The 115,343-nt window shown below is 65.2% G+C and carries 95 protein-coding genes, 8 tRNA genes and 2 pseudogenes (2 of these 105 running past the window's edge); 73 read left to right on the top strand and 32 right to left on the bottom strand.

All coding sequences use genetic code 11. The features are described from left to right. The 3 genes in view from JANGC3_RS0111270 to JANGC3_RS0111260 are tightly spaced (at most 48 nt apart) and all read left to right on the top strand, a layout consistent with a single transcriptional unit that may run on beyond the window. Positions 1-2,034, top strand: the 3' portion of a protein-coding gene (locus tag JANGC3_RS0111270) for a DNA translocase FtsK (RefSeq protein WP_017876592.1). It extends 318 nt beyond the left edge of the window; 2,034 of the gene's 2,352 nt are visible here — the last part of the coding sequence; its start codon lies off the left edge, out of view; its stop codon occupies positions 2,032-2,034. Between the two features lie 4 nt (positions 2,035-2,038). After that, positions 2,039-2,716, top strand: coding sequence for an outer membrane lipoprotein chaperone LolA (gene lolA, locus JANGC3_RS0111265; RefSeq protein ID WP_035787630.1), 678 nt, complete (start codon positions 2,039-2,041; stop codon positions 2,714-2,716). 48 nt (positions 2,717-2,764) lie between these two features. Beyond that, a complete protein-coding gene (locus JANGC3_RS0111260) occupies positions 2,765-4,072 on the top strand; it encodes a replication-associated recombination protein A (RefSeq protein ID WP_017876590.1) in 1,308 nt (435 codons plus the stop codon). Between the two features lie 117 nt (positions 4,073-4,189). On the opposite strand, the gene JANGC3_RS29090 is transcribed toward JANGC3_RS0111260, so the two are convergent. Beyond that, complete coding sequence (locus JANGC3_RS29090) at positions 4,190-4,540, bottom strand: hypothetical protein (RefSeq protein ID WP_017876589.1); 351 nt, start codon at positions 4,538-4,540, stop codon at positions 4,190-4,192. Between the two features lie 184 nt (positions 4,541-4,724). Between JANGC3_RS29090 and JANGC3_RS0111250 the strand changes: the two genes are divergently transcribed. The 10 genes from JANGC3_RS0111250 to JANGC3_RS29080 all read left to right on the top strand — a co-directional run bounded on the left by JANGC3_RS0111250 (position 4,725) and on the right by JANGC3_RS29080 (position 17,890). Next, positions 4,725-6,197: an aminotransferase-like domain-containing protein gene (locus JANGC3_RS0111250; protein WP_232429690.1), complete on the top strand. Its 1,473-nt coding sequence runs from the start codon at positions 4,725-4,727 to the stop codon at positions 6,195-6,197. A 53-nt stretch (positions 6,198-6,250) separates the two neighbouring features. Next, complete coding sequence (serS, locus tag JANGC3_RS0111245) at positions 6,251-7,543, top strand: serine--tRNA ligase (RefSeq protein ID WP_017876587.1); 1,293 nt, start codon at positions 6,251-6,253, stop codon at positions 7,541-7,543. Positions 7,544-7,650: 107 nt separating this feature from the next. Next, a tRNA-Ser gene (locus JANGC3_RS0111240) sits at positions 7,651-7,741 on the top strand. A gap of 179 nt (positions 7,742-7,920) precedes the next feature. After that, positions 7,921-8,011: transfer RNA gene (locus tag JANGC3_RS0111235), tRNA-Ser, on the top strand. A gap of 122 nt (positions 8,012-8,133) precedes the next feature. After that, complete coding sequence (locus JANGC3_RS0111230) at positions 8,134-8,841, top strand: 4'-phosphopantetheinyl transferase family protein (protein ID WP_017876586.1); 708 nt, start codon at positions 8,134-8,136, stop codon at positions 8,839-8,841. A gap of 171 nt (positions 8,842-9,012) precedes the next feature. Then, the gene (locus JANGC3_RS0111225) at positions 9,013-9,399 is read left to right on the top strand and encodes a DUF2946 domain-containing protein (protein WP_017876585.1); all 387 of its coding nucleotides are present in this window, start codon (positions 9,013-9,015) and stop codon (positions 9,397-9,399) included. A gap of 121 nt (positions 9,400-9,520) precedes the next feature. Further along, entirely contained in the window at positions 9,521-11,692 is a 2,172-nt protein-coding gene (locus tag JANGC3_RS0111220) for a TonB-dependent receptor (protein ID WP_017876584.1), read from the top strand. 13 nt (positions 11,693-11,705) lie between these two features. Next, the gene (locus JANGC3_RS0111215) at positions 11,706-13,181 is read left to right on the top strand and encodes a PepSY domain-containing protein (protein ID WP_017876583.1); all 1,476 of its coding nucleotides are present in this window, start codon (positions 11,706-11,708) and stop codon (positions 13,179-13,181) included. A 323-nt stretch (positions 13,182-13,504) separates the two neighbouring features. Further along, positions 13,505-15,157 carry a glycoside hydrolase family 19 protein gene (locus tag JANGC3_RS29085; protein ID WP_085945294.1) on the top strand — a complete coding sequence of 551 codons (1,653 nt, stop codon included), beginning with the start codon at positions 13,505-13,507 and terminating at the stop codon, positions 15,155-15,157. Positions 15,158-15,295: 138 nt separating this feature from the next. Then, entirely contained in the window at positions 15,296-17,890 is a 2,595-nt protein-coding gene (locus JANGC3_RS29080) for a chitinase C-terminal domain-containing protein (RefSeq protein WP_269746238.1), read from the top strand. A 69-nt stretch (positions 17,891-17,959) separates the two neighbouring features. Here JANGC3_RS29080 and JANGC3_RS0111195 read toward each other — a convergent pair whose 3' ends face one another. Together JANGC3_RS0111195 and JANGC3_RS0111190 are read right to left on the bottom strand one after the other, a co-directional pair. Continuing rightward, a complete protein-coding gene (locus JANGC3_RS0111195) occupies positions 17,960-19,222 on the bottom strand; it encodes a maltoporin (RefSeq protein ID WP_026132853.1) in 1,263 nt (420 codons plus the stop codon). 126 nt (positions 19,223-19,348) lie between these two features. Next, the gene (locus tag JANGC3_RS0111190; RefSeq protein ID WP_026132852.1) at positions 19,349-20,131 is read right to left on the bottom strand and encodes an L-iditol 2-dehydrogenase; all 783 of its coding nucleotides are present in this window, start codon (positions 20,129-20,131) and stop codon (positions 19,349-19,351) included. Positions 20,132-20,738: 607 nt separating this feature from the next. Here JANGC3_RS0111190 and JANGC3_RS30795 point away from each other — a divergent pair. Beyond that, positions 20,739-23,369 (top strand): response regulator, encoded by a 2,631-nt coding sequence (locus JANGC3_RS30795; RefSeq protein WP_017876577.1) that lies wholly within the window; start codon positions 20,739-20,741, stop codon positions 23,367-23,369. Positions 23,370-23,379: 10 nt separating this feature from the next. After that, entirely contained in the window at positions 23,380-23,760 is a 381-nt protein-coding gene (locus JANGC3_RS0111175; protein WP_017876576.1) for a response regulator, read from the top strand. Positions 23,761-23,818: 58 nt separating this feature from the next. Here JANGC3_RS0111175 and uraH read toward each other — a convergent pair whose 3' ends face one another. Together uraH and JANGC3_RS0111165 are read right to left on the bottom strand one after the other, a co-directional pair. Then, complete coding sequence (gene uraH / locus JANGC3_RS0111170; protein ID WP_017876575.1) at positions 23,819-24,229, bottom strand: hydroxyisourate hydrolase; 411 nt, start codon at positions 24,227-24,229, stop codon at positions 23,819-23,821. A 29-nt stretch (positions 24,230-24,258) separates the two neighbouring features. Further along, entirely contained in the window at positions 24,259-24,762 is a 504-nt protein-coding gene (locus tag JANGC3_RS0111165) for a GlcG/HbpS family heme-binding protein (RefSeq protein ID WP_017876574.1), read from the bottom strand. Positions 24,763-24,900: 138 nt separating this feature from the next. On the opposite strand from JANGC3_RS0111165, the gene JANGC3_RS0111160 reads away from it, so the two are divergent. Together JANGC3_RS0111160 and JANGC3_RS0111155 are read left to right on the top strand one after the other, a co-directional pair. Then, on the top strand, positions 24,901-25,587 hold the full coding sequence (locus JANGC3_RS0111160) for a heavy metal response regulator transcription factor (RefSeq protein ID WP_017876573.1): 687 nt from the start codon (positions 24,901-24,903) through the stop codon (positions 25,585-25,587). Continuing rightward, positions 25,563-27,005, top strand: coding sequence for a heavy metal sensor histidine kinase (locus tag JANGC3_RS0111155; RefSeq protein ID WP_327075980.1), 1,443 nt, complete (start codon positions 25,563-25,565; stop codon positions 27,003-27,005). Before JANGC3_RS0111160 ends, JANGC3_RS0111155 begins: the two co-directional genes overlap by 25 nt. 196 nt (positions 27,006-27,201) lie before the next feature. Here the strand turns inward: JANGC3_RS0111155 and maiA are convergent, their stop codons facing one another. Then, positions 27,202-27,843: a maleylacetoacetate isomerase gene (gene maiA / locus JANGC3_RS0111150; RefSeq protein WP_017876571.1), complete on the bottom strand. Its 642-nt coding sequence runs from the start codon at positions 27,841-27,843 to the stop codon at positions 27,202-27,204. A gap of 25 nt (positions 27,844-27,868) precedes the next feature. Between maiA and JANGC3_RS32590 the strand changes: the two genes are divergently transcribed. The 16 genes and pseudogenes from JANGC3_RS32590 to JANGC3_RS0111080 all read left to right on the top strand — a co-directional run bounded on the left by JANGC3_RS32590 (position 27,869) and on the right by JANGC3_RS0111080 (position 44,975). After that, entirely contained in the window at positions 27,869-28,102 is a 234-nt protein-coding gene (locus JANGC3_RS32590) for a hypothetical protein (RefSeq protein WP_157406570.1), read from the top strand. A 59-nt stretch (positions 28,103-28,161) separates the two neighbouring features. Beyond that, complete coding sequence (locus JANGC3_RS0111145) at positions 28,162-29,472, top strand: ABC transporter substrate-binding protein (protein ID WP_017876570.1); 1,311 nt, start codon at positions 28,162-28,164, stop codon at positions 29,470-29,472. 205 nt (positions 29,473-29,677) lie between these two features. Continuing rightward, positions 29,678-30,538, top strand: a complete 861-nt coding sequence (locus JANGC3_RS0111140; protein ID WP_026132851.1) for a carbohydrate ABC transporter permease — start codon at positions 29,678-29,680, stop codon at positions 30,536-30,538. Between the two features lie 10 nt (positions 30,539-30,548). Further along, the gene (locus JANGC3_RS0111135) at positions 30,549-31,367 is read left to right on the top strand and encodes a carbohydrate ABC transporter permease (protein ID WP_017876568.1); all 819 of its coding nucleotides are present in this window, start codon (positions 30,549-30,551) and stop codon (positions 31,365-31,367) included. A gap of 31 nt (positions 31,368-31,398) precedes the next feature. Continuing rightward, complete coding sequence (locus JANGC3_RS0111130) at positions 31,399-32,454, top strand: ABC transporter ATP-binding protein (RefSeq protein WP_017876567.1); 1,056 nt, start codon at positions 31,399-31,401, stop codon at positions 32,452-32,454. After that, positions 32,454-33,950: a mannitol dehydrogenase family protein gene (locus tag JANGC3_RS0111125; RefSeq protein WP_017876566.1), complete on the top strand. Its 1,497-nt coding sequence runs from the start codon at positions 32,454-32,456 to the stop codon at positions 33,948-33,950. Before JANGC3_RS0111130 ends, JANGC3_RS0111125 begins: the two co-directional genes overlap by 1 nt. A gap of 13 nt (positions 33,951-33,963) precedes the next feature. Continuing rightward, positions 33,964-35,430, top strand: a complete 1,467-nt coding sequence (xylB, locus tag JANGC3_RS0111120; RefSeq protein ID WP_026132850.1) for a xylulokinase — start codon at positions 33,964-33,966, stop codon at positions 35,428-35,430. A 205-nt stretch (positions 35,431-35,635) separates the two neighbouring features. Next, the gene (locus JANGC3_RS0111115) at positions 35,636-36,553 is read left to right on the top strand and encodes a helix-turn-helix domain-containing protein (protein WP_017876564.1); all 918 of its coding nucleotides are present in this window, start codon (positions 35,636-35,638) and stop codon (positions 36,551-36,553) included. 361 nt (positions 36,554-36,914) lie between these two features. After that, positions 36,915-37,106 carry a hypothetical protein gene (locus JANGC3_RS0111110; RefSeq protein WP_017876563.1) on the top strand — a complete coding sequence of 64 codons (192 nt, stop codon included), beginning with the start codon at positions 36,915-36,917 and terminating at the stop codon, positions 37,104-37,106. A gap of 120 nt (positions 37,107-37,226) precedes the next feature. Then, complete coding sequence (locus JANGC3_RS32585) at positions 37,227-37,742, top strand: hypothetical protein (protein ID WP_017876562.1); 516 nt, start codon at positions 37,227-37,229, stop codon at positions 37,740-37,742. Positions 37,743-37,755: 13 nt separating this feature from the next. Beyond that, positions 37,756-37,896: pseudogene (locus tag JANGC3_RS33690) on the top strand (type VI secretion system tube protein Hcp); the annotation flags it as partial. Between the two features lie 117 nt (positions 37,897-38,013). Continuing rightward, a complete protein-coding gene (locus JANGC3_RS0111100; protein ID WP_017876561.1) occupies positions 38,014-38,385 on the top strand; it encodes a hypothetical protein in 372 nt (123 codons plus the stop codon). Positions 38,386-38,712: 327 nt separating this feature from the next. Beyond that, positions 38,713-40,716 (top strand): transketolase, encoded by a 2,004-nt coding sequence (tkt, locus tag JANGC3_RS0111095; protein WP_017876560.1) that lies wholly within the window; start codon positions 38,713-38,715, stop codon positions 40,714-40,716. Positions 40,717-40,719: 3 nt separating this feature from the next. Continuing rightward, a complete protein-coding gene (gene tal, locus JANGC3_RS0111090) occupies positions 40,720-41,670 on the top strand; it encodes a transaldolase (protein ID WP_017876559.1) in 951 nt (316 codons plus the stop codon). A 264-nt stretch (positions 41,671-41,934) separates the two neighbouring features. Beyond that, entirely contained in the window at positions 41,935-42,846 is a 912-nt protein-coding gene (locus JANGC3_RS0111085; RefSeq protein ID WP_035787624.1) for a helix-turn-helix domain-containing protein, read from the top strand. A gap of 92 nt (positions 42,847-42,938) precedes the next feature. Next, a complete protein-coding gene (locus tag JANGC3_RS0111080; RefSeq protein ID WP_017876557.1) occupies positions 42,939-44,975 on the top strand; it encodes an esterase-like activity of phytase family protein in 2,037 nt (678 codons plus the stop codon). 83 nt (positions 44,976-45,058) lie between these two features. Here JANGC3_RS0111080 and JANGC3_RS0111075 read toward each other — a convergent pair whose 3' ends face one another. The 3 genes from JANGC3_RS0111075 to JANGC3_RS0111065 all read right to left on the bottom strand — a co-directional run bounded on the left by JANGC3_RS0111075 (position 45,059) and on the right by JANGC3_RS0111065 (position 49,224). Continuing rightward, a complete protein-coding gene (locus tag JANGC3_RS0111075; RefSeq protein WP_026132849.1) occupies positions 45,059-47,020 on the bottom strand; it encodes a methyl-accepting chemotaxis protein in 1,962 nt (653 codons plus the stop codon). A gap of 493 nt (positions 47,021-47,513) precedes the next feature. Then, positions 47,514-48,044 (bottom strand): glycine zipper 2TM domain-containing protein, encoded by a 531-nt coding sequence (locus JANGC3_RS0111070; RefSeq protein ID WP_017876554.1) that lies wholly within the window; start codon positions 48,042-48,044, stop codon positions 47,514-47,516. A 118-nt stretch (positions 48,045-48,162) separates the two neighbouring features. Further along, positions 48,163-49,224, bottom strand: coding sequence for an AraC family transcriptional regulator (locus JANGC3_RS0111065; RefSeq protein ID WP_017876553.1), 1,062 nt, complete (start codon positions 49,222-49,224; stop codon positions 48,163-48,165). A 135-nt stretch (positions 49,225-49,359) separates the two neighbouring features. Here JANGC3_RS0111065 and JANGC3_RS0111060 point away from each other — a divergent pair, with 135 nt between their 5' ends. From JANGC3_RS0111060 to JANGC3_RS0111050, 3 genes are read left to right on the top strand one after another with little or no spacing between them, the layout of a single operon-like run. Beyond that, positions 49,360-50,970, top strand: a complete 1,611-nt coding sequence (locus JANGC3_RS0111060) for an FAD-binding oxidoreductase (protein ID WP_026132848.1) — start codon at positions 49,360-49,362, stop codon at positions 50,968-50,970. Continuing rightward, on the top strand, positions 50,967-52,577 hold the full coding sequence (locus tag JANGC3_RS0111055) for a glycerol-3-phosphate dehydrogenase/oxidase (protein WP_051068375.1): 1,611 nt from the start codon (positions 50,967-50,969) through the stop codon (positions 52,575-52,577). Before JANGC3_RS0111060 ends, JANGC3_RS0111055 begins: the two co-directional genes overlap by 4 nt. 4 nt (positions 52,578-52,581) lie before the next feature. Then, positions 52,582-54,138 (top strand): FGGY-family carbohydrate kinase, encoded by a 1,557-nt coding sequence (locus JANGC3_RS0111050; protein WP_017876550.1) that lies wholly within the window; start codon positions 52,582-52,584, stop codon positions 54,136-54,138. Between the two features lie 187 nt (positions 54,139-54,325). On the opposite strand, the gene JANGC3_RS0111045 is transcribed toward JANGC3_RS0111050, so the two are convergent. Both JANGC3_RS0111045 and JANGC3_RS0111040 read right to left on the bottom strand, forming a co-directional pair. Next, complete coding sequence (locus JANGC3_RS0111045; RefSeq protein ID WP_017876549.1) at positions 54,326-54,724, bottom strand: DUF305 domain-containing protein; 399 nt, start codon at positions 54,722-54,724, stop codon at positions 54,326-54,328. Between the two features lie 25 nt (positions 54,725-54,749). Next, positions 54,750-55,112 (bottom strand): four-helix bundle copper-binding protein, encoded by a 363-nt coding sequence (locus tag JANGC3_RS0111040; RefSeq protein WP_051068374.1) that lies wholly within the window; start codon positions 55,110-55,112, stop codon positions 54,750-54,752. A 760-nt stretch (positions 55,113-55,872) separates the two neighbouring features. Between JANGC3_RS0111040 and JANGC3_RS30785 the strand changes: the two genes are divergently transcribed. Continuing rightward, complete coding sequence (locus tag JANGC3_RS30785) at positions 55,873-56,133, top strand: gamma-glutamyl-gamma-aminobutyrate hydrolase family protein (RefSeq protein ID WP_081611823.1); 261 nt, start codon at positions 55,873-55,875, stop codon at positions 56,131-56,133. Beyond that, the gene (locus JANGC3_RS0111025; RefSeq protein ID WP_017876545.1) at positions 56,130-57,371 is read left to right on the top strand and encodes a D-amino acid dehydrogenase; all 1,242 of its coding nucleotides are present in this window, start codon (positions 56,130-56,132) and stop codon (positions 57,369-57,371) included. Before JANGC3_RS30785 ends, JANGC3_RS0111025 begins: the two co-directional genes overlap by 4 nt. Before the next feature lie 72 nt (positions 57,372-57,443). Here the strand turns inward: JANGC3_RS0111025 and JANGC3_RS34080 are convergent, their stop codons facing one another. The 9 genes and pseudogenes from JANGC3_RS34080 to JANGC3_RS0110980 all read right to left on the bottom strand — a co-directional run bounded on the left by JANGC3_RS34080 (position 57,444) and on the right by JANGC3_RS0110980 (position 68,739). Continuing rightward, the gene (locus tag JANGC3_RS34080; protein ID WP_081611822.1) at positions 57,444-59,555 is read right to left on the bottom strand and encodes a TonB-dependent receptor plug domain-containing protein; all 2,112 of its coding nucleotides are present in this window, start codon (positions 59,553-59,555) and stop codon (positions 57,444-57,446) included. A 100-nt stretch (positions 59,556-59,655) separates the two neighbouring features. Continuing rightward, a complete protein-coding gene (locus JANGC3_RS0111015) occupies positions 59,656-60,468 on the bottom strand; it encodes a citrate/2-methylcitrate synthase (protein ID WP_017876543.1) in 813 nt (270 codons plus the stop codon). After that, positions 60,465-61,271 (bottom strand): hypothetical protein, encoded by an 807-nt coding sequence (locus JANGC3_RS0111010; protein ID WP_017876542.1) that lies wholly within the window; start codon positions 61,269-61,271, stop codon positions 60,465-60,467. The genes JANGC3_RS0111015 and JANGC3_RS0111010 overlap by 4 nt, the downstream gene beginning before the upstream one ends. A 33-nt stretch (positions 61,272-61,304) precedes the next feature. After that, positions 61,305-61,406: pseudogene (locus JANGC3_RS0111005) on the bottom strand (short-chain dehydrogenase); the annotation flags it as partial. A gap of 179 nt (positions 61,407-61,585) precedes the next feature. After that, positions 61,586-63,373, bottom strand: a complete 1,788-nt coding sequence (locus tag JANGC3_RS0111000; RefSeq protein ID WP_198292018.1) for a thiamine pyrophosphate-binding protein — start codon at positions 63,371-63,373, stop codon at positions 61,586-61,588. Between the two features lie 478 nt (positions 63,374-63,851). Continuing rightward, positions 63,852-65,213, bottom strand: a complete 1,362-nt coding sequence (locus JANGC3_RS0110995; protein WP_017876539.1) for a diguanylate cyclase — start codon at positions 65,211-65,213, stop codon at positions 63,852-63,854. 415 nt (positions 65,214-65,628) lie between these two features. Further along, on the bottom strand, positions 65,629-66,822 hold the full coding sequence (locus JANGC3_RS0110990) for an aminotransferase-like domain-containing protein (protein ID WP_017876538.1): 1,194 nt from the start codon (positions 66,820-66,822) through the stop codon (positions 65,629-65,631). Positions 66,823-66,945: 123 nt separating this feature from the next. Next, complete coding sequence (locus JANGC3_RS0110985; protein WP_017876537.1) at positions 66,946-67,407, bottom strand: RidA family protein; 462 nt, start codon at positions 67,405-67,407, stop codon at positions 66,946-66,948. Positions 67,408-67,812: 405 nt separating this feature from the next. Beyond that, complete coding sequence (locus tag JANGC3_RS0110980) at positions 67,813-68,739, bottom strand: DMT family transporter (RefSeq protein WP_017876536.1); 927 nt, start codon at positions 68,737-68,739, stop codon at positions 67,813-67,815. A 209-nt stretch (positions 68,740-68,948) separates the two neighbouring features. Between JANGC3_RS0110980 and JANGC3_RS0110975 the strand changes: the two genes are divergently transcribed. From JANGC3_RS0110975 to JANGC3_RS0110875, 19 genes are all read left to right on the top strand, one after another. Then, on the top strand, positions 68,949-70,424 hold the full coding sequence (locus tag JANGC3_RS0110975) for an aminotransferase-like domain-containing protein (protein WP_017876535.1): 1,476 nt from the start codon (positions 68,949-68,951) through the stop codon (positions 70,422-70,424). 313 nt (positions 70,425-70,737) lie between these two features. Beyond that, the gene (locus JANGC3_RS0110970; RefSeq protein WP_035787619.1) at positions 70,738-71,280 is read left to right on the top strand and encodes a PEP-CTERM sorting domain-containing protein; all 543 of its coding nucleotides are present in this window, start codon (positions 70,738-70,740) and stop codon (positions 71,278-71,280) included. Positions 71,281-71,422: 142 nt separating this feature from the next. Continuing rightward, positions 71,423-73,348, top strand: a complete 1,926-nt coding sequence (htpG, locus tag JANGC3_RS0110965) for a molecular chaperone HtpG (protein ID WP_026132843.1) — start codon at positions 71,423-71,425, stop codon at positions 73,346-73,348. A 698-nt stretch (positions 73,349-74,046) separates the two neighbouring features. Continuing rightward, positions 74,047-74,364, top strand: coding sequence for a flagellar transcriptional regulator FlhD (gene flhD / locus JANGC3_RS0110950; RefSeq protein WP_026132842.1), 318 nt, complete (start codon positions 74,047-74,049; stop codon positions 74,362-74,364). 32 nt (positions 74,365-74,396) lie between these two features. Continuing rightward, complete coding sequence (gene flhC, locus JANGC3_RS0110945; protein WP_017876528.1) at positions 74,397-74,954, top strand: flagellar transcriptional regulator FlhC; 558 nt, start codon at positions 74,397-74,399, stop codon at positions 74,952-74,954. A gap of 37 nt (positions 74,955-74,991) precedes the next feature. Further along, entirely contained in the window at positions 74,992-75,759 is a 768-nt protein-coding gene (locus JANGC3_RS0110940) for a class I SAM-dependent methyltransferase (protein ID WP_017876527.1), read from the top strand. A gap of 201 nt (positions 75,760-75,960) precedes the next feature. Beyond that, a complete protein-coding gene (motA, locus tag JANGC3_RS0110935; RefSeq protein WP_026132841.1) occupies positions 75,961-76,821 on the top strand; it encodes a flagellar motor stator protein MotA in 861 nt (286 codons plus the stop codon). 77 nt (positions 76,822-76,898) lie between these two features. Further along, the gene (motB, locus tag JANGC3_RS0110930) at positions 76,899-77,825 is read left to right on the top strand and encodes a flagellar motor protein MotB (RefSeq protein WP_017876525.1); all 927 of its coding nucleotides are present in this window, start codon (positions 76,899-76,901) and stop codon (positions 77,823-77,825) included. 43 nt (positions 77,826-77,868) lie between these two features. After that, complete coding sequence (locus JANGC3_RS0110925; protein ID WP_026132840.1) at positions 77,869-78,417, top strand: hypothetical protein; 549 nt, start codon at positions 77,869-77,871, stop codon at positions 78,415-78,417. Positions 78,418-78,488: 71 nt separating this feature from the next. Next, on the top strand, positions 78,489-78,854 hold the full coding sequence (locus tag JANGC3_RS0110920; protein WP_026132839.1) for a response regulator: 366 nt from the start codon (positions 78,489-78,491) through the stop codon (positions 78,852-78,854). A gap of 50 nt (positions 78,855-78,904) precedes the next feature. Further along, complete coding sequence (gene cheA, locus JANGC3_RS0110915) at positions 78,905-81,118, top strand: chemotaxis protein CheA (RefSeq protein ID WP_017876522.1); 2,214 nt, start codon at positions 78,905-78,907, stop codon at positions 81,116-81,118. A 17-nt stretch (positions 81,119-81,135) separates the two neighbouring features. Beyond that, positions 81,136-81,639: a chemotaxis protein CheW gene (locus tag JANGC3_RS0110910; protein WP_017876521.1), complete on the top strand. Its 504-nt coding sequence runs from the start codon at positions 81,136-81,138 to the stop codon at positions 81,637-81,639. A 181-nt stretch (positions 81,640-81,820) separates the two neighbouring features. Beyond that, positions 81,821-83,566, top strand: a complete 1,746-nt coding sequence (locus JANGC3_RS0110905; RefSeq protein WP_017876520.1) for a methyl-accepting chemotaxis protein — start codon at positions 81,821-81,823, stop codon at positions 83,564-83,566. Positions 83,567-83,677: 111 nt separating this feature from the next. Then, a complete protein-coding gene (locus tag JANGC3_RS0110900; RefSeq protein WP_026132838.1) occupies positions 83,678-84,547 on the top strand; it encodes a CheR family methyltransferase in 870 nt (289 codons plus the stop codon). 9 nt (positions 84,548-84,556) lie between these two features. Beyond that, positions 84,557-85,165, top strand: a complete 609-nt coding sequence (cheD, locus tag JANGC3_RS0110895) for a chemoreceptor glutamine deamidase CheD (protein WP_017876518.1) — start codon at positions 84,557-84,559, stop codon at positions 85,163-85,165. Between the two features lie 45 nt (positions 85,166-85,210). Beyond that, complete coding sequence (locus tag JANGC3_RS0110890) at positions 85,211-86,281, top strand: protein-glutamate methylesterase/protein-glutamine glutaminase (protein ID WP_017876517.1); 1,071 nt, start codon at positions 85,211-85,213, stop codon at positions 86,279-86,281. A gap of 146 nt (positions 86,282-86,427) precedes the next feature. Continuing rightward, positions 86,428-86,826: a chemotaxis response regulator CheY gene (gene cheY / locus JANGC3_RS0110885; RefSeq protein ID WP_026132837.1), complete on the top strand. Its 399-nt coding sequence runs from the start codon at positions 86,428-86,430 to the stop codon at positions 86,824-86,826. A 314-nt stretch (positions 86,827-87,140) separates the two neighbouring features. Continuing rightward, positions 87,141-88,352: an EAL and HDOD domain-containing protein gene (locus tag JANGC3_RS0110880; RefSeq protein WP_017876515.1), complete on the top strand. Its 1,212-nt coding sequence runs from the start codon at positions 87,141-87,143 to the stop codon at positions 88,350-88,352. Positions 88,353-88,592: 240 nt separating this feature from the next. Continuing rightward, complete coding sequence (locus JANGC3_RS0110875; protein WP_026132836.1) at positions 88,593-88,823, top strand: hypothetical protein; 231 nt, start codon at positions 88,593-88,595, stop codon at positions 88,821-88,823. Between the two features lie 116 nt (positions 88,824-88,939). On the opposite strand, the gene JANGC3_RS0110870 is transcribed toward JANGC3_RS0110875, so the two are convergent. The 5 genes from JANGC3_RS0110870 to JANGC3_RS0110850 form a co-directional block, all read right to left on the bottom strand. Beyond that, complete coding sequence (locus tag JANGC3_RS0110870) at positions 88,940-89,125, bottom strand: 4-oxalocrotonate tautomerase (RefSeq protein WP_017876513.1); 186 nt, start codon at positions 89,123-89,125, stop codon at positions 88,940-88,942. Between the two features lie 24 nt (positions 89,126-89,149). After that, on the bottom strand, positions 89,150-89,929 hold the full coding sequence (locus tag JANGC3_RS0110865) for a class II aldolase/adducin family protein (protein WP_026132835.1): 780 nt from the start codon (positions 89,927-89,929) through the stop codon (positions 89,150-89,152). A gap of 643 nt (positions 89,930-90,572) precedes the next feature. Beyond that, positions 90,573-91,412, bottom strand: coding sequence for a pantoate--beta-alanine ligase (gene panC / locus JANGC3_RS0110860; RefSeq protein ID WP_017876511.1), 840 nt, complete (start codon positions 91,410-91,412; stop codon positions 90,573-90,575). 58 nt (positions 91,413-91,470) lie between these two features. Next, the gene (locus tag JANGC3_RS0110855; protein WP_017876510.1) at positions 91,471-92,292 is read right to left on the bottom strand and encodes a segregation and condensation protein A; all 822 of its coding nucleotides are present in this window, start codon (positions 92,290-92,292) and stop codon (positions 91,471-91,473) included. 18 nt (positions 92,293-92,310) lie between these two features. Continuing rightward, positions 92,311-92,520, bottom strand: coding sequence for a DUF3460 family protein (locus tag JANGC3_RS0110850; protein ID WP_017876509.1), 210 nt, complete (start codon positions 92,518-92,520; stop codon positions 92,311-92,313). 223 nt (positions 92,521-92,743) lie between these two features. Between JANGC3_RS0110850 and JANGC3_RS0110845 the strand changes: the two genes are divergently transcribed. Then, positions 92,744-93,646 (top strand): DMT family transporter, encoded by a 903-nt coding sequence (locus tag JANGC3_RS0110845; RefSeq protein ID WP_026132834.1) that lies wholly within the window; start codon positions 92,744-92,746, stop codon positions 93,644-93,646. A gap of 95 nt (positions 93,647-93,741) precedes the next feature. On the opposite strand, the gene JANGC3_RS0110840 is transcribed toward JANGC3_RS0110845, so the two are convergent. Together JANGC3_RS0110840 and metG are read right to left on the bottom strand one after the other, a co-directional pair. Further along, positions 93,742-94,221 (bottom strand): GNAT family N-acetyltransferase, encoded by a 480-nt coding sequence (locus JANGC3_RS0110840; protein ID WP_017876507.1) that lies wholly within the window; start codon positions 94,219-94,221, stop codon positions 93,742-93,744. A gap of 9 nt (positions 94,222-94,230) precedes the next feature. Further along, positions 94,231-96,393 (bottom strand): methionine--tRNA ligase, encoded by a 2,163-nt coding sequence (gene metG / locus JANGC3_RS0110835; RefSeq protein WP_017876506.1) that lies wholly within the window; start codon positions 96,391-96,393, stop codon positions 94,231-94,233. A 135-nt stretch (positions 96,394-96,528) separates the two neighbouring features. Between metG and apbC the strand changes: the two genes are divergently transcribed. Together apbC and JANGC3_RS0110825 are read left to right on the top strand one after the other, a co-directional pair. After that, complete coding sequence (gene apbC / locus JANGC3_RS0110830) at positions 96,529-97,617, top strand: iron-sulfur cluster carrier protein ApbC (protein ID WP_017876505.1); 1,089 nt, start codon at positions 96,529-96,531, stop codon at positions 97,615-97,617. Positions 97,618-97,650: 33 nt separating this feature from the next. Continuing rightward, on the top strand, positions 97,651-98,061 hold the full coding sequence (locus JANGC3_RS0110825; protein ID WP_017876504.1) for a DUF4399 domain-containing protein: 411 nt from the start codon (positions 97,651-97,653) through the stop codon (positions 98,059-98,061). Between the two features lie 114 nt (positions 98,062-98,175). Here JANGC3_RS0110825 and lysA read toward each other — a convergent pair whose 3' ends face one another. Next, positions 98,176-99,423 carry a diaminopimelate decarboxylase gene (lysA, locus tag JANGC3_RS0110820; protein ID WP_017876503.1) on the bottom strand — a complete coding sequence of 416 codons (1,248 nt, stop codon included), beginning with the start codon at positions 99,421-99,423 and terminating at the stop codon, positions 98,176-98,178. Between the two features lie 149 nt (positions 99,424-99,572). Between lysA and JANGC3_RS0110815 the strand changes: the two genes are divergently transcribed. The 12 genes from JANGC3_RS0110815 to JANGC3_RS0110755 all read left to right on the top strand — a co-directional run bounded on the left by JANGC3_RS0110815 (position 99,573) and on the right by JANGC3_RS0110755 (position 107,804). Continuing rightward, complete coding sequence (locus JANGC3_RS0110815) at positions 99,573-100,484, top strand: LysR family transcriptional regulator (protein ID WP_017876502.1); 912 nt, start codon at positions 99,573-99,575, stop codon at positions 100,482-100,484. Between the two features lie 167 nt (positions 100,485-100,651). Then, positions 100,652-102,061, top strand: a complete 1,410-nt coding sequence (gltX, locus tag JANGC3_RS0110810; protein ID WP_026132831.1) for a glutamate--tRNA ligase — start codon at positions 100,652-100,654, stop codon at positions 102,059-102,061. A gap of 62 nt (positions 102,062-102,123) precedes the next feature. Then, positions 102,124-102,199 (top strand) — tRNA-Ala (locus tag JANGC3_RS0110805). A 67-nt stretch (positions 102,200-102,266) separates the two neighbouring features. Then, positions 102,267-102,342, top strand: a tRNA-Glu gene (locus JANGC3_RS0110800). Positions 102,343-102,405: 63 nt separating this feature from the next. Beyond that, positions 102,406-102,481 (top strand) — tRNA-Ala (locus JANGC3_RS0110795). A gap of 26 nt (positions 102,482-102,507) precedes the next feature. After that, positions 102,508-102,583, top strand: a tRNA-Glu gene (locus JANGC3_RS0110790). Positions 102,584-103,029: 446 nt separating this feature from the next. Then, positions 103,030-103,461: a hypothetical protein gene (locus tag JANGC3_RS0110785; protein ID WP_017876500.1), complete on the top strand. Its 432-nt coding sequence runs from the start codon at positions 103,030-103,032 to the stop codon at positions 103,459-103,461. A 238-nt stretch (positions 103,462-103,699) separates the two neighbouring features. Continuing rightward, a tRNA-Glu gene (locus tag JANGC3_RS0110780) sits at positions 103,700-103,775 on the top strand. A 65-nt stretch (positions 103,776-103,840) separates the two neighbouring features. Then, a tRNA-Glu gene (locus JANGC3_RS0110775) sits at positions 103,841-103,916 on the top strand. A gap of 182 nt (positions 103,917-104,098) precedes the next feature. Next, entirely contained in the window at positions 104,099-105,271 is a 1,173-nt protein-coding gene (gene earP / locus JANGC3_RS0110770; RefSeq protein ID WP_017876499.1) for an elongation factor P maturation arginine rhamnosyltransferase EarP, read from the top strand. A gap of 136 nt (positions 105,272-105,407) precedes the next feature. After that, positions 105,408-105,983 (top strand): elongation factor P, encoded by a 576-nt coding sequence (locus JANGC3_RS0110765; protein ID WP_017876498.1) that lies wholly within the window; start codon positions 105,408-105,410, stop codon positions 105,981-105,983. Positions 105,984-106,199: 216 nt separating this feature from the next. Further along, entirely contained in the window at positions 106,200-107,804 is a 1,605-nt protein-coding gene (locus JANGC3_RS0110755) for an amidase (RefSeq protein ID WP_026132830.1), read from the top strand. A 225-nt stretch (positions 107,805-108,029) separates the two neighbouring features. Here JANGC3_RS0110755 and JANGC3_RS30780 read toward each other — a convergent pair whose 3' ends face one another. Continuing rightward, a complete protein-coding gene (locus JANGC3_RS30780) occupies positions 108,030-111,860 on the bottom strand; it encodes an EAL domain-containing protein (protein ID WP_017876495.1) in 3,831 nt (1,276 codons plus the stop codon). A gap of 216 nt (positions 111,861-112,076) precedes the next feature. Here JANGC3_RS30780 and aqpZ point away from each other — a divergent pair, with 216 nt between their 5' ends. Continuing rightward, positions 112,077-112,823: an aquaporin Z gene (aqpZ, locus tag JANGC3_RS0110745; protein ID WP_017876494.1), complete on the top strand. Its 747-nt coding sequence runs from the start codon at positions 112,077-112,079 to the stop codon at positions 112,821-112,823. Positions 112,824-112,946: 123 nt separating this feature from the next. On the opposite strand, the gene dbpA is transcribed toward aqpZ, so the two are convergent. The 3 genes from dbpA to JANGC3_RS0110730 form a co-directional block, all read right to left on the bottom strand. Further along, the gene (gene dbpA, locus JANGC3_RS0110740) at positions 112,947-114,365 is read right to left on the bottom strand and encodes an ATP-dependent RNA helicase DbpA (protein WP_017876493.1); all 1,419 of its coding nucleotides are present in this window, start codon (positions 114,363-114,365) and stop codon (positions 112,947-112,949) included. Between the two features lie 116 nt (positions 114,366-114,481). After that, complete coding sequence (locus tag JANGC3_RS29055; RefSeq protein WP_017876492.1) at positions 114,482-114,715, bottom strand: hypothetical protein; 234 nt, start codon at positions 114,713-114,715, stop codon at positions 114,482-114,484. Between the two features lie 262 nt (positions 114,716-114,977). Beyond that, a protein-coding gene (locus JANGC3_RS0110730; RefSeq protein ID WP_017876491.1) for an acid phosphatase crosses the window boundary here: on the bottom strand, positions 114,978-115,343 show its end. The gene runs 1,296 nt beyond the window's last position; 366 of the gene's 1,662 nt are visible here — the last part of the coding sequence; the start codon falls outside the window, past its right edge; it ends in the stop codon at positions 114,978-114,980.

Raw genomic sequence — 115,343 nt, 5'->3', positions numbered from 1 at the left:
CGCGGCCTGACGCGGAAATTTTTGCTGGAGAAAGAGGCCGACCCCGAGCACCACCAGGAGGGCTTGATCCGCGCCGTCGGCTTTGTGCTGTTGTTCATCGGCAGCATGGGCCTGGAATTCCTGCGCATGTATTCGCTGCACGTGCAACTGCCGCTGGCCCCGGGCGGCGTGCTGGGCCGCCTGGTCGGCCATTCGGCCCATGTCGCCTTCGGCTTCACCGGCGCCACCTTGCTGCTGCTGTTGCTGTTCGGCCTGGGTTTCAGCCTGTTCTTCCATGTTTCCTGGCTGGCGGTGGCCGAGCGCATCGGCGCCGCCATCGAAGTGGCGATCGACTGGTTCGTGCTGCGCTACGAAGACCGCGAAGACCGCCGCCAGGGCGAGGTCGCCGCCGTCAAGCGCGAAGAGGTGGTGGTGATCGAGCGCGCCAAGCATATCGAAAAGCACGTCGCCGCGCCGCCGGTCAAGATCGAGCCGCAGTTCGTCGCCGTCGTCAAATCCGAGCGGGTGGAAAAAGAGCGCCAGGCCGTGCTGTTCCACGACGGCGACAGCCGCCTACCGCCGCTGTCGCTGCTCGACGAGGCGCCGCCGGTGGTCGAGACGGTCTCGGTGGAAACGCTGGAGTTCACCAGCCGCCTGATCGAGAAGAAACTGTCCGACTTCGGCGTCGACGCCAAGGTCGTGGCCGCCTATCCCGGCCCGGTGGTGACGCGTTACGAAATCGAACCGGCCACCGGCGTCAAGGGCAGCCAGATCGTCGGCTTGGCGCGCGACCTGGCCCGTTCGCTGTCGCTGACCTCGATCCGCGTCGTTGAAACCATCCCCGGCAAGAATTACATGGCGCTGGAATTGCCCAACCCGAAACGCCAGATCGTGCGCCTGACCGAAATCCTCGGCTCCAAGGTCTACAACGACGGCGTCTCCAGTCTGACCATCGCGCTGGGCAAGGACATCGCCGGCAAGCCGGTGGTGGCCGACCTGGCCAAGATGCCGCATTTGCTGGTGGCCGGCACCACCGGTTCGGGCAAGTCGGTGGGTATCAACGCCACCATCCTGTCGCTGCTGTACAAGTCCGACCCGCTCGACGTGCGCCTGATCCTGATCGATCCGAAGATGTTGGAGATGTCGGTCTACGAGGGCATTCCGCACCTGTTGGCGCCGGTGGTGACCGACATGCGCCAGGCCGGCCACGCGCTGAACTGGGCCGTCAACGAGATGGAGCGGCGCTACAAGCTGATGAGTAAGTTGGGCGTGCGTAACCTGGCCGGCTACAACGCCAAGATCGCCGAGGCGCAGAAGAAGGAAGAGCACATCCCGAATCCGTTCAGCCTGACGCCGGACTCGCCGGAGCCGCTGGAGAAGCTGCCGACCATCGTCATCATCATCGACGAGTTGGCCGACTTGATGATGGTGGTCGGCAAAAAGGTCGAGGAATTGATCGCCCGTATCGCGCAAAAGGCGCGCGCCGCCGGCTTGCACTTGATTTTGGCGACGCAGCGCCCATCTGTAGACGTGATCACCGGCTTGATCAAGGCCAACATTCCGACCCGGATCGCCTTCCAAGTGTCGTCCAAGATCGACTCGCGCACCATTCTCGACCAGATGGGCGCCGAGGCGCTGCTGGGAATGGGCGACATGCTGTACATGCCGCCGGGAACCGGTTTGCCGGTGCGCGTACACGGCGCCTTTGTTTCCGACGAGGAAGTGCATCGCGTCGTCAGCCACTTGAAGTCGCAGGGCGAACCGAATTACATCGAAGGCATACTTGAAGGCGGCACGCTGGAAGAGGGCGGCGCCGACGGCGCGCCGGCGGGCGAGGGCGGCGGCGAGGCCGACGCCCTGTACGACCAGGCCGTTGGCGTGGTACTGAAAAACCGCAGGGCGTCGATTTCGCTGGTGCAGCGTCACTTGCGCATTGGCTACAACCGCGCGGCCCGCCTGCTTGAACAAATGGAGCAAAGCGGCGTCGTGTCAACCATGCAGTCGAACGGCAACCGGGAAATCCTGGTGCCAGCCACGAGCGCAGAACAAGGATAATCGCATGACTTTATTGAAAAAACGCGGCGCATTGAGCGCTTTGGCCCTGGCTTGCGGCATGTTGTTCGCCGCCGGCGCCTCCGCCAGCGCGCTGGAACAGTTCAAGACTTTTGTCTCCGGCACCAAATCGGCCAAGGGCGACTTCACCCAGCGCCAGGTCAAGAAGGCCGACGGCGCCGCCGCCAAGGCGTCGGCGTCGATGCCGGCCGCCGCCAAGGCGTCGGCGCTGGCCACCGGCACCTTTGAGTTCGCCCGTCCGGGAAAGTTCATCTGGACCTATGTCAAGCCGTACGAACAATTGCTGCAAGCGGACGGCGAGCAGCTGTATATATATGACAAGGACTTGAACCAGGTCACCACCAAGAAGCTGGGCAACGCGCTGGGTTCGTCGCCGGCGGCGATCCTGTTCGGCAGCAACGACCTGGAAAAGAACTTCACCCTGGCCGAAGCCGGCAGCCGCGACGGCCTGGAGTGGTTGAAGGCGACCCCGAAGGCGAAGGACACCACCTTCGACGAAATCAGCATCGGCTTGCGCAACGGCGTGCCGGAGGCAATGGAGTTGCGTGATTCCTTTGGTCAAACGTCGGTGCTGGCGTTCAAGAACTTCCAGAAAAATCCGGCGCAAAATGCCGCACACTTTAAATTTGTCATGCCCAAGGGCGCCGACGTCTTCAATAATTAAGGCTGGGGCGGCGATCGCCGCACCCGTGCCCCGCAATCGGTAAACACCATGGCCGACCTATTTTCAACCGCGCCGCGCCAGCCCCTGGCCGAAGCGTTGCGGCCCAAGAGCCTGCCCGAAGTCATCGGGCAAGGCCACCTGTTGGGCGCGGGAAAGCCCTTGCGCCTGGCGTTCGAGGCCGGCAAGGCCCATTCGATGATACTGTGGGGGCCGCCCGGCGTCGGCAAGACCACGCTGGCGCGCCTGATGGCGAACGCCTTCGACAGCGACTTCATCGCGTTGTCGGCGGTGTTTGCCGGCGTCAAGGACATCCGCGCGGCAATGGAGCAGGCCCAGCACAACCTGGACCAGTCCGGCAAGCACACCTTGCTGTTCGTCGACGAGATCCACCGCTTCAATAAATCGCAGCAGGACGCCTTGCTGCCCTTCGTCGAATCCGGCCTCGTCACCTTCGTTGGCGCGACCACCGAAAACCCCAGTTTCGAGGTGAACTCGGCGCTGCTGTCGCGGGCCCAGGTCTACGTGTTGAAGTCGCTCAACGAAGACGAGATGAAACAGCTCTTCAAGAAGGCGCACGCCAGTTCGCTGCCGCACCTTGAATTCGACGACGTTGCCGTCGACACCATGATCGGTTTCGCCGACGGCGACGCGCGCCGCTTCCTCAACTTGCTGGAGCAGGCCGAGACGGCCGCCGGCTCGTCCGGCGTCACCAAGATCGACGCGGCCTTCGTCGACAACGCGCTGACCTTGAACTCGCGCCGCTTCGACAAGGGCGGCGACAATTTCTACGACCAGATTTCGGCGCTGCACAAATCGGTGCGCGGCTCGAATCCGGACGCCGCGCTGTACTGGTTTTGCCGCATGATCGACGGCGGCGCCGACCCGAAATACCTGTCGCGCCGCATCATCCGCATGGCCTGGGAAGACATCGGCCTGGCCGACCCGCGCGCGCTGACGATCGTCAACGACGCCGCCGAAACCTACGAGCGGCTGGGTTCACCGGAAGGGGAATTGGCGCTGGGCCAGGCGGTGATGTACCTGGCGATCGCCGCCAAGAGCAACGCCGGCTACAACGCTTTCAACACCGCGATGGCTTTCGTCAAGCGCGACAAGTCGAAAGAGGTGCCGGTGCACCTGCGCAACGCGCCGACCAAGCTGATGAAGGAACTCGGCTACGGCCACGCCTACCGCTACGCGCACGACGAGCCGGACGCCTACGCCGCCGGCGAAACCTACTTCCCGGACGGCATGCCGGAGCCGGGCTGGTATCGCCCGGTGCCGCGCGGCCTGGAAAGCAAAATCGCCGACAAGCTGGCCTGGCTCAGGGAGCTCGACCGTAAGGCGGGTAAGACCTGACCCGTCGGGGCGTGTTGTGGGTCGGATTAGCGGTACGCGTAATCCGACAACGTTGGCCAGGCTAACTTGACGGCATTTTCGCCCTTAGTTCGAATAACGTCGCCGGCGCCGTGGCGTTTAATGCAGCGCCTTTTGCTCGCGCTGCACGGCGACCCACAGGCGGCGCAGCAGTTGCGCCACCTTGCGCTGGGTGCGCGCCAGCGACGCCTGCCCCGGCAGCGCCGGCGACTTCACCCGGATGCGGCCGTTGCCGATGGCCTCGATCAAGGTCAGGCCGTTGTTCGGGATGATGAACACATTGCCCTGGCGCAGGGAAAAGTCGGTCGACTCGCCGTACGCGGTGATCAGGGCCAGGCCCGACACGCATTCCACGCGGCGACCCATCGCATTGCTCAGCCGCAGCAGGCGCTGTTCGGTCAATTCATATTCAACGTGGCCTTTGGCCGTCGTTCTCGCTTGGTTTTCCATTTCCGTTCTCCCTTGCTGTGAAATCATGGGTTCAGAATACGGCTTGGCGGCGGACCATAACAGATGCAATAAACCACAATTGTTATCATCACAGTCGCGTTTCAATTAAACTGTTCTGGTCAAAAAAGCAGGCTACTGTACCTGTCGTCGGCCACCCCGTTTGCGTCACAATCATCGGATGTCCATGCAAATCAACCTCTACGAGCAATTGGCCAACGAACTCGGCGCGATGATCGCCAGCCGCGTCTTCGCGCCCGGCGACCGGCTGCCGTCGATCCGCCACCTGGCGCAGCAAAAACGCCTGTCGATCAGCACCGTCATGCAGGCGTTGCGGCTGATGGAAGACCGCGGCCTGGTCGAGGCCAAGCCTCAGGCCGGCTATTACGTGCGCCACCGCGCCAAGATGCTGGCGGCCATGACCGACACCCAGCACTTGAAGGAACCGGCCTTTGTCGGCATCACCAACTTGCTGATGCGGGTGCTGAGCCTGAACGAGGTGCCCAACATCGTCCAGCTCGGTTCGGCGTGGCCGCCGGACGAAATGCTGCCGATCAAGCGCATGCAGCGCACCGTCAGTTCGGTGGCGCGGCGCGACCCGGGCCTGCTGGCCAAGGTCAGCGTGTTCGAGACCAACGAGCCGGGTTTCCTGCGCCAGATCAACCGCCGCGCGCTCAGCTGGGGCGGCCAGGTCGATCCGAGCGAGGTCGTCGTCACCAGTTCCTGCACCGAGGCCATGAGCCTGTGCCTGCGCGCGGTGGCCAAGCCGGGCGACACCATCGCCATCGAGTCGGCCACCTATTTCGTGTTGCTGCAGATGATAGAGAGCCTGGGCATGAAGGCGCTGGAAATTCCGACCCATCCGAAGACCGGGCCGTCGCTGGACGCGCTGGAGCTGGCCATGCGCGCCGGCCTGGTGCAAGCTTGCCTATTCATTCCGAACGCCAACAATCCGCTCGGCTGCGTCATGCCGGAGGAGAACAAGAAACGCCTGGCGGCGCTGCTGTCGCTGTACGGCATTCCGCTGATCGAGGACGACATCTACGGCGACCTGTGCTTCACCCCGGAGCGGCCGTGGCCGGTGAAAGCCTACGATACCAGCGGCCACGTGCTGATGTGCTCGTCGTTCTCGAAGGCGATCACGCCGGCGGCGCGGGTCGGCTACGTCGTCGCCGGGCGCTACGCGCAGCAGGTGGCGCTGCTGAAGACCGTCTCCAGCGGCGCCACCAGCCATTTCTTCCAGGCGGTGCTGGCCGATTTCCTCGACGGCAGCAGCTACGACATCCAGACCCGCAAGATGCGGCGCGTGCTGGCCCAGCGCATCGCCCGCATGTCCGACGCGGTATCGTCCTATTTTCCGGTGGAATGCTCGCTGTCGGAACCGCAGGGCGGTTTCGTGCTGTGGGTGCAAATGCCGGAGCAAATCGACGCGCTGGCGCTGCACCACACCGCCAGCGCCGCGGGCATTTCCATCATGCCCGGGCCGCTGTTTTCGGCCTCGGGCAAGTTCGGCAATTACATCCGCCTCAATTGCGGCAACAGCTGGAGCCCGGAAATCGAGCGCGCCGTCGCCAAGCTCGGCCAGCTGGTGCACCGCGCGGCGGACGCGTCGGCGTGCGCGTCCCCGTCGGAATGCGCCGAATCTGCGCAAAACCCGTAAGGAAGTGGTCGCGGCTTGGTACAATTGTGCTTTCGACATAGCGCCACTACCCCATGATAGACATCCAACTTCTCCGTAAAGACATCGACAAGGTCGCAGCGCGCCTGGCGACGCGCAAGTTCCGGCTCGACGTGGCGGGGTTCAACGCCCTCGAAGCCGAACGCAAGGCAATCCAGACGCGCACCGAAGAACTGCAGGGCAAGCGTAATTCGCTGTCCAAGCAGATCGGCATGTTGAAAGGCAAGGGGGAAGACACCTCGGCCGTGATGGCGGAAGTGGCCGGCCTGGGCGACGCCCTGAAGGCCGATGAAGCCGCGCTGGCGCTGGTGCAGGCCAGGCTGAGCGACTTCATGCAGACGGTGCCGAATCTGCCGCACGAATCGGTGCCCGTCGGCGCCGACGAGAGCGGCAACGTCGAAGTGCGCAAAGTGGGCACGCCGCGCAGCTTCGATTTCGAGGTCAAGGACCACGTCGACGTCGGCGCGCCGCTGGGCATGGACTTCGAAGTCGCCACCAAGCTGACCGGCTCGCGCTTTTCGGTGATGAAGGGCGGCATGGCCCGTCTGCACCGGGCGCTGGCGCAGTTCATGCTGAATACCCATACCGACGAGCACGGCTACACCGAATGCTACACGCCCTATATGGTCAATGCCGACTCGCTGCGCGGCACCGGCCAGTTGCCGAAGTTTGAAGCCGATTTGTTCTCGGTGAAAAAAGGCGGCACGGAAGGCGAGGGCGAAACCTTCTACCTGATCCCGACCTCGGAAGTGTCGCTGACCAACATCGCGCGCGACGAAATTCTGGCGTTGGATGCGCTGCCCTTGAAAATGACGGCGCACACGCCATGCTTCCGTTCGGAAGCGGGCAGCTACGGCCGCGACACCCGCGGCATGATCCGCCAGCACCAGTTCGACAAAGTCGAAATGGTCCAGGTGGTGCACCCGGACACGTCCTACCAAGTGCTGGAAGAAATGGTGGGCCACGCCGAAACCATTTTGCAGCGCCTCGGCCTGCCGTACCGCGTGATGTCGCTGTGCACCGGTGACATCGGTTTCACCGCCGCCAAAACCTACGATTTGGAAGTGTGGCTGCCGGCGCAAAACACCTACCGCGAAATTTCCTCGTTGTCGAACTGCGAAGCCTTCCAGGCCCGCCGCATGCAGGCGCGCTTCCGCAACGCCCAGAACAAACCGGAACTGGTCAACACCCTCAACGGTTCCGGCCTGGCCGTTGGCCGCACCCTGGTGGCGATCCTGGAAAACTACCAGCAAGCCGACGGCAGCGTCGAGATCCCGGCGGTGTTGCAGCCATACATGGGCGGCCTGACCCGCCTGGTTGCAGCCTGAACTTGAACGCGGGGCAGAGGTCAAATATTTCCCCCTTTGCCCCTTCCGTTTTTTTAATACCCTGCTATAATCTTGTTCTCGCAGCAGCAAGCGATCAGAAGTAAGCAGGAAAGGTGGCAGAGTGGTCGAATGCGCTGGACTCGAAATCCAGTGTACATCTTTGGTGTACCGTGAGTTCGAATCTCACCCTTTCCGCCATTATTCAGGTACTTTCGAGTACTCAGCAGTGTAGGAGAACCCCGTTATCGGGGTTTTTTTACGTCCTAATGTTTTATGGGCGGATAGCGCCGAATATCCCCCAAAATAAGCGGCATGCCTTGCGCGAGCTATGCTAAAATTCTGCCTCGCTCATACAGAGCTCGCTTGAAGTTAAGCAAGGAAAGGTGGCAGAGTGGTCGAATGCGCTGGACTCGAAATCCAGTGTACATCTTTGGTGTACCGTGAGTTCGAATCTCACCCTTTCCGCCATAATTCAAACACTTCCGGGTGTTAAGCAGCGTAAAAAAGCCCCGTTCTCGGGGCTTTTTTACGTCGTCATATCATTGTCTACACCCTGATTGGTAAAGAGGATGTCGCGAACGCAATTGCCTATGGCGCGCTTGCCGCTGCCTGACGAGGCGCCTCCCGGCGTCGAAGTCTGGCGCCTGGAGCTGGCGCTGGAAGCGCCGCTGGCGCAGGCCGACTGGGAATTGCTCAGTGAAGGCGAGCGCGCGCGGGCGCTGCGCCTGCACCGGCATGCCGACCGCCTGCGTTCGGTTGCCGGCCGGGCCGGCTTGCGGCGGCTGCTGGCCGAGCGCGTCGGCGCGGCGCCGCGGCAGCTGGAATTTGCCAGCGGCGCATATGGCAAGCCGTATCTGCTGCATCAATCTGGGCTGCCGTCCGGCGCGGCGGCGAGTGCGGACATGGCGTTCAACGTCGCGCACGCCGGCAACTGCGTGCTGATCGCCCTCGGCGCCGCCCCCGCCGTCGCCGCGCTGGGCGTCGACGTGGAAATGCACGACGCCGGCATCGAATTGGCCGCCTTGGCCGCCTTCGCATTGACACCGCAGGAATGTCTGGCCATGCACGCGGCGGCGGACCCGTTGGCCGATTTCTTTCTGCGCTGGAGCGCCAAGGAGGCCGCGCTCAAGGCGCTCGGCGTGGGCGTCGGCGAGTATCTGCGGCAAGTGGCGATTGACCGCCAGGACGGCAAGCGGCTCAAGTGTACGCATCACATGCCGGACTGGCCGTCGTTGCAGATCTGCCCGCTCGACGTTCCCGGTAACTTCAGCGCCGCGCTGGCCTGGCATGCCGCTTAATTAGCGGGCCGGCAACGCCGAAAATCAAGCTGCGGCGTCGAGCCGGGGACTGACCTTCAGGTCCGACCCCAGGGTTACGCCCTTGGTGTAAGGCGCGCAATCACCTTGCCCCCCCCGCATATGCCGTACTGCATATTGACGCGCACGAGGCCGCTGTTTAGAATTGCGCCCATGTTCCCATCCCACGCCCTTCGCCGCCTGCTTGCCTGGATCGCGCTCGCCGCCATTCTGGGGCTGGCGTTGGCGCCGACGCTGGCGCGGGCGCTGGCCAAGGAAGGCAGCTCCGCATGGATGCAGATCTGCTCGGCGCAGGGAAGCAAACTCGTCGCCGTAGCCGACCTGGCGCCGGGTGAGCAGCCCGGACCGTCGAACGCTGGCCTGGAACACTGCCCGTTTTGCGCGCTGCACACGCCGGCGCCGCCGCCGGCGCAGCTGCGTTTCTCGTTCGCCTTGCCGGCGTCACCGCCGGCGCTGTATCCGAGCCTGTTTTTCTCCGCGCCACGGCCCTTGTTCGCGTGGTCGGTCGCGCATCCGCGCGCTCCCCCCGTCCTCTCCTAGATCAATACGCTTATCCGGCCATCGTAGTCCGGCGCCTTGCGCGCCGGCCGATGAGGTGTGCGCGCCCGTGCGCGCACGCCTTGCCGCCCTTTGCATTTTCTAGTTTCGAGGTCGCTTTAATATGAACGTCAACAAAACCGTAGTCGCCGCCGCCGTCGCCGTCCTGTGCGCGCCGGCCTTCGCCGAAACCATCCCGTCCGACGCTGCAAGCATGCCGACCATCACCGTCAGCGCCGCCCGCGCCGGCGACAAGCTGTCGCTGGACGACGCCAACACCACCGGCTCGCGCCTGGGCCTGACGCCGCGCGAAACGCCGGCCTCGGTGGCCATCGTCAACCGCGCCAGCATCGAACTGCGCGGCGCCGACAACACCCAGGAAATCCTGGCCGGCGTGCCCGGCGTCAGCGCGGCGTCGCCGCCGGGGTCGGCCGGCTCGGTGTACTACCGCGGCTTCGGCGCGTCCAGCCTGACCCAGTTGTTCAACGGCATCACGGCGCAATACGACGCCATCGCCGCGCGCCCGGTCGACAGCTGGATCTACGACCGGGTCGAGGTGGTCGGCGGGCCGTCGACCTACCTGTTCGGCGCCGGCGCCGTCGGCGGCTCGATCAATTACGTGACGAAACTGGCGCAGCGCGACGCCGACGCGCTGGAGCTGCGCGCCCGCTACGGCTCGTTTTCGAACGCCGACCTGGCGCTGGGCGTGAACCGCGGCATCGGCGCGGCCGGCGGCGCGCGCCACACCGTGCGCCTGGACCTGAACCGCAGCCACAGCAACGGCTATGTGGACGGCCAGCGGCGCGCCGCGCTGAACGCCGCCGCCTCGCTGCTGAGCGACTTCGGCCCGCGCCTGTCGCACACGCTGGCGCTGGAATACCAGCGCGAGAAGGTCGACCGGCCGTACTGGGGCACGCCGCTGCTCAATCCGCTTGGCGGCGACGGCCGCATCGACCCGGCCACCCGCTTCAAGAACTACAATGCCGCCGACGGTGTATACGAGCAGACCGTGCAGTGGACCCGTTCGCTGCTGGAGTACCGCCTGTCGCCGCAGACCACGCTGAAGAACACCGTCTACCATTACGACGCCCTGCGCGATTACCGCAACGTGGAAACCTATGTTTTCAACGCGGCCAACACGGCTGTGGTGCGCTCCGGTGCCTTGTTGCAGCGGCACGATCAGCAACTGAGCGGCGAGCGCGTCGAGTGGGTCCACAAGGGCGCGCTGGGCGCCATGAAGGCGGACTGGTCGGCCGGTCTGGACTACAGCCGCAACACGCAGACGCGCTTCCCGCTGTCGCTTCCGGGCACCGTCAGCACCGTCAACCCGGTCGTGTTCGCGACGGAAAACTTCTTCGACGTGCCCGGCATGAAGCCGGGTTTCACGCCGGACCGCACCAACAAGGTCGAGACCCTGGCCTTGTTCCTGGAAAATCGCCTGCGGCTGACGCCGGTGCTGGCGTTGGTGGGCGGCTTGCGGCACGACCGCATCGACATCGAAGTGATCAATCACAAGCTTGCCAGCGCCGCCAGCCCGGCCTATTTCAAGCACGACTACGCGCCCACCACCGGCCGCCTGGGCCTGGTGTACGACCTGGCGCCGCACGCCAACGTGTATGTCCAGTACAGCACGGCGGCCGATCCGCCTGCCGGCTTGTTGAGTTCGATCTCCTACGGCCAGGCGCGCGGCTCCGAGCTGACTACCGGGCGCCAGGTCGAGGTCGGGAGCAAGTTCGACTACCTCGGCGGACGCGGCAGCGCGACGTTGGCGGCCTACCAGCTGTCGCGCCGCAACCTGGCGATCGCCGACCAGAACCATCCCGGCGTCACGCTGCCGGTCGGCCAGCAATCGGCCCGCGGCGTGGAGGCCGCCACTTCGTTCAAGCTGAACCAGAACTGGCTGCTGCAGGGTAACCTGGCCTATACCGACGCGCAATACGACGCCTTTGTCGAGAACGTCGGCGGCCAGGCGGTCTCGCGCGCCGGCAAGGTGCCCGCCAACATCCCGGCGTGGGTGTCGAACTTTTGGCTGAGCTGGAACGTGAGTCCGGCGCTGCAACTGAGCGCGGACGCGCGCCACCTGTCCCGGCGCTTTGGCAACACGGCCAACACCGTCAGCGACGCCGGCTACACGGTGTTTGGCGCCAGCCTGAGCTACCAGTTGCAGCGCAACACCAAGCTTACCGCGCGCCTGAAAAACGCCGGCGACAAGGTCTACGCGGCGAACGTGGGCGGCGCCAGTGTTTACCTGGGTGCGCCGCGCTCGCTGGACCTGACCTTGCAATCCTGGTTCTGAGCGGCGCGGCGATATGAAGCGCACCCTGTACCTGCTGCATCGCTGGCTTGGCGTTGTGCTATGCCTGTTCATGGCCATGTGGTTCTTCTCCGGCGTGGTGATGATGTACGTCGGCTATCCAAAATTGACGCAGGCGGAGCGGCTGGCCGCGCTGCCCGCGCTTGACGGCGGGCGCTGCTGCGCGTCGCTGCAACAATGGCTGCGGGCCGCCGGCCACAACGGGGCGCCGACCGCGCTGCGCCTGACGTCGGTGGCCGGGCGGCCGTTGGCGCTGCTCAACTATGGCAAGGCGGACGTGGTGGCGCTCGACGGCGCCAGCGGCCGGCGTGTCGACAGCGTCGACGCCGCCGCCGCGCTGGCGGCCGCGCGGGCGTTCATGCCGGGCGTGCCGGCGGCCTACCAGGACTTGGTGGCGGAAGACGCCTTCAGCCATTCCAGGAACTTGGATGGGCAGCGGCCGTTGCATCGGGTGCAGATGGGCGACGCCGAATCGACCCGCCTGTACGTTTCGGCGCGTACCGGCGAGGTGGTGCGCGACGCCAGCGTGAACGAGCGCGGCTGGAACTGGGTCGGTAGCTGGCTCCACTGGCTGTATCCGTTGCGCGGCGGCATCGTCGAGCGTTTCTGGAACGACATCGTCGTCTATACCGCGCTGACGGCCACCGCGCTGTCCTTGCTGGGCATGCTGGTGGGGCTGTGGCGCTGGCGTTTTTCGGGGCGCTTTCGCAGCGGCTCGCGCTCGCCGTACCGGGCGCCGTGGATGCGCTGGCACCATCTGCTGGGCCTGGTGTTTGGCACGCTGGTCGTGACCTTCATCTTCAGCGGCCTGATGTCGATGAATCCGTTCAAGGTGTTGGACTCCGGCGCGCCCAAGGTGGCGCAACGGCACGACTGGGACGCCGCGCATTTCACGCTGCCGGCCGGGCAGGCCCTGCAACTACTTGCCGACAGTGGCTTCGAGGTGCGCGAACTGGAGTGGCGCGTCGTCGACGGCGCCGGTTATTACCTGGCGGCGGACGGGCAGGGCCGCACCCGCCTGCTTGCCGCAGGGGCCGGGCCGGCGTTGCCGTTCAAGGCGTTCGGCATTGCGGCGATGCGGGCGCTGGGTAGCGCCATGTTGGCGCCGCACCAGGTCACGCAGGCCAGCGTACTCGGTGAATACGACAATTATTACTACGGCCGCGACGCCCACACCATGACGGGCGGGCAAAAGCGCTTGCCGGTGCTGCGCCTGAAGTTCGACGACCCCCGCGCCACCTGGTTGTACATCGACCCGGCCAGCGGCGCGGTCGTCAAGCAAGTCGACACGCACCAGCGTGTCGGGCGTTGGCTGTTTTCGCTGCTGCACAGCTGGGATTGGACACCCTTGCTGGCGTCGCGTCCATGGTGGGACGTGTGGATGATTGCCATCAGCGTTGGCGGCATGCTCATCAGTGTTAGCGGCATCGTCATCGGCTGGCGCCGCCTGCGCATGCGCATGCCGCGCTAGCTTGTCCGACAGACCCGCGCGGTCGCGCCTAGACGGCGTGACCGCTGTCATACCAGTCCATACCAGTTTGAGGGTTTGATGCACGCGGTATTAATTACGCATTTCTTTTTAAAATCGGTATGGCGGCCCTCCAGACATTAAAAATCGCACCGTGCTTGCACAAAGTGGTATTGAAACATTGTATTTTAATAAAAACCACTTGACTACCAATTTCCATGGCCGCATTCTCTATGCAGAAAGCCACGGCCGCTCATTGCGCTTTCTTTTCGAACAACATCAAAGAGCTACTCAGATAGTTTTTAGTCGCACGTTCAGGAGACCAAATGAAAACAAAGCAAATGGGCAGGTTGTTAGCAGGCTTGTTGGGTGGAACGCTTGCCGCGTGCGGCGGCGGTTCGCAGTCCGATACGCCGGCGCAGTCAAAATTATTGGCCAGTAGTGTTGTCAGCGAAGCTTGCGCCGAATGGAGTGCCAGCCAAATTTATGTCGCCGCGCAATGCGCGACGTATCAAGGCGTAGTCTACAAGGCCAAGTGGTGGGTGCAGGGCGAGGCGCCAAAAGCCGATCCGAACGGACCGTGGCAATTGGTGTCGGGCACGCCAACGCCAACGCCGACGCCAACACCAACGCCAACACCGACACCGACGCCAACGCCAACGCCAACGCCAAGCTGCGCCGTGTATGCGGCCGGCACAAATTATGCTGTAGGGCAGGTTGTGTCCAATGCTGGCAGCTTCTACAGTTGCATCGTTGCTGGCTGGTGTTCGTCATCGAGTGCTGCGTATGAACCGGGGAAGGGCTGGGCTTCTTCGTCAGCTTGGGCGGTAGTGAATTCTTGTAGTGGAACGCCAACCCCCACGCCAACGCCCACGCCAACGCCTGGAATTCCCACCAAGGCCCAGGCCGAAGCCAACGAAGCCTTGTTGACGAATAGCGATTTCTTCCGCAAGGTGAAAGCCTCGGTCCGTACGTTGCCGAACGCCGATGTCGAGAAGGTGCAGGCGGGCTTGGCGGGCAATCCGCTCAACGTGAAGCGGGTGGAGCGCCTGCTGCCGGCGCTGAAGTGGGATTTCTATTTTGCCGCGCGCGACCCAAGCTATACCTATCAACGATTTTTGCAGTCGGTGGCAAAATTTCCAGCTGTTTGCGATGACTATTCCGATGGGCGCAACGCCGATGCGATCTGCCGCCACACCTTAGCCACCATGTTCGCCCATTTCGGCCAAGAAACGGGCGACCACAACGCCAGCAGCCCGCTTCCGCAATGGCGCCAAGGCTTGAAATACCTGCGCGAACTGGGGTGCGATGAAACCGGCGCCGGCTGCGGCTACAACATCGAATGCGCCGACCCGGTGTTTAACAAGGTGTGGACGTGCGGCGTCAACGCCGACGGCAGCTTCAAAAAGTACTTCGGCCGTGGCGCCAAACAGCTGTCCTACAACTACAACTACGGACCGTTCTCGCAAGCGATGAACAATGGCGACCAGTCGGTGCTGCTGAAAAATCCGGATCTGGTGGCGTCGACCTGGCTCAACCTGGCGTCGGCGACTTTCTTCTTCGTCTACCCGCAGCCGCCGAAACCGTCGATGTTGCATGTGCTTGACGGCACCTGGGTGCCAAACCAGGCCGACCGCACTGCCGGCGCCGGCAACAATTTCGCGACCACCATCATGATCATCAACGCGGAATGTGGACTGGGCACGGAAAAGCCGGCGGCGCAAAACCGTATCGACTACTTCAAGCAGTTTGCCGCGGACCTCGGCTGGGACTACAGCGGCGAGCAATTGTCCTGCGCCAGCATGCAGCGCTTCGGCCCGTCTAGTTCGGCTGCCTATAACATCTACTGGGAAAAGAACTGGAGCGCGGGCGGCGACAACCAGTGCCAGCTGGTGAGTTACCAGACCCCATACAGCGCCCTCATCGCTGGCAACTACGTCAAGTGCGTGGAAGCGAACTGGAACGTAAAACTGCAATAGCCGCGCAGGCCGGGACGGCAACGCAGCGGCGCCGTCCCCCGCCCATGAATTCTTGAGTGAACAGAGCAAGGCCGGGTCCCGAGAATCGGAGAGGGAAGCCATTCCTTCGCCGTAAACTATAACCACGTGGAGACAAAATTGAATACTAAACGCAGTGCATTATTGATGGCCATCCTGAGCGGCATGCTTGCCGCTTGCGGCGGCGGGCAGGAGGCGCAAACCGGGCCGCAGACCAAACTGTTGGCCTCGACTACGGTCTCTTGCGTCGACTGGGACGCGGCCACCGTCTACACCGGCGGCCAGTGCGCCAACTACCAGGGCGCGGTGTACAACGCCAAGTGGTGGACGAAAGGGGACGTGCCGAGCGCGGCCAATGAGGCCGGCCCATGGGCGCTGGCGTCGGGTACGCCGACGCCGACGCCGACGCCGACCCCGACCCCGACCCCGACCCCGACGCCTACCCCAACGCCGACTCCCACCCCGAACTGCGTGCCCTACGTCGCGGGCTCAAGCTACATTGCCGGCCAAACCGTGTCGCACGCCGGCGGCAATTACAGCTGCACCGTCGCCGGCTGGTGCTCGTCCGGAAATGCCGCTTACGAGCCTGGCATTGGCTGGGCCTGGCAGCAAGCATGGACCGGCGTCAGCGCCGACAGCTGTGGCGTACCAACGCCGACACCAACGCCCACCCCAACGCCAACCCCGACGCCAACCCCGACGCCAACGCCAACCCCGACGCCAACGCCAACTCCAACCCCGACGCCATGCCGTCCCGACGGTCTGAGTTCCAGCGTCGCCAGCGTGCCGTACTGCAAAGTCTACGATGCCAACGGCCGCGAAATCCTCGCCAACGGTTTGAACCGCCGCATCATCGGCTACTTCACCAGTTGGCGCACCGGCGTGGACGGCAGCCCGGCCTACCTGGTCAACAATCTGCCGTGGGACAAGATCACCCACCTCAACTACGCGTTCGCGTCCGTCGATCCGGCCACCTCCAAAATCGCCATCGGCAGCGGCCCGACCAATCCGGAAACCGGCCTGACCTGGCCGGCCGTGCCGGCGGCGGCGATGGACCCGTCGCTGCCGTACAAGGGGCATTTCAACCTGCTGGCCCAGTACAAGAAAAAGCACCCCGGCATCAAAGTGCTGATCTCGGTCGGCGGCTGGGCTGGCGGCACCGGCTTCTACACCGCCACCACCAACGCCGACGGCTCGCTCAACAGCGCCGGCATTAACACGCTGGCCGATTCGATGGTGGCGTTCCTGCGCCAGTACAGCTTCTTCGACGGCATCGATGTCGACTACGAGCACCCGACCACCAACGCCGAGGCCGGCAACCCGATCGACTTCGCGATCTCGAAACCGCGCCTGAACGGCCTGATGGCCAGCTACAATGTGCTGCTGAAAACGGTGCGCCAGAAGCTCGACGCGGCCTCGGTGCAGGACAACAAGTATTACATGTTAACCATTGCCGGGTCGGCTTCAGGCTGGATCTTGCGCGGCGAGGAAAACATGTCCGGCTTGCAGTACCTGGACTACGCCACGTTGATGTCGTACGACTTGCACGGCGCCTGGAACCAGTACGTCGGTCCCAACGCCGCCCTGTTTGACGACGGCAACGACGCCGAACTGAAGGCCGGCAACGCCTACCAGTACCAAGGCATCGGCTATCTGAACACCGACTGGGCCTACCGCTACTACCGCGGCGCGATGCAGGCGGGGCGCATCAACATCGGCGTGCCGTACTACACCCGCGGCTGGAAAGACGTGACCGGCGGCACCAACGGCCTGTGGGGCACCACCGCGCTGACCAGCTCCACCGTCACCTGCGCAGGCGTCAAAACCTGCGGCATGGGCGCGACCGGCATCGACAACGTCTGGTTCGACCTCGACAGCCAAGGCAAGCCGGTGCCCGGCGGCGGCAACCCGTTGTGGCACGCGCTGAACTTGCAAAACGGCATCGTTCCGGACTACCTGGACGCCTACAAGGTCACCGATAAAACCATCGTCGGCACTTATGTGCCGTACTACAGCAGCACGATGGCGGCGCCGTGGTTGTGGAACGCGACCAAAAAAGTGTTTATCTCGACCGAGACCACGCAATCGATCGGCGCCAAGGCGCAGTACATCATCAATAACAATATCGGTGGCGTGATGATTTGGGAGATGGCCGGCGACTATGCCTGGGACGCGAGCAAGAACGGTGGCAAGGGCCAGTACGGCATGGGTTACACGCTGACCAACACCTTGTATGACGCGCTCAAGACCGCCGGACCTTACGGCAACAGGCGCGCCGAGGGAGCGCTGCCCGCCAGCGCCGCCAACGTTGGCATCACGCTCGGTTCGTGGAAGCCGGGCGACAGCAACTACCCGATCAATCCGGTGATGACGGTCAAGAACAACTCGGCGGTTACGCTGCCGGGCGGCACCGTGTTCGAGTTCGACTACCCGGTGTCGGCGCCGTCCGACCTGAGCGACCAGTCCGGTTTCGGATTGACCACCACCGTGGCCGGTTATGCCGGGCCGAACAATATCGGGGGCTTCAAGGCCAACTTCAACCACGCCCGCTTCGCGCTGCCGGCATGGCAAACGTTGGCGCCGGGCGCGTCGGTGGCGTTGACGCTGAATTACCGGCTGCCAATTTCAGGGCCGTCGAATTACAGCGTCACCGTGGGCGGCGTGAAATATGCGCTGAGCCAGGAGTATCCAGAGTTGCCGCTTGGCGTGAAGTAAGAACGCCGGGAACGTAAAAGCCCCAAAAAAAATGCGCGCCAACCGGGCGCGCATTTTTTTATCCACAGTTTAGAACCAGCTTTCCACTTGGACGCCGAACGAGGTGCCGCTGGTGTTGTTGTTGTAGATCGGGCCGGAGTTGTTGGAGGCGTTGACCGAGGCGGTCGCCGCATCGTTCCACTTGCCGTAGGTGACGAAGGCGCGCAGCTCGGGACGCGACCACAGGCCGGGGCCGGCCGAGATCGTCGGCGCCAGCGTCAGCTTGGTCAGGCGCTTGGTCGGGCCACGGCTGTCGGTGACGCGGTCGGTGCCCAGTTCGACGACCATCTTGAGGTTCTGGTTGAAGGCGTAGACCGGGCGCACGCCCAGCGAGGTCCAGGTCGACGAGCCGCCGGCGTCGGACTTGTCTTTTTGCACCAGGGCGACCATTTCCATGCCCATGTTCTCGGTCGGCTGGACCCACAGGTCGTTGAAGACGCGCGCGCGTTTCACGTCCGAACCCAGCGAGGTGTAGCCGGAGGCGCCCATGCGCGAATTGCCGACGCCGATACCGGTGCCCGGGCCGACGCCGTACTGCACGCCGAAGGTGTTGGCGCCGCCGAAGACCTTGGCTTGCTTGTGGAACAGCGACACTTGCCAGCCGTTGTGCTTCTGGCCCAGGGCGTCGTCGTCCTTGCCCTCGGCGGTGATGATGGTGGCCGCGACGTCGAAGGTGCCGTTGGGGTTGAGCGGTACGTCGCCGTAGATGAAGTTCTGGCGGATCGCCGACGGCGTGCCGACCACCTTGCCGTTGGCGTCGAGCGTGTTGGTGTCGTTGTCCTTGAAGAAGGCGTAGGAGAACTTGCCCGGACCGGCCTGGATCTGGTCGAGGCCGGCGCCGGTGCCGTTGAAGTTGATGTATTGCAGGTCCAGCATGTGGATGTCGGGACGGTAGTAGAAGCGCTTGCCCATCCAGGCGGTGCCGCCGTTGAGGAAGTCCAGGCCCTTGGCCTCGATATAGGCCTTGTTCAAGCCCAGTTTCTTGTCGCCGAAGTCCGAGTTCGGGCTGTAGATGTTGGCCCATACCGTGGCGACGTAGCTGACGCCGCCGCTCTTCGCGATTTCCTTGGTGTAGCCGCCCTCGAAGTAGGCGTCGCATTCGTTGCCGAGGCGGTACTTCATCGTGTTGCCGCCCAGGCCGTAGCAACCCTGCGGGCCGCCGGCGCCGCTGGTGCTGCCGGCGCCGACCCGGAAGTAACCGTGGAAGCCTTCTTCGTCGCCGGCGGCGGCGCTGCCGCAGGCCAGCGCCAGGGTGATGGCGGCGGGTAAAACTTTCAACATCGTGCGATTCATGGTGTGTCTCCTGGTTATATTTTTATGTGTTGACTATGTGTTAAACGATTGCTCGGGACATAAGGGTACCGCCGCGGCGCCGGGGTGGCGCCGCGGTGTTGCTGCTACTAATGGATACGCGGACGGCTAGCTCATCACCGAGCCGCCGTCGACGTTGATCGTCTGCGCCGTGATGTAGGCCGAATCGTCGCTGGCCAGGAAGATCGCCGTGCCGGCCAGGTCGGCCGGCGTGCCCATGCGCCCGAGTGGTACCGCCAGCCCGACCGCGCGCTTCTTCTCGCCCGGTTGCAGGTTTTCATAACGGGCGAACAGCGCGTCGACGTGGCCCCACATCGGCGTGTCCACCACGCCCGGCGCGATGGCGTTGACGCGGATGCCGCGCGGCGCCATGGCCAGCGCGGCCGACTGGGTGTAGCTGATCACGGCGGCCTTGCTGGCGCAGTAGTGCGACACCAGCGCCTCGCCGCGGCGTCCGGCCTGCGACGCGAGGTTGATGATGGCGCCGCGGCGGCCGGCGTCGACCATGCCCTGCAATACTTGCTGCATGACGATGAACATGCCTTTGACGTTGACGTCGAAAAGGCGCTGGTACATCGCCAGGTCCGACTCCAGCAGCGGCGCCATGTCGAACACGGCGGCGTTGTTGAACAGGATGTCGACCGGGCCGTGGCGTTCGACGGCGGCCGCCAGCATGGCGCCGACCGAGCCGGCGTCGCGCACGTCGGCGGCCAGGTAGCACAATTGGTCCGGATAGCGCGCCAGCAGTGCCGCCGCCGCGGCCGGCGGCGTCGGCGCCAGGTCGACCACGCTGCAGCGCGCGCCTTCGGCCAGGTAAGCCTCGGCCACCGCCAGGCCGATGCCGCCGCCGGCGCCGGTCAGCACCGCGTGTTTCGATGCAAGCCGGTTCATGGCGCCGCTGCCTTGCCGCGCGGACGGCCGTGGTGCGCGCTGGCGCGGGTGTCGAGCTTCATTGAAATCTCCTTGTCTGTGGGTAGGCGATGCGCTCTGGCACCGTTGGGGAAAGTCTAGCAACGATCCCGCGCCGGCCTTGATACTACCCACGCAATAGTCGATACTTTCTTTCCGCGCCGGGGTGCGCGCATTTTGATGAAAATTAGTTATGTTGGGCAAGACTGGGTGTAGTATTGCTGGGAAATAAACCCGCTTGATTGACGAAACCGACTGTGCGCCGGCCCACGCCGCCGCTGCCGAACAGGGAGCCTGACAGTGCAGAACGCGCCAGAGCCAGAGCCAGCGCTATCGACGTCGTTCCCGCTGTGCCGCGGCGGTCAACTGGCGTACGCGCTGCCGCTGCGCCACGCGCGCGACACCCCGCGCCCGCTACCGCTCGAGGCGCTCGCCGCGATGCCCGCGTCCATGCTTGACCGGGCCCCCGCCAGCGTCTGGCAAAGCCGCGTGGCGGAGCCGGCCGTATGACGGCGCTGCCGAACACGGCAAGACGGGTGCTGCCGCTGCCCGGCATCGGCCTGGCGCTGGTCGCGCTGGCGCAGGCGCCATGAACGCCGGCCCGCTGCCGCCTGTCCCCATCGTCGACGACAGCCTGACGGCGCGCGCCGACCTGGAGCAGGCCTCCGCCGCGGCGGCGCCGGCGACGATCCTGGTAATCGACGACTGCGCCACCTTCCGCGGCGAGCTGGCCGAGGCGCTGCGCGCGCGCGGCTACGCGGTGGCCGGCGCCGCCAGCGGCGAGGAGGGCCTGCGCAGCATCGGCCAGTACCGGCCGGCGGCGGTGCTGGTCGACGCCGTCCTGCCGGGCATCGACGGCCACGGCGTGGTGCGCAAGCTGCGCCTGGACGCGGCGCTGCGCCACCTCCCCTGTATCCTGCTGACCGCGTCCGAGCGGCAGGGCGCCGAGCTGAACGCGCTCGACAGCGGCGCCGACGCCTTCGTGCGCAAGGACGAGGGCCTGGCGATGATATTGGCGCGGCTCGAGGCGGTGCTGCGCAAGGCCGGCGACGGCGCCTGCCAGCCGGCGGCCGGCCTGCTCGGCGCAACCCGCATCCTGGCCGTCGACGACAGCCCAAGCTACCTGCGCGTGCAGGCCGAGGTGCTGCTGGGCGAGGGCTACGACGTGATCCTGGCGCACTCGGGCGAGGAGGCGCTGCGGATGGTGCGGGCGCAGGCGGTCGACTGCATCCTGCTCGACCGCATCATGCCCGGCCTGGGCGGCACCGAAACCTGCCGCCGCCTGAAGGCCGACCCGGCCACCCGCGACATCCCCTTGATCATGCTCACGGCGATGGAGGACCGTGACGCCATGATCGAGGGCCTGAGCATCGGCGCCGACGACTACGTGCTCAAGTCGAGCGAGTTCGACGTGCTCAAGGCGCGCGTGCGCGCGCAGCTGCGGCGCAAGCAATTCGAGGATGATCGCCGGCGCGTGCGCGCCGAACTCGGCGCCAAGGAGCGCGAAGCCGCCGAGATGCGCGCGGCGCGCGCGCTGGCCGACAGCCGCGCCGAGCTGCTGGCCATCCTGGAGCAGAAAAACCGCGACCTGGAACTGGCGGTGCGCGCGCTGCAAGAGCGCCAGGGCGAGATCGACGAGAAGAACCGCCAGCTGGAGGAGGCCAGCCGGCTCAAGTCGGAGTTCCTGTCGAATATGTCGCACGAGTTGCGCACCCCGCTCAACGCCATCATTGGCTTTTCCGACCTGCTGCGCGGCGGCGTGGTGGGACCGCTCAGCGAGAGGCAGCAGGTCTGTGTCGGCCACGTCGTCACCAGCGGCAAGCACCTGCTGGCGCTGATCAACGACATCCTCGACCTGTCCAAGGTCGAAGCCGGCAAGATGGAACTGGAACTCGAACCGGTGCAGCCGGACGCGCTGCTGCGCGGCTGCCTGAGCCTGGTGCTGGAGGGTGCGGCGAAGCGCGCCGTGACGTTCGCCTTCGAGCCCTGCGGCGAGCTGGAAGCGGCCATGTTCGACCTGCGCAAGCTCAAGCAGATCGCCTACAACCTGCTGTCGAACGCGGTCAAGTTCAGCGCCGACGGCGGCCAGGTGACGCTGTCGGCGCACCGCCTGGGACGCGCCGGGGTCGGCCAGGGCGCGCCGGCCGGCATGACGACGCGGGTGCTGCCGCTGCCGCCGGGCCAGTTCCAGCAGTGGCTGGAAATTCGCGTGCGCGACCACGGCATCGGCGTCAACCCGGACGACATGCGCCACCTGTTCCAGAGCTTCCGCCAGCTCGACTCGTCGATGGCCCGCCACCACGAGGGCAGCGGCCTGGGGTTGGCGCTGGTGAGCCGCATGGCGGCGCTGCACGGCGGCACCGTCGGCGTCGCCAGCGGCGCCGGGATGGGCAGCCAGTTCTCGGTCTGGCTGCCGTGGCGCGCGCTGGCCGGCCCGGGCGCGGTCGAGCCGCCGCGCGGGCGCCGCGTGCTGGTGATCGAGGACGACGTCCAGGCCGCCGCGTTGCTGCGCCTGCACTTCGAAAGCATCGGCTTCGAAGTCGCGCTGGCGGCCGACGCCGCCAGCGCGCTGGCGCTGGCCGAGCACGGCGCGCCCGACCTGATCACGCTCGACCTGGTGCTGCCGGGCGCCAGCGGCTGGGACGTGCTCGAACAGCTCAAGGCCAATCCACTATTGGGGCCGACGCCGGTGCTGCTCGTCTCGCTGATCGCCGAGGAACTCAAGGCTTGCGCGCTGGGCGCGGCGCAACTGCTGCAAAAGCCGATCCAGCACCAGGCGCTGATCGACGCCGTCTACGCGCTCGGCCTGGTCGGCGACAGCGCGCTGGCGCCGACCGTGCTGCTGGTCGACGAGGACGCCGCCGCCAGCGCGCGGGTGGCGGCCCTGCTAGGCGGGCTCAATTACAAGGTGTTGTGCGCGCCGGACGGCCACAGCGCCATCGCGCTGGCGCGCAGCGACCCGCCCGACCTGATCATCGTCGACCTGCTGCTGCCCGACATCAGCGGTTTCGAGCTGATCGACGCGCTGAGACTGCTGCCCGAGACGGCCGGCGTGCCGGCGCTGGTGCTGAGCGGCGACACGGTCGGCCAGGCCGAGCGCGTGCGCCTGAACGGCCAGGTGGTGCGCATCATGAAAAAGGGCAGCTTCAACCGCCAACAACTGCTGCGCGAAGTGAACCGCGCCCTGCAGCAGCACGACGCTGCGCCGGACCCACGTTGAGGAGGGCGCCATGGCGCGCATACTGATTGTCGAAGACTCGCCGGCCAACATGACGCTGGTCGAAACGCTGCTGGAGAGCTGCGGCCACATCCTGTTCGAGGCCGACCGGGCGCCGCTGGCGATCGACATCGCCCGGCGCGAGCAGCTCGACCTGATCCTGATGGACATCCAGATGCCGGGCATGGACGGCATCGAGGCGACCCGGATACTCAAGGCCGACCCGCGCACCCGCGCGGTGCCGGTGGTGGCGCTGACGGCGTTCGCCATGAAGGGCGACCGCGAGCGGCTGCTGGAAGCCGGCTGCGACGGCTATATCGAAAAGCCGATCAACTACATCGACTTCCTCGACCGAGTGAACGCCATCGTCGAGGGCGGCGGCGACCCGGCTTGAAACCCCTCCCAGCTGCCGTGCCAGGTCCCGCGGCCGGGCGCCGCGGCCTACATAAGCCTTAGTTGCCGCGATAGGTCGAATAGCCGAACGGACTCAGAAGCAAAGGAATATGGTAGTGCTCAGCCGTTGCATCCGCGCTAAACTGGACAGGTACGCGGGAAAAGAAAGTCGCTCGCCCGTAGCGCGCATAGTATTCGCCGATGTTGAAAACAATCCGGTATTCGCCGGCCGTCATTTTTTTGTCGGCGGGATAAAGGGCGGGAATCCGGCCTTGCGCGTTGGTGGCGCCGGTGCTCAATTGGCGCCACTGTTCGCCCACGTGCTGCTCCAGGGTGACATCAACACCGGCAGCCGGTTGGCCGCTTTGCAGGTCGAGCACATGGACGCTGAGCGGGTTGGGCGCGGCCGCCGCGAGGGCCGTGGTCGAGGCCAGTGCGCAAGCAAGTACCAGTTGTTTAATTCGTTTCATGCTGTTCTCCTAAATGGTTGTGGAAGGGATCAAAGGGTGGGATGGGGCTGATCCAGGCCGGGCAGAGTACGGATGGCGGCTATTGCACAGGCGTGATCGTTGGACGCGCCGCCACCGCCGGCGACGCCGATGGCGCCTACGGGCTGAGCGCCTACCAGCAGCGGTATGCCGCCGCCCAGCAGCAGCAATTCAGGCAAGGTGGCCAAATTGCGGGCGTCAGGATTGGCTTGCGCTTGGCGCGCCAGGTCGAGCGTGGCGTTTTTGGTCGATAAAGCGGTGTATGCCTTGCGCCTGCTGGCTTCGATATTGTGCGGACCAACTCCGTCAGCACGCTGCAACGCTACCAAGTTGCCGCCCCGGTCGAGCACGGAGACGACGATCGCGCGGCCTTGGCTGCGGCAGGTCTCGATGGCGCTGCCGGCCAGGCGGTTAGCTGCCTCCAGCGTCAATTCGGGCAAATCGCGAAATTGGGCCGCCGCCGGAAGCGCTGCCAGCGTCGCCAGCGTCGTCATCAGGATAATCGGTTTGCGCATGATGTTCCTTGGTCAGTTGGTATGGCAGCCATTTTCCCACTCGCCGCACTACGCAATCCTGACCGCCGGATGACAGTTTCGTCATGTTCGAGCAGCTTCGATCGGCATACAATGTGGGTTTATCCGGTGCCTGTGCCCATGACTATCCTGGTAATTGAAGACGAGCCGAAAACCGGCGACTATCTGCAGCGCGGTTTGAGCGAGTCGGGATTCTCCACGCAGCTTGCGCGCAACGGGCGCGACGGTTTATCGATTGCGCGCGAAGGCGAGACCGACTTGATCGTGCTCGACGTCATGCTGCCGCGTATGGATGGCTGGCAGGTTCTCACCGCCTTGCGCGACGACCCGGCGACCGCGCAGATCCCGGTGCTGTTTCTGACGGCGCGTGACGCGGTGCAGGACCGGGTGCGTGGCCTCGAACTGGGCGCCGACGACTATCTGGTGAAGCCGTTTGCATTCGTCGAACTGGTGGCGCGGATTCGCACGCTGTTACGGCGCGGCCCGGCGCGCGAGGAAGACCTGATCCAAATCGGCGACATGGATATCGACGTATTGCGGCGTCGTGTGCGGCGCGGCGCCGTGACGATCACATTGACGGCCCAAGAGTTCGCTTTGCTGCATTTGTTGGCGCGCCGCCAGGGCCAAGTGCTGTCTCGTTCACTGATCGCCTCCCAAGTGTGGAACATGAATTTTGACAGCGACACCAATGTCATCGATGCGGCGGTGCGCCGCTTGCGACGCAAGATCGACGATCCCTTCCCCCGAAAGTTAATCCATACGCGGCGTGGCATGGGTTATGTGTGCGACGAGGAAGCGTCTGCGTGAAGGCCGCGTCTTGTCATTCACTTCGCCAGTCGCTGACGCTACGGGTTACCGCCATGTTCGTGCTGGTGGTCGCGCTCTCCGCCGCCGGGCTGGGTATGTACCTGTATCGGGCTTTCGTCGGCGAACTCGAGCGGCGCGACGACATCCAGCTGTTGGGCAAGCTGCGCCAGGTACAGATGCTGCTCGGGCGCCCCGGCGCGGCCGAACTGGTCAGCTCTCAGCCAGACTATTTCCGCGATACGATGAGCGGCCAGGAGAACTCACTAGTACGCTTGCTGGCGCCCGGCGGGGCGGTGCTGGTCGACATCAACGCGTCTGGCGAGTCGTATCCTGTGCCGGCGTCGGCCGGATGGGCGCCGGGTCCAGCGTCGATCGCCCACTGGTCGAGTAGCCGCAACGCTCCCGGCAGGGTTATCGCCGGCAGCGCGCGCCTCGGCGGCGGCGAGGTGACGGTGATCGTCGCGCGTGTCTACGCCGAGCGTAGCGCGATGTTGGCCCGGTACCGGGGCCAGATCGCCGGCGCGGTTCTGGTCAGCGCGTTGCTGGCGGCGCTGCTGGCGGCGCTCATACTGCGGCGCGGCCTGCGTCCGCTGCGCACCCTGGCGCAGCAAGCCGCGCTGGTGAAGCCGGGCACGCTGGCCCAGCGGCTCGACGTGGACGCGGCGCCATCCGAACTTAGGCCCCTGATCGAAGCGTTTAACGCCATGCTCGCCCGGCTGCAGGAAGGCTACCTGCGCCTGTCCAGTTTTTCCGCCGACCTCGCCCACGAATTCCGCACGCCGATTAGCAATATGCTGGTTCAAAGCCAAGTCATGCTGGCCAATGCCCGTACCGCCACCGAGTACGAGCAACTGATCGCCTCCAACATCGAGGAACTGGAGCGGCTAGCGCGCATGATCGGCAGCATGCTATTTCTGGCGCGCGCGGCGCAAGACGACGTGGTGCTGGCGCGCCAGCAACTGTCGGCCCTGGGCGAATTGCAAAATGCCTGCGATTTTTTCAGCGGCATGGCCGACGAGCGCGGATTGCGGTTGGATTGCGTTGGCGATGGCCAGGTGTGGGCGGATCCTAATTTGCTGCGCCGTGCGCTGGCCAATCTGGTATCGAACGCGGTGCGCCATGCCGACCAAGGCAGCACTGTTACGCTGCGCGCAATCGCACGCGACGGCGCGACCGAAATTCGCGTGGCGAATAGGGGAATACCGGTCGGACCGCAACACTTGGATCGCTTGTTCGAGCGCTTCTTTCGCGCGGACGCGGCGCGCAGCAACGCCTATGGATCGACCGGACTTGGGCTCTCGATTGTGCGTGCCATCATGGATCTGCACGGTGGTGCCATCAACGTGCGGACCCATGCCGATCTGATTGAATTCACATTGATTTTCCCTGCCGCCGCGGCGCCAGGCTGTGCTGGGTAACTAGCGCACCAGTATGCCCCCGGGTTGCGCGTTTCGGCGGGCCGGTAGGCCTGGTTATGTCAAGAATGCGAGTCGCCGCAAGTAGTCGCCGGCAGTTTTTGCGGTCAACGCGAAAGTGGTGCGCACGACCGCCTCTGTCAGTGTCGCTTCGCGCTCGGCGCCCGGGTAACCGCGGCCGGTATGCCGGCATGGGCCTTCAGGTCGCCACGGCGCCGACTTGATGGCGCGGATGCGACGATTCAAATTCCGGCAGCTTGAACAGCAACGCGCCGACCGTTGCCACGCGGGGGAATGTTGAAATATCGATGCCAAAACGCTCTGCGCCAATCAAATGGCTAGCCAGCGCCAGGTCGGCCAGGCTGAGCATTTCGTTATGGCAGCGCGTCGCGCCATCGGAAAGCAGTGCTTCGTAAGCGGCCAGGCCTTCGGTAAACCAGTGCGCCGCCCATTCGCGGCCAGCGGCCTCGCTGGCGCCAAACTGCGTGGCCAGGCGCTTTTGCACTCGCGGCACCACTAGCGGATGCGCATCGGCCGCCGTCAACAAGAACATTGCACGTACGCGCGCCCGGCCGGCGGCGTCTGGCGGCAGCAGCGGCATTGTTGGGTAGGTTTCTTCCAGCCACTCCAAAATCGCCAGGCTTTGCGTCAGCGGTTCGGGTGTGCCGCCTTCCAGCGCGGGCACGGCGCCGGCTGGATTCAGGGCGCGAAACACCGACTCATGCTGATGACCGCAGGACAGGTCATGCATGCGTTCCTCAAACGCCACGTCTTTGAGCTTGAGCGCGACGCGCACGCGGTAAGCTGCCAGCGACAGCCAATAACCGTGAAGAATGAGCATAAAAGTTCCTGCTGTGGAGTAGGTGTTGAAGGAAAGCGAAACCGCATGGCCAGGTGCCATGCCGGGCCGATTATATCGTAATTCCACCGGGCTGAAGTTGGCGTTATTGCATAAGTCGAAAATCTTAAAAACCGCTCCCCCCGCCAAGAAATATCAAGTGGCGGCCGTCATCGAGCGTCGCGGTGGCGCCGCCAAAGCCCTGTGCAAAAGAGTATCGACACTAGGTTTTCCAGTATCAGAAAGTATCGAAGCCGAGTGATACATTGTCTACGTGGTGCAGACCTTGTACCGCCAAAGATAAAAACTGGAGACAACAACATGAAACGTATCGCAAGCGGCGCCCTGTGCGCAGCTGTACTCTGTGTCAGCAACGCCGCCGTGGCCGCCACCGACCTGGTGATCGCTACCGTCAACAACGGCCACATGATCGAGATGCAAAAGCTCAGCAAATTCTTCGAGCAAGCCAATCCCGATATCAAACTGAAATGGGTCACGCTGGAAGAGGGCGTGCTGCGCCAGCGCATGACCACCGACATCGCCACCAAGGGCGGCCAGTTCGACGTCATGACGATCGGCATGTACGAAACGCCGATCTGGGCCAAGAAGGACTGGCTGATTCCGATCAAACCCGACGCCGCCTACGACGTCGACGACCTGCTGCCGTCGATCCGCGACGGCCTGTCGCTGAACGGCAAGCTGTACGCCGCGCCGTTCTACGGCGAAAGCTCGATGATCATGTACCGCAGCGACCTGGTTAAAAAAGCCGGCATGACGATCGAAGACCGTCCGACCTGGGCGCACATCCGCGCCGTGGCCGCCAAGATCCACGACCCGGCCAACGGCGTGTACGGCATCTGCCTGCGCGGCAAACCGGGCTGGGGCGACAACATGGCCTTGATCACGACGATGGCCAACTCCTTCGGCGGCCAGCTGTTCGACATGAAATGGCAGCCGCAATTCACCAGCAAGCCATGGAAGGACGCCGTCGGCACCTACGTCGACCTGCTGAAAAACTTCGGCCCGCCGGGCTCGTCCTCGAACAGCTTCAATGAAATCCTGGCGCTGTACAACGAAGGCAAGTGCGGCATGTGGATCGACGCCACCATCGCCGCCTCGTTCATCACCGACCCAAAGCAGAGCAAAGTGGCCGACAAGGTCGCCTTCGCCCAGTCGCCGGTCGCGGTGACCGAACGCGGCGCCAACTGGCTGTGGGCCTGGTCGCTGGCCATTCCGAAGAGCTCGAAGCAGCCCGAGGCAGCGCAAAAGTTCATCAACTGGGCCACCTCGAAAGAGTACATCAAGCTGGTGGCGAAAGAGACCGGCTGGGCCACCGTGCCGACCGGCACCCGCAAGTCGACCTACGCGTCGCCGGAGTTCGTCAAAGCGGCCAAGTTCGCCACCGCCGAAGGCAAGGCCATCGCCACCGGCCGGCCGAACCAGAGCACCTTGCCGCCGTCGCCGTACATCGGCGTGCAGTTCGCCTCGATCCCCGAATTCCAGGCGATCGGCGTGGCGGCCGGCCAGCAAATGACCGCGGCCCTGTTGGGCAAGGTCACGGTTGACCAGGCGCTGGAAATCACCCAGCAAGCGGCCGACCGCGAAATGCGCAAGGGCGGGTATTACAAATAAACGGTTTCGGCGCGCCCCGACGGGCCAACTACGCCAAACCGAACCAGCGGCATTGAGCCGGGGCCAGACCCCCGGGGACACGGCGTCCCCGTCCGGCCCCGGTCTTACGCCGCTGGTTTGCAGCGACTCCCCGGGCGCTCCAGCGCCGCTGTTTCATCGCCGTCCCGCCCGCGGGCCGGCGTCCCTCTGCGCACCTGAGAACCTTATGACACGACTCATACCTCGGACCTTGCTGACACCGGCCGTGCTCGCCGTGGCCGTCATTTCCATCGTCCCGCTATTGATCACCCTGTATTACGCCTTCATTCGCTTCAACATGCTCAGCCCCGGCGAGCACGAATTCCACGGACTGGCGAACTTCCACTTTTTCTTCACCGACGGCGCCTTCCTGCCGGCGTTGAAAAACACCTTCGTGCTGATGTTCTCGGTGATGGCCATCACGGTGGTGTTGGGCGCCGCGCTCGGCCTGCTGATCAACGAAGCCTTCCCGGGCCGCGCCATCGTGCGCGTGCTGCTTATTTCGCCGTTCCTGGTGATGCCGGCGGTGAACGCGCTGATGTGGAAGAACATGCTGCTCAACCCGATCTACGGCCTGTTCGCCCAGGTCAGCCTGTTCTTCGGCCTGACGCCGATCGACTGGCTGTCGGCGTTCCCGCTGCTGGCCATCATCATGATGGTGTCGTGGCAGTGGTTGCCGTTCGCCTGCCTGATCTTCATGACGTCGCTGCAATCGATGGACAAGGAACAGCTGGAGGCGGCCGGCATGGACGGCGCCAACTACCTGCAGAAGCTGCGCTACCTGTACATCCCGCACCTTGGCCGCGCGGTCTCGGTGGTACTGATGATTGAAATGATCTTCCTGCTGTCGGTGTTCGCCGAAATCTTCACTACCACCAGCGGCGGTCCGGGCTTCGACACCACCACCATCACTTTCATGATCTATCAGCAAGCCTTGCTGTCCTACGATATCGGCGCGGCTTCGGCCGGGGCCTTGTTCGCGGTGCTGCTGGCGAATATCGCGGCCTTCTTCCTGATGCGCGTCATCGGCAAGAACCTGGCGAAATAAGGAGACACCGATGAACAATAAACTTGTCCTGCATACGCGCACCGTGGCCGCCTGGTTTTTCGCGCTGCTGCTGTTCTTCCCGATCTTCTGGCTCGGCCTGATGGCCTTCAAGACCGAGGGCCAGGCGATCGCCACGCCGCCGCTGCTGTTCTTCACGCCGACGCTGGAGAGCTTCCGCGACGTCATGGGACGCGACCACTACCTCGGCTACGCCTTCAATTCGCTGATCACCAGCGTGGTCTCGACGGCGGTCGGGCTGGCCATCGCGATCCCGGCGGCCTACTCGATGGCCTTCTTCCCGACCCGCGGCACCATCGGCCTGCTGAAGTTCATGCTCAGCTCGCGCTACATGCCCGGCGTCGGCGCGCTGATGCCGATCTACATCTGCTACCAGTACTTCGGCCTGCTCGACACCCGCGTCGGCCTGACCGTGATGTTCATGCTGATGAACCTGCCCATCATGATCTGGCTGCTGTACACGAATATGCGCGAGCTGCCGCGCGAAATCCTGGAGGCGGCGCGCATGGACGGCGCCACCGTTTTCCACGAGTTCCGCTACATCGTGCTGCCGCTGTCGGTGGGCGGCATCGCCTCGACCGCGCTGGTGTGCATGGTCTGGTCGTGGAACGAGTCGTTCTGGTCGCTCAACCTGGGCGCCTCCAACGCCGGCACGCTGGCCTGGCTGATCGCCTCGTACTCCAGCCCCGAGGGACTGTTCTGGGCCAAGCTGTCGGCCGCCTCGCTGATGGCGATCGCGCCGATCATGGCGCTGGGCTGGTTCTGCCAGAAGCAACTGGTGCAAGGCATGACCTTCGGCGCAGTCAAATAAGTACCGTATATATAAGAATAGGACATCGATCATGGCTTACCTGCAACTGAGCAACATAGAAAAATTCTTCGGCGACCACCACGCCATCAAGGGCATCGACCTGCAAATCGAGAAGGGCGAATTCGTCGTCTTCGTCGGCCCGTCCGGCTGCGGCAAGTCGACCCTGCTGCGCCTGATCGCCGGCCTGGAGCCGATCGACAAGGGCAGCCTGCACCTGGACCGGCGCGACATCACCAACCTGCCGTCTTCCAAGCGCGACCTGGCGATGGTGTTCCAGTCATACGCGCTGTATCCGCACATGACGGTGTTCGAGAACATGTCGTTCGCGCTGAAACTGGCCGGCGTCGACCGCGCCGTGATCCGCGAAAAGGTCGACAAGGCCGCCGCCATCCTCGACCTGGGAAAATACCTGGAACGCACGCCGAAGGAACTGTCCGGCGGCCAGCGCCAGCGCGTCGCCATCGGCCGCTCCATCGTGCGCGACCCGAAGGTGTTCCTGTTCGACGAACCGCTGTCGAACCTGGACGCGGCCCTGCGCGTGCAGACCCGCATTGAAATCGCCAAGCTGCACCGCGAGCTGGGCGCCACCACCATCTACGTGACCCACGACCAGGTCGAGGCGATGACCCTGGCCGACCGCGTGGTGGTGCTGCGCGACGGCCAGATCGAACAGCACGGCTCGCCGCTGGAACTGTACGATCGCCCGGCCAACCGCTTCGTGGCGCAGTTCATCGGCACCCCGAGCATGAACGTGGTGCCATCCGCCGGCCTGCCGCGGCTGGCCGAAATGGCCGGCGCCGGGGCGCCCACCGACGGCTTCGTCGGCATCCGCCCGGAACACGTGCACGTGCTGGCGGCGGCGCAGCCCGGCAGCCTGCCGGCCAGCGTCGACATGGTCGAATCGCTGGGCGTCGAGACGCTGGTCTACGCGCGCCTGGAAAACAACATCCAGGTGGTGGCGCGCGGCAGCGAACGGATTTTCCTGCATCCGGGCGACCGCACCCACCTCAGTTTCGAACACGACTTCGTGCACCATTTCGACCGCCTCGGCAATACCTGCGGCTACGTCGCGAAAGGAGCGGCGTGATGACGCAGGCGACCGTGCAATTGAACCAGGCCGCGCTGGGCGGCCTGCCGTCCGGCATTCCCGGCCCGTCCTACGACCGCGGCGCGGTGGCGCGCAGCATCGTGCATATCGGCGTGGGCGGTTTTTACCGCGCCCACCAGGCGCTCTACCTGGACGACCTGCTGCAACTGCCCGGCCACCAGCAATGGGGTTATTGCGGCGTCGGCCTGCTGCCGCACGACGCCGCCATCCGCGACGCCATGCTGGCGCAGGACTGCCTGTACACCGTCGTCGAACGCAGCGCCGCCGGCGACGTGCCACGGGTGGTCGGCTCGATCCTGGAATTCCTGTACGCGCCGGACGACCCTGACGCGGTGCTGGAAAAGCTGGCCGATCCGGCCACCCGCATCGTCTCGCTGACCATCACCGAGGGCGGCTATTACATCAACCAGGGCAGCGGCGAGTTCGACGCCAGCCACCCCGACATCGTCCACGACCTGGCCAATCCGCACACGCCACGCTGCTCGTTCGGCTACCTGGCCGAGGCGCTGGCGCGGCGCCGCGTGCGCGGGCTGGCGCCGTTCACCGTGATGTCCTGCGATAACCTGCAAAACAACGGCGACGTCGCCCGCAAGATGCTGCTGGCCTTCACGGCGCTGCGTTCGCCGTCGCTGAGCGAATGGCTGGCCGAGCACTGCGCCTTCCCGAACAGCATGGTCGACCGCATCACCCCGGCCACCACCGACGAACACCGCGCGCTGCTGCGCGAAAAATTCGGCCTGCTCGACGCCTGGCCGGTGATGACCGAGCCGTTCAAGCAATGGGTGATCGAAGACCACTTCCCGGGCGGGCGCCCGGCGTGGGAACTAGTCGGCGCGCAAATGACCGGCGACGTGCTGCCCTACGAAAAAATGAAGCTGCGCCTGCTCAACGCCGGCCACCAGTCGCTGTGCTACATCGGCATGTTGTTAGGCTACGAATTCGCCCACGAGGCGATGGCCGACGCCGGCATCCGCCAGCTGTTCTCCGACATGATGGACATCGAGGTGACGCCGCTGCTGCCGGCGGTCGAGGGCATCGACCTGGCCGACTACAAGCGCACGCTGATCGAGCGTTTTTCCAACCCGGCGATCCGCGACCAATTGTCGCGCATCGGCACCGAAGGCTCGGCGCGCATTCCGAAATTCGTGCTGCCGTCGGTGCGCGAACAGCTGGAACTGGGCGGCCCGGTCAAGCTGCTCGGTTTTACCGTGGCCTGCTGGTTCCGCTACCTGAACGGCAGCGACGAGCAGGGCCGGCCGATGCCGATCAACGACCCGTACGCCGAGCGGCTGCGCGAGCACGCGCTGCGCGGCGGCGCCGACCCGGCCGCGCTGTTGTCGATGCGCGAGCTGTTCGGCGAGTTGAGCGAGGCGCCGCGCTTCGTTGCCGAGGTGGCGGACGCGCTGGCGCGCCTGTACCGCGACGGCGCGCGGGTTGCGCTGAATGATGCGCTGAACCACGCGCTGGCGCGCTAAAGGGGAGGCCGCCATGTACCTTGGAATCGACCTCGGCACCTCCGAAGTGAAGGTGCTGCTGATGGACGCGGCCCAGCGCGTCGTCGGCAGCGCCCACGCGCCGCTGAGCATTAGCCGGCCGCGGCCGCAATGGTCCGAGCAAGACCCGGCCGACTGGTGGCGCGCCACGCTGGACGCGGTCGGCGCGCTGGCCGCCAGCCACCCGGGCGAGCTGGCGGCGCTGCGCGGCATCGGCCTGTCCGGCCAGATGCACGGCGCGGTGCTGCTGGACGCCGCCGGCGCGGTGCTGCGTCCGGCCATCCTGTGGAACGACGTGCGCTCCGGCGCCGAATGCGCGGAGCTGGAACGGCGCGCGCCGCAGCTGCGCGCGATCACCGGCAACCTGGCCATGCCCGGCTTCACCGCGCCCAAGCTGCTGTGGGTCGCCAAACACGAGCCGGAACTGTTCCGCCGCACCGCCACGGTGCTGCTGCCGAAGGATTACCTGCGCTATTTGCTGACGGGCGAATTCATCTCCGACCTGTCCGACGCGTCCGGCACGCTGTGGCTGGACGTCGGCCGGCGCGACTGGTCCGACGCCATGCTCGACGCCTGCGGCCTAGACCGTTCACACATGCCGCGCCTGGTCGAAGGCTCGGCGCCAGGCGGCGTGTTGAAAGAGGAACTGGCGCGCGCCTGGGGCATCGCCACGCCGGTGGTGCTGGCCGGCGGCGCCGGCGATAACGCCGCCAGCGCGGTCGGCATGGGCGTGGTCGCGCAGGGCGAGGGCTTCCTCTCGCTGGGCACCTCCGGCGTCTTCTTCACCGCCAACGACGGCTACCGGCCCGACCCGGCGCAGGGCCTGCACACCTTTTGCCACGCGCTGCCGGGGCAATGGCACCAGATGGGCGTGATGCTGTCGGCGGCCAGCTGCCTGCGCTGGGTGGCGCAGCTGAGCCACGCCGCCGACGAGGCCGCGCTGCTGGTAGAAATCGAAGGCGCCGGCGAGGCCGCGCGCGGCGCCGCGCCGCTGTTCCTGCCCTACCTGTCGGGCGAGCGCACGCCGCACAACGACCCGCACGCCAGCGGCGTGTTTTTCGGGCTGCGCCATGACACCGACCGCGCGCTGCTCGGCTACTCGGTGCTGGAAGGCGTGGCGTTTGGGCTGCGCGACAGCCTGCTGGCGCTGCGCGACGCCGGCGGCGCCCCGGCGATGGCTGCGCTGGTCGGCGGCGGCAGCCGCAGCCGCTACTGGGCGCGCCTGCTGGCCAGCGCGCTGGACCTGCCGCTCAGCCTGAACAGCGGCGGCCACGTCGGCGCGGCGCTGGGCGCGGCGAGGCTGGGGCTGCTGGCGGCCGAGCCGCAACGCACGGTGGCCGACGTCTGCTACGCGCCGCCGGTGCTAGAAGTGATCGAACCGGACCCGCAATGGCACGCGGCGCTGCTGCCGCGCTTCGAGCGCTACCGCGCGCTGTACGCCAGCCTGAAACCGCTGTTTTAAGCGACCCGCGGCTTGCTATACTGTCGTCAAGCCAACGACAGTTTTCGTAGGTCGGGTTAGCCGGAACGGCGTAACCCGACAACGTTGGCCGGGAGCAGCGCGTCTCGCTCCGGCCAACATTGTCGGATTACGCTTCGCTCATCCGACCTACGACAGTGCGGATACTCGCACCGCCGCCGCGGCGCACACCGATGGAGACCGAGACATGCCGCCAAAAAGCGCCCACCACGCCTTGCAGCTCGAGCATGAGCGCGAGCGCGACGCCACCCAGGGCTTCGAGCCGAAGGGGACGTTCGGCTTCATCCGCTACCTCGAACACGGCTTTCCCAGCTCGCTGGTGCGCTGGCACTACCACGACGAATACGAGCTGCACCTGATCCTCGAAAGCAGCGGCAAGGTCTTCGTCGGCGACTACATCGGCCAGTTTGCGCCCGGCCACCTGGTGCTGACCGGGCCGCGGGTGCCGCACAACTGGGTCTCGATCGACACGCCGGAAGAGGGCGTCGAGCTGCGCGACATGGTGATCCAGTTCGCCCATGCGCCGCTGGAAACGCTGGCCGGCGTGATTCCCGAGGTGAAAAGCATCCTGCCGCTGCTGCACCGGGCGCTGCACGGCATCGAATTTTTCAACATCAGCGCGCAGGCGCACGAGCGTTTCATGCGCATCCGCGACAGCGCCGGCCTGCCGCGCTTCATCGAATTCCTCACGCTGCTGGGCGAACTGGCGCGCAGCAGCGACTACCAGCTGCTGTCGACGATCCCGATGCAATCGACCGACGACGACGCCGCGCTGGCGCGCATCAGCTCCGCCATCAATTTCATCGTGCAGAACTACGCCAGCCAGTTTTCGATGAAGGAACTGGCGCAGCAGCTGGACATGCCGGAGCGGATGTTCTCGCGCTTTTTCCGCAGCGCGACGGGCAACAGCTTCACCGACTTCGTCAACCGCCTGCGCGTCAACAAGGCCTGCGAACTGTTGATGGAGACCGAGCGCTACGTCACCAATATCTGCTATGACGCCGGCTTCAACAACGTCGCCAACTTCAACCGCCGTTTTCTCGAACTGAAGGGCATGACGCCAAAAGCCTTCCGCCAGCAAGCCCAGGGCCGCTTCGGCGCGTAGCGACGTGGCTTTTGTGGATCGTTCAAAACACCGGATAGATGTAGCGACCTGCGTTTGAGGGTGCGCCGACCTGCATTCAGCGCTTTTTCAGCCAGCAATCGGTGCAACTGCCGGAGATCAAAACCGGAGATAACTGCAAATAGACCTGCATTCAGCCGCGCCGACTTGTATCTCATTGGCTTGAAACAATACCTGCGGCTGCCGGGAGCGCAAAATATTACTGTTTTGCAAGCGATTGAAGCACTTTCACATATGCGGCATGGGCGTCCCCGCCCATGCGCAGTCGAGATCAGCATCGGGTACAAGGCCGTAAGTCAGTTCGGGTACAATGATATCAAGTGACTCAATGATGGGGTGAAATATGAAGCAAGTCTTGAAGCGTTTCACGTGCGATGACGTGCGCCAGGCAAACAACGACCTCATTGCCCGCAAGGACAAGGTGCCAGTCGGTCTGTCGCCGGCCGCAACCCGACTTCTCCGCCAGTCGCGCTTCAGCCGCGACGAGATTAATCGTGCTTTCGCCGAAGCGCGCCGCTTGGTAAATGGAACGTAATTGATAGCGCAACCGGTCCCCCCTGCGCCAAGCGCTCCGGTACCTGTTGTACCCGGCGCTCCTTCATCTGACGGAGCGCCGTCGTCGGCTTCACCTTATAACTGGATCTACAAGGAACTGGTGAAAGATCCCGACGATGCCGTCGGAGCGATTGCCTATGTTCTATACAAACGGGACAAGATTGCTTTCATTGAAGCCACCTTTTCCACCCATGCGCGTGTCCCCACACCCGATGAACTGAAAGTCTTCCACACGCAGACCTGCCTGCCTGCGAAGATCGAGACGTATCGTGCACAGGCAGAGCAGCTCGCTGAGGCGTTCCTCAACGCTGGAGTGGCCAAACGGGTGCAGGACTTCGAAGACGAGATACGGGAAAGCGTTCTAAACCAGAATGTGTCGGCTGTGCTCGCCGAACTGAAGAGCAAAAAGGGCCTAGGTGCTTGGGCGGGCGACGTCGTCGGAAATTTAGGCGTCAACATTCTGACCATCTTTGTCATTGGAGCGGTTTTTGGCGGCTTTCAAGCGTTGGCGAAATTTAACGCCAACATGGAAAGGCTGTTCAATGCACCAGTGGCCGCTGAACCACCTGCCCCTGTTGTCACCCAGCCGACCGCCCCTGCCGTCAACAAGCCTTAATTGGCCCACTGACACGACCGAGCGGTGCGAGCACCGGACCCTTTCGTTCACCAAGCTCGCGGACATGTCCTCGCCGGTCCTGATGCAAGCATGTTCGATGGGCCGCACCATCCCGAAGGCAAAGCTCGAATTCATGCGCGCCGACGGTCAGGGCACTGCATTTATGCCCCAGTCATCAAGGTCTACTTCAATGGACCCGACATCCCGTTCGTCACCAAGATGATTCACCATGATGATCATTTCCACATGGCGCTGAGAGGTTGATATGCGAATGCTGATAGGGTTGGTTGTTGGGGCGTCCGCGCTGCTCTCGTTGGCCTATGGCGCTGAGTCGTCCGGTGCGTGGAAACCGTTTCATGCAAAGTACGCGATCTTCTCCGGCCAGCAATTGGCGGGGCGTGAAGCACCAACGGCGGCCGACCGCAAGCTGGCTATGGCGATTGAAGGCCTGCCTGCGAAAGAGATATTCGATTCAATTGGCCCGGATCTCCATCCAGCGTGTAGCCAAGACAAGGGCGACCGGGATCGCCGCAAGGGAGGGGTCCAGTGCACCTACAGCCCGGATGGGAATGGAAAGGACTACCGATGCTGGATCGGGGTCGATCTCCGAACTGGCGAAAGCATCCCGACCGTAAGTTGTTAGCGGATTTGGCCACCGCCTGTTTGCGATTATTACGTCGCTCCGCGCCGGTCAAACCGCAGATCGTGAGGTGTTATGTTTTCCTGCGATTTCAGCAGCCAGCCTTTCGACAATGCGCCGCCACGCACGCGTCCTATTGTCCCGCCAAGCCAACATTGTCGGGTTAAGCGCGCGTTGCGCGCTAACCCGACCTACGAAAAGCAGTTCACCGGGCGCGGAATAGTATCGGTTTTGGGTCTTTTTTGACGTGGTTTCAAGCGCGCGCTTGCCGCAAGATAGGGCCACGGCGCGGTTTTGCGCGCCGCCCCCTTCCGCGCGAAAGAGACCGCCATGCCCAAGCAACAAGACCTTGCCAACGCCATCCGCGCGCTGGCGATGGACGCGGTACAGCAAGCCAATTCCGGCCACCCCGGCATGCCGATGGGTATGGCCGACATCGCGCTGGCGCTGTGGCAGCGCCGCCTGCGCCACAATCCCGCCAATCCGCAATGGGCCAACCGCGACCGCTTCGTGCTGTCCAACGGCCATGGTTCGATGCTGCTGTACGCGCTGCTGCACCTGAGCGGCTACGCGCTGACGATAGACGACCTGAAGCAGTTCCGCCAGTTGCACAGCAAAACCCCCGGCCACCCGGAATACGGCTACACGCCGGGCGTGGAAACCACCACCGGCCCGCTCGGGCAAGGCTTGGCCAACGCGGTCGGCCTGGCGCTGGCGGAAAAAATGATGGGCGCCGAATTCAACCGGCCCGGCTTCGAGCTGGTCGACCACCACACCTACGCCTTCGTCGGCGACGGCTGCCTGATGGAGGGCATTTCGCACGAGGCCTGTTCGCTGGCCGGCACGCTGGGGCTGGGCAAGCTGGTCGTGTTCTACGACGATAACGGCATCTCGATCGACGGCGAGGTCGGCGGCTGGTTCACCGACGACACGCCGCGCCGCTTTGAAGCCTACGGTTGGCGCGTGTTGCGCGACGTCGACGGCCACGACCACGCGGCGCTGGGCGCCGCCATCGACGCCGCGCGCGTCGACCAGGGGCGGCCGACCCTGATCTGCTGTAAAACCGTGATCGGCAAGGGCGCGCCGCACAAGCAGGGCAGCCACGAGTCGCATGGCGCGCCGCTGGGCGCCGCCGAGGTGGCGGCGGCGCGCGCCGCGCTGGGCTGGCCGCACGCGCCGTTCGAGATTCCGGCCGAGATTTACGCGGCCTGGGACGGGCGCGAGCGCGGCGCCGCGCTGGAGCGCGACTGGGAGGCCAGCTTCGCCGGCTACCGGAGGGCGCACCCGCATCTGGCGGCCGAGTTCCTGCGCCGCCGCGCCGGCGAGCTGCCGGCCGACTTCGCGCCGCAACTGGCCGCCGCGCTGGCGGCCTTGGACGCGAAAGCCGAAACCATCGCCACCCGCAAGGCCAGCCAGAACGCCATCGGCCTCATGGCCGCGCAACTGCCCGAGCTGGTGGGCGGCTCGGCCGACCTGGCCAGCTCCAACCTGACGCTGTGGCCGGCCGCGCGCGCGGTCTCGGCGGCCGGCGGCGGCAACTACATCTACTATGGCGTGCGCGAGTTCGGCATGGCCGCCATCATCAACGGGCTGGCGCTGTACGGCGGCCTGCGCCCGTTCGGCGGCACCTTCCTGATGTTCTCGGAGTACGCTCGCAACGCGCTGCGGATGGCGGCGCTGATGCGCATCAATCCGATTTTCGTGTTCACCCACGATTCCATCGGCCTGGGCGAGGACGGCCCGACCCACCAGCCGGTGGAGCAGACCGCGACGCTGCGCATGATCCCGAACATGGACGTGTGGCGCCCGGCCGACACGGCCGAGGCGCTGGTGGCGTGGCAGGTGGCGCTGCAGCACCGCGGCACGCCGAGCTGCCTGGTGTTCTGCCGCCAGACCCTGCCGTATTTGCCGAAGAGCGCGCAGCAACTGGCCGACATCCGCCGCGGCGCCTACGTGCTGGCGGCCGAGGGCGGCGCGCTGGCGGCGGTGCTGATCGCCACCGGCTCCGAGGTCGAGCTGGCGATGCGGGCGCGGCGCGCGCTGGCGCTGGAAGGTGTCCACGTGCGGCTGGTGTCGATGCCGTCGCCGTACAACTTCGACCGCCAGGACGCCGCCTACCGCGACGCCGTGCTGCCGCGGCGCACGCCGCGCGTCGCCGTCGAAGCCGGCCTGGGCGACTACTGGCGCAAATACGTCGGCCTGCGCGGCGCCGTGGTGGGTATCGACACCTTCGGCGAATCCGGCCCGGCCGCCGCCCTGTACCTGCATTTCGGCCTGACCGTCGAGGCCGTCTGCGCCGCCGTGCGCGCCCTGATCGAGCAACCCTGCGAATAAACCATGAACCAACTTGAACAACTGAAGCAGTACAGCACCGTGGTCGCCGACACCGGCGACTTCCAAAGCATCAAGGCGTTCGCGCCGCGGGACGCCACCACCAACCCCTCGCTGATCCTGAAGGCGGTGCGGATGGATGAATACCGGCCGCTGCTGGAGCGGGCCGTGCGCGACCACGGCGGCGAAGGCGTCGACGCGGTCGCCGACCGGCTGCTGGTGGCCTTCGGGCTGGAGATCCTGAAACTGGTGCCGGGCCGGGTCTCGACCGAAACCGACGCCCGCCTGTCTTTCGACACGGCGACGACGGTGGCGCGCGGGCGCGCGCTGATCGCGCTGTACCAGGCGGCCGGGGTGGCGCGCGAGCGCGTGCTGATCAAGATCGCCTCGACCTGGGAGGGCATCGAGGCGGCGCGCGTGCTGGAGCGCGAGGGCATCCACTGCAACATGACGCTGCTGTTTTCGCTGGCGCAGGCGGCCTGCTGCGCCGACGCCGGCGCGCGCCTGATCTCGCCCTTCGTCGGCCGCATCCTCGACTGGCACAAGAAGGCCGGCGGGGTGGTTGGCAGCGGCGCCGACGACCCCGGCGTGCAGTCGGTGCGGCGCATCCACGCGTACTACCGGCAGTTCGGCCACCGCACCGAGGTGATGGGCGCGAGCTTCCGCGGCACCGCGCAGATCGCCGAGCTGGCCGGGTGCGACCTGCTGACCATCAGCCCGGAGCTGCTGGCGCAACTGGCCGCCAGCGAGGCGCCGCTGGCGCGCCGCCTGGGCGCGGCGGACGCGGTGCCGGCGCAGACCCGGCTGGCGTTGAACGAGTCGGCCTTCCGCCTGATGCTCAACGACGACGCCATGGCCAGCGAAAAGCTGGCCGAGGGCATCCGCGGCTTCTGCGTCGATTCGGCGCTGCTGGAGCGGATGATAGGCGAGCGTATCGGCGCCTGCAAAAAAGTATAGGAAGCTGGCTTGGAGGTATTAAAAATAACGCCGGAAAAGGAGTAAATTGTCAAAGTGCTGCAAAAAAGCATCAGCGACGACGGAAACGGGTCGAAGAACTCGCTATTTCGGGCAAACTGGGCCACAGTGGATGATACCGCTCCGTCGCCCGTTAGCGTGACGCCGGCATGTCGGATTACGCTACGCTAATCCGACCTACGGATGGCTTGGCCGGTGGCGCACCGGCGCACTGGCAGCACGCCACACGAAAACGGGGATGACAGCATGGACATTTTGCCGCGGACACGCAGCCTGGAAGCGCACCGCTGCGCACCGAAGTCGCCGGAAATCGAACGCGAGAACTACGACGGCATCATCAACTACCTCGAACACGGCTACCCGAGTCCGCGCGTGCGCTGGCACTGCCACGACGAATACGAGCTGCACTTGATCGTCTCGACCAGCGGCAAGCTGTTCGTCGGCGATTACATCGGCGAATTTTCGCCCGGCCACCTGGTGCTGACCGGGCCGCGGCTGCCGCACAACTGGATTTCGAGCAGCGTGCCGGAGGAGGGCGTGGTACTGCGCGACATGATCCTGCAATTCGCCCACGACCCGCTGGAGCAGGCCGCCAAACTGGTTCCGGAGCTGCGCGAACTGCTGCCGTTGCTGGAGCGCTCGACCTACGGCATTGAATTCCTCGACATCGGCGCCCAGGCCGAGCAGCACTTCCTGCGCATCCGCGGCAGCGCCGGGGCCGAGCGCTTCGGCCACTTCGTGCAGTTCATGTGCCAATTGGCGCGCAGCGGCAACTACCGCTTGCTGTCGAGCGCGACGATGCGCTCCTACGACGACGACGCCACGCTGGCCAAGGTCAACGCCGTGCTCAGCTACATCACCGAAAACTACCGCGAGCCGATTTCGGCCGAGGCGCTGGCCGAGCAGCTCGGCATGTCGCTGAGCAAGTTCTCGCGCTTCTTCCGCAAAACCACCGGCAACAGCTTCACCGACTTCGTCAGCCGCATCCGCATCAACAAAGCCTGCCAGCTGCTGATGAACACCGACCAGTACGTCACCAACGTCTGCTACGACGTCGGTTTCCACAACGTTGCCAACTTCAACCGGCGCTTCCTGCAAGTGAAGGGCGTTACGCCGAAGGAATTCCGGCGCCAGGCCGACGGCCGCTTCGGCGCCTAGGGCGGGGCGCCGCAGCCGTTGTCACGCGGCGGTCACGCGCGCCGTGTATCGTTGACGCTTCTGATCATCGAAGCATCAACGAGGACGCCCGCATGAAGCTGCACACCACTTTGACCCTGACCACGTTCGCCGCCGGGCTGGCGCTGAGCGCCTGCGGCGGCGACGCGACGCAGCCGCCGCCAGCGCCGGCCAGCATGACCGGGGTCTTTCTCGACAGCGCCGTCGAAGGGCTGGAGTACGCCGCCGGCGCCGCGGCCGCCGCCAGCACCAACGCCAAGGGCGAATTCGCCTGCGTGCCGGGCGACAAGGTCGCCTTCAGCGTCGCCGGCCTGGCGCTCGGCAGCGCGGCATGCGGCGCCGTCCTGACCCCGCTCGACCTGGCCGGCGGCGGCGACGTCAAGAGCGACAAGGTGGTGAATCGCCTGCTGGCGCTGCAACTGCTCGACGAGGACGGCGACCCGGCCAACGGCATCAGGATCGGCGCCGACGTGAAGGCCGGACTGGCGGGTAAAAGCCTGGACTTCGGCGCCGCGCCGGCCAGCTTCCATACCCTGCTGGGCGCGCACATGGCGGCCTTGGGCGGCAAGTACGCCGGACGCGGCATCAACGACGAGCGCCGCGCGCTGGCGCGCGAACACTTCGAGGACACGCTGGCCTCGCAGGCCGGCGCGCCGGTCGCCGAGACGGCGCTGCAGAGCGGCGCGCTGGGCAGCGTCAGCGTCACGGTGACGCGCTACCAGGTGCAGGCGGCCAGCGCCTTCTACGTGCCGTACGAGGGCGCCAACGCCAAGGTCAAAGAGGCGTTCCCGCTCGGCTTCCTGCCGTCCTACGGCTCCGGCCTGGCGTTCAAGGGCACGGCGCCGAACGGCGACCTGGAGTTCTACGGCCTGACCGACCGCGGCCCGAACGGCGACGGCCCGAACCTGCCCGACCCGAGCGGCAAGGGCGGTAGCGGCAGCAAACTCTTCCCGTCGCCGAGCTTCGCGCCGTCGTTCGGCGTCATCACACTGGGTAAAAAAGGTGCGGTGCTGGCCTCCAGCACGCCGATCAGGGTCTCGGCGGCGGTCAAGGCGTCGGGCCTGCCGGTGCCGCCCGGCGCGGTCGGCAATTCGGCAGAAGTCCCGGTATTCGACAAGATGCAGTTCGACGCCGCCGGCAAGGCGGTCTACAACGCCGGCGGCATCGACCCGGAAGCCATCGTGTTCGACAAGAAGCGCAATGTGCTGTGGCTGTCGGACGAATACGGTCCCTTCATCGTCAAGCTCGACCCGGCCAGCGGCGTGATCCAGGCGAAGTACGAGCCGGGCAAAGGCTTACCGGCGATCTTCGCCAAGCGCCGCGCCAACCGCGGCGTCGAGGGCATGGCGCTCGACACCGGCACCGACAAGCTGCACGCCTTCCTGCAAAGCCCGCTAAGCGACGGCAAGGCGCAGTACGCGCCGACCAAGTCGAGCGAGCTGATAGAACGCTTCGCCCGCTTCACGCGCTGGATTGAATTCGATCCGCTGAGCGGCAGCACCAGCAAGATGTACGCCTACCCGCTCGACGGCGCCGACTACCAGGACGGCCGCACCGGCAACGCCAAGCTGGGCGACATGGTCGCGCTGGGTGGCGGCAAATTCGTCGTCATCGAGCAGGGCGCGGCGCCGTCCGGCAAGGTGTTTAACAGGCTGATGCTGGTGGAGTTGGGCGAGGCGACCGACATTTCCGGCGCCGCTTTCAACGCCGCCACTTCGGACCTGGAGAAGAGCAGCATGGGCGGCGTGGCCGTGAACGGCGCCAGCTGGGCCGCCGTGAAACCGTTGAAGAAGACCGTGCTGCTGGACTTGAACGCGCTGGGCTGGATGGCCGAGAAGGCCGAGGGCTTGACCCTGGTCGACGGCGCCACGCTGGCGCTGTCGAACGACAACGACTTCGGCATGAAGACCCGGGTGTACGACGCCGCCGGCGTCGAGGTCGCCGGCGCCGACGTCACCAAGTGCACGGTCGGCGCCGACGGTGTGATCGTCACCAGCACCGTGGTCGGCTGCAACGCCGCCAACGCGATCCGGGTCGCGCGCGGCGACGACCGCGAGCGTCCGGGGCGGCTTTGGCTGATCAAGTTCGCCAAGGCCTTGAGCAGCTACTGATCTTCGGGGCGCGCGCGGACGCGCAAAGCCAGGTGAAAAAAAGGACACCGAAGTGTCCTTTTTGTTGCGCGCCGCGCTGAAGCTTAAAACTCTTCCCAGTCGTCGCCGGCCGCAGCCGCCGGGGCTTTGCGTGGCGCCGGGGCGGTCTTGCGGACGGCCGGGGCGTGGCTTGCGACGCGCGCCGGCGCCGCCGGGGCGGCCGGACGGGGCGCCGCCGCGCTGCTGCGCGCCATCGGCGCCGGGTCGCCGTGGGCGGCCAGCTTGAAGCCGCCCACCGCCTGGGTCAGGCGCACCGCCATGTCCTTCAGGCTTTCGGCGGCGGCCGCCGATTCCTCCACCAGCGCCGAGTTCTGCTGCGTCATTTCGTCCATGTGGGTAATGGCGGTGTTGACTTCCTCGATGCCGGCGCTCTGCTCCTGGGTGGCGGCGGTGATGTCGCTCATGATGTCGGCCACGCGCTGGATCGATTGCACGATCTCGCCCATGGTGTGGCCGGCTTCGTCAACCAGCTTGCCGCCGGCGTCGACCTTCTCGCCGGAGTCGACGATCAGCGATTTGATTTCCTTGGCGGCGGCGGCGGAGCGCTGCGCCAGGTTGCGCACTTCCGAGGCCACGACGGCGAAACCGCGGCCCTGTTCGCCGGCGCGCGCCGCTTCGACGGCGGCGTTCAGCGCCAGGATGTTGGTTTGGAAGGCGATGCCGTCGATGACGCCGATAATGTCGGCGATGCGGTTCGAGCTTTCCTTGATCGAGCCCATCGTTTCAACCACCTGCGACACCACCGAGCCGCCCTTGCTGGCCACGCTGGACGCCGACAGCGCCAGTTGGTTGGCCTGCTTGGCGTTGTCGGCGTTCTGCCGCACGGTCGAGGTCAGTTCTTCCATCGAGCTGGAGGTCTCTTCCAGCGAGCTGGCCTGCGATTCGGTACGCGCCGACAGGTCGGCGTTGCCGGCGGCGATTTCGGCCGAGGACACCTTGACGGCGTCGCTGGTGCTGCGGATGTCGAGCAGCACGTGGGCGATCTTGTCGACGAAACGGTTGAAGGCGCTGGCGATCTGCGCCAGTTCGTCGCTGCCGTTGGCGTCCAGTCGTTTGGTCAGGTCGCCCTCGCCGGAGGCGATGTCTTCCAGCGCGTCGCGGATCAGCGCCAGGCGCTGCAGCGCTTTGGCCACCAGCAGCGTCAGCAGGAAGCCGGCGCCCAGCGTCAGCAGTAGCGCCATCATGGCCGAGTTCCACAGCATCGCGGTCAGCGCCTGGGTCGCCTCGGCCTTGTCGAGAACGATCACCAGGAACCAGTCGGTGCCGGCCACTTTGGCCACGTGCAGCAGGCCGTCGCGGCCTTGCAGGCTGACCGGCGCGGCCGCTTTCTCCGCTTCGATCTGCGTCAGTTTGGCGATCGTCAGCGCGGCGTCGAAATCGGTGACCGGCTTGAGCGTCAGTTTCTGGTCCGGGTGGGCGATGATGGCGCCGGTGCTGTCGACCAGGAACGAGAAGCTGCTCGGCGTCGGCTTGATGGCGACGACGTTGCGCACCACGGTGTCGATCATGACGTCGACGCCGCCGACCGCGGTGGCGTTGCCTTTCGGGCCGAACGGCTCGGCGAAGGTGACCACCAGCTTGCCGGTGGTGGCGTCAACGTAGGGCGCGGTGAGGATAGGCCCGCCGACCTGGTTGGCCTTGATGTACCAGGGCCGCTGGGTCGGATCGTAGTTCGGCGGCATCTCGTGCAGCGCCAGCATTTTCTTGTCGGGGTAGCCGATGTAGGCGTCGTCGAAAGCGCCGGCGACTTTGGCCGCGGCGATGAACGGCAGCGGCTCGGGCAGGTCGGCGGCCGCCTTCAGCGAGCTGACGATCATGCCCTTGCTGCGCACCCATTCGGCGATGCCGGTCGAGTGCACCTGCGACAGCTGCTGCATCTGCGCGTCGAGCGACTCGACGGTGCGGCTGCGGGTGGTGAAGAAATTCGTGACCGTCATGGCCAGCATGGCGAAGACGACGATGGAAATGCAGATGGCGATGAGCCGGGTACGAAGGGATGAAAACATGCTCTCGTTTTCCTTTCAACTAAGACTGTTGGGGCCGAGAAAATCCAGTGAGGTGAGTACCATACCGGCGATGCGGAGCGCCATCGTTGCACTGGGCATTGATGCGTCGTGGACAACTGTTGCGTGAAATAATTATAGTTGAGATCAATCAATAAACCAGCAAAATCAGTTGTTTTGATTGAATAGTGCGGCTTATTCGCACACTCCGGCATGGGGCTTGCGGGGGGGCTTGCGGCGGCGTAAAGCGGGCGCAAAAGCGGGGGCGGGACGGGGGGCGGGCGGAGAGCCGCATGCGCACTGGCTTGTGGCGATTGGGCGGGTTGTTAAACTGTCTAAACAGTTATATAAATCAAAAGCAAAGGCGTTGAGTGAGCGTGTCGCAGGGCGGAATGGCGGGACGCGTCAGCCGACAATGTTGGCTGAAGCGAGACCCTGCTCCAGGCCAACGTTGTCGGCTTACCCACGCCGTGTAAGCGGTTCCGGCTAATGGCTCTTAATAAGCGTAGGCGCGGCCGTTGACGACGCGCACCCGGCTGCCCATGCGCAGGCCGTCGAGGCTTTCTTGCACGACGGTGACGCCGTCGCCGTTTTCAAGGCGCACGTGGAGGCGGTAGGTGTCCGGCGTCGCGGCGCTGCGGTTTTGTTCGACGTTGTTGCCGACCATCGCGCCGCCGATGGCGCCGAGCACGGTGGCCGCCTTGCGGCCGCTGCCGCCGCCGACCTGGTTGCCCAGAACGGCGCCGGCGATGCCGCCGACGACGGCGCCGGCGCCGCTGGTGCCGCCGTTGCCGCCGTTACCGCGAAGCACCTGGATCGAATCGATCGCGCCATAGCGCTCCTGGCTCTGCTGCATCGGCTGCCGCTGTTGCGCCGGCGGCTCGTAGTAACCGGATTGCTGCGGTTGCTCGTAGTAGCCGGATTGCTGCGGTTGATAGCCGTTGGTGGCGCAGCCGGTCAGCGTGGCGAGGGCGATCAGGGCGAGCAGCAGCGAGACGCTGACGATGCTGGTACGGGTTGGTTTCATGTTTTCTCCTTGTTCTGTATGTCTTCAACATCGTACATCTAGAAAGCCCAGTACGGTAAACCTAAATGTAAGCAGGTATGGCGGGGCGGGCCAAAGCGCCGGTTTGACTAACATCCGCTTACATTTCGCTGGCCAGGCCGGCGCCGCGGCACTGTTCGCGGTAAGCGCCCGGGTTGACGCCGGCCCATTCCTTGAACGCGTGGTGGAAGGCGCTTTGCTCCTGGTAGCCGAGCAGGAAGGCGATGTCCGCCAAGCTCGGGCCCGGCTGGCGCAGGCAATCCTTGGCCAGCGCAAAGCGGGCCTGGTCGAGCACTTGCTGGAAGGTGGCGCCGGCCTCGCTGAGCTTGCGTTGCAGGGTGCGCGGCGACAGGTTCAACTGCTGCGCAATCGACGCCAGCCGCACCTGGCCCTGGGTCAGGTTGAGCATGACGGCCGCGTGCACCAGCGCCTGGATGCCGCCGCCGGCCTGGGCGCGCTTGCTCATCAACTGCTCGGCGTGCCGTTGCAGCACCGGGTACAGGCTGACGTCGGCGTTCGGCACCGGCCAGGCCAGCATCCGGGCGTCGAAGCTGGCGACGTTGGCGTCGGCGCCGAAGCGCGGCAGCGCGCCCAGCACGCGCACATACTCGGCCTCCAGGCCGGCGCCGCCGGCGTGCGTGAAGGCGATGTCGGCCGGCGCCAGCGTGGCGCCGGCCAGCCAATTGCCGAACACGCGGATGCCGGCGAAAACGCTGTCGACCAGGTGGCGCCGGCCGGGCGGGTAGTGGCTGTGCCAGGCGTAGCGGGCGACGCCGCCGTCGACCCGCAGCGCCGAGCGGCCGAGGTCGTGCGCCAGTTGTTCGTAGCGCACGGTTTGTTCGAAGGCTTGGCCGAAGTCGCGGCAGCTCAGCAAGATCAGGCCGTAGACGCTGTAGGTGCCCAGCTTGACGCGCTCGCCCACGTGCAGGCCGAAGTGCGGGTCGCCGCTCATGGCGGCGCCGAGGTCGAGCAGGCGTACGTAATCGTCGGCCGCCAGCGCCTCGGGCAGCGGGCGCAGCGCGCGCTCGGCCAGGCCGGCCGCGCGCGCCAGCGCGGCGGCGTCGACGCCGCGCGCGGCGGCGGCCTCCAGCAGCGGCTGCAAATACGAGCCGGCCACGCGCCGCTCTGGCGCCGGGGCGGCGTCAGGCCGCGCGCTTGGCATGATCGAACAATGCGTTTGTCATAAATACACAATACTGGAAAGGGGTTGTCATTTACTCTTGTGCCATTCGCGGTGCGGCGCATTTTGAATGTCAAGTATAGCAAGGCGCGCCGCCGCTCCACAACGAGGGAAGACATGAGACGCTGGAACGGCTGGGGCGACGACGCCATCGAGTTTGCGCTGAACGACGACGCGCTGGCATTCCTGGGCGCGCGCGTCGGCGCCGGCGCCGCCATCGGCGACGCCTCGCTGGCGCAGGCTTGCGCGGCCATCGGCCCGTCGCGGCTGGCGCCGCACCGCCTGATCGACGCCGACCCGGCGCTGCGCCTGCGCAACGCGCTCGGCCAAAGCCTGCCCGACTGGTTCAAGCTGAGGTACGGCAGGGTCGGCGCGGTGCCCGACGGCGTCGCCTTCCCCGACAGCGCCGAACAGGTGCGCGAGCTGCTGGCCTACGCCGAGCGCCACGGCGTGGCCGTGATTCCGCATGGCGGCGGCACCAGCGTGGCCGGCCACCTGACCGTGGCCGAGGGCGCGCGCCCGGCGCTGTCGATGAACCTGACGCGGCTGTGCCGCATGAGCGCCTTCGACAAGCAGGCGCAGCTGGCCACCTTCGGCGCCGGCGTCTTCGGCCCCGACCTGGAGGCGCAGCTGCGCGCGCACGGCTACACGCTGGGCCATTTTCCGCAGTCGTTTGAATACTCGACGCTGGGCGGCTGGATCGCCACGCGCTCGTCCGGCCAGCAGTCGCTGCGCTACGGTCGCATTGAACAGGTGTTCGCTGGCGGCAGCGTGGAAACCCCGGCCGGCACGCTGAGCATCCCGACCTTTCCCGCCTCGGCCGCCGGCACCGACCTGCGCGAAATGGTCCTCGGTTCCGAGGGCCGCCTCGGCGTGTTGACCGAGGCCACCGTGCGCGTTACCAGGCTGCCCGAATACGAGGCCTTCCACGCGGTGTTCTTCCCCAACTGGGAGGCGGCCGAAAAAGCCGTGCGCGAAGTGGCCCAGGCCAAGCTGCCGCTGTCGATGCTGCGGCTGTCGAACCAGTTGGAGACGCTGACCATGTTGACCCTGGCCGGGCATAAAAAGCTGATCGGCGCGCTGCAAACCTATCTGTCCTGGCGCGGCTGCAAGGACGACAAGTGCATGCTGATGCTCGGCGTCAGCGGCCAGAAGGCCAGCGCCGCCGTCGCGCTCAAGAGCGCGCTGGCGCTCACCCGCGGCCACGGCGGCGTCCACGTCGGCAAGGCCATGGGCGCCAAATGGAAGCAGAACCGCTACCGCAACGTCTACCTGCGCAACGCGGCGTGGCAACACGGCTACGTGATCGACACGGTGGAGACGGCGGTCGACTGGCCGCGCGTGGCCGGCATGATGCACGCGCTCGAGCAGGCGGCCCGAGACGCGTTGGGCGCGCAGGGTGAGCGGGTGCACGCTTATACCCATCTGTCGCACCTGTACGCGCAGGGCGCCAGCGTCTACACCACCTTCGTCTACCGGCTGGCCGGCAATTACGAGGAAGACATGGCGCGCTGGCGCCTGTTGAAGGGCGGCGTCAGCGCGGCCATCGTCGAGCATGGCGGCACCATCAGCCACCAGCACGGCGTCGGCACCGACCACGCGCCCTACCTGGCGGCGGAAAAAGGCGCGCTCGGCATGAGCGCGATGCGCGCGCTGTTCCAGCACTTCGACCCGCAGGCGATCATGAACCCGGGCAAGCTGCTGCTCGACGCGGAGTGCGCGAAGTGAGCGGCCACTGGCGCGCCGGTTGGCGCGACGGCCTGCCCGAGCTGTTCGGGCGCGACTGGGACGTGGTCATCGTCGGCGGCGGCATCACCGGCGCCGGCATCCTGCTGGAAGCGGCGCGGCGCGGCCTGAAGGCGCTGCTGGTCGAGCAGCGCGACTTCGCCTGGGGCACCTCGAGCCGCTCGTCGAAGCTGGTGCACGGCGGCCTGCGCTATCTGAAGGAGGGCAAGTTCGGCATGACGCGCGAGTCGGTGCGCGAGCGCCAGCACCTGCTGCGCGAGGCGGCCGGGCTGGTCGAGCCGCAGGGCTTCGCCTTCGGCGACTACGTTGGCCGCAAACCGGGCCGGCGCCTGTTCCTGGTCGGCCTGGCGCTCTACGATTTCATGGCCGGCCAGCGCGCGCGCCACTACTACACGGCCGACGAGTTCTGCATGCTGGCGCCGAACGTGGCGCGCGCCGGGCTGAGCGGCGGCATGTGCTACAGCGACGCCAAGACCGACGACGCGCGCCTGGTGCTGCGCGTGCTGCAAGAGGCGCAGCGGCACGGCGGCGTGGCCGTCAACTACATGGCGGTGCAGTCGCTGCTGCGCACTGACGGCCAGGTGCGCGGCGCGCTGCTGCGGGACGGCGTTGGCGGCGCCAGCCACGAGGTGCGCGCCAAGCTGGTGATCAGCGCCACCGGCGCCTGGGCCGACGGCCTGCGCGGGCAGGGCGGCGCCGCGCCGAAGCTGCGGCCGCTGCGCGGCAGCCATCTGGTGCTGCCGGCTTGGCGCCTGCCGCTGGCGCAGGCCATCAGCCTGATGCACCCGCGCGACGGCCGTCCGGTGTTCGCCTTTCCGTGGGAGGGCGTGACGCTGGTCGGCACCACCGACGTCGACCACGGCGCCGACATGAAGCTGGAGGCGGCCATCACGCGCGCCGAGCTGGACTACCTGATGCTGGCGCTGCGCCAGCAGTTCCCGCAACTGGATTTGACCGAGGCCGACGTCCTCGCCACCTACGCCGGCGTGCGCCCGGTGATCGACAGCGGCCAAGCCGACCCGTCGAAGGAGGGCCGCGAACACGCGCTGTGGCTGGAAAACGGCCTGCTGACCGTCACCGGCGGCAAGCTGACCACCTTCCGCGTGATCGCCCTGGACGCCCTGAAACGCGCCGCGCCGCTGCTGCCCGGCTGGCGCGACAGCTTGCAAGCACGACCGATTTTCCAGGCGGCGCCAGCCTTAACCGGCCGGCGCCTGTCTGTCGAACAAGAGGGCCGCCTGCTGGGTCGCTACGGCCCGCACGCGCAGTCCCTGCTGGACGCGGCCGGCCCGGGTGAACTCGCCACCATCCCCGGCACCGAGACGCTGTGGGCGCAGCTGCGCTGGGCCGCGCGCGCCGAGGCGGTGCAGCGGCTGGAGGACCTGCTGCTGCGGCGCAGCCGCGTCGGCCTGCAACTGCGCGGCGGCGGGCTGGAGATCCTGGCGCGGGTACGCGCCATCTGCCAGCCGGAACTGGGCTGGGACGACGCCCGCTGGGACGCCGAGCAGGCGGCCTACCTGGCGTTGTGGCAGAGCCACTACAGCCTGCCGGCGCCGCGCGCCACCACCACCACCACCGCCGGAGCTTGAGGCCATGAGCGCACAATACCTGCTCTCCATCGACAACGGCACCCAGAGCGTGCGCGCGCTGCTGTTCGATTTACAGGGCAATATCGCGGCCAAGGCGCAGGTCTACCTGGAGCCGTATTTTTCCGACCACCCGGGTTGGGCCGAGCACGACGCGGACGGCTACTGGCAGGCGGTGTGCGAAGCCTGCCGGCAGTTGTGGGCCGCCACGGCGATCCCGAAATCGGCCGTCAAGGGCGTCGCCGTAACGACCCAGCGCGGCACCGTGATCAACCTCGACAAGCAGGGCAAGCCGCTGCGCCCGGCCATCACCTGGCTCGACCAGCGCAGCACCGCACAGGTTCCGCCCATGGGCCGCTGGTGGGGCGCGGCGTTCAAGCTGGCGCGGGTCGAGGGCACCGTCGACTACTTCCGGCGCGAGGCCGAAATCAACTGGATCGCCGCGCACCAGCCGCTGCTGTGGCAGCGCACCGACAAATTCCTGCTGCTGTCGGGCTTCCTGAACTACCGCCTGTGCGGCCGCTTCGTCGACTCGACCGGCTCGCAGGTGGCCTACATCCCGTTCGACTACAAGCGCCACGCCTGGGCCGGCCGGCGCGACTGGAAATGGCGCGCGCTGGCGATCCGCCGCGACATGCTGCCGGAGCTGGTGGCGCCGGGCACGGTGATCGGCGCCATCGACGCGGCGGCGGCGGCCGCCACCGGCATCCCGCAAGGAACGCCGCTGGTGGCGGCCGCCGCCGACAAGGCCTGCGAGGTGATCGGCGCCGGTTGCCTGGAGCCGCACATCGCCTGCCTGAGCTATGGCACCACCGCCACCATCAACACCACCAACAAAAAGTACATCGAGGTGACGCCCTACATTCCACCGTACGCGGCGGCGATTCCCGGCTCGTACAGCACCGAGGTGCAGATCTTCCGCGGCTATTGGATGGTGAACTGGTTCAAGGAGCAGTTCGGCGACCGCGAGCGGGCCGCGGCGGCCAGCGACGGCGGCGCGCCCGAGGTCCTGTTCGACCGCCTGGTGGAGGCGGTGCCGCCCGGCTCGATGGGCTTGATGCTGCAACCGTACTGGAGCCCCGGCATTAAGGTGCCGGGGCCGGAGGCGAAGGGCGCCATCATCGGCTTCGGCGACGTGCACACGCGTGCGCACCTGTACCGGGCGATCCTGGAGGGCCTGGCGTACGCGCTGCGGGAAGGCAAGGAGCGCATCGAAAAGCGCAGCGGCATCGCCATCACCGAGCTGCGCATCGCCGGCGGCGGCTCGCAAAGCGACGCGGCGATGCAACTGACGGCCGACATCTTCGGCCTGCCGGCGGCGCGCGCGCACGTCTACGAAAGCTCGGCGCTGGGCGCGGCGATCGACGCCGCCGTCGGCCTCGGCCTGTACCCGGATTTCGCGGCGGCGGTGGCGGGCATGACGCGGCCGGGCCGGGTGTTCCAGCCGGACCCGCGGCACAGCAAAATCTACGACCAGTTATACCGCCGCGTCTACACCAAAATGTACGCGCGCCTGCAACCGCTGTACCGCGACATCGCCGACATCACCGGCTACCCCGGATAGGCAAACCGCTGGGCGCCACCGCTCAGCGATTTTATTGAGTCCCGTAGTTGCGAAAATTTTCATTCAATGTGCCGTCCTGCTGCATTTCATTAAAACAATAATGCAATGCTGCATGGAATCCCCGGCCCGTTGCCCGGGGTCGTACCCGCGAGGTCCGACCCCGGCCCCGGACATCGCCCACCGTATGCTACTTCATGGGATGTTTGCTGAGCCAATCGTCGAACGCGGCGATCTCCTTCTTTTGCGCCGAAATAATCTTCTTCGCCGACTTGATCGCAGCGGCATCTTTGCCAGAATCGACCTCCATCTGAGCCATTTCAATGGCGCCCTGATGATGTGATTTCATCAGCATTACGAAATCATGATCGACATCGCCGGACATTTTCATCTGGCCCATCTTTTCATGCATATCATCCATTGACTTCCGCATTTTCATCCCGACGTCCGTCGATGGCGCCGCCATCGCGCTATGGGTGGGCATGGCAGAAGCGGACTGTGCGAACGCGGGTAGTGGCATGGCGGTGGCCAGCGCGAGAGCTAGTGAGGGGACCAGTACCGGACCGATCCTATTGTTCTTCAAAATCATACGATTCTCCTTGTCCGTCGAGTGGTCAGTGCTTCATCGTGGCCATGCTGCGGCAGCTGGCGGCGCACGCTTGGCAGGCGCGAACGCAGTCTTCCATGCCGTCCAGAGTGCGGCAATTATCGGCGCATGCTTCGCACACGTTGGCACACAACTCGCACAGCTGGCTACTGAAGGTGGAGCCGCTCAGCTGCAGATTGGCCGAAGTCTGGCAGATATCAGCGCAGTTAATCATGAGCCGAAAGTGTTCCGGCTCAACGTGTTTTCCTCCGCTGTCGAGGCAATGATTCATGGCCATTTGCAGGCAGACTTGGTGGCACGATGAACAAGCGTCGATGCAGGACTGCATATTCAGGGCTTGTGCAGAGGGTGCTGATGTCGTAGTTTTCATATTTGGCTCCTTGTTCGGGGAGGATGGACACATATGCCCAAGAATGAACACAATAAGCCGGATACCCCATTACGTATGTGCGATAACGCCCGCAGGCGGTTTGAACAACTCTCTTCATTCGTGAAAAGGGCCGTCCTCGACTAATCCGGGGATCCATACCAAGGTGCGCGTATCCAACGTCTTCACGCAGCGCCAATTGTTCGCCTGCGTGGCAACATTATCGTGTTCGACCGCTCAAATTCCAGGGCAACGGCAGGCTCATCGACCCGGATACGTTCATGTCTGGATTCTGGATTGGTTTGGGTGACGGAATTTCCGGCGGTTCCGGCTTACACCCCCCATTTTGCAACGGACAACAATGAATATGGACAGCACGGGCACCCACAGCGGCGCTCTACGTGACGCCCGCCAACGGCGGAGCCGGATCCTCGGGGTTTGACCCTCATACCGCTAAGTTAGGCTTGCGTAGGCCGGATGAGCGACAGCGTAATCCGGCGTCGAGCCGCTGCCGACGCCAGTCGGGTTACGCCGTTCCGGCTAACCCGACCATCCTTAACTTTGCGGCATTAGGGTCTGTCCCCTGGGGCGTTGACCTTGGTGTCGACCAGCTTTGGGGCAACCGTGGTGGCCTGGCGCGGGTCGCCGGCGTCGGCCTCGGTCCGGCGGACGTCGGCACGCGCGTCGAGCATAAACAGAGCGCGCCGTGTAAGCTGGGGGCGCACGCCGTCAACCTGGTCGATGGCCGCCGCCTGCGCGGCGCATCCTGGGCGTCGGGCGCTGCCGAGTAAATAGCCTGCGCCACCGGGACGTCATGGCCGGCAGCGCGATGCCGGCCATGACGGCGCTGGCCGACGACGGCGTGGTCGAGGCGGTCGAGGTCGACCGGCAGGCCTTTTGCGCCGGTGTGCAGTGGCATCCCGAGTGCCTGGCCAACGCCTGCGAGGGCGATTTTTTCGCGGCGCTGGTGCGGGCCGCGCGGGCGTACCGGGAAGTACGGATGGAATCGAGGTGGCAATCATGAAAATATGCGTGCTCGGGGCCGGCGTTGTCGGTCTGACTTCGGCCTATGCGCTGGCGCGCCGCGGCCACGAGGTGAGCGTGGTCGACGCGCACGCGCGGGTCGGGCAGGGCGCCAGCCTGGCCAATGGCGCCCAGCTGAGTTATTCCTACGTGGCGCCGCTGGCCGACGCCTCGGTATGGCGCAACCTGCCGAAGTACCTGCTGCACCGCGATTCGCCGCTGAGCTGGCGGCCGGCGTTCGACGCCGCGCAGTGGCGCTGGATCGCGCGCTTCCTGATGGCCTGCAACGCCGGCGCGTCGGCGCGCACCACCGCCGAGCTGCTGCGGCTGGCCTTTTTTAGCCGTGACTGCCTGGCCGAGCTGCAGCGTGAACTGAAGCTGGAGTTCGACCTGCGCAGCGCCGGCAAGCTGGTGATGCTGGCGTCGGCGGCCGCGCTGGAGGCCGCGCGGCGCCAGGTCGAGGTGCAGCGCGGCCTGGGTTGCGAGCAGCAGGTGCTGTCGTCCGGGCGCTGCGTCGACATCGAGCCGGCGCTGGCGGCCTCGCGGGCGCGCTGGTCGGGCGGCGTCTACACGCCGTCCGAGCAGGTCGGCGATTGCGGGGAATTTTGCCAGCAGTTGGCGGCGGCGCTGGCGCTGCAGGCGAATCCGGTGCGCTTCGCGCTCGACACGGCCGTCGACGGCGTCGTCATGGCGGGCGGCAGGGTAGTGGCGTTGCGCTCGCCGGCGGGCGATATCGGCGCCGACGCCTTCGTGCTGGCCAACGGCGTCGGCAGCGTCAAGAGCGCCGCGCAGATGGGCTTTGCGCTGCCGATTTATCCGCTCAAGGGCTACAGCGTCACGTTCGCGGCCGACCCGGCGGCCGGCCTGCCGTCGGTCAGCGTTACCGACCTGGCCAATAAAATCGTCTACGCGCGCCTTGGCGCGCGCCTGCGCGTGGCCGGGCGGGTCGACATCGTCGGCGCCGACCTGAGCCTGGACCAGCGCCGCTGGCAGGCGCTGGCGCGGCAGGCGCGGCGCCTGTTCCCGGCGCTGGACGACGGGGACGCGGCGGCCGGTGTGGCGCCCTGGGCCGGCTTGCGGCCGGCCACGCCGGGCGGCGCGCCGATCATCGGCCGGACCTCTGTGCCGAACGTGTTCGTCAACACCGGCCACGGCGCGCTTGGTTGGACGCTGGCCTGCGGCAGCGCCCAACTGCTGGCTGGCGTGGTGGGGGAAGTAGGGTTGTCTGGCGTTGAATGAGCGTGCCGACGGCGCTGAAAATCAAGCAAAGGCAAAAAGCCGGGGCTGGAGCGCGCGACGTGTTTGTCGCGCCTACATCCGATACGCCAGTTCGACGTTGAGCGCGCGGCGCGGCAGCGGGATGTCGAAGTGGATATTGCCCGGCGCGAAACTCGGTTCGCGCGCGTCGCGGTTAAACACGTTGAGCACGGTTGCGCGCAGGTCCCAGTTGCCGAACGCCTTCTGGTGGCGCAAGGTCAGGTCGAGCGTGGTGTAGTCGGCCACGCGCGGCCGGTTGTCGCCCGGCTGGCGGGCGCGGTCGGCCACGTGGTTGACGATGCCGCCCAGTTGCCAGTTGGACGCCAGCTGCCAGCTGGCGCGGCCGAACAGGCGCCGCTGCGGCGCCAGCCCGGCGTCCTTGCCGCTGGCCTGGTCGGTCGATTTTTGCAGCGAAAAGTGGCCGGTAACGCGCAGCGTGCGCGCCGCATCCCAGTTCGCCTCCAGCTCGACGCCGCGGCCGGACTGGTCGCCCGAGTTCTGGTAGGTCTTGCCGGTGCTGGGGTCCGGGTTGGTGGTGGCGACGATAATGTCGCTCATCTGGTAGCGAAACAGACTCAGGTTGGTCTGCAGCGCGGTCAGCGGCTGCCAGGCGAAGGCCAGCTCGTTCATGGCGATCGTTTCGGGCTTGATGTTCGGATTGCCCACATTGACCGGGTTGTTGCGCGAGTATTGTTCGATGAACGTCGGCGCGCGGAAGGCGCGCCCGTGCAGCGCCTTGACGATAACGTTGTAGCTGGCGTCCCACACCAGCGCCAGGCGCGGGTTGGTGGTGCCGCCGAAATCGGAATAGCGGTCGTGGCGCACGCCGGCCGTCAGGGTCCAGTCCTTGGCCAGCCGCCATTCGTCCTGGACGAAGGCGTAGCGCAGGTTGCGCTTGTGCGGCTGCATATACAGCAGGTTCGGATCGGTGCCGGCATCGACCAATCCCGGCAGCGGTACCAGCGACGGCCCGACGCCCGGCGCGACGACGAAATCGAAGTTCTTGAATTCGGTCGTGCGGCGCAGGTCTTCGAGCCGGTAGCCGGCGCCGACGCGCACCCGGTGGCCGTTCCAGCCGGTGTAGAGGGCGGTGGCGCTCAGGTGATGATGGCGTTCCGAGTGGCCCGGGTTGCCGATCACCCCGTTCGGGTAGGCGCCGTTGAAGGCGCCCGCCGGGAACAAGCGCAGGCCGGGATTGGCGACCCGTTCGCGCAGGTCGTAGGTGCCGGCCGTGGCCAATACATCCCAGTTGGGCAGCCAGTTGTCCTTGGTATAGCTGAGGTCGGCGTAGGCGCGCGTTTCCGGCACCACGCCTTCAGGGTCGAGCGCGTCGGCCAGGCCGACGCCGATGCCCACCTTGCGGTCCTGCGCGGAGAGGCGCAGGCGCCATTCGTCGTAAGCCAGTTCGAGGCGCGCGTCGGCCGTCTCGCGCGCGGCGTTGATGCGCCCGGGCGCCTTCGAGACGTGGCTGCCGAACAGGGCGTCGAGGCCGCTTTGCACGTCTTTTTCGACGACGCCGTGCTGGCTGTCGGTGCGCCCGGCACGCAGGTACAGCGCCGTTTGCACGGGGCCGACGGCGCCGCCGTACTGGACGTAGGCGTCGCGGTTGTGGAAACTGCCAACGCGCACGCCCGCTTCGAGCCCGTTGATGGCGCGCGCCGACTTGGTGATGACGTTGATGACGCCGGAAAACGCGTCGGCGCCGTACAGGGCCGAACCGGGGCCACGGATGATTTCGACGCGGGCGACGTTTTCAAGCGGCATGCCGCCCCAGGCCTGGCCGCGGTTGCCGATGAAGGAAGAGGTGATGGGCACGCCGTTGACCAGCATCAGCACCTGGGTGTTGTAGCTGCTGACGATGCCGCGGAAGGCGTAGATCGGATTGAGCGGCGCCGACCAGAGCGCCACGTGCAGGCCGGCCACGCTTTCCAGGACTTGGTCGAGGTCGGTGGCGCCCATGGCCGCGATATCCTGGGCCGTGATCACCGAGGCCACGGCCGGCACCCGCGCCAGCGGCTGTTCGCTGCCGGTGGCAATGCTGACGAGCGCGCCGTCGCCGTACGACATCGCCAACTCTTCTTCATCGGTGCTCTGGGCGCTGGCGCTGCCAAATGCCATGCCGAGCGCCACGGTGATCAACTTGATTTTTCCGGCATATACATTCATTGGCAACGCTTCCGGTGTGCGCAGGCGCTGACTTGACTCAGTTTCCGCAAGGGTTGGGTGGCATTTTCTGGATATTATGTACTCAAATGGTGCTGGAAAGCTACTCTTCCCATGTTTGTGGAGCAACACCTGTGTAAGCGATGCGGTCGCAGCGCAATGCGAAGGTGGCGCCGGAGGGCCGTTCCAGCGCTTCGATGTAGCAGGGAATCATGCCGGCGAGGAAGCCTGGTTGCATGTACAAATTGCATTCCAGCTCCGAGAAACCCATGTCCAGCGGCAGTGCGACGGCCACCGCGGCGTAGGTCATCGGCAGGCGCCGTCCCAGCACTTTTTCGAGCATGGCCTCGATCTCGAGCGCCAACTGGAAGTGTGGACCAATGGCAACACCTTCGCGCGCCATCATCGTCAGCGTGACCGGAATGCGTTCGTCGACGTAAGGTGTGGCGACCGGGCGGCCATAGCCCATGATGCGTTTATTGCGTTTCAGCTCCTCGCGCACCACCTGTTCCAGCGCTTCGCCGGCCTTGACGCCGGCCAGTGCCCGCACCAGGAAGTCGGCCGAGCCGGTTTCGGTCTGGCGACCGAAGATCGCCCCTTCCGAGCTGGCGATGCCGGCGCCGAGAGCCTGGCCGGCGGTGCCGCGGCTGCTGCCGGCCAGGGCGGCGACGCGATTGCACCACAGGCGCGCGTCGGGGTAGCTGGTGTACACCCAGACGCTTTGCAGCACCTTCAGCTCGGCGCGCGCGAGGCGGCGCCCGGTAACGCTGAAGATATACAGCTCGAACCAGTCGGCCTCGGCGAACGCCGTATGCAGGTCGAGTCCGCGAAACACTGTGCGTTCGCTGGGGAAGCACTGGCCCATGCTGGTCGGCAGCGGGCCTTCGAATTGTTCCAATACCTGATTCTTGCTCATGGCGCCTCCTTGCGGGCGGGATCGTTGTCGAGTGCCAGCTCGAAGAAGGGCAAATGCCGGAAGCCCAATTGGGCCTGTTCCAGCGCGTGGGCGGCGGCGCCGGGCAGGCGCAGCATCAGGGTCAGCATTTCGCCTTCCTCCGGGCGCAGGCCGATGGCTGTCAGGGCCGCGGCGACGACGCCGGTCTGCGCCAGCGGGATGCCGGTGGACGCTTCGAGCGCGCCGCGGTTGGCGCCCAGCCATGCCAATTGTTCGCCCGGCGCGTCGGCGCACAAGGCGTCCAGCAGTTGCCGCACCGGTTTGGCGCAGCTGACGCCATGCGCGGCAAAGCCGGGTGCGTGCCCCGTGCGCGGCCACAGCTTGGGGCGCGGCTCGGGCGGGTTGGCAAGGTGGGCGCACCAGGCGCCGAGGTCGGTGCCGCACAGCTGCCAGGCTTGCATTGCCAGCAGCACTTCGCGCGCGCCGCCGCCCGAGCCGGCGCCGGCCGCGATGGCCGCCATCAGCGTCGAACCGGCCGGGTTGCCGCTACTGGCGGCGGCCATGGCGGCATGCACCGACTGGTCGCGCGGGCCGGGATTGGCCAGCGCCACGGCCACCAGCGACAGGGTGCGCGCCTGCCGCGCGCTGGCGCGTTCGCCCTTGAACAGCAGGTACAAATAATCGATATAGCCGATCTTGCCAAGCAGGTCGCCGTACACGTCATAGCCGCCGGCGCGGCAGGTGTCGGCGCTGAACGGGTCGTCGGCGCAGGGGACTTCCTGCCATAGCCTGGTCTGGATTTGATCCGGAAATTGATCACTCATGGCGCGCTCCTACAACCGACTCATGCCGCCGCCGACGATCTCGGCGCCCTGGTCTTTGAATAGGCGGGCGCTGGCCAAGCCGATGCCGCCGCTGCCGCCGGTGATCAGCGCGATTTTTCCTTCGAGTTTTTTCATGGTGTGTGGTGAATGTTGGTGTGAAACGGCGACGCCGCGGGCCTGGCGGTAATGCCGCTAAGTTAAGCTTGCGTAGGTCGGATTAGCGGCACGCGTCATCCGAGGCCGGGCCGCTGCCGACGCCAGTCGGGTTACGCCCATGCGGGCTAACCCGACCTACGAAAATCCGGGATTTGGTATTAGAAGTCGCCGGCCAGCACGCGCATGCGGCTGTTCATCGGCGGTACTTCATCGGCGTCGATGCGCACGTCGAGCAGGGTGGGGCCGGGGTGGTTCAGCATCGCGTCGATATCCAGCGCGTCCATGTCGGCGGGCGACAGGATGGTGTGGGCGCGCCCGCCCAGCGCGCGCGCCAGCATGGCGAAGTCGGTGGGCGGCATGGCGCAGCCGATCTGTTCCGCCTTGGCCAGGCGCTGGCCGTGCTTGACCATGCCGAGCGAGCTGTCGTTGAGGACGACGAACACCACGGTCAGCTGTTCCGCCACCGCGACCGACAGTTCCTGGCCGTTCATCAGCATGCTGCCGTCGCCGGTGATGCAGACCACCGGCGCCGACGGGCTGGCCGCGGCGGTGCCGATGGCAGCCCCGATGGCCCAGCCCATGGCCGCGAAGTTCATCGTGACGCGCAGCCAGCCGCCGCTCGTCAGGCGCTGGCCCGGCACGCGCTTGCGCCCGTTGCCGCCCATGCGCCGCTCGCCCATGCGGCGGTCGCTTGGCTGCAAATAGTGGGTTGCCCAGGCCACGCTGTTGCCGGTGTCGGCCAGAAAGCGCGTGCTCGGCGGGAACAGGCGCGACAGGTCGCGCATCAGGCGCTGCGGCTTGATCGGCGTGGCCTCGCTGGTGAAGGCTTGCGGGGCGGCCAGGATGCTGTCCGGCTCCCAGTTCATGTTGGCCAGTTCGCGCAGCAGGCGCCGCTTTTGGGTGGGGGCGTCGTGCTCCAGGCACGCCTGGTGGGTGCGCTCGACCAGGCGGTTGAAGATCGAACGGATCGAGCCGCGCATGTGGAAGCGCGCCATCGGCGTGCGCGCCAGGTGGTCTTCCGATTCGTCGATGTGCACCAGGCGCTCGTTGAGCAGGCTGTCGCTCCAGCCGCCGGTGTTCCATTCGCCCATGCTGGCGCCGATCGCCACGATCAGGTCGACCGACGGATCGCGCAACGCCGCTTCGGCCGACGCGTGGCCGCCAAAGCCGAACACGCCGCGAAACAGCGGGTGCTGCGGGCTGACCAGCCCCTTGCCGTCCGGCGTGGTGACGAAGGTGGCGCCTTTCAGGCTGGCGAACTGCAGGATCGTCTCGATGCCGTCGCCGGCCCAGCCGCCGATCAGCAGCACCACGTTGCGCGCTTCGGACAGCATGCCGCGCAGCTGGTCGACGGCGTCGTCGTCCACCAGCGACGAGGGCTTGAGCAGCGCCTGAAGGTTGTAAGTGGGGGCGCTCACGGCGGTCGGCTGGCGGAACACGTCGACCGGGATCGACAGGTGCACCGGGCCGCGCGGGGTGCGGGTGGCGCTCTGCAGCGCCGCGATCAGTTTCGCTTCGAACTGCTGGGGGTGCGAGACCAGCGAGTTGTAGCGGGTGCAGTGGCGGAACATGCCGAGCACGTTGATGCCGGTGCAGCCCGATTCCTGCAGCGGGTGCTTGCCGAACGAGGGCAGGGCGGGCTGGCCGGTGATGACCAGCATCGGAATGTTGTTCTCGTAGGCGCTGGCGACGGCGGTGATCAGGTTGGTGGCGCCGGGGCCGGAAGTGGCGATGCAGACGCCGATCTTGCCGGTCTCGCGGGCGTAGCCGTCGGCCATGAAGGCGGCGCCGGCTTCGTGGCGCGCCAGGATGTGGCGAATGCCGCCGCGCCGCTCGCTGCGCGCCAGGGCGTTGTAGAGCGGCTCGATGGCGCCGCCGGGAATGCCGAAGACATATTCAATGCCGAGCTGTTCGAGGTAGGCCACCAGCAGGTCGGCCATATCCATTGGCGGGGCGGGTGGGGCGGTAGGCGAAGTGCGTGGGCGCACTTGTTCCGGAGCAAGCGTATCGAGCATGGTAATAATCCCGTGTAGTGGCTGTCGCGGAACAGCCGGAGTAAAGAGAGGGTGTCGACGTGTTGTGGTCGATGCAACTATAATTTCTTTTCAGCATTGTAACTTATCTAAAAATAATTAAGTGAGTTTTGGAGAGTATTTAAGAAAATTAAAAGAAAAACCAACAATCTGCTCGTAAAAACAACAGAATTCTCCGCTTGGGCACAGGAATGCTCGGGAAAATGGCCTTCCGTTTGATTTTCCTTGCAAATCGATGGAAATGTTGGGCGCGATGGGGCGGTTGCGGCGGCGTCAATGCGCCCGGCATGTGAATGCCAGGCAAGGCGGAAAAGTGAAGGGGCAGGCTCTTCGCGGGGGGGCGGGCGGGCGGGTTGAGCGCAGGGTTGCGCTCTTGCTTGTGTTTGGCGCCTTAGCGCGTCACGATGGCTTTGACGGCGTCCCACGCGGCGCTGCCGGAGTGGGTCGAGTGGACGCGGTTGCGGCCGCCTTCCTTGGCCGCGTACATGGCGCGGTCGGCGGCGACGAACAGCGCCTCCTTGCTGTCGAGCAGGTGCGGGTAGATGGTCGCCACGCCGATGCTAACGGTGAGCCATGCCGACGTCGCCGAGCGCGGGTGCGGCAGGCGCAGCGTCTCGATGTGGTGGCGGATCGCCTCGGCGATCGGCAGCGCCGCCTCGGCGTCGGTTTCGGCGAATAGCAAGGCGAACTCCTCGCCGCCATAGCGTGCCGCCAGGTCGGTCTGGCGGCAGGCGTGCGTTTGCAGCGCCTGCGCCACGTGTTGCAGGCACAGGTCGCCGGCCGGGTGGCCCAGGCTGTCGTTGTACAGCTTGAAGTGGTCGACGTCGAGCACCACCAGCGACAGCGGCGCGCCGCTGCGCACCGCGCGCTGCCACTCTTTTTCAAGGAAGCTGTCAAAGTGGCGCCGGTTGGCGATCTTGGTCAGCGGGTCGAGGTAGGCGGCGCGCTGGAGCGCGTCCTCGGACTGCTTGTGGTGCGTGATGTCGTGCAGCAGGCCGATGTAGAGCGGCTGGCGCAGGTACATCGGCGTCAGCGTCAAGTCCATGCTGAGGATGGCGCCGTTGCTGTGGCGGATCGCCACCTCGCGCGTGCCGTGGTTGTGCGCGGTGTCCGGGTTGGCCGCGTACATCGCGAAGTAGTCGAGGTATTCCTGGGTCACTAGCGGCGTCAGCAGCTCGCCGATGCCGCGCCCGGCCAACTGGTTCTCCTGGTAGCCCAGGTAGTGGTCGCAGGCCGGGTTGGTGAACTGGATGCGCCCGTCGGCCTCGATGATCAACAGGCCCTCGGCCATGTTGTTGACGATCGTGCGCAGGCGCTCGGCCTGTTCCTGCTGGGTCTCGCTGTTGCTGCGGATTTGCAACTGGGCGCGTACCCGCGCGCACACCTCGGCCATGCGCAGCGGCTTGCTGATGTAGTCGACCGCGCCGAGGTCGAAGCCGGCGACCACGTCATCGGTATCGGTCTTGGCGCTCATGAAGATCACCGGGATGCCGCGGGTCAGCTGGTTTTGCTTGAGCTGGCGACAGGTCTCGAAACCGTCCATGCCGGGCATGACCACGTCGAGCAGGATCAGGTCGGGGTGCACGCGCTGGGCGATCGTCAGCGCGCGCTCGCCGGAGACGGCGACGAAGGTTTGGTAGCCCTGGTCCGTCATCAGCTTGCGTAGCATTGTCAGGTTCGCCGGGGCGTCGTCGACGATCAGGATGGCGGCTTCGCGCCGCGCGGGAAAGCTCGCGCCAAGCGCCTGCGTCACGGCGTCCCCCTGGTCGGAACGCCGCGGCCGCGGGGCGCACGCGCCCGCTCCGGCCGCGGGTGCGGACGCCGGAGCGACGCCATGCAGCCCGCTGCGTTGGCGCGGCGGGCAGGGAAAGGTTCTGCGCGTGCTGACAAAGTCTGGCCTAATCTGGAAATCGTTCTTTGTTTGGATAATACCGCTTTGGTAATTTCTTGGGTGAAAAATTCTTAGAAGAGGGCTGAAGAAAAAACGGCGATACAGGTAAATAGATGGCCAATTCTATCGAATTGTATTGCAACGGATGAATTTTTATGATCCTTGCATGGATACAATGCAAGCACCGGTCGGCGCGGGCGGGAGGGGGGAGCCCCGCCGGAGCCGACGGGGTGGGGCCTGCCGCGGCGCCAAGCGCCGCGGCAGGCGGGATGCGGACTTAGATCTTGGCGGCGATCAGTTTGCCCAGGATCGCGATGCCTTCGCGGATGCGTTCCGGCGACACCGTCACGAACGACAGGCGCAAGGTGTTGGTTTCCGGCGCGTTGGCGTAGAACGGCGAACCCGGTACGAAGGCGACCTTGTTGGCGATGGCTTCGTCGAGCAGCTTCATGGCGTCGATATGGGCCGGCAGCGTGACCCAGATGAACATGCCGCCTTCGGGGCGGGTCCATTGCACGCCGGCCGGGAAGTGTTGGTCCATCGCCGCCAGCATGGCCTGGCACTGGTCGCCGTACAGCGAGCGGATGCTCGGGATGTGGCGGTCCAGGAAGCCGTCCTTGATCACTTCATGCACCACCATCTGCGTCAGTTGCGAGGTGTGCAGGTCGGCCGCTTGCTTGGCCAGTTCCAGCCGGCGCACCAGCGGCAGCGGCGCCACCACGTAACCGAGGCGGATGCCCGGCGTCAGCACTTTCGAGAACGAGCCCATGTAGATGACGCCGTCCGGGTTCATCGCCAGCATTTTCGGGAACGGCGCGCCCTTGTAGCTCAGCGCGCCGTACGGATCGTCTTCGATCAACGGCAGGCCGTGGCGGGCGCAGGTTTCGACCAATTCCAGGCGGCGCTCGACGGACAGGCTGCGCCCGGTCGGGTTCTGGAAGTTCGGCAGCGCGTACAGCAGGCGCGCGCCTTCGGCCACGGCAGTCACCGATTGCGGCACCAGGCCGTGCTCGTCGGTGGCGACCGAGACGAACTCGGGGCGGTACACCGAGAACGCCTGCAGCGCGCCCAGGTAGCTCGGCGTTTCGACCAGCACGCGGCTGCCTTCGTCGATCAGCACCTTGCCCAGCAAATCGAGGGCTTGCTGCGAGCCGGAGGTCATCAACACCTGTTCCGGCACGATCTTGGCGCCGTTGGCCGACAGCGAATCGGCGATCCACTGGCGCAGCGGCAGGTAGCCGTCGGTCGGGCCGTATTGCAGCGCGACCTTGCCGTTGTTCGACAGCACCTTGTCGAAGGCGAGCTTCATTTCCTCGACCGGGAAGGTGGCCGGCGAGGGCAGGCCGCCGGCGAAGGAGATAATTTCCGGCTGCTGGGTGATTTTCAGGATTTCGCGGATGAAGGAGCTTTGCAGCTGCTCGGCACGTTCGGCGAAACGCCACTGGATCGGATTTGGATTTTCAATTTTCATACGTGTCTCACTAAGGATGGACCGTGCAGCGCCCGGCCGGGGTAACAAGCGCGCTTGTGGCGGCTATAAAAGAACGGCGCCGGATAAGCGCCGCCCGAAAAAAGGGGAAGCGCCGGCGCCGGATCAGGCGATTTCGACGACCAGATCGATTTCCACGCAGGCGCCTAGCGGAATCTGCGCCACGCCGAAGGCGGCGCGGGCGTGCACGCCGGCGGCGCCGAAGACCTCGCCCAGCAGGTTCGAGGCGCCGTTGGTGACCAGGTGCTGCTCGGTGTAGTCGGGGGTCGAATTGACCAGGCTGACCAGTTTGACGATGCGCTTGACGCGGGTCAGGTCGCCGCCGCAGGCGTCTTGCAGCGTGGCGATCAGGTCGATGGCGATGGCGCGCGCGGCGGCCTGGCCTTCTTCGGTGCCGATGTTCTTGCCGAGCTGGCCCACCCAGACCGAACCGTCGGCCTTCTTGGCGATATGGCCGGAAATGAACACCAGGTTGCCGGTTTGCACGTGCATGACATAGGCGGCGGCTGGCGCGGCCGGTTTGGCCAGCGTGATATTCAGCGCTTCGAGTTTTGCGTAAACTGACATGTAGTATCCATATAGGTGCCAAAAGTGCGGCGGGTTCAGGGTGTGGACGGCGCCGCCGCGGGTGCTAGTGCGATGCCATTGCCGCGGGCCGGCGCCGGTGCCGGGGCGGTTGGCGCGCCCGGCGGCTCAGCCGCGAGTACCGATATTGTACGTCTTGCAGCCTGCTATGCCCACTAAAGCCAAAAATCGGAACTTAATCAGGTAAAACCGTCGGGCCGAGCTATATAGTGATGCGGCCGCCGCCGCCGGAGCCTGCAAACCATAGAAACTGCCAGCGGCCGGCGTTTCGCCCGGCGGCGGTGCCGTAGCTCGGACGCGGGGGGCGCCGAGGCGAGCCGCGCCGCTCCAGGTCAACGTTGTCGGGTTGCGCCGTCCCGGCTAACCCGAGCTACGAAAATCGGAATGTCAGCGTTTGATTTGCATCTTGCGCCCTACCGCGACCACCGCGATGACGGCCAGCGCGAACAGCACCGTGCTCCATTCCAGCGTTTCGCCCAGCAGCAGGGCGGCGCCGAGCAGGGTCAGGAAGGGCTGCACCAACTGGGTCTGGCCGACCCGCGCCACGCCGCCCAGCGCCATGCCGCGATACCAGAAAAAGAAACCGATAAACATCGAAAACACCGACACGTAGGCGAAGCCGAGCCAGGCGCCGGCGCCGGCGGCGGCGATGGCGGCGCCATGCGACCAGCTCAGCCACAGCACCAAAGGCAACAGCAGCGGCGCCGACAGCACCAGCGCCCAGCTGATGACCTGCTGGCCGCCCATGCTTTGCGAGAGCCGGCCGCCTTCGGCGTAGCCCAGCGCGCCCAGCACCACGGCGACAAACATCGCCAGGTCGGCCAGGTGGAAGGCGCCGCCGCTTTGGCGCAGCGCGAAGCCGACGACCAGCGCCGAGCCGGTCACGGCCGTGACCCAGAACCCGGCCGAGGGTTTTTCATTGCCGCGCAGCGCGGAGAACAAGGCCGTGGCCAACGGCAATATGCCAACCAGCACCGCGCCGTGCGAGGCCGGCAGGGTTTGCATGGCGATCGAGGTCAGCCAAGGGAAGCCGACGACGCAGCCGCCCGCCACCATCGCCAGCGGCAGCAGCGCGCCGCGCGGCGGCAGCGGCGCGCGCTGCCACCACAGCCAGGCGCCGGCCAGCGCGGCGGCCACCAGCGCCCGGCCCAGCGCCACGAAGGCCGGGTCGAACGCCGCCACGGCGAGCCGCGTGAAGGGCAGCGTCAGGCTGAAAATGAGTACGCCGACCAGGCCGAGCAGCATGCCCTTGGTTTCGTTCGAGAGGCGCGCGGCGGCGCCGGCGGGCAGCGGAAGAGTGCTGTTGTTCATCATGTCTCCAAGTTGGCGTGGTGTTGGTGGAGCCACAAACCGGGGGCGACGAGCCGGGTTCGGCCCTTACGGCCTGACCCCAGGGTTACGCCGGTGTTTTTTCCGACGTTCGCGGCAGTGGATTTGTTCGCTCAATGGATGTATCCTAGACTACAAAACCAATACAGTGCCAATACACTTTTCCACATAATTTCACATACTGTGACGGTAAAATGACCAATACGCACTCCCACGCCACGGCGGCGCCGCCGGCGGCCACGACGCTCGGCCTGATTTCGCGCGATTCCGGCGAGTCCCTGATCGACCAGATCGTTCGCGCGGTAGCGGCGCGTATCGACGACCGCGTACTGCGCAGCGGCGCGCGCATGCCGTCGATCCGCCAGTTTGCGGCGGCGCACGGCGTGTCGGCCTTCACGGTGGTGGCCAGTTACGACAAGCTGGTCGGCGGCGGCTACCTGGAGTCGCGCCGCGGCGCCGGTTTCTTCGTGCGCGAGCGCTCGCCGCAGCAGCCGGCCGCGCCGGGCGCCGCCAGTGGCGCGGCCGGCGCCGGCGAGGCCCAGCCGCTGGACGTGGTCTGGCTGGTGCGCAATATGTTCCGGCAAACCCCGCTGGGCCAGGCGCCGGGCGTGGGCACGTTGCCGGCCGACTGGCTCGACGCCGGCCTGATCGCCAACGCGCTGCGCGCGGTCAGCCGCCAGAGCGGCGCGGCGCTGCTCGGCTACGGCCAGGCGCAAGGCTTCCTGCCGCTGCGCCAGCAGTTGCAGATCAAGCTGGCCGAGCTGGAAATCGCCGCCGCGCCCGAGCAGTTCGTCATGACGGTGGGCGTGACGCAGGCGCTCGACCTGGTGGCGCGCGAGTTCTCCCGGCCCGGCGACACCATCTTCGTCGACGACCCGGCCTGGTTCTTGATGTTCGGCTCCTTCGCCGCGCTGGGCGCCAAGGTGATCGGCATCCCGCGCCTGGCCGACGGCCCGGACATCGCCTTCCTGGCCGAGATGGCGGCGCTGCACAAGCCCAAGCTGTACGTGATCAACTCGGTGCTGCACAACCCGACCTCGACCTCGGTGTCGGCGGCCAAGGCGTTCCAGGTGCTGCGCCTGGCCGAGGAGCACGACTTCATCATCGTCGAGGACGACATCTATTGCGACCTGCACCCCGGCAGCGGCGTGCAGCCGGCCACCCGCCTGGCCGCGCTGGACCAGTTGCACCGCGTGATCTACCTGGGCGGCTTCTCGAAAACGCTGTCGGCCACGCTGCGGGTCGGCTTCATCGCCGCCTCGCCGGCGTGGGCCACGCGGCTGACCGACCGCAAAATGCTGGTCACGCTGACCAGCGGCGAAATCAGCGAGCGGGTGGTGTACAAAATCCTTTCCGAGGGTTTGTACCGCAAGCACGCCGAGCGCATCCGCGCCCGGCTCGACCGCGTGCGCGAGAAGACCGTGCGGCAGATGGAGCGCGCCGGGCTGCGCATCGAGGTGGCCGCGCCGGCCGGCATGTTCGTCTGGGTCGACGCCGGCTGCGACACCAACGTGCTGACCGAAAAGGCGATGGCGCAGGGCCTGCTGCTGGCGCCGGCCAGCCTGTTCTCGCCCAAGCAATTGCCGTCGACGCGCATGCGCCTGAACGTGGCGACCATGCAGGACCCGGCGGTATGGCGTTTTTTCGAGCGCGAGCTGCCGCGCCAGTAGGCGCCGGCGCCTTGTCGAGTTGCCAAATAAAGATTCCATATTGTAAATATTAGTAATAAAAATGCAAGCAAATAAAATAACTCTGTGCTAGGATTTTAGCTGTCCGTTAAAGCGATACGGCGGGCGCGATGCGCAGGGGAAGCTTGGGCTGCGGTGGTACCCGCTGGTCTGGTTCTTTCGGTTTCAACGACGAAGAGTCGGGCCATGCGGGGGGCGGAAGCTGGTGTGGGGCGTGACCGCGTGCGCCCGTTTCGGCCAAATTACTTTTGCCTAGCATCCTCTTTGCTTATAAAAAAACCAATAAGGGGGTAATATGAAACGGATACTTCTTGCTTCGTTACTTGTGGTTGTTGGCGTCGGCAGCGCCCAGGCGCAAATCATCAGCTCGGCCACGCCGATTCCCGGCGCCTACGTTTTGATGAACTACGCGGGCTCCGGTCTGGACTGGGTGTACGCCGGTCCGATCGCGCCGAACGAGTGGGGCCCGGGCGATATCCAGCCGGCCGCGTATCGCGCGGCGGAGGGTTGGCGCACCGCCACCGCGGCCGAATGGGCGGCGCATCCGCTGTGGAACGACTTCATCGCCCCGGGCAACCCGGGCGGCATCGTCAGCTCGGGCACGTTCTACAACCACGCCCACTACATCTACGCTTCCGAGTATTGGAGCTATTTCTCGCACGTCGACGCGCAGGACTTTGACCAGGGGCGCGTGACCGATGGCGTCAACGGCGTCTTGTCCGGCGTTCCCGAAACGATCTACGTGCGGATGACCTCCGCGGTGCCCGAGCCGAGCACGGTAACGATGCTGCTGGCGGGCCTGGCCGGTCTGGCCTTCCTGCGCCGCCGCCAAGCCTAGTACCGCTTGATAGTGCGAAAAGTGGCGGCTTCGGCCGCCATTTTTGTTGTCGGCGGGCGCTTTCGGCCATGCCCTTGAAATCCATGTTTATAATCCCCATCTTGCTTACATCCGTTCAACTAGTCTTACACGAGGTAAAAACATGGCTGTCGCCGAAAAAGAAACCCTTGGCTTTCAAGCTGAAGTGAAGCAACTGCTGCAATTGATGATCCATTCCCTGTACTCGAACAAGGAAATTTTCCTGCGCGAGCTGATTTCGAACGCCTCCGACGCGTCCGACAAGCTGCGCTTCGAAGCGATCAACAACGACGCCTTGTACGGCAACGACCACGAACTGAAAATCAAAGTCAGCTTCGACAAGGAAGCGCGCACCATCACGATTTCCGACAACGGCATCGGCATGAGCCGCGATGAGGCGATCTCGCACCTGGGCACCATCGCCAAATCGGGCACCAAGGAATTCTTCGGCAAGCTGTCGGGCGACCAGCAGCAGGACGCCGCCCTGATCGGCCAGTTCGGCGTCGGCTTCTACTCAGGCTTCATCGTCGCCGACAAGATCACCGTCGAGACCCGCCGCGCCGGCGTGGACGCGTCCGAAGGCGTGCGTTGGGAATCGGCCGGCGAGGGCGACTACAGCATCGAGCCGGTCGAGAAAACCGCGCGCGGCACCGACATCATCCTGCACCTGCGCGAAGGCGAGGACGAGCTGCTGTCGAGCTGGAAGATCAAGTCGATCATCCGCAAATATTCCGACCACATCTCTCTGCCTATCGTAATGCAGAAAGAGGAATGGGACGAAGAGAAGAAGGAAACCGTCGTCAAGGAAGAATTCGAGACGATCAACCAGGCCAGCGCGCTGTGGGCACGCAACAAGTCCGAGATCACGCCCGAGCAGTACGAGGAATTCTACAAGCACGTCTCGCACGACTTCCAGGCGCCGCTGACGCACACGCACAACCGCGTCGAAGGCCGCAGCGAGTACACGCAGTTGCTGTACATTCCGGCCAAGGCGCCGTTCGACATGTGGGACCGCAACAAGCGCGGCGGTATCAAGCTGTACGTCAAGCGCGTCTTCATCATGGACGACGCCGAGCAGTTGATGCCGGCCTACCTGCGCTTCGTCAAGGGCGTGATCGATTCGAACGACCTGCCGCTGAACGTCTCGCGCGAAATCCTGCAAGAGTCGCGCGACGTCAAGGTGATCCGCGAAGGGTCGACCAAGCGCGTACTGGGCATGCTGGAAGAGTTGGCCAACGCCGACGAGCAAGAGAAAAAAGACAAGTACACGACCTTCTGGAAAGAGTTCGGCCAGGTGCTGAAAGAGGGCATCGGCGAGGACGCGGTCAACAAGGAGCGTCTGGCCAAGCTGCTGCGTTTCGCCAGCACGCATAACGACGGCGACGAGCAGAACACCTCGTTGGCCGACTACGTGGCGCGCTTGAAGGAAGGCCAGGACAAGATTTTCTACGTCACGGCCGACAACTACCGCGCCGCGAAGAACAGCCCGCACCTGGAAATCTTCCGCAAGAAGGGTGTCGAAGTGCTGTTGCTGACCGACCGCGTCGACGAATGGATGCTGTCGTTCATCCAGGACTTCGAAGGCAAGGAACTGGTGTCGGTGGCCAAGGGCGGCCTCGACCTGGGCAAGTTGGAAGACGAAGCCGAAAAGAAAGAGCACGAAGAGACCGAAACCTCGTACGCGGACCTGGTCGGCAAGATGAAGGAAGCGCTGGCCGACAAGGCCAAGGACGTGCGCGTCACGTTCCGCCTGACCGATTCGCCGGCCTGCCTGGTCGCCGATGAAAATGAGTTGTCGGGCAACCTGCTGCGCATGTTGAAGGCCGCCGGTCAAAGCGCGCCCGAATCGAAGCCGATTCTGGAAATTAACCCGAACCATCCTCTGGTGACGCGCCTGAAGTACGAAGACGCCGAAAAGGGCACGCTGTTCGCCGACTGGTCGCACATCTTGTTTGACCAAGCCATGCTGGCCGAGGGCGGTTCGCTGGCCGATCCGACGGCCTTCGTCAAGCGCCTGAATGACATGCTGCTGAACACCCCGGCCAAGTAAGCCTTACTGTCCGACGCCAAACCGGCCCCCGCTTGCGACGCAAGCGCGGGCCGGTTTTTTTCGTCCGCGCAGCCGGCCCGCGCTTGTCGGCGCCGCCCCGCGGCCAGCAGCGCGAGTACGCCGACGCCATGCTGGCCGGTTCGGGCCACGGCCTGGAAGCCGACGACGGTGATGTAGGCGTCCGTAACTAATTTGTCGCAGCCGAACACGTACAGCCCGCCAAGTGAGCGCTTTTCAAGGCCCCGTCCCGGGCTACGGCAACTATTTTGAAGTTTTTTCGCATTATTTTCAAAAAACCCTCAAGTTCCCGCCGCGGCCGCCGTAAAAGAGTACATGAAAGAGATTGAAAGATTTTTCAAAGTTTTTTCAAAATACCCCTCAAGTTCTCGGCGAGGCTGCCGTTATAGAAAGTAGAAGCGGTTGTCGCAGCACAAAAGAGTTGTAGAAAACGGCGTTTCCACCTCAGGCAGGAAGTCAGCTTTTGAACTTTTCAGCCCCATCAAATAGCGTCCTCCACGGGCGTCACAGCATGACCTGCTAGTGTTTGTCGGACAAACACCTACAGGTCGCACCGTCTATTGTCGGACGAAAAATACAGCGCGCCACCTCTACTGTTAAACTTGTTGCTCCATCAGAATGTATCTCATCGGCAATACGCAACAGACGCCGGATGAGTTCAACGCACTGAGGAGATGGAAATGACTGCTAACGACATGATGGCCGAAATTCGCGACGCCAACCTGAGCTACCTGATGTTGGCCCAGCAGATGATCCGCGCGGACAAGGTAACGGCAATCTTCCGTCTTGGCATCGCCGCTGATATCGCCGAGCTGATCGAAGGCATGAGCAACGCCCAGATTCTCAAGCTCGCCGGCGGCAACATGATGCTGGCCCGCTTCCGCTTCGACGACAGCGCCATTCTGGGCATGTTGACGAACTATAATAAAGATCGCTCGCTGGCCCAGTCGCACGCCGCCATCCTGATGGCCGGCCAAGCCGTCGAAGAAATCGCTTAACCAGTTTCAGCGTCAACCGCGGAGTAGAGAACATGGCCAAGAAAAGTGTGGTGTCGGAAGCGCAGGAGATCCAGCTTGCGATCGAACTGATCCAGCTTGGCGCCCGTCTGCAGTTGCTTGAGACCGAAGTGTCGCTGTCGCGCGAACGCCTGCTCAATCTCTACAAGGAATTAAAGGGCGTCTCGCCGCCGAAGGGCATGCTGCCGTTTTCGACCGACTGGTTCATTACCTGGCAACCCAACATCCATTCCTCGCTGTTCATCAACATCCACGCCTTCCTGGTCGAGCACGCCGGCGCCAGCGGCATCGAAGCGGTGATGAAGGCCTATAAGTTGTACCTTGAACAAATGCCGCCGGAACCGGGCGAAGAGCCGCTGCTGTCGCTGACGCGCGCCTGGACCCTGGTGCGTTTTTTCAACAGCAACATGCTGGCGATGGCGCCGTGCAAAAAATGCACCGGCAAGTTCGTCGTCAACACCTTCGACCTGACCGCCGACTACGTTTGCGGCCTGTGCCACATGCCTTCGCGCGCCGGCAAAACCAAAAAAGCCAAAGAAGCCGCCGGCGCCAACCTGCCGCTGGGGGCGTGATTCCGGCTGCCCGCGTACTGGCCGGACGGGTTGCCGCGTGAGTTTGCCGCGCCAGCTGTGGCGCGCGCCCGCCGTGCGCGCGGCGCTGTTGCAGGCGCTCGCCTTTCCGTTGATGTTGTCGCTGGTGTATCTGCTGGCGCGCGCCGGGCTGCCGCCGCCGATGGTTGGCGTGGCCCTGTTGCAGGGCGCGCTGGCGGCGGCGCTGAGCTGGCGCTGCGGCCTGGCGTCGTGGTGGCGCGCGATCCAGCTACTGTTTCCGCTGGCGCTGCTGGCGGCGCAATCGCTGCACCTGCCGCCGCTGCTGTTCTTGCTGGCCTTCCTCTTCCTGCTCGGCCTGTATTGGTCCACCTTCCGCACCCAGGTGCCGTTTTATCCGTCCGGCCCGGCGGTTTGGGACGCGGTCGCCCGGCTGCTGCCTTCGCAGCGGCCGGCGCGCCTGATCGACATCGGTAGCGGCCTCGGCGGGCTGGTGCTGGAGCTGGCGCGGCGCCGTCCCGACTGCGTCTTCACCGGCATCGAACTGGCGCCGTTGCCGTGGCTGCTGAGCGTGCTGCGCGCGCGCCTGGGCGGCAGCGCGGCGCGCTTCGTGCGCGGCGACTACGAGCGGCTCGACTTCGGCAACTACGATGCGGTGTTCGCCTACCTGTCGCCGGCGGCGATGGCGGCGCTGTGGGAAAAGGCGGCGCGCGAGATGCGCCCGGGTACGATGTTGTTTAGTTATGAGTTCAATATCGCCGCGCAAAAGCCCGACCGCAGCATCGCCGCCACACCCGGCGGGCCGGCCCTGTATGTCTGGTACTTTTAAGCACACCTCTGCGTTATTTACTTGCTCGGTGGCCATAGTCAGGTTATTGTGGTTCCACCTGTTTGTCGTTCCACCTGTAATTTTTATGAAACCGGGTCGGTTTCCGTATACATTCTGCCCCCTCGTGCTTGTTGTGCCTGAGCATGGATAGATGGACCAGCCGAAGTTTGCAGCGCGGCCTTATTTTGGGAGTCAGTGCACTTGTTAGTTATTATTGGTTACGTGATCGTATGCGGCTCGGTCTTCGGCGGTTTCGCCATGGCGGGGGGGCACTTGGCCGCGCTGTTCCAGCCGCTGGAACTGCTGATGATCGGCGGCGCCGCGCTCGGCGCCTTCCTGGTCGGTAACACCGGCAAGGCCATCAAGGCCACGATGGCGGCGGTGCCGAGCCTGTTCAAGGGTTCGCGCTACACCCGCGACTTGTACATGGAGATGATGTCGCTGCTGTTCGACGTGCTCAGCAAGGTGCGCAAGGAAGGCCTGATGTCGATCGAGGGTGACATTGACACCCCGCAAGATAGCCCCTTGTTCAGCAAGTATCCGTCGGTTCTGGAGGATCATCATATTGTTGAATTCATGACGGATTATCTGCGCCTTATGGTGTCGGGCAACATGGATGCGTTCCAGATCGAAAATCTGATGGACAATGAAATCGAGACCCACCACCACGAGGGCGCCGTGCCGGCGCATTGCGTCGCCAAACTCGGCGACGGCCTGCCGGCGTTCGGCATCGTCGCCGCCGTCATGGGCGTGGTGCACACGATGGAGTCGGTCGGCATTCCTCCGGCCGAGCTGGGCATGCTGATCGCCCACGCGCTGGTCGGCACCTTCCTCGGCATCTTGCTGGCCTACGGTTTCGTCGGTCCGCTGGCCAGCCTGCTGGAGCAAAAGCTCGACGAGTCGACCAAGATGTTCCAATGCGTTAAAGTGACGCTGCTGGCCAGCCTGAACGGCTACGCGCCGGCGCTGGCGGTCGAGTTCGGCCGCAAGGTACTGTATTCGACCGAGCGTCCGACCTTCGGCGAACTGGAAGAGCATATCAAAAAATCGAAGACGAAATAGGCGCCGGCGCACCATGAACACATCGCGGCAGTCGACACCGCGGCAAGCTGGTTTGCCGCACACGCAAGGGGCACAACATGGCGGATGAAGGCCTGCGTCCGATTATCGTCAAGCGCATCAAGAAAACCGCCGGCGGCCACCACGGCGGCGCGTGGAAGATCGCCTACGCCGATTTCGTGACCGCGATGATGGCCTTCTTCTTGCTGATGTGGTTGCTCGGCTCGACCACCAAGGGCGACCTGAACGGCATTTCCGAATTCTTCAAGACGCCGCTGAAGGTGGCCATGCAAGGCGGCTCCGGCAGCGGCGACAGCTCCTCGGTGGTGCCGGGCGGCGGCGAGGACTTGAGCCGGCAGCAGGGCCAGGTCAAAAAAGGCGAGGACCCGCTGGTCAAGAAGACGTTCGACCTGAAAGGCGCCAAGGCGGCGCTCGAACGCGAAGAGGGGCAGCGCCTGGCGGCGCTGAAGGCGAAGATCGAGGCGACCATCGACGCCAATCCGGCGCTGCGCAAATACAAGAACCAGCTGCTGCTCGACATTACCAGCGAGGGCTTGCGGATCCAGATCGTCGACGAGCAGAACCGCCCGATGTTCGCGCTGGCGCGCGCCGTGGTGCAGCCCTACACCCGCGAGATCCTGCAGGCGATCGGCTTTGTGCTCAACGAGGTGCCGAACCGCATCGGCCTGTCCGGCCACACCGACTCGACGCCGTATATGAGCGACGTCGGCTATAGCAACTGGGAGTTGTCGGCCGACCGCGCCAACGCCTCGCGGCGCGAGCTGATCGTCGGCGGCATGGCCGAGGGCAAGATCCTGCGCGTCGTCGGACTGGCGTCGGCGGCCCATCTGGACCGGGCCGACCCGTTCAATCCGATCAACCGGCGCATCAGCATCATCGTCATGAACAAGCGCACCGAAGAGAACGTGTTGCGCGACGGCGCGGCGCTGGACGTACCGGCCGAGCCGGCGCCGGCGGCGCCGCCGCCGCAGCCACTGAAAAAATAGCAAGGCGCGCGTCTGGGCGCGCATCTGGAAAACGAGAACGGTTATGACGAGAAAAAAGATCCTTGGCTCACACGTGAAGCGCCTGCTGTCCGGTGTCTCGGACCACGGCCGCAAGCATTTGACGGAAGTCGAGACCGACCTGGTGCAGACCGGCTTCCTGCTGGAGGAGGCGATCGAGAAGCTGTCGAGCAACTTCATGGCGATCCACGCCGCCGTCGCCGCGCAGCAGCAGACCATCGACCTGTTGCTGGCCGGCGGCGTGCCCAGCGCCGAGGATGGCGCCAGGTTGGCGGCGATGCAGGGCGAGGTCGGCGGCTATGTCAACGCCGCCATCACCAGCATGCAATTCCAGGACATGACCAGCCAGCTGATCGACCGCACGCTGAAACGCGTCACCGGCCTGCGCGAATTCCTCGGCACGCTGAGTTCGCACGGGGCTGAAATGTTGCCGGAAAGCGACAACGATGAAATCGTCGAACTGCTCGGCAAGGTCAGCATGGCGCTGGCGATACAGAGTTTGGAGTTGCGCAGCGTGCTGCGCAAGGCAGTCAGTCAACAGCATTTGGAAAGCGGCGACATCGAGCTGTTCTAGCCCGGGGGGCGTCGACACAATCGGTCAAACAAGCGGGCGCGGTGCCCGGAATTAAAATAGTGGGAGCAAAGATGGCTAAAACGATACTTGCAGTGGATGATTCTAGCTCGCTGCGCCAGATGGTGGCCTTCAGCCTGAAGGCCGCCGGTTACCTGGTGGTCGAGGCGGTGGACGGCCAGGACGGCCTGGAAAAGGCCAAGCTGCAAACGGTGGACCTGGTGCTGACCGACCAGAACATGCCGCGCATGGACGGCCTCGAACTGATCAAGCTGCTGCGCCAGCAGGAGGCGTACCAGAAGGTGCCGATCCTGATGCTGACCACCGAGTCGTCCGACGAGATGAAGGCGAAGGGCCGCGCGGCCGGCGCCAACGGCTGGCTGGTCAAGCCGTTCGACCCGCAACGCCTGATCGAGGTGGTCAAGAAGGTGATCGGCTAATGTTCGCCATGGAGTGCACAGATGCAACGCGAATTTGACGGAGTCACCACATGACCATCGATATAAGCCAGTTCTTCCAGGTCTTTTTCGATGAAGCCGAGGAACTGCTGGCCGAAATGGAACGGCTGCTGCTGGCCGTCGACATCGCCGCGCCCGACGCCGAAGACCTGAACGCCGTGTTCCGCACCGCCCATTCGGTCAAGGGCGGCGCCTCGACGTTCGGCATCACCGACATGTCGGAGGTGACCCACATCCTCGAGTCGCTGCTCGACCGCATCCGCAAGGGCGAGATGGCGCTGACGTCCGAGCACGTCGACGCCTTCCTGGCGGCCAAGGACATCCTCAAGGTGCAGCTCGACGGCCACCGCCTCGGCAGCGCCGTCGACCAGGACGCCGTGGCCGACGTGCGCATGATGCTGCAGTCGCTGTCGCAGGGCGCCCCGGTGCACGCGATGGCGCCGGCGCCGTCCTTCCACAGCGCCGAGGTGAAGGTCGTCAACCACGAGGGCGGCACCCGCTACCGCCTGGAGTTGCCGCCGATGGACTTGCGCGAGGTGCACGCGCTGGCCGCCGAACTGGGCCTGCTCGGCCTGGTCGCGCTGACGCCGCTCGACGGCGAGCGCCACGCGATGATGGTGACGACCCATGAAAGCCTGGACGACATCATCGCCATCTGCTCGTTCGTGCTGAACCCGGACGACCTGGTGGTGTCGAAGGCGCCGCCGTTGACGCCGGCCCAGCGCGGCATCGAGGACGCCGCCCGCGCCGAGGTGGAAGGGGCGCTCGGCTACGGCTTCTTCGACCCGATCGAACCGTTCGCCGCGGCCGCCGGCGAGTCCGGCGAGGGCTACGGCTTCTTCCAGCCGATCGAACAAATCCGCGCGCTGTCGAACGAACCGAGCGACGCCGAGCGCGGCTACGGCTTCTTCCAGCCGATCGAGGAAATCCGCGCCGTCGCCGGCATCGCCGCGCCCGAGCCGGCGGCGCCGGCCGTCCGCGGCGAGGCCCTGGCCGACGCCGACGCCGACAAGAAGCCGGCCGCCCGCAAGGACGGCGAGAAGGCCGGCGCCGGCGCCGAGTCCTCGTCGATCCGCGTCTCGATCGAGAAGGTCGACCAGTTGATCAACCTGATCGGCGAGCTGGTGATCACCCAGGCGATGATCGAGCAGCGCGCCGACGCGCTCGACCCGATGCTGCACGAGCGCCTGCTCAACAGCATTGGCCAGTTGACCCGCAACACCCGCGACCTGCAGGAAGCGGTGATGTCGATCCGCATGATGCCGATGGACTTCGTGTTCTCGCGCTTCCCGCGCATGGTGCGCGACCTGGCCGCCAAGCTGGGCAAGAAGATCGACTTCATCACCAACGGCGCCGCCACCGAACTCGACAAGGGTTTGATCGAGCGCATCGTCGACCCGCTGACGCACCTGGTGCGCAACAGCATCGACCACGGCATCGAAATGCCGGCCGCGCGCGCCGCCGCCGGCAAGAGCGAGGCCGGGCGGCTGTTCCTGTCGGCCAGCCACCAGGGCGGCAACATCGTCATCGAGGTGTCCGACGACGGCGCCGGCCTGAACCGCGAACGCATCCTCGCCAAGGCGCTGCAGCAGGGCATGGCCGTGTCCGAGCAGATGAGCGACCCGGAGGTGTGGCAACTGATCTTCGCGCCGGGTTTCTCGACCGCCGAGGCGGTCACCGACGTGTCCGGCCGCGGGGTCGGCATGGACGTCGTCAAGCGCAACATCGGCGCCATGGGCGGCACCGTCGACATCCGCTCGGCCAAGGGCTTCGGCACCACCATTTCGATTTCGCTGCCGCTGACGCTGGCGATCCTCGACGGCATGTCGATCCGCGTCGGCGAGGAAGTCTACATCCTGCCGCTGGGTTACGTCATCGAGTCGCTGCAACCGGCCCCCGAGGACGTCAAGGAAATCAGCGGCAAGGGCAGCGTGGTCAAGGTGCGCGGCGAATACCTGCCGTTGATCCCGCTGTACCAGATGTTCGACATCGCGCCGCGCTTCACCGATCCGTCGCAGGGCATTTGCGTGATCCTCGAAACCGAGGGCCGCAAGGCGGCGCTGTTCGTCGACGACCTGGTCGGCCAGCAGCAGGTGGTGGTGAAGAACCTGGAGTCGAACTACCGCAAGGTCGTCGGCGTGTCCGGCGCGACCATCCTGGGCGATGGCGGCGTATCGCTGATCCTCGATGTCACAGCCCTCATCCGTTCATCGCGCCAGTTGGCCGACGAATCCATCCCCTCTTGACCAGATAGGAAACCATCATGGCAGACCAGCAAAACTCAGGGCTGAAACTAGCCGACGGCAAGGACATCGCCGGCCATGAATTCCTCGCCTTCACGCTCGGCTCGGAGGAATACGGCATCGACATCCTGAAGGTGCAGGAAATCCGCGGCTACGAGGTGGTGACGCGCATCGCCAACGCGCCCGAGTTCATCAAGGGCGTCATCAACCTGCGCGGCATCATCATCCCGGTGGTCGACATGCGCATCAAGTTCAAGCTCGGCACGCCGGTGTACGACCAGTTCACCGTCGTCATCATCCTCAACATCGGCGGGCGCATCGTCGGCATGGTGGTCGACAGCGTCTCCGACGTCACCACGCTGACGCCGGACCAGGTCAAGCCGGCGCCGGAGATGGGCACCGCCTTCAGCAGCGACTACATGATCGGCCTGGGCACCATCGACGCGCGCATGCTGATCCTGGTCGACATCGACAAGCTGATGTCGAGCGGCGAAATGGGCTTGATCGACAAGCTGGCGGCGTGACGGCGGAATTGTTTTCCGCCCGGGCCGCGTTGCGGTAAGGTAGGGCCATGCAGTGCTGCCGGACCACGCCGTCGACGCGGGGGCGGCCGGCCGAAGGTTCGCAAGAGACCGGGTCAACAGGGGTTTGCCGGCGCGCAGCGGGGGCGCCGGCAGGACAAAGTGGGATTTTACGGAGACTGAAATGAATTTACGCGACTTCAAGATTGGCACTCGTCTGGGAATTGGTTTTGGCATTATTCTGACCATCCTGGTGGCGATGGTATTGTCGGCCAATTTCCTGAACTACCGCAACAAGGCCGAGCTGGTCACCGGCGTCGAGCTGTCGAACGCCAAGATCGCCCAGGCGGCGGCGATGAAAAGCGCGATGCTGGAAACCGGCATCGCCATGCGCAACATCGGCCTGCAGTCGGACGTCAGCCTGATGCAGAAGGAGGAGGGCAAGGTCAAGGAACAGCGCAAGCGCTACGAGGCGGCGCGCGACAAGCTGCAGACGCTGGGCCTGGACGACACCGAGAAGAAGGTGCTGGGCGAGATCGCCGCCTTCGACAAGGAAGTCGACGTCGCCTTCAAGGAGGCGATCGGCCAGGTGCTGGCGTTTAACAGCGAAGGCGCGGCCAAGGTCATCGCCAGCCGCATCGACCCGCTGAACCAGAAAACCCTGGTGGCGATCAACCAGTTGCTGGGCCTGCAGCAGAGCGCCGCGCGCAGCTTCATGGACGGCTCGGTGGCCGGCGACATGCGCCTGATGCTGATGCTGTTCGCGCTCGGCGGCGTCGCCGTGGCCGTCGGCGTGGTCTGCGCCATCGTCACCACCAAGAGCATCACCGGGCCGCTGCGCGGCGCGGTCGAGGTGGCGCAAAAGGTCGCCGCCGGCGAGCTGACCTCGCACGTCGAGGTCACCGGCAAGGATGAAACCAGCGCGCTGCTGCGGGCGCTCAAGGAAATGAACGAAAGCCTGGTCAAGACCGTCACCGACGTGCGCGCCGGCACCGAGACGATCACCATCGCCTCGCGCGAAATCGCCTCCGGCAACGCCGACCTGTCCTCGCGCACCGAGTCGCAAGCCAGCTCGCTGGAACAAACCGCCAGCTCGATGGAAGAGCTGACCTCGACCGTCAAGCAAAACGCCGACAACGCGCGCCAGGCCAACCAACTGGCCGTGTCGGCCTCGTCGGTCGCGGTCAAGGGCGGCAGCGTGGTGTCGCAGGTGGTCAGCACGATGGGTTCGATCAAGGACAGCTCGCGCAAGATCGTCGACATCATCGGCGTCATCGACGGCATCGCCTTCCAGACCAACATCCTGGCGCTGAACGCGGCCGTCGAAGCGGCCCGGGCCGGCGAGCAGGGCCGCGGTTTCGCCGTGGTCGCCTCCGAGGTGCGCAACCTGGCCCAGCGCAGCGCCGGCGCGGCCAAGGAAATCAAACAGCTGATCGGCGACTCGGTCGACAAGGTCGACGCCGGCAGCAAGCTGGTCGACGAGGCCGGCCAGACCATGGACTTGATCGTCACGTCGATCAAGCAGGTCGCCGACATCATGGGTGAGATCACCGCCGCCACGCTGGAACAGAGCAACGGCATTGAAGAGGTCAACCAAGCCATCACGCAGATGGACGAGATGACGCAGCAGAACGCCGCGCTGGTCGAACAGGCGGCGGCGGCCGCCGAAAGCATGCAGGAACAGTCGTTGAAGCTGGCCCAGGCGGTGAGTATCTTCAAGCTCGACGACGACCACGAGCACGAGCACGCCGCGCCGGCCCACGCCGCGCACGCCGCGCACGCCGCGCCGGCGCGGACGCCGGCGCGGCCGGCGCCGGCGGCGCGCGCCGCCGTCGGCCGTCGGGCGGCCGCGGCGGCGCCACCGGCCGCCGCGGCGCCGGCCCAGAAGAAGCTGACCGCTCCGGCCGGCGACGATTGGGAGGAGTTCTAAGCGTTACCGGCGCGCCGCCACGCGAACAGCGATTCGGACGTGGCGGCGCGGCAAAGCCATGGCGGCAACCGCAGCAAGGCATTGATTTGCAAGTTTAAAAAGGTAATACAGATGCCGCATAATAAAACGGATACCGTCAAAGAATTTGATTTTACCGGCAAGGACTTCGAACGGGTCCGCGCCATGATTTACAAGCGGGCCGGCATTGCGCTGGCCGACAGCAAGCAGGAAATGGTCTACAGCCGGCTGGCGCGGCGCCTGCGCGCCACCGGCATCCACTCCTTCGTCAAGTACCTCGACGACCTCGACGCCGGCCGCCTGGGCGACGAGTGGGAGGCGTTCACCAACGCCCTGACCACCAACCTGACCTCGTTTTTCCGCGAGTCGCACCACTTTCCGCTGCTGGCCGACCACTTGAAAAAGATCGGCGGCCCGGCCACGATTTGGTGCTCGGCCGCCTCCACCGGCGAGGAGCCGTATTCGATCGCCATGACCGCCTGCGAGGCCTTCAACACGCTGACGCCGCCGGTGACGATCGTCGCCACCGACATCGACACCAACGTGCTGGCGGCGGGCGCCAGCGGCGTCTACACGCTGGACCGGCTCGACAAGATGGCGCCGGAGCGGGCCAAGCGCTTTTTCCAGCGCGGCAAGGGCGAGCGCGAGGGCATGGTGCGGGTGCGCCCCGAATTGCGCCAGCTGATCACCTTCAAGCAGCTCAACCTGCTGGCCGACGGCTGGCCGCTGTCGGGCCAGTTCGACGTGATTTTCTGCCGCAATGTGATGATTTATTTCGACAAGGCGACCCAGCGCAAGATCCTGGCGCGCTTCGTCCCGCTGATGAAGCCGGACGCGCTATTGTTCGCCGGCCACTCGGAGAATTTCTTGTATGTCTCGGAGTCGCTGAAACTGCGCGGCAAGACGGTGTACGAGTTGGACGAGCGCGGCGCCGGCCACAAGACGTCCCCGCATCGAACATGAGAATAGACTATGAGCTTAGATTCCAAAGACCAGTTTGCCACCAACGTTTATTACGATAGGACGTTCGACTGCGATGCCGCCAAGATCCTGCCGGGCGAATACTACTTCACCAACAAGGACATGCTGATCGTCACGGTGTTGGGTTCCTGCGTGTCGGCCTGCATCCGCGACCGGGTCAGCGGCCTGGGCGGCATGAACCACTTCATGCTGCCCGACGGCGGCGGCGACGCCAGCAGCCCGGTGTCGGCCTCGATGCGCTACGGCACCTACGCGATGGAAATCCTGATCAACGACTTGCTCAAGGCCGGCGCCCGGCGCGAGAACATGGAGGCCAAGGTGTTCGGCGGCGGCGCGGTGCTGCGCGGCTTCACGGCGATCAACGTCGGCGAGCGCAACGCCGCTTTCGTGCTCAGTTATCTGCGCGCCGAGAAGATGCGCGTGGTGGCCGAGGACTTGAACGACATCCACCCGCGCAAGGTGTATTTTTTCCCGCGCACCGGCAAGGTGCTGGTGAAAAAATTGATGCAGACCCACAACGACACGCTGGTCAAACGCGAGCAAGACTACGCCAAGCGCCTCAAGGTGCAGCCGGTCGGCGGCGAGATCGAGTTGTTTTAACACAGCGGTATTAATGACCAGGGCCAGGCCCGGAAAGTAGGCAGTATGAAGATCAAAGTCCTGATCGTGGATGACTCCGCGCTGATACGCAGCGTGATGAGCGAAATCGTCAACAGCCAGCCCGACATGGAGGTCGTCGGCGTGGCGCCCGACCCCTTGGTGGCGCGCGAGCTGATTAAACAAACCAACCCGGACGTGCTGACGCTCGACGTCGAGATGCCGAAGATGGACGGGCTCGACTTCCTGGAAAAACTGATGCGGCTGCGGCCGATGCCGGTGGTGATGGTGTCGTCGCTGACCGAGCGCGGCTCGGAGATCACCATGCGCGCGCTGGAACTGGGCGCGGTCGACTTCGTGACCAAGCCGAAGATCTCGATCCAGAGCGGCATGCGCGAATACACCGAGATGATCGCCGACAAGATCCGCGCGGCCTCGAAGGCGCGCATCCGCGCCCGCACGCTGCCGGTGGCCGGCGAGGCCGGCGCGACGCCGCTGCCGGCGCTGCGCAACCCCTTGACGTCGAGCGAAAAACTGATCATCGTCGGCGCCTCCACCGGCGGCACCGAGGCGATCCGCGAATTCCTGATGCAGATGCCGTCGGACTGCCCCGGCATCCTGATCACCCAGCACATGCCGGAGGGCTTCACGCGCTCGTTCGCGCGGCGCCTCGACTCGCTGTGCAAGATCTCGGTGCAGGAGGCGGCCGGCGGCGAACGCGTGCTGCCGGGCCACGCCTACATCGCGCCCGGCCACTCGCACCTGACCTTGACGCGCAGCGGCGCCAACTACATGACCAAGATCGACCAGGGCGAGCCGGTGAACCGGCACCGGCCGTCGGTCGACGTGCTGTTCCGCTCGGCCGCGCTGGCCGCCGGCAAGAACGCGGTCGGCGTGATTTTGACCGGCATGGGCAAGGACGGCGCCGCCGGCATGCTGGAAATGAAGCAGGCCGGCGCGTATAATTTCGCCCAGGACGAGGCCAGTTGCGTGGTGTTCGGCATGCCGCGCGAAGCCATTGCGTTGGGCGGCGCGCACGAGGTCGGCGCGTTGACGGCGCTGCCGGCCATGGTGCTGGGATACCTGGCCAAGCACGGTATGCGCGCTTTGCGTGTGTAAATCAGCTTTCATGCGTTTTTACGCGACTTTGTTCGCCTAAGGGCAACGAAAATGCTATCCTATAAACTGCTGCCGTAGTGCTGGCGTACGCGCCGGCATTCATGTCGCCTTATTAATAAACCGCTAGAGAAACAACGGAGTAATTCATGGCTGATCCAAAGATGAAATTTTTAGTTGTTGACGATTTTTCGACAATGCGTCGCATTGTCCGGAATCTGTTGAAAGAACTGGGTTACGCCAACGTTGACGAGGCAGAAGACGGCGTCATGGGCCTGGCGAAACTGCGCGCGGAATCGTTCGACTTCGTCGTGTCCGACTGGAACATGCCGAACATGGACGGGCTGACGATGTTGCAGCACATTCGCGCCGACCCGGCGCTGGCCAAGTTGCCGGTGTTGATGGTGACCGCCGAAGCGAAAAAAGAAAACATCATCGCCGCCGCCCAAGCCGGCGCCAGCGGATATGTGGTCAAGCCGTTCACGGCCGCCACGCTGGACGAGAAGCTCAACAAAATTTTCGAAAAACTCGAAAAAGCCGGCGCCTGACAAAACCCCGGCGATGCGTCGTTCGCGCGCCGGCGCACTCACAACCAAGCAGCGGCAAACAGCCGGGGTCAGACCTCCAGGGTCCGACCCCAGGGTTACGCCGTTGGCGTTGATGACGTCTGCGCCGACGCCGCGTAAAGACGACACGGCCAGGCGCGGCCTGATCGCGCCCGCGTCGGCGCGATAGCCGCGCCCCTTCTGATGCTTTCACGCAATATTGAGGCTGCCGGGCTACCTGGGCCGCAGGTGTGGTGATACACTCGTCTTGCTCGCACATTGCGCGTGCCACACTTTAGCCTACCCGAGCCGCCGCCATGCACCAAACCAATTTCATCGTTCGCGAACCGCTGCTCGATCCGAAGCAGCGCGTCATTGGCTATGAGTTGTCGTGGCAGCAAAGCGGCGCGGCCGCCTCGACCGACGCCCAGCTCGAAGAGCTGATCGGCTTCGTCGCGGCGCAACTGGTCGACGACGAACGCGGCTGGCTGCTGCGCGACAAACTGCTGTTCCTCGACGCGGTGCCGGCGATGCTGTCAACCGACGCGCTGTTCTCGATGCCGCCCGAATTCACCGTGTTGAGCATTCGCAGCGCCGAACTGCACAACCGCGACACGCTGGCGGCGGTGCGCGGCCTGCGCGCCGGCGGCGTCGGCATCTCGCTGCGCGAGGCGCCGGCGGCGCTGCTGAGCAAGAACCTGGCGGCCATCGCCTCCTACGTCGAGGTGCGCTTTACCGGCGCCGACGTGGCGGCGCAGGCGCGCGTCTTTTCCGCCTTAAAACAATCGTCGGTGCGCATGGTGGGCCGGCCGGTGGCGACCTGGGCCGACTTCGACGCCTGCGCCGCGCTCGGGCTGGACGCCTTCGTCGGCAAGCTGCACCTGACGCCGCGCGGCGGCGACGCGCCGGTGAAGGGCATGAACCCGGCCCAGACCATCATCTTGCAACTGATGCAGATGGTGAACCAAAACGCCGACATCAAGCACCTCGAAAACGCCCTCAAGCGCGACGCCGCGCTGTCGTACAAGTTGCTGCGCTTCATCAACTCGGCCAGCTTCGGCCTGGGGGCGGAGGTGCAGTCGCTGCGCCAGGCGCTGGCCTTGCTGGGCTACGCGCCGCTGTACCGCTGGCTGACCTTGCTGCTGGCCACCGCCAGCACCAGCGGCTACTCGCCGGTGCTGATGGAGACGGCGGTGGTGCGCGGGCGCCTGGCCGAGCTGCTCGGCGTTGGCGCGCTCGGCAAGCACGAGGCGGAAAACCTGTTCGTGGCCGGCATGTTCTCGCTGCTCGACCGCCTGCTCGGCCTGCCCATGAAGGAAGTGCTGGAAACCATCCAACTGCCGTCCGAGGTGGTCGAGGCGCTGCTCACGCGCGGCGGCAAATACGGCCCCTATCTGGCGCTGGCCGAAGCCTGCGAACTGAACTCGAACCTGGTGTCGTCGCTGGCCGCCTCGCTTAAATTCAGCCCGCTCGACGTCAACAAGGCGCACCTGTCGGCGCTGGCCTGGGCGCAAAGCATCGCCACCTGAAGTGGCCGCGGCGCTTGCCGCCAGCGCGGCGCAGGCGCGCCGATAGCGCCATCCCTGGCCCCATCCCCCGCCGTGTATCGCCTTGATAGCGAATTCCCATAACGTAACTATTTGTTCCTGATAGAATCGAATTGACGTATATAATTCACATCGAATTATTATTTTGATAAAATCGGTATCGAAACCTGCGCCGGCACGTGGACGGGCGACTATTCGGGCGCCGATGCGGGTAACTGCAGCGTGGATATCTCCGCGTCCGGCGTCGTGAGCGGTTCGTGCTTCTCCGGCCAAGGCGGGGCGTTTGCCGTCAACGGCACCGTCGACGCGCAAGGCAACCTGGCGTTCAAGCTGAGCGTGAGCGGCGTTGCCAGCGCCACCTTCAACGGCAATCTCGATTCGCCGCTGGCGATGGGCGGCACCTGGGCTACCGGCGCGGGATTGTCCGGCGCCTGGAGCCTGAGCCACTACTAAGCCGGAGCGGAACCCTGCTGCGGTGCGGCGGGCCGGGGCTCAGACGGAAAGAAACACGTACCGGCGGGAGGCCGCATCCGGCCCCCGCGTCCGGTCCCGTTATATAGGACGTTTGCTCATTCGTCCGACCACAGCTTGCCGCCGGTGGCCCAGTGCTCGCGCTTGATTTCATGGATCAGGATGTCGACCGATTCCGGCGCGGCGCCCAGGGTTTTGACGGTGGCTTCCGTGACGGCCTGTACGAAGGCGCGTTTTTGTTCCAGGGTACGGCCTTCGAACAGTTGAACGTTAATGGTCGGCATAGTTGCTTCTTCTCAGTAAGGGGATCAGGTACGGTATGGGGAGCCGGCGGCGTCCAGGCGACGCAACAGGGAAGGCCACTCGGGCACGCCCTCAGGCGAACCGTCGCCCACCAGTTGCGCATGGGCTTTCAGGCACATGGCTTCCGACGGCTGGCGCAGCGGCACCATCGCCGCTTGCGCGCGCAGTTGTACATCGCAGCCCCGGTCCAGGGTTTCCATCAGCACGAACGCTTCGGGAATGGTGCGGCCCACGGTCAGGCTGCCGTGGTTGCGCAATAGCATAGCGTAACGGGGGCCCAAGTTGCGCACCAGGCGCTCCTGCTCGTCTTCCGTCATGGCAATGCCTTCGTAGTCGTGATAGGCCAGTTCGCCGTAAAAACGCAGTGCGTACGGCGACAGCGGCTGCAGGCCGGTATCCTGCATCCCGACGGCAATGCCGGCAAGGTTATGCAAATGCATGACGCAGGCGGCGTCCGGACGCGCCTTGTGCACGGCCGCGTGCAGGCGGAAGCCGGACTTGTTCACCGTGTATGGCGACTGGCCGTCGATGTTGCCGTCGCTGTCGACCTTGACCAGGTTCGACGCCGTGACTTCATTGAAGCGCATGCCGAACGGGTTGATCAAGTAACGACCCGGTTCGCCGGGTACGGCGGCTGAAATATGCGTGTAAATACCGTCGTCCCAGCCGTACAGCGCGCATAACTGATAGCACGCGGCGAGGTCGATGCGGGTTTGCCATTCGGTGGGGGAGGTGATGCCGGGGCGGACAAGTGCGGCCTGGCCGGGTGTCGAAAATGTGTCCATGGCCCCAGCGTAGCAGGCTAGGTAGAAGTTATTATATGCATGTTTATATGAGTGATATTCTAATCCGGACATATTGCGACCTGCCGCGGCTTTTCCTAGGATTGGGACCGCGCCTTGCGCGTCGCTGGATTTGCGCGTATTCTCATATCACGGACTACATCGTCGGGTTCTACAACTGCAAGCGATTGAATTCAGTACTGGGCAATGCCGCCCGCCGCCTACGAGCGGGAAATGGCAAAAAAAGCCCCTATTGTTGTGTCCGAAATTACTTGACCACCGCAGAGATCGGGTGTGTTGGAACGGTCATACAAACTACCAAAGAACTTTTTTGCTGCATCACTTGTGAGAGCCATGTGAGCCTCCATACGGTCATGGGAAAACACTTTCGCTACGGGTAAAGACTGTTCATTTTCGCGTGAGAAACGCGTTGCGCCGCATACGCGGTCTTCACGTTTTAGCACAAGGGTTTGAAGCCAAAAAGCAAGATGTAACGGTGCTCGGCAGTGAAAAAGTTCCCCATTTTTCAGGCGGCGGCCCGGCAAAAAAAAAGGGGTCGGGTCTGGACATGGCGGTTTTCCGTTTGGAAAACCGCCATGTCCAGACCCGCCCCCGAATTGCGTTGGAGGCGGGCGGGCGGGAGGGCCTAGATTTCCAGGTTGTCGATCAGGCGGGTTTGGCCCAGTTTGGCGGCGGCCAACACCACCAGCGGCGTGCCCCGCGCCAGCTCGTCGGCCGACGGCGCTTGCAGGTCGATGCGCTTGCGCACCGAGATGTAGTCGGGGTTCCAGCCTTTCTGGGCCAGTTGCTGCATTGCCGCGCGCTCCAGGTCGGCGACGTCGAGGTTGCCGGCGCGCACGGCATCGGCGACGACGTTCAAGCCCTGGTACAGCGACGGCGCCTCGGCGCGCTCGGCCGGCGACAGGTACATATTGCGCGAGGACAGCGCCAGGCCGTCGTCGGCGCGGTAGGTTTCGGCGGCGATGATTTCGGTCGGCAGCGCGAACTGGCGGCTCATGTTGCGGATGATCATCAACTGCTGGTAATCCTTCTTGCCGAACACGGCCACCCGCGGCTGCACGCAGGAGAACAGCTTGAGTACGACGGTGGTGACGCCGGTGAAGAAGCCCGGGCGGAACTCGCCCTCGAGCGTGTTACCCAGGTCGTCGGGCGGGCGCACGCGGAACTCCTGCGGCTCCGGGTACAGGTCCTTCTCGGTCGGCGCGAAGAGCACGTAGACGCCTTCCTTTTCCAGCTTCTCGACGTCGGCCTGGAAGGTGCGCGGATACTTCTCGAAGTCTTCGCCCGGCCCGAACTGCAGGCGGTTCACGAAAATCGACGCGACCACCGGGTCGCCGTGCCTGCGCGCCAGGCGCATCAACGACAGGTGGCCTTCGTGCAGATTGCCCATCGTCGGGACGAAGGCCGTGCGCAACTGCCCGCTTAACTGGTCGCGCAACTCTTCAATGGAGGAAATGATTTTCATGGATTGCTTTCGCTATGGCGCTAATGGGAAAACGGTGGGGGGGCGGCGCGCGGTCCGCTCAGGCCGGCGAATATGCCAGCCGCACATAAATCGGCGCAAACGGCTCGGCTTGCGTAATTTCAATCAGGGTTTCTTTGGCCAGTTCCAGCAGCGCGACGAAGTTGACGACGACGATGGGCACGCCGCCGGCGGGGTCGAACAGATCGGCGAACTCGACGAAGCGGGCCGTTTGCAGGCGCCGCAGGATACCCGTCATGTGTTCGCGCACCGACAGTTCCTGGCGGCTGATCCTGTGGTGCTGGGTCAGCTTGGCGCGCTTCAGCACGTCCAACCAGGCCGCCTGCAGGTCGGCCGGCTCGACGTCGGGCCAGGTCGGCGTCAGGCTTTGCTCGATGAAAATGGCCGGGCGCAGGAAATCGCGCTCGAGCTGGGGCAGCGCGTTCAAATCGTAGGCGGCCAGCTTGATCTGCTCATAATCGAGCAGGCGCCGTACCAGCTCGGCGCGCGGGTCGCCGATATCGTCCTCGATGTCGCACCTGGTCGAGGGCAGCAGCATGCGCGACTTGATCTCGATCAGCATCGCCGCCATCAGCAGGTACTCGGCGGCCAGCTCCAGGTTGTGCACGCGGATCTGGTCGACATACTTCAGATACTGCAGGGTGACCTGCGCCATCGGAATGTCGAGGATGTTGAAGTTTTGCTTGCGTATCAGGTAGAGCAACAAGTCCAGCGGCCCCTCGAAGGCCTCCAGGAAGATTTCCAGCGCGTCGGGCGGGATGTACAGGTCGGTCGGCATGCGCATCAGCGGCTCGCCGTACAGGCGCGCGAAACCGACCGGATCGACCGCCGGCGTCATTGCCGCCGGTTCGACTGGCAACATAGCGCTCGTCCCGATCGCTTAAATCTTGTTCTGGTAAACGTAAGCTTGTTGCTTGATGGCCGATTCCATCTGGCTTTCCTGCTCGCTCAGGCTGACCGGCGGCTTATCCCACAACAAAGCGCGGCCGGCGCGCTGGCCCTCTTCCATGCCCGGGTTCTTCTCTTTCAGCGCCTTGATAAACAAAGTGTGATCGGATTCATACAACTGGAACTGTTTGGTAAGTTTCATATAGTCTTATTGGTAAGAGGCAATCGATATTTTACCGCGCCGGGCGGTGCTGCGGTCATTCTATCTCCACGGCCCGGGTAGGAATCGGCTGAAAACGGCCAAAAATGCCCCGCCGCCGTAGCATTTTTGGCGTCCCCTGCCGTCGCTGGCGAAATCGGCTATCCTCGACGCACCGACAACCCCGGGGTGTCGGTTTTTCCCGAGTCCACTTTATTGCTTGCCTATGAATCCAGGTTTGACGCCTTCCACCGTTTTTTTGTTGGTCCTCGCTCCATTGTTGTGGGCGGGTAATGCCATTGTCGGGCGGCTGGTGCATGAGATGGTGCCGCCGATGACCTTGAATTTCCTGCGCTGGTTGATCGCGTTCTTTATTTTGCTGCCGCTGGCGGGGCCGATTTTCCGCCGCGGCAGCGGTTTGTGGTCGCATTGGCGCCGCTTCGCCGTGCTCGGCTTGCTGGGCGTCGGGATGTATAACGCGCTGCAGTATATGGCGCTGCAAAGTTCGACGCCGATCAATGTGACGCTGGTCGCGGCCGGGATGCCGGTCTGGATGATGCTCACCGGTTGGCTGTTTTTCGGCGCCCGCGTGTCCGGCAGGCAGGTGCTGGGCGCGGCGCTGTCGATCGCCGGCGTGTTGCTGGTGCTCGCCCGCGGCGAGTTGCGCCATGCGCTGGAGTTGCGCCTGGTGCCGGGCGATGTGTTTATGGTTTTCGCGACGATTGCGTGGTCGTTGTATAGCTGGTTGTTGACGCGCTCGAACGCGCCCGACGACGTGCGCGGCCATTGGGCCAGTTTTTTGTTGGCGCAGGTGGCGTTCGGGGTGGTGTGGTCCGGCGCTTTCGCCGCCGGCGAGTGGACGCTGAGCAGCGCGCGGATCGGCTGGAGTTGGACGCTGGTCGCCGCGCTGGTGTATGTGGCGGTCGGCCCGGCGGTGATCGCGTTTCGCTGCTGGGGCGCGGGGGTGCAGCGCGCCGGCCCGAGCGTGGCGGCGTTTTTCAGTAATCTCACGCCGCTGTTCGCCGCCCTGATGTCGGCCGCTTTCCTGGGCGAGTTGCCGCAGCCGTACCACGGCTTGGCGTTTTTGTTGATTGTGGGGGGGATTGTGGTGTCGTCGCGCAAGGGGTAAGCCAAGGGCGCCACCCCGGGGTCGGACCCTTGGGGGCTGGCCCTCTCGCCTTGGCGCCGGCTCTTTGCCGCTGTGTTGTTTGAACCGGTGGCGCGCTAGCAGCGCAGTGCGCGCCGCATGACCATCGGCGCCGGTTCCAACGGGTTGGCGTGCGAGTATTCCAGTTCCTCGGCCAGTTCGAACTCGTAGGCGGTGTAGAAATCGCGCAGCTTGGGCTGGTCGAGCCGCACCGCCAGCCGCAGTTCTTCCACGCCCGAGGCCAGCCCGTGGTGGATCACCGCCTCCAGCAGGTGCTGCGAGATGTTGCTGCCGCGGTAGGCCGGCAGCACGCCCATGCGCAGGATTTCCCACACGTCCGCTGCGCTGTCGAGCGGCAGCCAGCGCAGCGAGCCGACCGGCGTCTCGTCGACCAGCAGGATGAAGCCGCCGCCCGCGCGCAGGTGCTCGCCGACGTGGACCGTCGTTTCGCGGTGGCCGCTGGAGGTGACGCTGACCTTGCCGGCCCACGCGGCCCGCGTCAGGTCGGCGATCAGTTTCGCGTCGGCGTCCGTTGCTTCCCGCACCACGATGTTCATCGCTATGCCTTAGCCGACCCGCATGCCGGGTTCCGCGCCCGGCCACGGGTTGAGGATGTAGATGCCCGGATTGGCTTTTTCGTCGGCGGCGGAGGCGGCCAGCACCATGCCTTCGGAGACGCCGAATTTCATCTTGCGCGGCGCCAGGTTGGCCACCAGCACGGTCAGCTTGCCAATCAGCTCTTCCGGCTGGTAGGCGGCCTTGATGCCGGAGAAGACGTTGCGCAGGCGGCCTTCGCCGGCGTCCAGCGTCAGGCGCAGCAGCTTGTCGGAGCCGGCCACGTGTTCGCAGTTGACGATTTTGGCGATGCGCAGGTCGATCTTGGCGAAGTCGTCGATCTTGATCTCCGGCGCCAGCGCCTCGATCTGGCTGCTTGGCGCCGACGCTTGCAGCGCCGGCGCGGCGTCGGCGGCCGCGGCCGCCACGGCAGCGGGGGCGGCGGCCGGCGCCGGGGCGTCGAACAGGGCCTCGACCATTTTGGCGTCGACCCGCGTCATCAGGTGGTTGTAGGCGCCGATGCTACGGCCCAGCATAGTCTGGTAAACCGCGCCGCTGGCGACGTCGGTGTCGGCCCAGCTCAGGTGCGCGTCGTTGAGGAAGCGGGCGACGTTGGCGGCCACGTCCGGCAGCACCGGCGACAGCAGGATCGTCAACTGGCGGAACAGGATCAGCGCGGCGCTGCAGACGTCGTGCAGCTCGGCGAGCTTGGTCTCGTCCTTGGCCAGGATCCACGGTTTGTTCTCGTCGACGTACTGGTTGGTGATGTCGGCGATTTCCATGATTTCGCGCAGCGCCTTGCCGAATTCGCGGTGCTCGAAGTGGTGGGCGATGCTGGCCTGGCGCTCGCTGGCGACGCCGTCGTGCTCGACCGTCAGCGCGCGGTTGACCCAGGCCCGGGCGCCGTCGGACAGGCCGGCGGCCAGCTTGCCGTCGAATTTCTTGGCGATGAAGCCGGCGCAGCGGCTGGCGATGTTGACGTATTTGCCGATCAAGTCGCTGTTCACGCGCGCCACGAAGTCGTCGCCGGTGAAGTCGAGGTCTTCGACCTTCGAGTTCATTTTGAAGGCGATGTAGTAGCGCAGCCATTCCGGGTTCATGCCCAGGTTCAGGTAGCGCAGCGGCGAGATGCCGGTGCCGCGCGACTTCGACATTTTCTCGTTGTTGACGGTCAGGTGGCCGTGCACGTTGACGGTCAGCTTGTCGATCACCGGGTGGTCGGCGAATTTCAGCATCGCCGGCCAGAACAGCAGGTGGAAGGAGACGATGTCCTTGCCGATGAAGTGGATCTGTTCGGTGGCAGGGTCCTTCAGCAGCGCTTCGAAGTCCATGCCCTTCTTGTCGCAGTAGTTCTTCAGGCTGGCCAGGTAGCCGACCGGCGCGTCCAGCCAGACGTAGAAGAATTTGCCCGGCGCGTCGGGAATCGGGATGCCGAAGTAGGGCGCGTCGCGCGAGATGTCCCAGTCGGCCAGCTTTTCGCCGGCTTCGCCCAGCCATTCGCTGACCTTGTTGACCATTTCAGGCTGCAGGCGGCCGGGCGTGTTCAGCCAGTCCTTGAGGAAGACGAAACAGCGCGGGTCGGACAGCTTGAAGAAGTATTGTTCGGACGGTTTCATGATCGGCGTCGAACCGGTGAACACCGAGAACGGGCGCACCAGTTCGGTCGGCTGGTAGGCCGCGCCGCACACTTCGCAGTTGTCGCCGTACTGGTCCTTGGCGCCGCATTTCGGGCATTCGCCCTTGATGTTGCGGTCGGCCAGGAACATGCCCTTGACCGGGTCGAAGAAGCGGTCGACGGTTTTGGTGACGATCAGGCCGGTGTCGCGCAGCTTGCGGTAGATGCCCTGCGACAGCTCGACGTTTTCCGGCGAGTCGGTCGAGTACCAGTTGTCGAAGGCGATGTGGAAGCCGTCGAGGTACTGGGCGCGGCCGGCGGCGATCCTGGCGACGAATTCCTGCGGCGTCAGGCCCTCTTTTTCGGCGGCGATCATGATCGGCGTGCCGTGGGTGTCGTCGGCGCCGACGAAGTGCACCTCGCGCGGGCTCGCACCGTCGCGTTGCATTCGCTGGAACCGGACCCAGATATCGGCCTGGATGTATTCCATCATGTGGCCAATGTGGAAGGCGGCGTTTGCGTAAGGCAGGGCAGTGGTGACGAACAGCTTGCGAGTCATGATTGATGCACTTTGGGTTGGATAAAAAATACATTTTAACAGCGGAAAGGCCGGCTGGACATCGGCGGCGCGGCGGGCCGCCCTGATTTTTCGTCAATTTTGCGCTAGACTGCGGGATCACACACGGAGATTTTCATGAGCATCACAGTAGAAGACGTCAAGGCAGCCCTCTCAAGCGTTATCGATCCGAACACCGGCAAGGACTTCGTGGCCTCGAAGTGCGTCAAGAACCTGAAGGTCGAGGGCGGCGCCATTTCGCTCGACATCGAGCTGGGCTACCCGGCCAAGAGCCAGTTCGAGGCCATCCGCGCCAGCGTGCAGGCGCCGCTGCAGGCCTTGCCCGGCGCCGCCTCGGTTGCCGTCAACGTGTATTCGAAGATTATTTCGCACACCGTGCAGCGCGGCCTGAAGCTGATGCCGAACGTCAAGAACATCATCGCCGTCGCTTCCGGCAAGGGCGGCGTCGGCAAATCGACCACCGCCGTCAACCTGGCGCTGGCCTTGTCGGCCGAGGGCGCCTCGGTCGGCCTGCTCGACGCCGACATCTACGGCCCGTCGCAGCCGATGATGCTGGGCATTAACGAACAACCGAAAACCACCGACGGCAAGACCATGGAGCCGCTGGAAAACCACGGCCTGCAGGTGTCGTCGATCGGCTTCATGATCGACCCGGGCGAGCCGATGGTGTGGCGCGGCCCGATGGTCACGCAGGCGCTGCAGCAGTTGCTCGAGCAAACCAACTGGCGCGACCTTGACTACCTGATCGTCGACATGCCGCCGGGTACCGGCGACATCCAGTTGACGCTGTCGCAAAAAGTGCCGGTGACGGGCGCGGTGATCGTCACGACGCCGCAGGACATCGCGCTGCTGGACGCGCGCAAGGGCTTGAAGATGTTCGAGAAGGTCGGCATTCCGATCCTCGGCATCGTCGAGAACATGAGCACCCACATCTGCACCAACTGCGGCCACGCGGAAGAGATTTTCGGCGCCGGCGGCGGCCAGAAGATGTGCGGCGAATACGGCGTCGACTTCCTCGGCGCGCTGCCGCTGACGATGGCGATCCGCCAGCAGACCGATTCCGGCCGGCCGACCGTGGTCGCCGAGCCGGACGGCGCCGCCGCCGCCATCTATAAAGAGATCGCCCGCAAGATCGCGGTGAAAGTGGCCGAGAAGGCCAAGGATTTGACCAGCAAGTTCCCAAGCATCGTCATCAAAAACGACTGACGGTCGATTGAGCAACCAAGGAGAAACGCCTAGATGAATATCCGCACCCAGTTCCTGCGCCGCCTGGCGGCCGCCACCATCGTCACCGCCTGCATGGCGGCGAGCGCCTTCGCGCAATCGGTTTCCTTCACCGAGCCGGCCGACGGCGCCACCGTCAGCAGCCCGTTCAAGGTGAAGTTCGCCGTGGCGGGAATGGACGTCAAGCCGGCCGGCGAGATCGCCGCCAACAGCGGCCACCACCACCTGCTGATCAACAAGGAATCGATCAAGGCCGGCGATTCGGTGCCGTTCGACGATTCCCACCTGCATTTCGGCAAGGGCCAGACCGAAGCCGAAGTCAAGCTGGCGCCCGGCGTCTACAGCCTGACGATGCAGTTCGCCAACGGCGCGCACCAATCGTACGGCCCGGCGCTGAGCAACACCATCAAAGTCACCGTCAAGTAAGTATCGCGCCTCGGCCTGCGTCGACGCCGGTGTCGGGTTAGGCCGTTCCGGCTAACCCGACCTGCGATCCGCGTTGGCGGGCGAGCCGACACACCCGCGGCGCCGCCCTTCGCATTACCCCAGCAATTCCAGCGAAATCAATTCCGCCACCGTCTGGCGCCTTCTGATCAGGCGCGACCGCGCGCCGTCGACCAGGTATTCGGCGGCGTGCGGGCGGCTGTTGTAGTTCGACGACATCGACGCGCCGTACGCGCCGGCGCCGTGCATCACCACATAATCGCCCACCTGCGCCTGCGCCAGCAAGCGCGTCTCGACCACGCCGCCCTCCAACTGCGTAAACACGTCGCCCGATTCGCACAGCGGCCCGCCGACCACGGTGGCGCGCGGCGGCAGCGCCGCGAGGTCGCGGCCGTCGCGCGCCAGCACCGTCATCTCGTGGTAGCTGCCGTACATGGCCGGGCGCATCAACTCGCTAAAGCCGGTGTCGAGCAGCGTGAAGTGATTGCCGCCCATCTGCTTGGTGGCGCGCACTTCCGTGACCAGCAAACCCGCCTCGGCGACCAGGAAGCGGCCCGGCTCGATTTCGATGCGCACCGGGTGGCCCAGGTGCGCCTCGATCTGCTTGCGCGCCGCGTCCCACAGCGCGAAGTAGTGCGCCGTGTCGACCGGCTGCTCGCCTTCGCGGTACGGCACCGACAGCCCGCCGCCGGTGGAGATGGCCTCGATGTCGTGGCCCATGCCGGCGACCAGTTCGACCATCGTGCCGCAAACCTGTTCCAGATGGCTGTAGTCGACGCCCGAGCCGATGTGCATGTGCAGGCCGACCAGGTGCAGGCCGTACTGGCGGATCAGCGCGATGGCGTCCTTCAGTTCAGTGTGCCAGATGCCGTGCTTGCTGTTTTCGCCGCCGGTGTTGGTCTTGTTGCTGTGGCCGTGGCCGAAGCCCGGGTTAATGCGCAGCCAGACCCGGTGGCCCGGCGACACCGCGCCCAGCTGGTGCAGCATGTCGATGGAGCCGGCGTTGACTTCGATTTTCGACTCGGCCACGCGCCGCAGGGTGGGGCGGTCGAACAGGTCGCAGGTGAACACCACGCCGGCGGCGCCGTTCTTTTCTTCGGTCGTAAAACCCGCTTGCAGCGCGCGCTCGATCTCGCCCAGCGAGACGGCGTCGACGTGGGCGCCGGCGTCGCGCATCAATTGCAGCAGATGGATGTTGGAGCAGGCCTTCTGGGCGAAGCGCACCACGTCGAACGAGGCCAGCTGGGCGATGCGCGCGCGGATCAGCGCGGCGTCGTAGACCCACAAGGGGGTGCCGTGTTGTTGGGCCAGTTCGGCGAGGGTCTGCTCTGAAATGCTGTTCATTGTCTGCTTTCTTATATGGGTAGGGGCGGTGGCCGCGCTTGCGTCTGTCGTGTGGAAACATTATGGCGCGCTGCGCGTCAAACAGAAAATATCTATTTGACGCTACCTTATTCATTTATGATATATGTTTATCCTCAACCCTTCCGGCCATGTCCATTACCCTGCGCCATATCGAGGTGTTCCGCGCCATCATGACCGCCGGCAGCGTGACCGGCGCGGCGCAGATGCTCAACACCTCGCAGCCGACCGTCAGCCGCGAGCTGGCCCGGCTCGAATACCTGACCCAGTTGACGCTGTTCGAGCGGGTGCGCGGGCGCCTGCGCCCGAGCGCGCAGGCGCTGCAACTGTTCGAGGAGGTGCAGCGCGCCTATTTCGGGCTGGAGCGCATCGTCAGCGCCGCCGCCGCGCTGCGCCAGTTCGAGCAGGGCCAGTTGTCGATCGCCTGCCTGCCGGTGTTCGCGCAGTCGCTGCTGCCACAGGCGTGCCGGCCGTTCCTGGCGCAATTCCCGAAGGTCAGCGTGAGCATCACGCCGCAGGAGTCGCCGCTGCTGGAGGAGTGGTTGTCGGCGCAGCGGCACGACCTCGGCCTGACCGAGGTTGACAACGCGCCGCCCGGCACGGTGCTGAGTCCCCTGATGTCGGTCGACGAGGTGTGCGTGCTGCCGGACGGGCACCGGCTGGCGGCGAAGGCGGCGCTGGCGCCGGCCGACTTCGCCGGGCAGCCCTTCATCAGCCTGTCGGCGGTCGACCCTTACCGCCAGCAGATCGACGAAATTTTCCGCCAGGGCGGCGTCGAACGGCGCATGGTGCTCGACACGCCCAGCGCCGCCTCGGTGTGCGCGATGGCGCGCGAAGGCGTCGGCCTGGCCATCGTCAACCCGCTGACGGCGCTCGACTTCGCCGGGCAGGGGCTGCAAATCCGCCGCTTCACGGTGTCGCTGCCGTTCACCGTGAATATCGTTAAACCGCTGCACCGGCCGCTGTCGCAACTGGTCGACGTCTTCGAGGCGGCGCTGCAAAGGCAGGCCGAGCGCATCGCCGAACAAATCCGCCGGCTATAAAACGCCGCTGGCCCTCGCCCTTGGTTGCGGGTCGAATTAACGGCACAGTGTCGCCGGTCGGATTAGCGCAGCGTAATCCGACCGACGAATATCGCGCCGACCGGTTTGGCCCCGGCCAGTGCCAACGCGGTAAAATGGCGTCTTTCTCTTTTAGCCTGACCACTTCGATGACCACTGCATCCGCTAAGCCCGTCCGCACCCGTTTCGCTCCCAGCCCGACCGGCTACCTCCACCTCGGCGGCGCCCGCACGGCGTTGTACTCCTGGGCGTTCGCGCGCCACTTCGGCGGCACTTTCATCCTGCGCATCGAAGACACCGACCTGGAACGCTCGACGCCGGAAGCGGTGCAGGCGATCATCGACGGCATGAAGTGGCTCGGCCTGGAGCACGACGAAGGCCCGTTCTACCAAATGCAGCGGATGGATCGCTACCGCGAAGTCGTCGCCAACATGCTGGAAGAGGGCACCGCCTACCTGTGCTACTCGTCGCCGGAAGAGGTCGAGGCGATGCGCGAAAAAATGCGCGCCGCCGGCGACAAGCCGCGTTACGACGGCACCTGGCGTCCTGAAGAGGGCAAAACCCTGCCGGCGGTTCCGGCCGACCGTAAGCCGGTGGTGCGCTTCAAGAACCCGCTGGACGGCGACGTCACCTGGGACGACGTCGTCAAAGGCAGTATCACCATCTCGAACCGCGAAATGGACGACCTGGTCATCGCGCGCCCGGACGGCACCCCGACCTACAATTTCTGCGTCGCCGTCGACGACTGGGACATGGGCATCACCCACGTGCTGCGCGGCGACGACCACGTCAACAACACGCCGCGCCAGATCAACATCCTGCGCGCGATCGGCGCGCCGCTGCCGCTGTACGGCCATCTGCCGATGATCCTCGGTTCCGACGGCGAGAAGCTATCGAAGCGCCACGGCGCCGTCAGCGTGATGGACTACCCGGCCCAGGGCTACCTGCCGGAAGCGATGCTGAACTACCTGGCGCGGCTGGGTTGGAGCCATGGCGACGACGAAGTGTTCTCGATGGAGCAGTTCTGCGAGTGGTTCAACCTGAACCACCTGACCAAATCGGCGGCCCAGTTCAACCACGAAAAACTGGCATGGCTGAACAACCACTATATTAAGCAAGCGGACAACGCCCGCCTGGCGGACCTGGCCCGTCCGCTGATGCTGGCCGACGGCGCGGTCTTCGACGGCGCGCCGGAATTGGCGCTGGTGCTGGGCATGCTGAAAGAGCGGGTCAACACCGTCAACGAACTGGCGACGGCGGCGATGCTGTTCTACCGCGAACCGCAGCCGGACGCGGCCCTGCTGGCGCAGCACCTGACCGACGCCATCAAGCCGGCGCTGGCGCAGTTCGCCCAGCGCTGCCAAGGCGTGGAGTGGAGCAAGGAGGCGTTGGCCGCGATGATCAAGGAAGTGCTGGCCGCGAACACGCTGAAGATGCCATTGCTGGCGATGCCGCTGCGCCTGATCCTCACTGGCCAGCTGCAAACCCCGGCCATCGACGCGGTGCTGCAAGTGTTCGGCCGCGAAACCGCCCTGGCGCGTTTGGCCAAATATCTCTAATAGTTGCAAAAGGGTATTTGCGTTCTTCTGTATCTTTGCTATACTCTTGTTTCTGCGCCAACGGGGGTATAGCTCAGCTGGGAGAGCGCTTGCATGGCATGCAAGAGGTCAGCGGTTCGATCCCGCTTACCTCCACCAGCAAATGGAAAAGAAGTTTCTCCGTTTAGTTTGAATATGGTGCAGATGTAGTAAATGCTAGTTCAGGGTCCCCATCGTCTAGAGGCCTAGGACATCACCCTTTCACGGTGAGTACAGGGGTTCGAATCCCCTTGGGGACGCCAGGTTTCGTAGTAAAGCAGTAGCTAGTAAAAGCCGTTCACGCGGTTTGTAATGTTCTGTGCCAGGGGGGTATAGCTCAGCTGGGAGAGCGCTTGCATGGCATGCAAGAGGTCAGCGGTTCGATCCCGCTTACCTCCACCAAAGCACAGAAAATTGAGCAGTTCATGGTCCCCATCGTCTAGAGGCCTAGGACATCACCCTTTCACGGTGAGTACAGGGGTTCGAATCCCCTTGGGGACGCCAATTTCGACAGTTTGCGGGGCCAGCGCCGGCAAACACGTCCATAGCAAGTGACAGATCAAGCCGCCTAGTGCGGCTTTTTTGTTTTCCTCCCCCTCCATATCTTCAATTTGGCGCGGCGGACCGGCCCGGTCTCGCGTTGGCCGCTTGTTGCTTGCCAATTGAATCCATTTACCTTGCGGCACCTTGATGACGCTTTGGGTATTTATTTCCACTATTTTGCCGGCTGAATCGTTTTCAGGTACGCATCGATCATCGGACTGGCTTCGAACTTGTGTCGATGATGCGATCGCCGCGTTGTGCGCGACGCTGGCGCGTCCTTCGCTGCTGATTCCTCCGTCGCGACCTTTTGGAATCGACGCATGAAAGGGTTTTGAATTGCAGTGCCAGTATATCGGCGGCGAGAAATGTTAATATGAATGCAATTTCAACTTGCTGCCCCTTAACTGATGAACAAACCCTACAATATTCTTCTTTTGATCGGCGGATGTTTGAGCGCCATCGCGGCGGTGCTGCACATCGGCATCATCCTGGGCGGCCCGTCCTGGTATCGTTTTTTTGGCGCGGGGGAGCGGATGGCTACGGCGGCGCAGGCCGGGCACTTGTATCCGACGATCGTCACCTCGTGCATCGCCTTGGTCTTGGCGGCATGGTCCGCATATGCATTTTCCGGCGCCGGACTGCTGGCCCGGTTGCCGTTTTTGGAGTTGGCGCTGGTGTTGATCACGATCGTCTATCTGCTTAGGGGTCTGGCCATTTTGCCGCTGATATCGATTGCGAAGGTGCCGCCCACGCCCTTTCTGGTCTGGAGTTCGCTGATTTGCCTGGCTTATGGATTGGTACACATGATTGGCTTAATGCAGATGTGGCGAACGTCATAAGGCGTCGGCCTGTTGTTTTGGGCCGGCTAGCAGCACCGCGTGGGGTTCCCGCCGCGATGACGCTCGCGAAGTTGCGGATTTTCGTATGCCGGCTATCGTTGTCCTGGTGAAATAAACGTTGGCGGCGGCGGCCCATCTATTGATTTAGCGCGGCGCTTCGTGTTAAACTTCGCGCACGCTTTTTTGAGGGGCAAAAAACTCTCGAATCAGAGTCCGCTGAACGGTATCATCAGCACAGGTCCCCATCGTCTAGAGGCCTAGGACATCACCCTTTCACGGTGAGTACAGGGGTTCGAATCCCCTTGGGGACGCCAAGGCTTTTTCGGCAGTCGGCACTACCAGGTCAGGATGCGCGGTTCGGCATTCAGGACAGATTTCTGTCCCCATCGTCTAGAGGCCTAGGACATCACCCTTTCACGGTGAGTACAGGGGTTCGAATCCCCTTGGGGACGCCAGTTCAGCTTCGTTGGAAGCCAGCAAATAAGCCGCCTTGAGCGGCTTTTTTGTCGCCCGGCATATTGTGGAGAATGCCAAATTACGGCGTGTTCACGCCAACATCCGGCACGCCGGCGCGCCTAGGCGATACAATGTGGGGCATCCTTGCCGTACGCCTAGCCTTGAATGACAACCATCCACTATGCAACCCGATAAAAACCGCGCGACCTCCCTGGCCCTGTTCTGTAAGGTCGTCGACAACTATGGCGACATCGGCATCTGCTGGCGCTTCGCCCGCCAATTGCAGCGCGAGCACGGCATCGCCGTCACCCTGTGGGTCGACGACTTGCCGACTTTTCAGCGCATTTGCCCGGACGTCGCGCTCGACGCCGAGGCGCAGCAGCTGGCCGGCGTGGCGGTACGCCACTGGCGCGACCAGGAGGGCGTGTTTGCGCCCGGCGATGTGGCCGACATCGTGATCGAGTTTTTCGCCTGCGATATTCCGCCGGGCTATATTGCCGCGATGGCCGGGTGCGATCCGCGCCCGGTGTGGCTGAATCTGGAAGGCTTGACTGCCGAGGAGTGGGTCGAGGGTTGCCACACTTTGCCGTCGCCGCATCCCCGCTTGCCTTTGACGAAACATTTTTTCTTTCCCGGATTCACCAGTAAAACCGGCGGCCTATTGCGCGAATCCGCGTTGGAGGGGCAGCGTCGGCAGTTCCAGTCGGAGCCGGCGGCCATGGCCGCCTTCCTGGCCAGGTTTGGCGTGGCGCCGGCCGAGATGGCGTCGCTAAAGGTGTCGCTGTTCTGCTATCCGCACGCGCCGGTCGCGGAAATGTTTGCCGCGTGGCAAAGCGGCGATGCGCCCGTCACCTGCCTGGTACCCGAAGGCGTCGCGGTCGAGGCGGTGCGGGCGTTTCTCGGTTCGGCGGCGGGCGCGGGCGCGGCAGCTACGCGCGGCGCGCTGACCGTGCGCGTGTTGCCGTTTGTCGCCCAGCCGGACTACGACAAGCTGTTATGGGCTTGCGACCTGAATTTTGTGCGCGGCGAAGACTCTTTTGTGCGCGCGCAGTGGGCGGGTAAGCCGTTTATCTGGCATATTTATCCGCAGGACGAGAATTTGCACCATGTCAAATTGCGGGCGTTTTTGCAACGCTATTGCGACAACATTGATAGTTTGACCGCCTTTTCCCTGCGCTGGAACGGCGCGCCGGCGCCGGGCGTCGGCGAGCGGGCCGACTGGTCCGCGCTGTGGCCGTCGGTTCAGGCGGACATGGCGGAAGTGGCGCGTCGCTCCGCCGGCTGGCAGGGGGAAATGCTGGCCAACGGCGATCTGGCGAGCAACCTGCTGAAGTTTTCCCGTTCGCTGCGGTAGGCGGGGCGCGAAAAACAGGGTAAAATGCCCGGTTAATTTATAACGTATTTTTTTCGATCAAACGTGAGCTTTCGGCGCCCTTGGCCCAGAGGCGACAGATGATTTTTATGCAACCTACTTTTTACGTACACTCCCTATGAAACCTGCAAAAGAAATTCGCGTTGGCAACATCATTATGGTCGACAGCAAGCCTATGATCATCTTGCGTTCCGATGTCAACGGTTCGAGCCGCACGGGCTTCACGTACAAATGGAAGATGAAAAATCTTCTGACGAACAGCCCTCAGGAAAACGTATTCCGCGGCGACGATAAATTTGACGTGGTTGTTCTCGATAAAAAGCCGGTGACGTATTCGTATTTCGCCGATCCATTGTTCGTGTTCATGGACGCTGAATACAACCAGTATGAAATCGAAGAAGAAAACCTGGGCGATGCATTGCATTACCTGAAAGACGGTATGGAATGCGAAGCCGTGTTTTACGACGGCAAAGCGATTTCGGTTGAATTGCCAACCACCATCGCTCGTCAGATTTTCTATTCGGAGCCAGCGGTCAAAGGCAATACCTCGGGTAACGTCTTGAAAGAAGCGCAGATCGAAAACGCCATCGAAGCGCATCGCCACACCGTTCAAGTGCCGCTGTTTGTCAGCCAGGACGATACGATTGAAATCGATACCCGTACCAACGAATACAAGCGCGTGGTCCGTAACTAAGATAACACTTAGGCGCGCATCTGCGAAAACGCTGCCGAAAACAGGCAGCGTTTTTTTTCGTCCTTTTTTCGGCCTCGGCGTTTCAGCGGCGTTTTTTTTGTTATCTTTTTTTGCATGCAAAAAAACTAATCTTGTCTGGATTTCCAATGACTCGCGCTGCTATGCTACGGACTCGCGCAAACGCGGTTTTGCGCATGACCGTAAATTGGGGATGGCATGGATCGTAGGGATTTCGTTCGGATCGGTTTGGCCGCTGGCGCCGCCGCAGGTGTCAGTCAGGCGCCGGGTGCCGCGGCCGCCGCGCAGCCCGGCGCCGGCGGCGTGCTCGACGCCGGCGTGCTGCGCCAGCAGGCGCTGATGCGCTCCGCCCGGCTCGGTTCGCACGCGCTGACCTCGCAGTACCTGGCCCGCATCGACGCCATCGACCGCTCCGGACCGCGCATCAACGCCATCATCGAACTCAATCCCGACGCCTTGACGATCGCCCGCGAAAGGGACCGCGAGCGCGCCGCCGGCAAGGTGCGCGGCCCGCTGCACGGCATTCCGGTTCTGCTGAAGGATAACATCGCCACCGGCGACCGCATGTGCACCAGCGCCGGTTCGCTGGCGCTGGCCGGCGTGCGCGCCAGCCGCGACGCCCACGTGGTGGCGCGGCTGCGCGCGGCCGGCGCCGTCATTCTCGGCAAGACCAATATGAGCGAGTGGGCGAATATGCGTTCGACCCATTCGGTCAGCGGCTGGAGCGCGCGCGGCGGCCTGACCCGCAACCCCTACGCGCTGGACCGCAGTTGCAGCGGTTCCAGCTCGGGCTCGGGCGCGGCCATCGCGGCCTGCCTGGCGACGCTGGCGGTGGGCACCGAGACCGACGGCTCGATCGTCTCGCCGGCGTCGGTCTGCGGCCTGGTCGGCATCAAGCCGACGCTGGGCCTGGTCAGCCGCAGCGGCATCATTCCGATCTCCCGTTCCCAGGACACGGCCGGGCCGATGGCGCGCAGCGTCGCCGACGCCGCGCTGATGCTGGCGGCGATGGTTGGCGTCGACCGCGCCGACGCCGCCACGCTGGACGGTGCCGGCAAGGCCGGCGACTACGCCAGGGCGCTCGACAAGAAGGGCTTGCGCGGCATGCGCATCGGCGTGGCGCGCGATTTCTTCGGCAGCAACGACGGCCTCGACGCGGTAATCGAACGGGCGCTGCTGGTGTTGGCGGCGCAGGGCGCCATCCTGGTCGACCCGGTGCAGGTGCCCAACGTCGCCAAGTACGCCGATAGTGAAGCCGAGGTGATGCTGCACGAGTTCAAGGCCGGCCTGGCCGACTATTTGAGGGAGTACGCGCCCGGCGCGCCGGTGGCGGACATGGCCGGCGTGACCGCCTTCAACCAGAAGCACCAGCGCGCCGAGATGCGCTATTTCGGCCAGGAGTATTTGCTGCTCGCGGAAGGCAAGAAGGGACTCGACAGCCGGGAGTATCTGGACGCGCTGGCCAACAACCAACGCTACGCGCGCGAGGAGGGCCTCGACCAGGTGCTGCGCGAGCACCAGCTCGACGCGCTGGTGGCGCCGACGGGCGGGCCGGCCTGGCTGACCGACTTTATCAACGGCGACCATTACGGCGGCAGTTTTTCGACGCCGGCGGCGGTGGCCGGCTATCCGCACGTGACGGTGCCGGCCGGCTTCGTGCACGGCCTGCCGGTGGGGCTGTCGTTCGTCGGCGCGGCCTACAGCGAGGCGGCGCTGATCAAGATGGCGTATGCGTTCGAGCAGGCGACGCTGCACCGGCGCGCGCCGCGGTTCCTGGCGACGGTGTCGCCGGCGGTGCGCTAACCCGAGCGACGAAAACCGCGCCAACTTAACGTCGTTGGCGCTGGAAATCAAGCCGGGGCAAAGCGCCGGGGTCGGACCCGAATGCCGTTAATTGAAGGGTTTTGGTAGGTCGGGTTAGCCGGAACGGCGTAACCCGACTGGCGTCGGCGGCGGCTCGGCGTCGGATTACGCTTGGCTAATCCGACCTACGGACCCCGGGGTTGCGTCGAAGCCGTTTAAGCTGGTTCAGCCGGCGCGCACCAGCCGGCGCAGGCGGTCGATCAGCTCGTCGCGCAGCGCGTGCAGGCGCCGCTGCCGCGTGCGGGCCTCGGCGCCGCGGCCGGCGCGCTGCAGTTGCAGCAGCTCGCGCCCCAGCGCGTGCACTTGCGCGTGCAGCGCCGGCAGCGCCGCGAACGCCGGACCGTGTCCGTACAGCGCGCGGCCCTGGCACGCCAGCCAGCGGCCGAAGTGGCTCTGGCCCGGCTCCAGCGGCGCCGGCGCATCGCGCTCGCCGTCCAGGTGGCCGTCGATGGCGCGCAGCCAGTGCCGCAGCTCGACTTCGGCGAACGCCGTCATGCGGTCGCTCGCACTGGGCTGGCGTGCGCGCCAGGCGCTCCAGGCCGGGTACGGGCGCCAGTCGGCGACCCAGCCCGGCAGCGCCGGCGCCGGCATCGGCTCGGCGATGCCGAAGCCCTGCGCCAGCGTACATCCCAGCAGCAGCAACAGTTCGCCGTGCGCCGCCGTCTCGACGCCCTCGGCGATGACCTGGCGCCGGAACGCCAGCGCCAGCCCGACCACGCCTTCGATGATGGCCAGGTCCTCGGGGTCGTCCAGCATGTCGCGCACGAAGCTTTGGTCGATTTTCAGCGATTCGACCGGCAGCCGCTTCAGGTGGGTCAGCGAGGAGTAGCCGGTGCCGAAGTCGTCCAGCGCGAAGCGCACCCCCAGGGCGCGGCAGGCGTGCATCACCCGCATCACCTGTTCGATGTCCTCGAGCGCGCTGGTTTCCAGCATTTCCAGCTCCAGGCAGTCGGCCGGCACTTCCGGATGCGCCGCCAGTTGCGCCGCCAGGCGCGCGCCGAAGTCGTTCTGCTGCAACTGGCGCGCGCTGACGTTGACGCTGACCGGCAGCGCCAGGCCGGCGGCGCGCCAGGCGCCGATCTGCGCCAGCGCGCCGCCGATGACCCATTCGCCCAGCTCGACGCCGGTCTGCTGGCCGTCGACCACCGGTAGGAAGGCGGCCGGCGGCAGCAGGCCGCGTTGCGGGTGGCGCCAGCGCAGCAGCGCCTCGGCGCCGACCACCGCGCCGCTGCGCATGTCCACGCGCGGCTGGTAGTGCAGCTCGAACTCGCCCAGTTCGAGCGCCAGGCGGATCCGCTCGACGCTCTCGCGGTAGACCTGCTCGGCCTGGTCCTGGGCGACGTCGAACATGTGGTAGCGGTTCTTGCCGGCCTGCTTGGCCAGGTACATGGCCTGGTCGGCGTGGCGCATCAGCAGGTCGGCGTCGGCGCCGTCGCGCGGGTACAGCGTGACGCCGATGCTGGCCGAGACGCGCAGCAGTTGCTGCTCCACCTGGACCGCCTCGGCGGCCGCCTGCAGCAGCCGCTCCAGCACCGGCTCGCAGTCGCGCGGCCGGTCCAGGTCGACCAGCACGGCGACGAATTCGTCGCCGCCGATGCGGGCGATGGTGTCGCCCTCGCGCAGCGCCGTCTGCATGCGTTGCGCCAGCGTCACCAGCAGGGCGTCGCCGACCTGGTGGCCGTGCTGGTCGTTGACCGCCTTGAAGCCGTCCAGGTCGAGGTAGACCAGCGCCAGCGACTGGCCGCGGCGCTGGCTCTGCGCCAGCGCGTGGCGCAGGCGGTCGGCCAGCAGCACGCGGTTGGGCAGCCCGGTCAGGGCGTCGTAGTGGGCGATGTATTCGAGCTGGCGCTGGTGCTCCTTGAGCGGCGTGATGTCGGTGAACAGGGCGACGTAGTTCTTGGTCTTGCCGGCGCCGTCGCGCACCGCGCTGATGGTGATCATTTCGGCGTGGACCTCGCCATTCTTGCGCCGGTTCCAGGCCTCGCCGTCCCAGTGGCCGCTGTCGATCAGGGCGCGCCACATGGCGCTGTAGTAGTCGGGCGGCTGGCGCCCGGAGTTGAGGATGCGCGGGGTCTGGCCGAGCGCCTCCTGGTGGCTGTAGCCGGTGACGCGGGTGAAGGTGTCGTTGACCTCGATGATGACGCCGTCGGCGTCGGTGATCATGATGCCCTCGCGGGCGTGGGTGAAGACGCTGGCGGCCAGTTGCAGGCGCGCCTCGGCGGCGCCCTGGTCGAGCGCCAGCGCGACGATGCGCGCCTCGTCCTCGAGCAGTTGGCGTTCGGCCGGCCCGGGCTGGCGGGCGTGGCGGTGGAAGATCGCGAACACCCCCCGCGCGTCGCCCTGGGCGCTGCGCACCGGCTGCGTCCAGCAGGCGCCCAGGCCGGCCTGGAAGGCCAGCGTCAGCAGCGTCGCGGCGGGTTCGGCGCCGGCGATGTCGGCCACCACCACGGGCGCGCCGGTGAGGGCGGCCAGGCCGAGCGCGCCGCCGGACTCGGGCGCCAGCGCGGCGATCGCCTGGCGCAGGCCGGACGGCAGGCTGGGGGCGGCGGCCACGCGCAGGTGCCGGCCCTCGTCGTCGAGCAGCAGGATGCAGCACAACATGGCCGGGTAGATCGCCTCGACGTCGGCGGCGATGGTGTCGAGCACCCGGGCCAGGTCGGCCTTGGCGGCCAGCATCGCCAGCACGCGGTTGTGGTGCTGGGCGCGCTGTTCGGCCAGGCGGCGCGCGGTGACGTCGGCGATCACGCCGACCAGGCCGCGTTCGACGCCGGCGCCGTCGTAGGAGCGCTGGCCGGTCAGGTGGCCGAGGAAGGCGGTGTCGTCGGCGCGCCAGTAGTGGCGCTCCAGGTCGACCGACTTGATCTCGCTGTGCAGCAGGGCCAGCATTTTTTGCCGGCCGGGCGCGCGTTCGGACGGATGCACCAGGGCGACGTAGTCCTTGCCGATCAGCTGCGCCAGCGGCCAGCCGAACATCTCGGCCATGCAGCGGTTGGCGTGGGTGATTTTGCCTTCCATGTCGACCAGGAAGATGGCCACGGTGGAGGTGTCGAGGATGCGTTGCAGCAGCGCCTCGCGCCCGGCCAGCTCGCCGTTGGCGCGCGCCAGCGCCCGCTCGGCGCGTTCGCGTTCGCCGATGTCGCGCTCGACGGCGTCGAGCATGTGGTTGAAGTGTTCGCCCAGCTGGGTCAGCTCGTTGCCGAACGGGACCGCGCAGCGCGCCGCGTAGTCGCCGCGCGCGACCTGGTCGGCGTGGCGGCCCAGCTGGCCGAGCGGCAACAACACCGCGCGGCGGGTGTAGAGGATCACGCCGATCACGCCCACCAGGGCCAGTAGCACCAGCGCCATCAGCAGCATCACTTGCAACTGCAACTGGCGCTGCAGCGTGCTCAGTTCGCGCTTGGTGCGGGCGTTGATGGCGTCGGCGAAGCGCTGGATCGGCGCCATGATGGTTGCCTTGGCGTCGAGGTAGCGCGGGCCGTACAGCAGGCCGACGGCGGCGGCGCGCTCGTGCGCATGGCGCTCCTTGACGGCGGCGAAGGCTAGGCGTTCGAAGGCGACCAGGGCGTCGGAATTGGCCAACGACTGGCGCAGCAGGTCGAACTCGCGCGCGGCGGCGCCCTCGCGGCGTATCAATTCGCTCAGCGGCGTCGCCTCGCCCATGGCGACGGCCGGGCCGCGGCCCATGCCGGCCAGGTTCCCGTAGGTCGGCGAATAACGCAGCGGGCGCGGGCGGCGGCCGTTGCGGATGGCCAGGATGGCGTCGTAGCGCGCCTCGTAGGCCGGGTCGGCTGTGGTGACGTAGCTGCGCGCCATGCGCGTCAAGTCCTCCGAGCTTTGAAACAGCTCGTCGGCCAGGGTTAGCGAGCGCAGGCGGTGCTCCTCGCCGCGGTTGACGCGCTGCTCGATTTGCAGCGCGTGGAAAATCACCGCGCCCATCACCGTCAGCATGGCGATGGTGGCGACGGCGACGTATCTGCTGAGGCTTTTTATGCTCATGGCTGGTCCATTGCGAATGATTGTATCGCAGCTGCCGGGCGGCGGCGGTATTTCACCGCGGAAAATATTGGCGCGCCGGCGCCGTATGTAAACGAAGCCAAGTTTGATGTTGCGATAACGATGCTTGTATGCCAACATGGCGGGATCGACGGCCTAAGTTTGGCCTTCGCCCGCCCTTTTTCTCACCCCCACACACATTTTTATAAGGATGCGCATATGAAGCAATACGGCGCGGAGTTTCTTGGTACGTTTTGGCTGGTGCTCGGCGGTTGCGGTAGCGCGGTGCTGGCAGCGGCATTTCCCGGTGTCGGCATCGGTTTGCACGGCGTCTCGCTGGCCTTCGGCCTGACGGTGCTGACGATGGCCTACGCCATCGGGCATATCTCGGGTTGCCATTTGAACCCGGCGGTGTCGATCGGCCTGTGGGCCGGCGGCCGCTTCCCGGCATCGAAACTGCTGCCCTACATCGTCGCCCAGGTGGTCGGCGCGATCGCCGCCGGCGGCGTGCTGTACCTGATCGCCAGCGGCACCGCCGGCTTCGACGTCAGCAAGGGCTTCGCCTCCAACGGCTACGGCGAGCACTCGCCGGGCGGCTACTCGATGCTGGCGGCGCTGATCACGGAAGTGGTCATGACGATGTTCTTCCTGATCGTCATCCTGGGCGCGACCGACAAGCGCGCGCCGGCCGGCTTCGCGCCGCTGCCGATCGGCCTGGCGCTGACGCTGATCCACCTGATCAGCATCCCGGTGACGAACACCTCGGTCAACCCGGCGCGCAGCACCGGCGTGGCGCTGTACGTCGGCGGCTGGGCCGTCGACCAGCTATGGATGTTCTGGGTCGCGCCTATCGTCGGCGCGCTGCTGGGCGCCCTGGCGTACCGCCTGATCGCCAGCGAAGAAGTAGGGGCGCGCGCCGATGCGCACGCCCAAGCCGGCGGCAACGAGCTGGCGCCGTCAAGTTAGCGTGTCGCGGGTCGGATCAGCGCAACGCGTCGTCCGACCCTGTAGGCCGCGGCGGGACGCGCCGCGCCAAGTCGACGTTGTCGGCTTGCGCCGTTGCGGCTAAGCCGGAACGGCACGGCGCCATTACGCGTCGATAAAGCGCATCTTGAAACTGCGCCCCTTGATATTGCCGAAGTCGCGGCCCAGCGGATTGCCGCCGTTCAGGCGCTTGAACGCCTGCTCGGCGATGCCGCGTTCGAGCGCGACGTAGGTCATGAACTCGAACACGTTGATCTTGCCGACCTGCTCCTTGGTCAAGCCGGCGTCGCCGGTCAGCGCGCCCAGCAAGTCGCCCGGACGCAGCTTGTCCTTCTTCCCGCCCATGATGCACAGCGTGACCATCGGCGCGGCCAGCGCCGGCTCGGCGTGCGCCGGCTGGCCATCCAACTCCTTCAAATCGTGCCACTCGACGCTGCTGTCCTGGTACTGCTCGATCAACTTGACCCACTTCTTCTCGTTCGGCGCGCACAGCGACAGCGCCAAGCCCTTTTCGCCGCCGCGGCCGGTGCGGCCGATGCGGTGGATGTGCACTTCGGTGTCCTTCGAGACGTCGACGTTGATGACCGCGCCCAGGCTCTGGATGTCGAGGCCGCGCGCGGCGACGTCGGTTGCCACCAGCACCGAGCAGCTGCGGTTGGCGAACAGCACCAGGATCTCGTCGCGCTCGCGCTGTTCCAGCTCGCCGTACAGCGCCAGCGCGGAAAAGCCCTGCTGGCGCAGCTCGTCGGCCAGTTCGCGGCAATGGATCTTGGTATTGCAAAAGGCCAGCGTCGAGACCGGGCGGAAGTGCGTCAGCAGCTTGCCGACGGCGGCGTTGCGCTCGTCGAAGCCGACCTCGTAGAAGCGCTGTTCGATCTTGTCGTTGTCGTGCTGCGCCTGCACCGTCACTTCGAGCGGGTTGTCGAGGAAGTTGGCGGTGGCGCGGCGGATGTCGTCGGGGTAGGTGGCCGAGAACAGCAGCGTCTGGCGGCGCGCCGGGCAGGCGCTGACGATGCCGGCGATTTCGTCGTAGAAGCCCATGTCGGTCATGCGGTCGGCCTCGTCGAGCACCAGCGTCTGCACGTGGCCCAGGTTGAGGGTGCCGCGGCCGAGGTGGTCGCGCAGCCGGCCCGGGGTGCCGACGACGATGTGGGCGCCGTGTTCGAGCGAGGCCATTTGCGGGCGCATCGAGGTGCCGCCGGTCAGCGTCAGGATCTTGATGTTGCCGGCGCTGCGGGCCAGGCGGCGCAGTTCGTTGGCGACCTGGTCGGCCAGCTCGCGGGTCGGGCACAGCACCAGGCCCTGCACCGCGAACCAGGCCGGATTGAGCTTGTGCAGGATGCCGATGCCGAAGGCGGCGGTCTTGCCGCTGCCGGTTTTCGCCTGGGCGATCAAGTCGCGTCCCTCCAGCACCGCCGGCAGGCTTTGCGCCTGGATCGTCGTCATTTCATGGTAGCCGAGCAGGTCGAGATTGGCCAGAAAGGCGGGCGTCAGCGGCAGGCTGGAAAAGGAATTCGGATTCATATGGGGGCCAGTAAAGAAGCGGGGAAGGGTGGGCACAGTCTAACAGCGTCGGGCGCCGCTGTGCGGATAGCGGGTCGGCCCGCGCCGGTGTGGCGGCGGGCCGGGGGGGAGTGGCGTCAGGCCGGCGCCCAGTTCGGCAGGCCGGTCAGGTCGGTGTTGTCGTCGCGCTGCCAGACCGGCAGGCCGGAGGCGTCGGTCGGATCGAGCAGTTCGAGCTGCACCTGCTTGAGGTTGGCCTTCTTGATGCGGGCGGCGCGCCACGGCACCGGCTCGGCCGGCGTCAGCAGGGTGGCGGGGGGCGGACCGAATCCGGGCAGGTCGAACGTCGCGTTGTCTTTTTTATCTCTCATTTCGGAACCTCGTGCCATTGCGCGCCGCCCCAACGGCGATGCTGACAACGGAGCGGCCATGACCTCTGGGCGCTTAAATAGTAGCAGCTTAGCGGCCGCGTAAACGCGCCGCAGAAAACAAAAGCCCGGCTGCGGGAGTCGGGCTCAATAGGTGGTGCAAAGCGGGGCCGGCGCGCCGCCCCGCACAGTGAAAGTGCGGCACGCAGTGTATCACACTCTCTTTTCGCCGTGGGCGCTGCTTTGCCAGGGGCGGCGGCGGCCGTCAGCGGAAGCTCAGCGCGCCGGTCAGGTCGCCCGGCGGCAGCGCGCCGCGCGCGGCGAAGGCGGCGTTGCGCGTGGCCAGCCCCTGCAACAGCGGCAAGTCGTGCAGGCGGGTGATCAGGCGCAGGATCGACGTGGTGTCGTAGAAGCTGTGATCGACCACGCCCTTCTTGGCGAACGGCGAGACCACGATGGCCGGAATGCGCGAACCCGGACCCCAGCGGTCGCCGGGCGGCGGCGCGACGTGGTCCCACCAGCCGCCGTTTTCGTCGAAGGTGATCACCACGATCATATTCTCCCACTGCGGCGACTTCTTCAAGTGCTCGACGACGTTGGCGATGTGCTGGTCGCCCGACTCGACGTCGGA

It is taken from the genome of Janthinobacterium sp. CG3, from assembly GCF_000344615.1.
In the GTDB taxonomy this organism is placed as follows: Bacteria; Pseudomonadota; Gammaproteobacteria; order Burkholderiales; family Burkholderiaceae_D; genus Janthinobacterium.
Note: the sequence above shows the minus strand (reverse complement) of the source record. Positions and strands in the feature narration are given on the sequence as shown.

Bases quoted from the DNA above. Each gene is read 5' to 3' on its own strand.
- maiA (WP_017876571.1), bottom strand. From the start codon at position 27,843: ATGCTCATTCTTCACGGTTATTGGCTGTCGCTGGCAGCTTACCGCGTG.
- xylB (WP_026132850.1), top strand. From the start codon at position 33,964: ATGTACCTTGGAATCGACCTCGGCACCTCCGAAGTGAAGGTGCTGCTG.
- JANGC3_RS0110815 (WP_017876502.1), top strand. From the start codon at position 99,573: ATGTCCATTACCCTGCGCCATATCGAGGTGTTCCGCGCCATCATGACC.
- JANGC3_RS0111060 (WP_026132848.1), top strand. From the start codon at position 49,360: ATGAGACGCTGGAACGGCTGGGGCGACGACGCCATCGAGTTTGCGCTG.
- JANGC3_RS0110920 (WP_026132839.1), top strand. From the start codon at position 78,489: ATGGCTAAAACGATACTTGCAGTGGATGATTCTAGCTCGCTGCGCCAG.
- cheD (WP_017876518.1), top strand. From the start codon at position 84,557: ATGAGCTTAGATTCCAAAGACCAGTTTGCCACCAACGTTTATTACGAT.
- aqpZ (WP_017876494.1), top strand. From the start codon at position 112,077: ATGAAGCAATACGGCGCGGAGTTTCTTGGTACGTTTTGGCTGGTGCTC.
- JANGC3_RS0111045 (WP_017876549.1), bottom strand. From the start codon at position 54,724: ATGATTTTGAAGAACAATAGGATCGGTCCGGTACTGGTCCCCTCACTA.
- JANGC3_RS0110975 (WP_017876535.1), top strand. From the start codon at position 68,949: ATGACCAATACGCACTCCCACGCCACGGCGGCGCCGCCGGCGGCCACG.
- JANGC3_RS0111260 (WP_017876590.1), top strand. From the start codon at position 2,765: ATGGCCGACCTATTTTCAACCGCGCCGCGCCAGCCCCTGGCCGAAGCG.
- flhD (WP_026132842.1), top strand. From the start codon at position 74,047: ATGACTGCTAACGACATGATGGCCGAAATTCGCGACGCCAACCTGAGC.
- lysA (WP_017876503.1), bottom strand. From the start codon at position 99,423: ATGAACAGCATTTCAGAGCAGACCCTCGCCGAACTGGCCCAACAACAC.
- JANGC3_RS0110825 (WP_017876504.1), top strand. From the start codon at position 97,651: ATGAATATCCGCACCCAGTTCCTGCGCCGCCTGGCGGCCGCCACCATC.
- gltX (WP_026132831.1), top strand. From the start codon at position 100,652: ATGACCACTGCATCCGCTAAGCCCGTCCGCACCCGTTTCGCTCCCAGC.
- JANGC3_RS0110900 (WP_026132838.1), top strand. From the start codon at position 83,678: ATGCCGCATAATAAAACGGATACCGTCAAAGAATTTGATTTTACCGGC.
- JANGC3_RS0111165 (WP_017876574.1), bottom strand. From the start codon at position 24,762: ATGCGCAAACCGATTATCCTGATGACGACGCTGGCGACGCTGGCAGCG.
- lolA (WP_035787630.1), top strand. From the start codon at position 2,039: ATGACTTTATTGAAAAAACGCGGCGCATTGAGCGCTTTGGCCCTGGCT.
- JANGC3_RS0110840 (WP_017876507.1), bottom strand. From the start codon at position 94,221: ATGAACATCGTGGTGCGGGAAGCAACGGACGCCGACGCGAAACTGATC.
- JANGC3_RS29055 (WP_017876492.1), bottom strand. From the start codon at position 114,715: ATGAGAGATAAAAAAGACAACGCGACGTTCGACCTGCCCGGATTCGGT.
- JANGC3_RS0111075 (WP_026132849.1), bottom strand. From the start codon at position 47,020: ATGTTTTCATCCCTTCGTACCCGGCTCATCGCCATCTGCATTTCCATC.
- tal (WP_017876559.1), top strand. From the start codon at position 40,720: ATGAACCAACTTGAACAACTGAAGCAGTACAGCACCGTGGTCGCCGAC.
- JANGC3_RS0110785 (WP_017876500.1), top strand. From the start codon at position 103,030: ATGAACAAACCCTACAATATTCTTCTTTTGATCGGCGGATGTTTGAGC.
- uraH (WP_017876575.1), bottom strand. From the start codon at position 24,229: ATGAAACGAATTAAACAACTGGTACTTGCTTGCGCACTGGCCTCGACC.
- JANGC3_RS29085 (WP_085945294.1), top strand. From the start codon at position 13,505: ATGAAAACAAAGCAAATGGGCAGGTTGTTAGCAGGCTTGTTGGGTGGA.
- JANGC3_RS0111135 (WP_017876568.1), top strand. From the start codon at position 30,549: ATGAACAATAAACTTGTCCTGCATACGCGCACCGTGGCCGCCTGGTTT.
- JANGC3_RS0111130 (WP_017876567.1), top strand. From the start codon at position 31,399: ATGGCTTACCTGCAACTGAGCAACATAGAAAAATTCTTCGGCGACCAC.
- JANGC3_RS0110755 (WP_026132830.1), top strand. From the start codon at position 106,200: ATGGATCGTAGGGATTTCGTTCGGATCGGTTTGGCCGCTGGCGCCGCC.
- JANGC3_RS0110980 (WP_017876536.1), bottom strand. From the start codon at position 68,739: ATGATGAACAACAGCACTCTTCCGCTGCCCGCCGGCGCCGCCGCGCGC.
- JANGC3_RS0111010 (WP_017876542.1), bottom strand. From the start codon at position 61,271: ATGAGTGATCAATTTCCGGATCAAATCCAGACCAGGCTATGGCAGGAA.
- JANGC3_RS0111195 (WP_026132853.1), bottom strand. From the start codon at position 19,222: ATGAATCGCACGATGTTGAAAGTTTTACCCGCCGCCATCACCCTGGCG.
- JANGC3_RS0111110 (WP_017876563.1), top strand. From the start codon at position 36,915: ATGAAGCAAGTCTTGAAGCGTTTCACGTGCGATGACGTGCGCCAGGCA.
- JANGC3_RS0111225 (WP_017876585.1), top strand. From the start codon at position 9,013: ATGTTCCCATCCCACGCCCTTCGCCGCCTGCTTGCCTGGATCGCGCTC.
- JANGC3_RS0111080 (WP_017876557.1), top strand. From the start codon at position 42,939: ATGAAGCTGCACACCACTTTGACCCTGACCACGTTCGCCGCCGGGCTG.
- cheA (WP_017876522.1), top strand. From the start codon at position 78,905: ATGACCATCGATATAAGCCAGTTCTTCCAGGTCTTTTTCGATGAAGCC.
- metG (WP_017876506.1), bottom strand. From the start codon at position 96,393: ATGACTCGCAAGCTGTTCGTCACCACTGCCCTGCCTTACGCAAACGCC.
- JANGC3_RS0110990 (WP_017876538.1), bottom strand. From the start codon at position 66,822: ATGAAAATTGAAAATCCAAATCCGATCCAGTGGCGTTTCGCCGAACGT.
- JANGC3_RS0111040 (WP_051068374.1), bottom strand. From the start codon at position 55,112: ATGAAAACTACGACATCAGCACCCTCTGCACAAGCCCTGAATATGCAG.
- cheY (WP_026132837.1), top strand. From the start codon at position 86,428: ATGGCTGATCCAAAGATGAAATTTTTAGTTGTTGACGATTTTTCGACA.
- JANGC3_RS0111250 (WP_232429690.1), top strand. From the start codon at position 4,725: ATGCAAATCAACCTCTACGAGCAATTGGCCAACGAACTCGGCGCGATG.
- JANGC3_RS30780 (WP_017876495.1), bottom strand. From the start codon at position 111,860: ATGAGCATAAAAAGCCTCAGCAGATACGTCGCCGTCGCCACCATCGCC.
- JANGC3_RS0111085 (WP_035787624.1), top strand. From the start codon at position 41,935: ATGGACATTTTGCCGCGGACACGCAGCCTGGAAGCGCACCGCTGCGCA.
- apbC (WP_017876505.1), top strand. From the start codon at position 96,529: ATGAGCATCACAGTAGAAGACGTCAAGGCAGCCCTCTCAAGCGTTATC.
- JANGC3_RS0111015 (WP_017876543.1), bottom strand. From the start codon at position 60,468: ATGAGCAAGAATCAGGTATTGGAACAATTCGAAGGCCCGCTGCCGACC.
- JANGC3_RS0111215 (WP_017876583.1), top strand. From the start codon at position 11,706: ATGAAGCGCACCCTGTACCTGCTGCATCGCTGGCTTGGCGTTGTGCTA.
- JANGC3_RS0111125 (WP_017876566.1), top strand. From the start codon at position 32,454: ATGACGCAGGCGACCGTGCAATTGAACCAGGCCGCGCTGGGCGGCCTG.
- JANGC3_RS0110845 (WP_026132834.1), top strand. From the start codon at position 92,744: ATGAATCCAGGTTTGACGCCTTCCACCGTTTTTTTGTTGGTCCTCGCT.
- JANGC3_RS0111050 (WP_017876550.1), top strand. From the start codon at position 52,582: ATGAGCGCACAATACCTGCTCTCCATCGACAACGGCACCCAGAGCGTG.
- JANGC3_RS0111070 (WP_017876554.1), bottom strand. From the start codon at position 48,044: ATGAAACCAACCCGTACCAGCATCGTCAGCGTCTCGCTGCTGCTCGCC.
- serS (WP_017876587.1), top strand. From the start codon at position 6,251: ATGATAGACATCCAACTTCTCCGTAAAGACATCGACAAGGTCGCAGCG.
- JANGC3_RS34080 (WP_081611822.1), bottom strand. From the start codon at position 59,555: ATGAATGTATATGCCGGAAAAATCAAGTTGATCACCGTGGCGCTCGGC.
- JANGC3_RS0111065 (WP_017876553.1), bottom strand. From the start codon at position 49,224: ATGCCAAGCGCGCGGCCTGACGCCGCCCCGGCGCCAGAGCGGCGCGTG.
- JANGC3_RS30795 (WP_017876577.1), top strand. From the start codon at position 20,739: ATGAACGCCGGCCCGCTGCCGCCTGTCCCCATCGTCGACGACAGCCTG.
- JANGC3_RS0110855 (WP_017876510.1), bottom strand. From the start codon at position 92,292: ATGTTGCCAGTCGAACCGGCGGCAATGACGCCGGCGGTCGATCCGGTC.
- JANGC3_RS0110865 (WP_026132835.1), bottom strand. From the start codon at position 89,929: ATGGACACATTTTCGACACCCGGCCAGGCCGCACTTGTCCGCCCCGGC.
- motB (WP_017876525.1), top strand. From the start codon at position 76,899: ATGGCGGATGAAGGCCTGCGTCCGATTATCGTCAAGCGCATCAAGAAA.
- JANGC3_RS0110985 (WP_017876537.1), bottom strand. From the start codon at position 67,407: ATGTCAGTTTACGCAAAACTCGAAGCGCTGAATATCACGCTGGCCAAA.
- JANGC3_RS0111175 (WP_017876576.1), top strand. From the start codon at position 23,380: ATGGCGCGCATACTGATTGTCGAAGACTCGCCGGCCAACATGACGCTG.
- JANGC3_RS0110880 (WP_017876515.1), top strand. From the start codon at position 87,141: ATGCACCAAACCAATTTCATCGTTCGCGAACCGCTGCTCGATCCGAAG.
- JANGC3_RS0110970 (WP_035787619.1), top strand. From the start codon at position 70,738: ATGAAACGGATACTTCTTGCTTCGTTACTTGTGGTTGTTGGCGTCGGC.
- JANGC3_RS29090 (WP_017876589.1), bottom strand. From the start codon at position 4,540: ATGGAAAACCAAGCGAGAACGACGGCCAAAGGCCACGTTGAATATGAA.
- JANGC3_RS0111140 (WP_026132851.1), top strand. From the start codon at position 29,678: ATGACACGACTCATACCTCGGACCTTGCTGACACCGGCCGTGCTCGCC.
- JANGC3_RS0110850 (WP_017876509.1), bottom strand. From the start codon at position 92,520: ATGAAACTTACCAAACAGTTCCAGTTGTATGAATCCGATCACACTTTG.
- JANGC3_RS0111190 (WP_026132852.1), bottom strand. From the start codon at position 20,131: ATGAACCGGCTTGCATCGAAACACGCGGTGCTGACCGGCGCCGGCGGC.
- htpG (WP_026132843.1), top strand. From the start codon at position 71,423: ATGGCTGTCGCCGAAAAAGAAACCCTTGGCTTTCAAGCTGAAGTGAAG.
- JANGC3_RS0111220 (WP_017876584.1), top strand. From the start codon at position 9,521: ATGAACGTCAACAAAACCGTAGTCGCCGCCGCCGTCGCCGTCCTGTGC.
- tkt (WP_017876560.1), top strand. From the start codon at position 38,713: ATGCCCAAGCAACAAGACCTTGCCAACGCCATCCGCGCGCTGGCGATG.
- JANGC3_RS0110910 (WP_017876521.1), top strand. From the start codon at position 81,136: ATGGCAGACCAGCAAAACTCAGGGCTGAAACTAGCCGACGGCAAGGAC.
- dbpA (WP_017876493.1), bottom strand. From the start codon at position 114,365: ATGAATCCGAATTCCTTTTCCAGCCTGCCGCTGACGCCCGCCTTTCTG.
- JANGC3_RS0111000 (WP_198292018.1), bottom strand. From the start codon at position 63,373: ATGGATATGGCCGACCTGCTGGTGGCCTACCTCGAACAGCTCGGCATT.
- JANGC3_RS0111025 (WP_017876545.1), top strand. From the start codon at position 56,130: ATGAAAATATGCGTGCTCGGGGCCGGCGTTGTCGGTCTGACTTCGGCC.
- JANGC3_RS0111230 (WP_017876586.1), top strand. From the start codon at position 8,134: ATGGCGCGCTTGCCGCTGCCTGACGAGGCGCCTCCCGGCGTCGAAGTC.
- JANGC3_RS0111100 (WP_017876561.1), top strand. From the start codon at position 38,014: ATGCTGATAGGGTTGGTTGTTGGGGCGTCCGCGCTGCTCTCGTTGGCC.
- JANGC3_RS0110765 (WP_017876498.1), top strand. From the start codon at position 105,408: ATGAAACCTGCAAAAGAAATTCGCGTTGGCAACATCATTATGGTCGAC.
- flhC (WP_017876528.1), top strand. From the start codon at position 74,397: ATGGCCAAGAAAAGTGTGGTGTCGGAAGCGCAGGAGATCCAGCTTGCG.
- panC (WP_017876511.1), bottom strand. From the start codon at position 91,412: ATGAAAATCATTTCCTCCATTGAAGAGTTGCGCGACCAGTTAAGCGGG.
- JANGC3_RS0111160 (WP_017876573.1), top strand. From the start codon at position 24,901: ATGACTATCCTGGTAATTGAAGACGAGCCGAAAACCGGCGACTATCTG.
- JANGC3_RS0110905 (WP_017876520.1), top strand. From the start codon at position 81,821: ATGAATTTACGCGACTTCAAGATTGGCACTCGTCTGGGAATTGGTTTT.
- earP (WP_017876499.1), top strand. From the start codon at position 104,099: ATGCAACCCGATAAAAACCGCGCGACCTCCCTGGCCCTGTTCTGTAAG.
- JANGC3_RS0111145 (WP_017876570.1), top strand. From the start codon at position 28,162: ATGAAACGTATCGCAAGCGGCGCCCTGTGCGCAGCTGTACTCTGTGTC.
- JANGC3_RS0110890 (WP_017876517.1), top strand. From the start codon at position 85,211: ATGAAGATCAAAGTCCTGATCGTGGATGACTCCGCGCTGATACGCAGC.
- JANGC3_RS0111115 (WP_017876564.1), top strand. From the start codon at position 35,636: ATGCCGCCAAAAAGCGCCCACCACGCCTTGCAGCTCGAGCATGAGCGC.
- JANGC3_RS0110925 (WP_026132840.1), top strand. From the start codon at position 77,869: ATGACGAGAAAAAAGATCCTTGGCTCACACGTGAAGCGCCTGCTGTCC.
- JANGC3_RS0110870 (WP_017876513.1), bottom strand. From the start codon at position 89,125: ATGCCGACCATTAACGTTCAACTGTTCGAAGGCCGTACCCTGGAACAA.